The sequence below is a fragment of the Leptotrichia sp. oral taxon 847 genome, from assembly GCF_001553645.1.
Lineage (GTDB): Bacteria > Fusobacteriota > Fusobacteriia > Fusobacteriales > Leptotrichiaceae > Leptotrichia.
Window position 1 is genome coordinate 1,211,099 of record NZ_CP014231.1, and the last position, 115,343, is coordinate 1,326,441.

At 29.8% G+C, this 115,343-nt stretch carries 114 protein-coding genes, 2 tRNA genes and 1 pseudogene (2 of these 117 running past the window's edge); 88 read left to right on the forward strand and 29 right to left on the reverse strand.

From position 1 onward, the window contains the following. Together AXF11_RS05605 and AXF11_RS05610 are read left to right on the forward strand one after the other, a co-directional pair. A protein-coding gene (locus tag AXF11_RS05605) for a DEAD/DEAH box helicase (RefSeq protein WP_068155691.1) crosses the window boundary here: on the forward strand, positions 1–2,787 show its 3' portion. The gene continues 330 nt to the left of window position 1, outside the view; 2,787 of the gene's 3,117 nt are visible here — the last part of the coding sequence; the start codon falls outside the window, past its left edge; the stop codon is at positions 2,785–2,787. Beyond that, on the forward strand, positions 2,784–3,419 hold the full coding sequence (locus tag AXF11_RS05610; protein WP_068155693.1) for a methyltransferase: 636 nt from the start codon (positions 2,784–2,786) through the stop codon (positions 3,417–3,419). Before AXF11_RS05605 ends, AXF11_RS05610 begins: the two co-directional genes overlap by 4 nt. A 63-nt stretch (positions 3,420–3,482) precedes the next feature. Here AXF11_RS05610 and AXF11_RS05615 read toward each other — a convergent pair whose 3' ends face one another. Together AXF11_RS05615 and AXF11_RS05620 are read right to left on the reverse strand one after the other, a co-directional pair. Next, the gene (locus AXF11_RS05615) at positions 3,483–3,998 is read right to left on the reverse strand and encodes a COG2426 family protein (protein ID WP_068155694.1); all 516 of its coding nucleotides are present in this window, start codon (positions 3,996–3,998) and stop codon (positions 3,483–3,485) included. A gap of 155 nt (positions 3,999–4,153) precedes the next feature. Then, positions 4,154–4,897, reverse strand: a complete 744-nt coding sequence (locus tag AXF11_RS05620) for a sirohydrochlorin cobaltochelatase (protein WP_068155696.1) — start codon at positions 4,895–4,897, stop codon at positions 4,154–4,156. A 359-nt stretch (positions 4,898–5,256) separates the two neighbouring features. Here AXF11_RS05620 and AXF11_RS05625 point away from each other — a divergent pair, with 359 nt between their 5' ends. The 8 genes from AXF11_RS05625 to AXF11_RS05660 all read left to right on the forward strand — a co-directional run bounded on the left by AXF11_RS05625 (position 5,257) and on the right by AXF11_RS05660 (position 16,864). Then, complete coding sequence (locus AXF11_RS05625; protein WP_068155697.1) at positions 5,257–6,687, forward strand: alanine/glycine:cation symporter family protein; 1,431 nt, start codon at positions 5,257–5,259, stop codon at positions 6,685–6,687. A gap of 183 nt (positions 6,688–6,870) precedes the next feature. Beyond that, the gene (adhE, locus tag AXF11_RS05630; protein WP_068155699.1) at positions 6,871–9,480 is read left to right on the forward strand and encodes a bifunctional acetaldehyde-CoA/alcohol dehydrogenase; all 2,610 of its coding nucleotides are present in this window, start codon (positions 6,871–6,873) and stop codon (positions 9,478–9,480) included. 168 nt (positions 9,481–9,648) lie between these two features. Then, positions 9,649–10,626, forward strand: coding sequence for an ABC transporter permease (locus AXF11_RS05635; protein ID WP_068155701.1), 978 nt, complete (start codon positions 9,649–9,651; stop codon positions 10,624–10,626). Beyond that, positions 10,627–11,580, forward strand: coding sequence for an ABC transporter permease (locus AXF11_RS05640; protein WP_068155703.1), 954 nt, complete (start codon positions 10,627–10,629; stop codon positions 11,578–11,580). A 44-nt stretch (positions 11,581–11,624) separates the two neighbouring features. Continuing rightward, positions 11,625–12,641, forward strand: coding sequence for an ABC transporter ATP-binding protein (locus tag AXF11_RS05645; RefSeq protein WP_068158274.1), 1,017 nt, complete (start codon positions 11,625–11,627; stop codon positions 12,639–12,641). A gap of 10 nt (positions 12,642–12,651) precedes the next feature. Continuing rightward, a complete protein-coding gene (locus AXF11_RS05650; protein WP_068155706.1) occupies positions 12,652–13,581 on the forward strand; it encodes an ABC transporter ATP-binding protein in 930 nt (309 codons plus the stop codon). A gap of 68 nt (positions 13,582–13,649) precedes the next feature. Next, complete coding sequence (locus tag AXF11_RS05655) at positions 13,650–15,239, forward strand: peptide ABC transporter substrate-binding protein (RefSeq protein ID WP_068155709.1); 1,590 nt, start codon at positions 13,650–13,652, stop codon at positions 15,237–15,239. A gap of 41 nt (positions 15,240–15,280) precedes the next feature. Next, positions 15,281–16,864 carry a peptide ABC transporter substrate-binding protein gene (locus AXF11_RS05660; protein WP_068155711.1) on the forward strand — a complete coding sequence of 528 codons (1,584 nt, stop codon included), beginning with the start codon at positions 15,281–15,283 and terminating at the stop codon, positions 16,862–16,864. Positions 16,865–16,949: 85 nt separating this feature from the next. Here the strand turns inward: AXF11_RS05660 and AXF11_RS05665 are convergent, their stop codons facing one another. From AXF11_RS05665 to AXF11_RS05685, 5 genes are all read right to left on the reverse strand, one after another. Continuing rightward, positions 16,950–17,717, reverse strand: coding sequence for a cobalt-precorrin-6A reductase (locus AXF11_RS05665; protein ID WP_068155713.1), 768 nt, complete (start codon positions 17,715–17,717; stop codon positions 16,950–16,952). A gap of 12 nt (positions 17,718–17,729) precedes the next feature. After that, positions 17,730–18,344, reverse strand: a complete 615-nt coding sequence (locus AXF11_RS05670) for a histidine phosphatase family protein (RefSeq protein ID WP_068155717.1) — start codon at positions 18,342–18,344, stop codon at positions 17,730–17,732. 153 nt (positions 18,345–18,497) lie between these two features. Continuing rightward, a complete protein-coding gene (gene cobT, locus AXF11_RS05675) occupies positions 18,498–19,547 on the reverse strand; it encodes a nicotinate-nucleotide--dimethylbenzimidazole phosphoribosyltransferase (protein WP_068155719.1) in 1,050 nt (349 codons plus the stop codon). A gap of 21 nt (positions 19,548–19,568) precedes the next feature. After that, complete coding sequence (gene hemL / locus AXF11_RS05680; protein ID WP_068155720.1) at positions 19,569–20,867, reverse strand: glutamate-1-semialdehyde 2,1-aminomutase; 1,299 nt, start codon at positions 20,865–20,867, stop codon at positions 19,569–19,571. Then, on the reverse strand, positions 20,864–21,433 hold the full coding sequence (locus AXF11_RS05685) for a D-glycero-alpha-D-manno-heptose-1,7-bisphosphate 7-phosphatase (protein ID WP_068155723.1): 570 nt from the start codon (positions 21,431–21,433) through the stop codon (positions 20,864–20,866). The genes hemL and AXF11_RS05685 overlap by 4 nt, the downstream gene beginning before the upstream one ends. Before the next feature lie 166 nt (positions 21,434–21,599). Between AXF11_RS05685 and AXF11_RS05690 the strand changes: the two genes are divergently transcribed. The 59 genes and pseudogenes from AXF11_RS05690 to AXF11_RS05985 all read left to right on the forward strand — a co-directional run bounded on the left by AXF11_RS05690 (position 21,600) and on the right by AXF11_RS05985 (position 68,217). Further along, positions 21,600–22,895: a sugar transferase gene (locus AXF11_RS05690; protein WP_068155728.1), complete on the forward strand. Its 1,296-nt coding sequence runs from the start codon at positions 21,600–21,602 to the stop codon at positions 22,893–22,895. A 14-nt stretch (positions 22,896–22,909) separates the two neighbouring features. Then, positions 22,910–23,773 (forward strand): glucose-1-phosphate thymidylyltransferase RfbA, encoded by an 864-nt coding sequence (gene rfbA, locus AXF11_RS05695; RefSeq protein ID WP_068155735.1) that lies wholly within the window; start codon positions 22,910–22,912, stop codon positions 23,771–23,773. 36 nt (positions 23,774–23,809) lie between these two features. Then, the gene (locus tag AXF11_RS05700) at positions 23,810–24,880 is read left to right on the forward strand and encodes a mannose-1-phosphate guanylyltransferase/mannose-6-phosphate isomerase (protein WP_068155736.1); all 1,071 of its coding nucleotides are present in this window, start codon (positions 23,810–23,812) and stop codon (positions 24,878–24,880) included. A 33-nt stretch (positions 24,881–24,913) separates the two neighbouring features. After that, the gene (gene gmd / locus AXF11_RS05705) at positions 24,914–25,945 is read left to right on the forward strand and encodes a GDP-mannose 4,6-dehydratase (protein ID WP_068155737.1); all 1,032 of its coding nucleotides are present in this window, start codon (positions 24,914–24,916) and stop codon (positions 25,943–25,945) included. Positions 25,946–25,960: 15 nt separating this feature from the next. After that, positions 25,961–26,905 carry a GDP-mannose 4,6-dehydratase gene (locus AXF11_RS05710; protein WP_068155738.1) on the forward strand — a complete coding sequence of 315 codons (945 nt, stop codon included), beginning with the start codon at positions 25,961–25,963 and terminating at the stop codon, positions 26,903–26,905. A gap of 22 nt (positions 26,906–26,927) precedes the next feature. Further along, positions 26,928–27,707, forward strand: coding sequence for an ABC transporter permease (locus AXF11_RS05715; protein ID WP_068155739.1), 780 nt, complete (start codon positions 26,928–26,930; stop codon positions 27,705–27,707). Positions 27,708–27,758: 51 nt separating this feature from the next. Further along, complete coding sequence (locus tag AXF11_RS05720; protein ID WP_068155740.1) at positions 27,759–29,021, forward strand: ABC transporter ATP-binding protein; 1,263 nt, start codon at positions 27,759–27,761, stop codon at positions 29,019–29,021. Positions 29,022–29,046: 25 nt separating this feature from the next. Next, the gene (locus AXF11_RS05725; RefSeq protein ID WP_068155742.1) at positions 29,047–29,691 is read left to right on the forward strand and encodes a hypothetical protein; all 645 of its coding nucleotides are present in this window, start codon (positions 29,047–29,049) and stop codon (positions 29,689–29,691) included. Then, positions 29,691–30,320: an HAD family hydrolase gene (locus tag AXF11_RS05730; RefSeq protein WP_068155744.1), complete on the forward strand. Its 630-nt coding sequence runs from the start codon at positions 29,691–29,693 to the stop codon at positions 30,318–30,320. Before AXF11_RS05725 ends, AXF11_RS05730 begins: the two co-directional genes overlap by 1 nt. Next, a complete protein-coding gene (locus AXF11_RS05735) occupies positions 30,321–31,043 on the forward strand; it encodes a glycosyltransferase family 2 protein (protein ID WP_068155746.1) in 723 nt (240 codons plus the stop codon). Continuing rightward, on the forward strand, positions 31,043–31,372 hold the full coding sequence (locus AXF11_RS05740) for a hypothetical protein (RefSeq protein WP_068155748.1): 330 nt from the start codon (positions 31,043–31,045) through the stop codon (positions 31,370–31,372). The genes AXF11_RS05735 and AXF11_RS05740 overlap by 1 nt, the downstream gene beginning before the upstream one ends. Positions 31,373–31,376: 4 nt before the next feature. Beyond that, the gene (locus AXF11_RS05745) at positions 31,377–32,117 is read left to right on the forward strand and encodes a glycosyltransferase family 2 protein (protein WP_068155749.1); all 741 of its coding nucleotides are present in this window, start codon (positions 31,377–31,379) and stop codon (positions 32,115–32,117) included. A gap of 14 nt (positions 32,118–32,131) precedes the next feature. Beyond that, positions 32,132–33,370 (forward strand): hypothetical protein, encoded by a 1,239-nt coding sequence (locus AXF11_RS05750; protein ID WP_068155751.1) that lies wholly within the window; start codon positions 32,132–32,134, stop codon positions 33,368–33,370. Positions 33,371–33,393: 23 nt separating this feature from the next. Further along, positions 33,394–33,618, forward strand: coding sequence for a hypothetical protein (locus tag AXF11_RS05755; protein WP_068155753.1), 225 nt, complete (start codon positions 33,394–33,396; stop codon positions 33,616–33,618). 23 nt (positions 33,619–33,641) lie between these two features. Next, on the forward strand, positions 33,642–34,478 hold the full coding sequence (locus AXF11_RS10720) for a glycosyltransferase (RefSeq protein WP_068155755.1): 837 nt from the start codon (positions 33,642–33,644) through the stop codon (positions 34,476–34,478). Positions 34,479–34,748: 270 nt separating this feature from the next. Beyond that, positions 34,749–35,834 carry an alginate O-acetyltransferase AlgX-related protein gene (locus AXF11_RS05770; protein WP_068155758.1) on the forward strand — a complete coding sequence of 362 codons (1,086 nt, stop codon included), beginning with the start codon at positions 34,749–34,751 and terminating at the stop codon, positions 35,832–35,834. A 3-nt stretch (positions 35,835–35,837) separates the two neighbouring features. Beyond that, positions 35,838–37,268, forward strand: a complete 1,431-nt coding sequence (locus AXF11_RS05775; protein ID WP_068155760.1) for an MBOAT family O-acyltransferase — start codon at positions 35,838–35,840, stop codon at positions 37,266–37,268. Positions 37,269–37,302: 34 nt separating this feature from the next. Then, positions 37,303–38,361 (forward strand): acyltransferase family protein, encoded by a 1,059-nt coding sequence (locus AXF11_RS05780; RefSeq protein WP_068155762.1) that lies wholly within the window; start codon positions 37,303–37,305, stop codon positions 38,359–38,361. A gap of 204 nt (positions 38,362–38,565) precedes the next feature. Then, entirely contained in the window at positions 38,566–40,218 is a 1,653-nt protein-coding gene (locus AXF11_RS05785; RefSeq protein ID WP_068155764.1) for an AAA family ATPase, read from the forward strand. A 65-nt stretch (positions 40,219–40,283) separates the two neighbouring features. Further along, entirely contained in the window at positions 40,284–41,387 is a 1,104-nt protein-coding gene (locus tag AXF11_RS05790; RefSeq protein WP_068155765.1) for a glycosyltransferase, read from the forward strand. A 12-nt stretch (positions 41,388–41,399) separates the two neighbouring features. Continuing rightward, positions 41,400–41,981 (forward strand): DapH/DapD/GlmU-related protein, encoded by a 582-nt coding sequence (locus AXF11_RS05795; RefSeq protein WP_068155767.1) that lies wholly within the window; start codon positions 41,400–41,402, stop codon positions 41,979–41,981. A gap of 23 nt (positions 41,982–42,004) precedes the next feature. Then, complete coding sequence (locus tag AXF11_RS05800; protein ID WP_068155769.1) at positions 42,005–43,051, forward strand: glycosyltransferase family 4 protein; 1,047 nt, start codon at positions 42,005–42,007, stop codon at positions 43,049–43,051. A gap of 18 nt (positions 43,052–43,069) precedes the next feature. Next, positions 43,070–44,191 carry an ATP-binding protein gene (locus tag AXF11_RS05805; protein ID WP_068155776.1) on the forward strand — a complete coding sequence of 374 codons (1,122 nt, stop codon included), beginning with the start codon at positions 43,070–43,072 and terminating at the stop codon, positions 44,189–44,191. Further along, positions 44,184–44,954: a hypothetical protein gene (locus AXF11_RS05810; RefSeq protein ID WP_068155778.1), complete on the forward strand. Its 771-nt coding sequence runs from the start codon at positions 44,184–44,186 to the stop codon at positions 44,952–44,954. Before AXF11_RS05805 ends, AXF11_RS05810 begins: the two co-directional genes overlap by 8 nt. 8 nt (positions 44,955–44,962) lie before the next feature. Continuing rightward, positions 44,963–46,078: a glycosyltransferase family 4 protein gene (locus AXF11_RS05815; protein WP_068155780.1), complete on the forward strand. Its 1,116-nt coding sequence runs from the start codon at positions 44,963–44,965 to the stop codon at positions 46,076–46,078. Positions 46,079–46,093: 15 nt separating this feature from the next. Then, positions 46,094–46,951, forward strand: a complete 858-nt coding sequence (rfbD, locus tag AXF11_RS05820; protein WP_068155781.1) for a dTDP-4-dehydrorhamnose reductase — start codon at positions 46,094–46,096, stop codon at positions 46,949–46,951. 133 nt (positions 46,952–47,084) lie between these two features. Then, entirely contained in the window at positions 47,085–47,339 is a 255-nt protein-coding gene (locus tag AXF11_RS05825; protein WP_068155783.1) for a type II toxin-antitoxin system Phd/YefM family antitoxin, read from the forward strand. After that, on the forward strand, positions 47,332–47,586 hold the full coding sequence (locus tag AXF11_RS05830; protein ID WP_068155786.1) for a Txe/YoeB family addiction module toxin: 255 nt from the start codon (positions 47,332–47,334) through the stop codon (positions 47,584–47,586). The genes AXF11_RS05825 and AXF11_RS05830 overlap by 8 nt, the downstream gene beginning before the upstream one ends. A 272-nt stretch (positions 47,587–47,858) precedes the next feature. After that, positions 47,859–49,001, forward strand: a complete 1,143-nt coding sequence (locus tag AXF11_RS05835) for a glycoside hydrolase family 16 protein (protein ID WP_231724651.1) — start codon at positions 47,859–47,861, stop codon at positions 48,999–49,001. Between the two features lie 15 nt (positions 49,002–49,016). Next, positions 49,017–49,985, forward strand: coding sequence for a ribose-phosphate diphosphokinase (locus tag AXF11_RS05840; RefSeq protein ID WP_068155787.1), 969 nt, complete (start codon positions 49,017–49,019; stop codon positions 49,983–49,985). Between the two features lie 9 nt (positions 49,986–49,994). Next, a complete protein-coding gene (locus tag AXF11_RS05845) occupies positions 49,995–50,606 on the forward strand; it encodes a class I SAM-dependent methyltransferase (RefSeq protein WP_068155791.1) in 612 nt (203 codons plus the stop codon). 23 nt (positions 50,607–50,629) lie between these two features. Next, entirely contained in the window at positions 50,630–51,331 is a 702-nt protein-coding gene (locus tag AXF11_RS05850; protein ID WP_442915266.1) for an N-acetylmuramoyl-L-alanine amidase family protein, read from the forward strand. A gap of 457 nt (positions 51,332–51,788) precedes the next feature. Beyond that, positions 51,789–52,169 (forward strand): 30S ribosomal protein S12, encoded by a 381-nt coding sequence (gene rpsL / locus AXF11_RS05855; RefSeq protein ID WP_068155792.1) that lies wholly within the window; start codon positions 51,789–51,791, stop codon positions 52,167–52,169. A gap of 33 nt (positions 52,170–52,202) precedes the next feature. Then, positions 52,203–52,672 (forward strand): annotated as a pseudogene (gene rpsG, locus AXF11_RS05860) (30S ribosomal protein S7). Positions 52,673–52,787: 115 nt separating this feature from the next. After that, positions 52,788–54,872 carry an elongation factor G gene (fusA, locus tag AXF11_RS05865; RefSeq protein WP_068155795.1) on the forward strand — a complete coding sequence of 695 codons (2,085 nt, stop codon included), beginning with the start codon at positions 52,788–52,790 and terminating at the stop codon, positions 54,870–54,872. A gap of 52 nt (positions 54,873–54,924) precedes the next feature. Then, complete coding sequence (gene tuf / locus AXF11_RS05870) at positions 54,925–56,109, forward strand: elongation factor Tu (protein WP_068154840.1); 1,185 nt, start codon at positions 54,925–54,927, stop codon at positions 56,107–56,109. A 127-nt stretch (positions 56,110–56,236) separates the two neighbouring features. Next, entirely contained in the window at positions 56,237–56,542 is a 306-nt protein-coding gene (rpsJ, locus tag AXF11_RS05875) for a 30S ribosomal protein S10 (RefSeq protein WP_068158281.1), read from the forward strand. A gap of 55 nt (positions 56,543–56,597) precedes the next feature. Beyond that, positions 56,598–57,224, forward strand: coding sequence for a 50S ribosomal protein L3 (gene rplC, locus AXF11_RS05880; protein ID WP_068155796.1), 627 nt, complete (start codon positions 56,598–56,600; stop codon positions 57,222–57,224). Positions 57,225–57,250: 26 nt separating this feature from the next. After that, positions 57,251–57,895, forward strand: coding sequence for a 50S ribosomal protein L4 (gene rplD / locus AXF11_RS05885; RefSeq protein WP_068155799.1), 645 nt, complete (start codon positions 57,251–57,253; stop codon positions 57,893–57,895). Further along, complete coding sequence (gene rplW / locus AXF11_RS05890; RefSeq protein ID WP_068155803.1) at positions 57,895–58,179, forward strand: 50S ribosomal protein L23; 285 nt, start codon at positions 57,895–57,897, stop codon at positions 58,177–58,179. Before rplD ends, rplW begins: the two co-directional genes overlap by 1 nt. 151 nt (positions 58,180–58,330) lie before the next feature. Beyond that, entirely contained in the window at positions 58,331–59,158 is an 828-nt protein-coding gene (gene rplB, locus AXF11_RS05895; protein ID WP_068155806.1) for a 50S ribosomal protein L2, read from the forward strand. Positions 59,159–59,267: 109 nt separating this feature from the next. Next, complete coding sequence (gene rpsS / locus AXF11_RS05900) at positions 59,268–59,540, forward strand: 30S ribosomal protein S19 (RefSeq protein WP_068155809.1); 273 nt, start codon at positions 59,268–59,270, stop codon at positions 59,538–59,540. Between the two features lie 17 nt (positions 59,541–59,557). Next, entirely contained in the window at positions 59,558–59,899 is a 342-nt protein-coding gene (gene rplV, locus AXF11_RS05905; protein ID WP_068155812.1) for a 50S ribosomal protein L22, read from the forward strand. A gap of 27 nt (positions 59,900–59,926) precedes the next feature. Next, positions 59,927–60,583: a 30S ribosomal protein S3 gene (gene rpsC / locus AXF11_RS05910; RefSeq protein WP_068155814.1), complete on the forward strand. Its 657-nt coding sequence runs from the start codon at positions 59,927–59,929 to the stop codon at positions 60,581–60,583. A gap of 1 nt (position 60,584) precedes the next feature. Continuing rightward, positions 60,585–61,010: a 50S ribosomal protein L16 gene (rplP, locus tag AXF11_RS05915; protein WP_068155816.1), complete on the forward strand. Its 426-nt coding sequence runs from the start codon at positions 60,585–60,587 to the stop codon at positions 61,008–61,010. After that, the gene (gene rpmC, locus AXF11_RS05920; protein WP_068155820.1) at positions 61,010–61,201 is read left to right on the forward strand and encodes a 50S ribosomal protein L29; all 192 of its coding nucleotides are present in this window, start codon (positions 61,010–61,012) and stop codon (positions 61,199–61,201) included. The genes rplP and rpmC overlap by 1 nt, the downstream gene beginning before the upstream one ends. Positions 61,202–61,212: 11 nt before the next feature. Next, on the forward strand, positions 61,213–61,473 hold the full coding sequence (gene rpsQ, locus AXF11_RS05925; RefSeq protein ID WP_082729388.1) for a 30S ribosomal protein S17: 261 nt from the start codon (positions 61,213–61,215) through the stop codon (positions 61,471–61,473). 61 nt (positions 61,474–61,534) lie between these two features. Next, positions 61,535–61,903 carry a 50S ribosomal protein L14 gene (gene rplN / locus AXF11_RS05930; protein ID WP_068155823.1) on the forward strand — a complete coding sequence of 123 codons (369 nt, stop codon included), beginning with the start codon at positions 61,535–61,537 and terminating at the stop codon, positions 61,901–61,903. 55 nt (positions 61,904–61,958) lie between these two features. Next, positions 61,959–62,342 carry a 50S ribosomal protein L24 gene (gene rplX / locus AXF11_RS05935; protein ID WP_068155827.1) on the forward strand — a complete coding sequence of 128 codons (384 nt, stop codon included), beginning with the start codon at positions 61,959–61,961 and terminating at the stop codon, positions 62,340–62,342. A gap of 24 nt (positions 62,343–62,366) precedes the next feature. Then, positions 62,367–62,921 (forward strand): 50S ribosomal protein L5, encoded by a 555-nt coding sequence (gene rplE, locus AXF11_RS05940; RefSeq protein ID WP_068155830.1) that lies wholly within the window; start codon positions 62,367–62,369, stop codon positions 62,919–62,921. Positions 62,922–62,954: 33 nt separating this feature from the next. Beyond that, a complete protein-coding gene (gene rpsN, locus AXF11_RS05945; protein WP_068155832.1) occupies positions 62,955–63,242 on the forward strand; it encodes a 30S ribosomal protein S14 in 288 nt (95 codons plus the stop codon). Between the two features lie 79 nt (positions 63,243–63,321). After that, a complete protein-coding gene (rpsH, locus tag AXF11_RS05950; RefSeq protein ID WP_068155835.1) occupies positions 63,322–63,717 on the forward strand; it encodes a 30S ribosomal protein S8 in 396 nt (131 codons plus the stop codon). A 33-nt stretch (positions 63,718–63,750) separates the two neighbouring features. Continuing rightward, a complete protein-coding gene (gene rplF, locus AXF11_RS05955; protein ID WP_068155838.1) occupies positions 63,751–64,284 on the forward strand; it encodes a 50S ribosomal protein L6 in 534 nt (177 codons plus the stop codon). A gap of 21 nt (positions 64,285–64,305) precedes the next feature. Continuing rightward, positions 64,306–64,668 carry a 50S ribosomal protein L18 gene (gene rplR, locus AXF11_RS05960; protein WP_068155842.1) on the forward strand — a complete coding sequence of 121 codons (363 nt, stop codon included), beginning with the start codon at positions 64,306–64,308 and terminating at the stop codon, positions 64,666–64,668. Positions 64,669–64,689: 21 nt separating this feature from the next. Further along, on the forward strand, positions 64,690–65,211 hold the full coding sequence (rpsE, locus tag AXF11_RS05965) for a 30S ribosomal protein S5 (protein ID WP_068155845.1): 522 nt from the start codon (positions 64,690–64,692) through the stop codon (positions 65,209–65,211). Between the two features lie 22 nt (positions 65,212–65,233). After that, positions 65,234–65,413 (forward strand): 50S ribosomal protein L30, encoded by a 180-nt coding sequence (rpmD, locus tag AXF11_RS05970; protein WP_068155850.1) that lies wholly within the window; start codon positions 65,234–65,236, stop codon positions 65,411–65,413. A 6-nt stretch (positions 65,414–65,419) separates the two neighbouring features. Next, positions 65,420–66,034 (forward strand): 50S ribosomal protein L15, encoded by a 615-nt coding sequence (gene rplO, locus AXF11_RS05975; RefSeq protein WP_068155853.1) that lies wholly within the window; start codon positions 65,420–65,422, stop codon positions 66,032–66,034. Between the two features lie 47 nt (positions 66,035–66,081). Continuing rightward, entirely contained in the window at positions 66,082–67,389 is a 1,308-nt protein-coding gene (gene secY, locus AXF11_RS05980) for a preprotein translocase subunit SecY (RefSeq protein WP_068155857.1), read from the forward strand. Positions 67,390–67,494: 105 nt separating this feature from the next. Beyond that, positions 67,495–68,217: an outer membrane beta-barrel protein gene (locus tag AXF11_RS05985; RefSeq protein WP_068155861.1), complete on the forward strand. Its 723-nt coding sequence runs from the start codon at positions 67,495–67,497 to the stop codon at positions 68,215–68,217. A gap of 60 nt (positions 68,218–68,277) precedes the next feature. Here AXF11_RS05985 and AXF11_RS05990 read toward each other — a convergent pair whose 3' ends face one another. The 6 genes from AXF11_RS05990 to AXF11_RS06015 form a co-directional block, all read right to left on the reverse strand. After that, positions 68,278–69,099, reverse strand: a complete 822-nt coding sequence (locus AXF11_RS05990; protein WP_231724652.1) for a PhnE/PtxC family ABC transporter permease — start codon at positions 69,097–69,099, stop codon at positions 68,278–68,280. Positions 69,100–69,116: 17 nt separating this feature from the next. Continuing rightward, positions 69,117–69,911: a phosphonate ABC transporter, permease protein PhnE gene (gene phnE / locus AXF11_RS05995; protein WP_068155868.1), complete on the reverse strand. Its 795-nt coding sequence runs from the start codon at positions 69,909–69,911 to the stop codon at positions 69,117–69,119. Positions 69,912–69,920: 9 nt separating this feature from the next. Beyond that, positions 69,921–70,670 carry a phosphonate ABC transporter ATP-binding protein gene (gene phnC, locus AXF11_RS06000; protein ID WP_068155870.1) on the reverse strand — a complete coding sequence of 250 codons (750 nt, stop codon included), beginning with the start codon at positions 70,668–70,670 and terminating at the stop codon, positions 69,921–69,923. Positions 70,671–70,941: 271 nt separating this feature from the next. After that, positions 70,942–71,403, reverse strand: coding sequence for an IS200/IS605 family transposase (gene tnpA, locus AXF11_RS06005; RefSeq protein ID WP_068154106.1), 462 nt, complete (start codon positions 71,401–71,403; stop codon positions 70,942–70,944). Between the two features lie 319 nt (positions 71,404–71,722). Next, positions 71,723–73,159, reverse strand: a complete 1,437-nt coding sequence (locus AXF11_RS06010; RefSeq protein WP_068155873.1) for a hypothetical protein — start codon at positions 73,157–73,159, stop codon at positions 71,723–71,725. 85 nt (positions 73,160–73,244) lie between these two features. Continuing rightward, entirely contained in the window at positions 73,245–74,138 is an 894-nt protein-coding gene (locus AXF11_RS06015) for a peptidyl-prolyl cis-trans isomerase (RefSeq protein ID WP_068155876.1), read from the reverse strand. A 179-nt stretch (positions 74,139–74,317) separates the two neighbouring features. On the opposite strand from AXF11_RS06015, the gene AXF11_RS06020 reads away from it, so the two are divergent. Then, positions 74,318–74,391: transfer RNA gene (locus AXF11_RS06020), tRNA-Gln, on the forward strand. 307 nt (positions 74,392–74,698) lie between these two features. On the opposite strand, the gene nadN is transcribed toward AXF11_RS06020, so the two are convergent. Together nadN and AXF11_RS06030 are read right to left on the reverse strand one after the other, a co-directional pair. After that, positions 74,699–76,489, reverse strand: coding sequence for an NAD nucleotidase (nadN, locus tag AXF11_RS06025; protein ID WP_068155879.1), 1,791 nt, complete (start codon positions 76,487–76,489; stop codon positions 74,699–74,701). A gap of 92 nt (positions 76,490–76,581) precedes the next feature. Further along, a complete protein-coding gene (locus AXF11_RS06030; RefSeq protein ID WP_068155881.1) occupies positions 76,582–77,235 on the reverse strand; it encodes a metalloregulator ArsR/SmtB family transcription factor in 654 nt (217 codons plus the stop codon). Between the two features lie 190 nt (positions 77,236–77,425). On the opposite strand from AXF11_RS06030, the gene trxA reads away from it, so the two are divergent. The 4 genes from trxA to AXF11_RS06050 all read left to right on the forward strand — a co-directional run bounded on the left by trxA (position 77,426) and on the right by AXF11_RS06050 (position 80,463). Further along, positions 77,426–77,737, forward strand: a complete 312-nt coding sequence (trxA, locus tag AXF11_RS06035) for a thioredoxin (protein ID WP_068155885.1) — start codon at positions 77,426–77,428, stop codon at positions 77,735–77,737. A gap of 102 nt (positions 77,738–77,839) precedes the next feature. Beyond that, positions 77,840–78,766 carry a thioredoxin-disulfide reductase gene (gene trxB, locus AXF11_RS06040; RefSeq protein ID WP_068155888.1) on the forward strand — a complete coding sequence of 309 codons (927 nt, stop codon included), beginning with the start codon at positions 77,840–77,842 and terminating at the stop codon, positions 78,764–78,766. A gap of 14 nt (positions 78,767–78,780) precedes the next feature. Beyond that, positions 78,781–79,095: a thioredoxin family protein gene (locus tag AXF11_RS06045; RefSeq protein WP_068155889.1), complete on the forward strand. Its 315-nt coding sequence runs from the start codon at positions 78,781–78,783 to the stop codon at positions 79,093–79,095. 99 nt (positions 79,096–79,194) lie between these two features. Next, positions 79,195–80,463 (forward strand): NRAMP family divalent metal transporter, encoded by a 1,269-nt coding sequence (locus AXF11_RS06050; protein ID WP_068155892.1) that lies wholly within the window; start codon positions 79,195–79,197, stop codon positions 80,461–80,463. A 167-nt stretch (positions 80,464–80,630) separates the two neighbouring features. On the opposite strand, the gene AXF11_RS06055 is transcribed toward AXF11_RS06050, so the two are convergent. Beyond that, positions 80,631–82,304: a bifunctional metallophosphatase/5'-nucleotidase gene (locus AXF11_RS06055; protein ID WP_231724653.1), complete on the reverse strand. Its 1,674-nt coding sequence runs from the start codon at positions 82,302–82,304 to the stop codon at positions 80,631–80,633. A 149-nt stretch (positions 82,305–82,453) separates the two neighbouring features. Next, positions 82,454–82,825: a MazG nucleotide pyrophosphohydrolase domain-containing protein gene (locus tag AXF11_RS06060; protein WP_231724654.1), complete on the reverse strand. Its 372-nt coding sequence runs from the start codon at positions 82,823–82,825 to the stop codon at positions 82,454–82,456. Between the two features lie 174 nt (positions 82,826–82,999). Here AXF11_RS06060 and AXF11_RS10860 point away from each other — a divergent pair, with 174 nt between their 5' ends. From AXF11_RS10860 to ricT, 3 genes are read left to right on the forward strand one after another with little or no spacing between them, the layout of a single operon-like run. Further along, a complete protein-coding gene (locus AXF11_RS10860) occupies positions 83,000–83,353 on the forward strand; it encodes a hypothetical protein (protein ID WP_231724655.1) in 354 nt (117 codons plus the stop codon). Positions 83,354–83,373: 20 nt separating this feature from the next. Then, positions 83,374–83,697 carry a JAB domain-containing protein gene (locus tag AXF11_RS10865; protein WP_231724656.1) on the forward strand — a complete coding sequence of 108 codons (324 nt, stop codon included), beginning with the start codon at positions 83,374–83,376 and terminating at the stop codon, positions 83,695–83,697. After that, the gene (gene ricT / locus AXF11_RS06070; RefSeq protein ID WP_068155898.1) at positions 83,694–84,206 is read left to right on the forward strand and encodes a PSP1 family protein; all 513 of its coding nucleotides are present in this window, start codon (positions 83,694–83,696) and stop codon (positions 84,204–84,206) included. Before AXF11_RS10865 ends, ricT begins: the two co-directional genes overlap by 4 nt. A gap of 194 nt (positions 84,207–84,400) precedes the next feature. Here the strand turns inward: ricT and AXF11_RS06075 are convergent, their stop codons facing one another. From AXF11_RS06075 to AXF11_RS06110, 8 genes are all read right to left on the reverse strand, one after another. Then, positions 84,401–86,884: an AMP-binding protein gene (locus AXF11_RS06075; RefSeq protein ID WP_068155901.1), complete on the reverse strand. Its 2,484-nt coding sequence runs from the start codon at positions 86,882–86,884 to the stop codon at positions 84,401–84,403. A gap of 734 nt (positions 86,885–87,618) precedes the next feature. Then, the gene (locus tag AXF11_RS06080; RefSeq protein ID WP_068155904.1) at positions 87,619–87,870 is read right to left on the reverse strand and encodes a hypothetical protein; all 252 of its coding nucleotides are present in this window, start codon (positions 87,868–87,870) and stop codon (positions 87,619–87,621) included. 38 nt (positions 87,871–87,908) lie between these two features. Next, a complete protein-coding gene (locus AXF11_RS06085; protein ID WP_068155907.1) occupies positions 87,909–89,948 on the reverse strand; it encodes a hypothetical protein in 2,040 nt (679 codons plus the stop codon). 73 nt (positions 89,949–90,021) lie between these two features. Next, positions 90,022–91,191: a YARHG domain-containing protein gene (locus tag AXF11_RS06090; RefSeq protein ID WP_068155910.1), complete on the reverse strand. Its 1,170-nt coding sequence runs from the start codon at positions 91,189–91,191 to the stop codon at positions 90,022–90,024. Positions 91,192–91,287: 96 nt separating this feature from the next. Beyond that, on the reverse strand, positions 91,288–91,746 hold the full coding sequence (locus AXF11_RS06095) for a hypothetical protein (RefSeq protein ID WP_068155913.1): 459 nt from the start codon (positions 91,744–91,746) through the stop codon (positions 91,288–91,290). Positions 91,747–91,889: 143 nt separating this feature from the next. After that, positions 91,890–92,591 carry a hypothetical protein gene (locus AXF11_RS06100; protein WP_068155915.1) on the reverse strand — a complete coding sequence of 234 codons (702 nt, stop codon included), beginning with the start codon at positions 92,589–92,591 and terminating at the stop codon, positions 91,890–91,892. A 30-nt stretch (positions 92,592–92,621) separates the two neighbouring features. Further along, positions 92,622–93,206 (reverse strand): hypothetical protein, encoded by a 585-nt coding sequence (locus AXF11_RS06105; RefSeq protein WP_068155918.1) that lies wholly within the window; start codon positions 93,204–93,206, stop codon positions 92,622–92,624. A 105-nt stretch (positions 93,207–93,311) separates the two neighbouring features. Further along, positions 93,312–93,860, reverse strand: coding sequence for a hypothetical protein (locus AXF11_RS06110; RefSeq protein ID WP_068155921.1), 549 nt, complete (start codon positions 93,858–93,860; stop codon positions 93,312–93,314). 719 nt (positions 93,861–94,579) lie between these two features. Here AXF11_RS06110 and AXF11_RS06115 point away from each other — a divergent pair. From AXF11_RS06115 to epsC, 3 genes are all read left to right on the forward strand, one after another. Next, a complete protein-coding gene (locus AXF11_RS06115; RefSeq protein ID WP_068155923.1) occupies positions 94,580–96,274 on the forward strand; it encodes a M3 family oligoendopeptidase in 1,695 nt (564 codons plus the stop codon). Positions 96,275–96,412: 138 nt separating this feature from the next. Then, a complete protein-coding gene (gene cysK, locus AXF11_RS06120; RefSeq protein ID WP_068155926.1) occupies positions 96,413–97,330 on the forward strand; it encodes a cysteine synthase A in 918 nt (305 codons plus the stop codon). A 163-nt stretch (positions 97,331–97,493) separates the two neighbouring features. Continuing rightward, positions 97,494–98,033, forward strand: a complete 540-nt coding sequence (epsC, locus tag AXF11_RS06125) for a serine O-acetyltransferase EpsC (protein ID WP_068155929.1) — start codon at positions 97,494–97,496, stop codon at positions 98,031–98,033. Between the two features lie 254 nt (positions 98,034–98,287). Here the strand turns inward: epsC and AXF11_RS06130 are convergent. Then, positions 98,288–98,362: transfer RNA gene (locus AXF11_RS06130), tRNA-Gln, on the reverse strand. 412 nt (positions 98,363–98,774) lie between these two features. Between AXF11_RS06130 and glmS the strand changes: the two genes are divergently transcribed. Together glmS and AXF11_RS06140 are read left to right on the forward strand one after the other, a co-directional pair. Then, complete coding sequence (gene glmS / locus AXF11_RS06135; protein ID WP_068155932.1) at positions 98,775–100,604, forward strand: glutamine--fructose-6-phosphate transaminase (isomerizing); 1,830 nt, start codon at positions 98,775–98,777, stop codon at positions 100,602–100,604. 49 nt (positions 100,605–100,653) lie between these two features. Then, the gene (locus AXF11_RS06140) at positions 100,654–100,965 is read left to right on the forward strand and encodes a hypothetical protein (protein WP_068155935.1); all 312 of its coding nucleotides are present in this window, start codon (positions 100,654–100,656) and stop codon (positions 100,963–100,965) included. 95 nt (positions 100,966–101,060) lie between these two features. Here the strand turns inward: AXF11_RS06140 and AXF11_RS06145 are convergent, their stop codons facing one another. From AXF11_RS06145 to AXF11_RS06155, 3 genes are all read right to left on the reverse strand, one after another. Further along, the gene (locus tag AXF11_RS06145; RefSeq protein WP_068155937.1) at positions 101,061–101,723 is read right to left on the reverse strand and encodes a hypothetical protein; all 663 of its coding nucleotides are present in this window, start codon (positions 101,721–101,723) and stop codon (positions 101,061–101,063) included. Between the two features lie 546 nt (positions 101,724–102,269). Further along, positions 102,270–102,584, reverse strand: a complete 315-nt coding sequence (locus tag AXF11_RS06150) for a winged helix-turn-helix transcriptional regulator (RefSeq protein ID WP_068155939.1) — start codon at positions 102,582–102,584, stop codon at positions 102,270–102,272. Positions 102,585–102,667: 83 nt separating this feature from the next. Then, the gene (locus tag AXF11_RS06155) at positions 102,668–103,987 is read right to left on the reverse strand and encodes an MATE family efflux transporter (RefSeq protein ID WP_068155942.1); all 1,320 of its coding nucleotides are present in this window, start codon (positions 103,985–103,987) and stop codon (positions 102,668–102,670) included. A gap of 664 nt (positions 103,988–104,651) precedes the next feature. Between AXF11_RS06155 and AXF11_RS06160 the strand changes: the two genes are divergently transcribed. The 6 genes from AXF11_RS06160 to AXF11_RS06185 all read left to right on the forward strand — a co-directional run. Next, on the forward strand, positions 104,652–106,007 hold the full coding sequence (locus AXF11_RS06160) for a glucose-6-phosphate isomerase (RefSeq protein ID WP_068155945.1): 1,356 nt from the start codon (positions 104,652–104,654) through the stop codon (positions 106,005–106,007). A 260-nt stretch (positions 106,008–106,267) separates the two neighbouring features. Then, complete coding sequence (locus AXF11_RS06165; RefSeq protein WP_082729436.1) at positions 106,268–107,641, forward strand: aminopeptidase; 1,374 nt, start codon at positions 106,268–106,270, stop codon at positions 107,639–107,641. Between the two features lie 12 nt (positions 107,642–107,653). Beyond that, positions 107,654–110,686: an alpha amylase N-terminal ig-like domain-containing protein gene (locus tag AXF11_RS06170; protein ID WP_068155949.1), complete on the forward strand. Its 3,033-nt coding sequence runs from the start codon at positions 107,654–107,656 to the stop codon at positions 110,684–110,686. Next, the gene (locus tag AXF11_RS06175; protein WP_068155950.1) at positions 110,683–111,276 is read left to right on the forward strand and encodes a GNAT family N-acetyltransferase; all 594 of its coding nucleotides are present in this window, start codon (positions 110,683–110,685) and stop codon (positions 111,274–111,276) included. The genes AXF11_RS06170 and AXF11_RS06175 overlap by 4 nt, the downstream gene beginning before the upstream one ends. Positions 111,277–112,388: 1,112 nt before the next feature. Then, complete coding sequence (locus AXF11_RS06180) at positions 112,389–112,889, forward strand: POTRA domain-containing protein (RefSeq protein WP_068155953.1); 501 nt, start codon at positions 112,389–112,391, stop codon at positions 112,887–112,889. Positions 112,890–113,544: 655 nt separating this feature from the next. Then, positions 113,545–115,343: the 5' portion of a two-partner secretion domain-containing protein gene (locus AXF11_RS06185; protein WP_068155956.1), read on the forward strand. 6,655 nt of this gene lie beyond the right edge of the window; 1,799 of the gene's 8,454 nt are visible here — the first part of the coding sequence; its start codon is at positions 113,545–113,547; the stop codon falls past the right edge of the window.

The following is a 115,343-nucleotide window of genomic DNA, read 5'->3' on the forward strand; positions in this document are numbered from 1 at the left end:
TTATTTATGAATTTACAAATTGCACTCGATATTTTTTTTGAAAAAGTAAATTTTTTGGAATTTAAAATTGGAAGCGAATATAAATTTGAAAAAATAAAAAAGTTTTTTTTGGAAAATGGATACGAAAGTTCTTATTTAGTTGAAAAGAAGGGTCAGTTTAGCCAACGTGGGGACATTGTCGATATTTTTCCACCAGATTTGGAAAATCCTGTTAGACTTGAGTTTTTTGGCGATGAATTAGAAAGTATTAGATTTTTTGAAGTTGACAGCCAGATTTCGATTGAAAAAATTAAGGAGATAAAAATTTTTGGAAATATTTTGAGCGGAAGCGAATATGAGCTAGTCGAAATGATTTCGGAAATAAATAATGACGAAGTTTTAATTGCTGTCGAAAATAAAGAATTAATTGACTATAAAATGGAAGAATATATTTTGTTAAATCGAAAAAAAGAGAATTTGTATCGAAAGAGGTATGAAAATTTGAAGAAAAAAAGTTTTTTTATTTCCACAAAAAATTTTAGTAAAGAACAGCTGGAAACTTTTAAAGATAAAGAGAAACTGGAAAAATTGGCAAATAAAAATAAAATTTTTATTCAAACAAAAAATTACGAAAAAAAATATTCCGAATACAATCACATTTTGAAAAAAAATCAAAATAATTTTTTTGTTTCAAATTTTGAGTTATTTGAAGGATTTTTTAGTGAAAAAAATAAAAGTTTTGTTTTGACGGACAGGGAGCTTGATGGCTATATCTATGAAAATTTCAGAAAAATAAAAAAATCTATAAAATATAAAAAGCTAAATCAAATTTTAGTAGACGACTATGTGATTCATATCCAGTATGGAGTTGGAATTTACAAAGGAATTCAGACTATTGATGACAAGGACTATTTAAAAGTAAAATATGCCGATGAAGACATTTTATACATTCCCGTTGAAAAGTTGGACAGGCTTGAAAAATATATTTCTAATGATTTGGAGCCCAAATTATTTCGTCTGGGAACTTCTGGATTCAAAAGAAAACGAAAAAAATTGGAAGAAGACATTCAAAAATTTGCAGCTGAACTTATAAAAATTCAAGCTAGAAGAAAAAGACAAACTGGATTTATTTATCAAAAAGATACGGTTTGGCAAGAGGAATTTGAAGAAAGTTTTCCATTTGAGGTTACACCTGATCAGAGAAAGGCGATTGACGATGTAAAAAGTGATATGGAAAGTCCCAAAATTATGGATAGGCTCGTCTGCGGCGATGTCGGTTACGGCAAAACTGAAGTTGCGATGCGTTCAGCATTTAAAGCTATTGACAATGGAAAACAAGTAATTTTGGTAGCTCCTACTACAATTTTGGCTCAGCAGCATTTTGAAAGGTTTAAAAAGCGATTTGAAAATTATCCGATTATCATAGAAAATTTGTCAAGACTTACAAAAAGTAAATCAGGTGAAATTTTGAAAAATTTAAAAAATGGAATTGTGGACTTGGTTATTGGAACTCACAGACTTTTGAGCAACGACGTTGTCTTTAATAATTTGGGACTTTTAATCATTGACGAAGAACAGAAGTTTGGAGTAAAAGCGAAAGAAAAATTAAAAGAAAAAAAGGACAAACTGGATGTTTTGACATTGACTGCAACCCCAATTCCAAGAACGCTAAATTTGTCGCTATTAGGAATACGGGATATTTCAATCATTGACACGCCGCCAGTTAATAGACTTCCAATAATAACGGAAATTTTGGAGTGGGACGAAAATAAAGTAAAAATGGCAATTTTAAAAGAATTGTCTCGAGATGGGCAAGTTTTTTATATCTATAACGATGTAAAAAACATGAAAAATAAAGTGCAGGAACTAAGAGAAATAGTTCCAGATTTTGTAAAAATAGAATTTATTCACGGACAGCTTCCGCCGCAGGAAATTAAAGATAAACTTATTCGCTTTGAAAATGGAGATTTTGATATTTTAGTTGCTTCCACGATTATTGAAAATGGAATTGACATTCCGAACGTAAACACGATTTTAATAGAAAATTTTACAGGACTTGGATTGGCTCAAGTTTATCAGCTAAAGGGTCGTGTAGGACGAAGTAATAGACAGGGTTACTGCTATTTGTTAAAGACAAGAAACACAACAAAATTGGGAAAACAAAAAGAAGAGAGCCTCTTTAAAGTGGAAGGAATAAAGTCTGGCGGTTTTCAAATTTCTGTCGAAGATTTAAAAATTCGTGGTGCCGGGGAAATTTTGGGGGACAAGCAGCATGGGACAATTGAAACTTTTGGCTACGATTTGTACATAAAGATGTTAAATGAAGAAATTCAGCGTCAAAAAGGGGAATTTAGCGAAAAAGTTGAAAATGTGGAAATTATTTTATTTGACCAAGGATTTATTCCAGAAAATTATATTCAAAATGAAGAAAAATTGAATATTTATCGTCGTTTTGCCACACTTTCATCAAATGAGGAACTAAAAGATTTAGTTTTTGAAATAAAAGACAGATTTGGAAAAATTCCAGAAAGTTTGAAAAAGTTTATTATGAGTATAAAATTTAAGTTATTTGCTCAAAAAAATAAAATAAAGAGGATTTTGGAAGTAAAAAGTGGCTATAGATTGTATTTTTTAAAGGATTGTGAAAACGAGCTAAAAAATTTATCTAAAAAAATAAAAGTAGAAAAAGTGGAAATGCTGAAAGTTCTAGGAAAAAATAAAAAGGCTCAAAATGAGGAAGATTTTGTTGTTGTGGAAGTTTTGAAAAAAGAGTTTTTAGAGATTGTGAAAAGAGGAGAAAAGCTGTGAAATATGTGGAAAATTTGGAAAGTGTAGGTAAAAAAATTACTATTTTGGACGAAAGTTTAAAAATAACTGAAGATGCACTTTTACTTTCAAAATTTATAAAAAAATACAATAAAAAATCTGGTAACTTTTTGGAAATTGGAGCGGGACAAGGAATAATTTCAATTTTAATTTCAGAAATTCCCAAAGTTTCAAAAATTTTCACTGTCGAAATTCAAAAGAAAATATTTCAGATTTTGGAAAAAAATGTAAAAAATAATTTTTTGGAAAGTAAAATAATCCCGATAAATAGCAATATAAAAGAAATAACAGGACAATTTGATGTAATTTTTTCAAATCCACCGTACAAAAAAATTAACAGTGGAAAACTTCCAAGAAAAGAATCCGAAAAAATCAGTAAATATGAGATTTTACTCACTTTGAAAGAACTTTTTTCTGAAATAAAAAGACTATTAAAAAATTATGGTGAATTTTTTGTAATAGTTCCCAATGATAGACTTAATGAAGTCTTTTCGTATGTTTATGAAAACAAAATGAATATTTTGGAAATAGAAATTAACAAATATAAAACTCGAGATTTGGTCATTTTGCACGGAAAAAAAGGTGGAAAAAATTCTGAGATAAAATTTTTGTAACAAAAAAACTCCTAAATTGGAGTTTTTAATTTTACTATTTTTTTATCAAATTAAACTTTAAATTTAATGTTTAAAAATTTCTAAAACGCCATATGAAACTAAAATCATAATAATTGATGCAATTAGCACACCCAAAGTTATAAACCAAAATGATTTTTTTCTGTCAAATTGAAGAAGTGCTGCAATTAACGCTCCTGTCCAAGCCCCTGTTCCTGGGAATGGAATTGCAACGAATAACATAAGCCCGATAAACTCTCCTGTTGCAAGGCTTTCACTTCTTTTCATCGCCCTATTTTCTATTTTTTTTATAACTCCAGCACAAATGTTATGTTTTTTTAAAAAATCAAAAGCTTTTACGGAAAACCATAGGATAAATGGAACTGGAAGTAAATTTCCCACAATGCAAATTACCATATTGAGATACCAGGGAAGTCCTAAAGCCGCTCCCACAGGTATTGCTCCACGCAGCTCAATAATTGGCAGCATTGAGATGAAAAAGACCCCCAGCGCTTTATTTAAAAGTGGTGCCGTCAAAAGAGACGTCTGTATAAATTTACTAAAATCTTTGGCTAATTTCATAATTTTTAATCATTTCCTTTCTTTATTTTATTAAATATGCTTGATGACTTAATATTTTTGGTTTTAAGAAGTACTAAAAAATTTCTTTACTTTATGATATTTCCTTTATTATAATTCCTAAAATTTTAGAGCCTTAAGAACAAAGTTATTATCTATTATTCGTATATTTTTTCAAATTTGTCCATAAACATTTTTTGGATAAATGGATATTCTCCCATTCCTACTAGCTCTGTTTCAACTTTATATCCATTTTTTTCTAAAATTGACTTCCAAGAGTTTTTGTCATTTGACATAATATCGTTTTTTGCGTGATCTCCGGCGACAATCAAAAAAGGTTTTAGCAAAATCTTTTTAAAATTTGTGTTTTTTAATTTTTCCAAAATATGTTTGATTGTTATTTTTCCTTCGATAGTTCCAATAAAAATATTTTCTTTTCCAAATTTTTTGTAGTAATTTTGTAGTTTTTCATAACTTTCATCAGAGGCATCTTCCGAACCGTGTCCCACAAAAATTATGGCATCGTTTCCTTTTGTGTCGTTAAACTCTTTATTTTCAATAATTTTTTTGTAGTCAGATTCGTTGAATAACAAAGGTTCCGAGACTTTTCCAAAACTGTTATCCAATTTTTTATACTCAATTCCATTTAAGATGTGCAAAGACATTGTAAAAATTTTTTCAAATCCTTTATTCTTTAGGCTTTGCAGTGCTTCACCCTGATTAAAAATAGTCAAATTTTTTTTTGTTTTAAGTTTTTCCCTAACTTTGTTGGAGGTAAAAGCTCTCTTGCAGTTTTCAAAGCCATATTTTTCTCTCATTTTATTTTCAATAACATCAATTGTCCTTTTTAGCGCATCTTCATGTGTTGTCCCAAAACTTGCAATTACAATGCCTTTTTTCATATAAATAAATTCTCCTTTTTTTATTTTACTGATATATTGTATCATTTTAGAAGTATTTGTCAATAAAATTTATTTTCTTTGACGGAGTAAAACATTTAGGGGCTGTAAAGAGAAAATATTACTCTTTTCGATTGATTCTACATTATTTTACAATGTTTTCTGAAACTAAAAAAATTTTTGCTGAATTAAGACAGTTTTGCCAGCACATAAAAATACTTTGATGATTTAAATTTTACTTACATATAAATTAAAAATTTATTTAATAGAATTAAAAATCCTGTTCTATCGTTGTAAAATTCTCATTTTTTTGGTATAATTTTAATTATAAGATAAAAATTTATAACTGAGGAGAAAAAAAGATGAATTATGAACAGTTAGTTAAGCTGATTAACGATATTAATAGCTTTATTGCTAGTAATATTCTGATGTGGGGGTTACTTGGAGTTGGGACTTATTTGAGCTTTCTTCTGGGGTTTCCGCAAGTTACAAAAATAGGCTATGCTTTTAAAATGGTATTTGGAGGGCTGTTTAGAAAAACTGAAAATTCTAATGAAGGGTCTATGTCTTCGTTTCAGGCTTTGGCTACAGCTATTGCGGCTCAAGTTGGAACTGGAAATGTGGCAGGAGTTGCGACTGCTATCACAGCTGGAGGGCCGGGAGCGGTTTTCTGGATGTGGGTTTCAGCATTTTTAGGAATGGGAACAATTTTTACAGAAGCGGTTTTGGCGCAAAAATATAGAAAAAGAATTCATGGAGAATTGGTCGGAGGACCTGCTTATTACATTTCAAGAGGACTAAAAAAAACAGGAAAATTCGCTAAATTTCTAGCTGGATTTTTTTCTGTCACAATTATTTTGGCTCTTGGATTTATGGGAAATGCGGTTCAATCGAATTCAATAGCTGCGGGAATAAAAGGAATATCTGGACTTGAAAATATAAATCCTGGTATAATAGGTGTTATAGTTGCGATTTTAGCCGCTTTAATTTTTATTGGTGGAATGAATAAAATTGCGAAATTTGCTGAACTTGTGGTACCCATTATGGCAACGGTGTATATTTTGGCAAGTATTGTAGTATTATTGATATTTCACAATCAAATCATTCCAACATTTGTCTGGATTGTAAAAAGTGCATTTAGTCCAATCGCAGTTACTGGAGGAATTGCTGGAGCAAGTGTAAAAGTGGCAGTGCAAAAAGGTATTGCCAGAGGTCTTTTTTCAAATGAAGCAGGAATGGGTTCAACTCCACATGCACACGCTGTGGCACATGTAAAACATCCAGCAGAACAAGGACTATCGGCTATGGTTGGAGTATTTGTCGATACAATTTTAGTTTGTAGCGCAACAGCACTATCTATCTTAGTTACAAAAGCTTATACCTTAAAAGATGCAAAAGGAGTTTTTCTTGTGGGGGCACAACTTACACAGGGCGCTTTCAAAAGCTCTTTTGGAGAATTTGGAGCGATACTTTTAGCCATATGTCTAGCATTTTTTGCTTTTACGACAATAATTGGGTGGTATTATTTTGGAGAATCAAATATCAAATTTTTGTTTGGGAAAAAGATGCTTTTGCCATATAGAATTGTTGTAATTCTTTGCATAATAGCAGGTTCCCTGCAAGAAGTAAAAATTGTATGGTCGCTAGCCGATATATTTAACAGTTTAATGGTGCTTCCGAACTTAATTGCAATCGTCTGGATGTCACTTGAAGTGAAAGCACTTTTCAAAGATTATAAGGAAAAATTTGCAGAAGGAAACGTAACTTATGACTACAGTGAAGAGGACAAATAATTTTTATAAATAAAAAAATAGGACTATCTAAAAAAATGAGAGATAGTTCTTTTTTTATTTGAGTTTCATTGTAAATAAGTTTTCATCAAATGAAAAAAATCACTTGACAATTTTTAGTAAAAGTAGTAGTATTATTATATCAAAATGAAGTATATACTTATAAATTATTGGGAGGAATCATAAATGGCAGTTAAAGATTTGGACAGTTTGAAAGAATTAATAGCTCGTGTACGACGGGCACAAGAAGAATTTTCTACATTTGATCAGGAAACAGTCGATAAAATTTTTAGAAAAGTAGCTCAAAAAATTAATGACGAAAGAATTACAATCGCAAAAATGGCAGTGGAAGAAACAGGAATGGGAATATTAGAAGACAAAGTTATAAAAAATCACTTTGCTTCGGAATATATTTATAATAAATATAAAGATGAAAAAACTTGTGGAGTTTTGGAAGAGGATAGATCTTACGGAGTTAAAAAAATAGCGACTCCAATAGGGGTTATCGCAGGAATTGTGCCAACTACGAATCCGACTTCAACAGCGGCTTTTAAAATATTACTGACATTAAAAACAAGAAACGGTATCATTTTGTCACCGCATCCAAGAGCAAAAGAATGTACAATTTATACAGCAAAACTTGCATTGGAAGAAGCTGTTAAATATGGAGCTCCAAAAGATATAATTGGATGGGTGGACGAACCAAGTGTGGAATTGTCTAAAGAACTTATGGAAAATGTTGATTTAATTCTTGCAACAGGTGGACCTGGAATGGTTAAAGCGGCTTATTCATCTGGAAAACCAGCAATCGGAGTTGGAGCTGGAAATACTCCAGTTGTAATTGACGAAACAGCTGATATAAAAATGACAGTAAACTATATCTTGATGTCTAAAACATTTGATAATGGAGTAATTTGCGCAACTGAACAGTCTGTCATTGTGGACAATAAAATTTATGACAAAGTTAAACAGGAATTTTTAGATAGAGGTGCTTACATCTTAAATGAGGAAGAAAAACAAAAGGTTAGAGAAATTTTGTTTGTAAATGGCAGATTAAATGCGGAAGTAGTTGGAAAAAGTGCTTATATAATTGCACATATGGCAGGGCTTGAAATTCCTCATACTGCAAAAGTGTTGATTGGAGAAGTTGAATCGACAGGAATGGAAGAACCATTTGCACACGAAAAATTATCGCCAGTACTTGCAATGTACAGAAGTGAAAACTTTAAAGATGCACTTGATAAAGCGGAAACATTGGTTGAATTAGGAGGACTTGGACACACTTCAGCTCTTTACGTAAATTTGGCGGAAAGAGAAAAAATTGATGAATTTGGAAGAAAAATGAAAACAGGAAGAACACTAATTAATATGCCAGCTTCACTTGGGGCAATTGGAGATGTGTTTAACTTTAAATTGGAACCATCATTGACACTTGGATGCGGTTCTTGGGGTGGAAACTCAGTTTCTGAAAATATCGGAGTAAAACATCTTATCAATGTTAAAACAATAGCGGAAAGAAGGGAAAATATGTTGTGGTTCAAAGTGCCTCAGAAAGTATATTTTAAATATGGTTCACTTCCAACAGCTTTGGAAGAATTAAAAGGAGAACATAAAAAAGCATTTATCGTAACAGATAGCGTACTAGCGGAATTGGGATATACAGATCACATTACAAAAGTTTTGGAAGAAATTGGAATTGACTTTAGAATTTTCTCTGATGTAAAAGCAGATCCATTACTTAGCTCAACTCAAGAGGGAGCAAAGGCTATGCTTGAGTTTAAGCCAGATGTAATTATTGCGCTTGGTGGAGGTTCAGCGATGGATGCGGCTAAGATTATGTGGGTTTTGTATGAATATCCAGAAACTAAATTTAAAGATTTGGCAATGAGATTTATGGACATAAGAAAAAGAATTTTGCCATTCCCTAAAATGGGACTAAAAGCTAAATTTATCGCAGTTGCGACATCAGCTGGAACTGGTTCAGAAGTTACACCATTTTCAATTATTACAGATGACGAAACTGGAGTAAAATATTCACTTGCAGATTACGAATTAACTCCAAATGTGGCAATAAACGATCCAGAACTTATGTTATCAATGCCTAAAGGACTTACTGTGTCTTCAGGAATTGATGTGTTCACTCATGCATTAGAATCATATGTTTCAGTTATGGCGACAGAATACACAAAACCTTATTCATTAGAAGCAGCTAGACTAGTATTTAAATATCTTCCAGATTCAGTGGACGGTGGAGCAAAAGCTATAAAAGCTAAAGAAAAAATGGCAAACGCTTCTTGTCTTGCAGGTATGGCTTTCGCAAATGCGTTTTTGGGAATTAACCACTCACTTGCACATAAATTAGGTGGAAAATTCCATATTCCTCACGGAATTGCAAATGCACTTATATTAGAAACTGTAATAAGATATAATGCAGCTGACGCACCTACAAAAATGGGAGTATTCCCTCAATACAGATATCCAAACGCAATGCAAAGATATGCAGAAATGTCTGACCATTTAGGATTTGGAAAAGATGTACATACAAAAGAAGAAAAAATGGAAAAATTAATTGAAGGAATTGTAGCAATCAAAAAACGAATCGGTATACCTATGACAATAAAAGACTGGGGAGTACCAGAAAAAGACTTCTTAGAAGCAGTAGATGAAATGGCACTAAACGCATTCGATGACCAATGTACAGCAGCTAATCCAAGATACCCGCTAATTTCTGAGTTAAAAGAAATTTTACTGGAAGCTTATTACGGGGCAAAAGATTACAAAAAGGAAGAAGAATAGTTAATTTTAAAATCAAAGGCTGTCTATAAAGACAGTCTTTTTTTGAGTATTTAGATATTAAAATAAAAAAATATTTGTATACAAAAATAAATAACTTGCAAATATGTATTTTTATAGATATAATAAGATATATAAAAATTTTGGATAGGAAAGGAAGAAAATCTAAGGATGAAAAATATTTTGAAATTTTTGGTTAAACGGATTTTGATGGGGATTGGGACCCTTTGGCTTGTCGTCACGATTACATTTTTTCTGATACATATGCTGCCAGGCGACCCGTTTCAAGATGAAAAAGCGATACCACCTGCAATTAAAGCAAATTTGATGGCAAAATATCATTTGGATAAACCTCTTGGCATTCAGTATGTGGAATATTTGAAAAGTATTTCAACTGGAGATTTGGGGATGTCTATGAAGGCGTCTGGAAGAACGGTGAACAGCATGATAAAGGATGGATTTCCAGTATCGGCTGATTTGGGAGCTAGGGCTTTGATTTTTGCACTTATAGTGGGAATTCCTTTGGGGATTGTAGCTGGGCTTAAGAGAGGAAAATATCAGGACAAAATTGCGATGCTCATTGCGATAGTTGGAATTTCAGTGCCAAGTTTTGTATTGGCAGGACTTTTGCAAAAATATTTTGTTGATGTTCACAACAGGATTTTGATAAATAAGCTTCATTTGCCACTTATAAAAATCTCACTTCTTGGCTGGACAAAGCCTGAGAATAAAATACTTCCTGTGATTTCTTTAGGGCTTTATACGATAGCACTTGTAGCGAGACTCTTGCGGGACAAGATGATAGAAGTGATGGGACAGGATTACATAAAACTTGCAATTGCAAAAGGTGTGAAACCACGGGATGTAGTTTTTAAACACGCTTTAAGAAATGCGATTTTGCCGGTTATTACGATAATGGGGCCTACGATTGCAGCGGTTCTTACAGGTTCATTTGTAATTGAGCGAATGTTTACAATTCCAGGACTTGGAAAATACTTTGTCGACAGTATAAATGACAGGGATTATACTTTAATCTTGGGAGTTACGGTATTTTATGCAATCTTTTTAATTTTAATTATGATAATTATGGACATTGTCTATGTTTTGGTGGACCCTAAAATTAAGCTTGGGAAAGGAGATAATAGTTAAATGACACAGAATATAAAAAATGATAATTATTTGCCAAAACCTGAAGATTTTGAAATAGTGGGTCCAGATTTAGCGCAAAGTGAAGTTATTTACAAGCCAAGTTTAACTTTTTGGCAAGATGGACTAAGAAGATTTAAAAAAAATAAAATGGCGCTTACATTTTTAGTGATAACTATAATCTTTTTATTTTTAGCAGTATTTGGACAGATGTTGACAAAGTATACCTATAACAGCAACGACTTATCTTCAAAGTTTTTAAATCCAATGGAAGGGCTAAAAAAGGGGCATTATTTGGGAACGGATAATTTGGGACGAGATTTATTTGCAAGACTTTCGCAGGGAATTAGGATTTCTATGGAACTTGCGATTGTAACCGCTGCTATATGTGTTGTTTTTGGGACAATTTATGGAGCAATTTCAGCATATTTTGGAGGAATTGTAGATACAATTATGACAAGATTTGTGGAAATTTTGATGATTATTCCTTCTATGATTTATATAATTTTACTTATGGTAATTATGGGAAATGGGATAAAGACAATAATTATAGCGATGTCGCTTACAAGATGGTTAAACTATTCACTGCTAGTTCGGGGAGAAGTTTTGAAAATAAAGGAAAATGAATTTGTGCTGTCTTCAAGATCACTTGGGGGAAATTTTTGGTGGATAACGCTAAAACATTTGGTGCCAAATACGCTTAGCATAATTATAATAAGACTTACGACGGATATACCAAATATTATTTTTACGGAGGCATTTTTGAGCTTTATTGGACTTGGAGTGCCAATTCCACAGGCTTCGCTTGGAAATTTAGTATATGATGGGGTGTCCAACATAAATTCACATCCGTATTTATTTATTATTCCGTCCGTTGTAATTTCACTTATTACATTGTCGTTTAATATTATAGGAGATGCACTAAACGATGCACTAAATCCTAAATTGAGAAGTTAAAATTTAATTTTTTCTAAAAAGTGAGAAAGGAAAAAATGGAAAAAATGGAAAAAAATTTATTGGAAGTAAAAGATTTAAGTGTTTCTTTTAATACTTACGCAGGAGAAGTTCAGGCACTTCGAGGAATAAGTTTTTCTGTTGCAAGAGGAGAAACCTTGGCGATTGTCGGGGAGTCTGGAAGTGGGAAATCGGTTACGGTCCAGACGATTATGAAGCTTATTCAGATGCCGCCAGGAGAAATAAAATCGGGACAAATTTTATTTAATGGAGAAGATTTAATAACTATAAGCGATGAGAAAATGTCAAAACTTCGAGGTGGAAAAATCGGGATGATATTTCAAGATCCGATGACTTCGTTAAATCCGACAATAAAAATTGGAAAACAGATTATGGAAGGAATTTTGATTCACAAAAAAGTCGGAAAAGCCGAAGCAAAAAAAAGAGCTATTGAAATGCTTAAAAAAGTTGGAATTCCAAAGCCTGAAGAGAGATTTCATCAGTATCCGCATGAATTTTCAGGAGGAATGCGGCAAAGAGTTGTAATTGCAATCGCTCTTGCGTGTGAGCCAGACTTACTTATCTGTGACGAGCCAACAACGGCGTTAGATGTTACAATTCAAGCGCAGATACTGGATTTGATAAATGAAATAAAAAAAGAATTAAATATAGCAGTTATTCTTATAACTCACGATTTGGGAGTTGTGGCGCAGACGGCGGATAGAGTTGTCGTTATGTACGCGGGAGAAAAATTGGAAGAGGCGCCAGTCAGAGAATTATTTAAAAATCCAAAGCATCCTTACACTTGGGGACTGTTAAAATCACTTCCAAGACTGGATATGAACTCAAATGAAAGACTTACTTCAATTCCTGGTACACCGCCAGATTTACTAAATCCACCAAAAGGAGATCCGTTTGCGGCTCGTTCTGAATATGCGATGAAAATTGACTACGAAAGAAAGCCGCCTATGATTGATGTAGGGGGCGGACATTTTGTGAAATCGTGGCTGTACGTCAAAGGAGCTCCTAAAATTGAATTTTTAAAAGATGAAAAAAATGACTAGGAAGTGAATTATGGAAAAAATAATAGAGATGAAAAATTTAAAAAAATATTTTCCAATGAAAAAAAGAACTGTGCTAAAAGCGGTTGACAATGTTACAATGGATATTTACAAAGGAGAAATCCTAAGTCTTGTGGGAGAGTCTGGAAGTGGGAAGACAACGCTTGGAAGAACGATTAGTAGACTTTACAAAAAGACGAACGGAGAGATTTTGTATAATGGAAAATCTGTGGAGGATTACAGCTTAAAAGATTTCACAAAAGAGATTCAGATGATATTTCAAGATCCGCAGGCGTCGCTAAATCCTCGAATGACAGTGGGAGATATAGTCGCCGAAGGAATTGACATTCATAAACTTGTAAGTTCAAGGCAGGAGAGAATGGAAAAAGTGTACAGTTTGCTGGAATTGGTTGGATTAAACAGGGAACACGCCAGTCGTTTTCCACACGAATTTTCTGGAGGACAACGGCAAAGAATTGGGATTGCTAGGGCACTTGCTGTAAATCCAAGTGTTTTGGTGTGCGATGAGCCAATTTCGGCACTAGATGTGTCAATTCAAGCGCAAGTTGTAAATTTATTAAAGGATTTGCAAAAAGAGAGAAACTTGACTATGCTGTTTATTGCGCATGATTTGTCGATGGTAAAATATATTTCAGATAGAGTGGCAGTTATGTATCGGGGAAAAGTTGTGGAACTTGGGACACCTGACGCAGTTTATGGAGATCCTGTTCACAGTTATACAAAATCGTTGATTTCTGCCGTACCAATTGCAGATCCAGATTATAAAAAGACTGAAACAATTGACATGGACGAATCGTATTTGCGAAGTCCAATTGGAAATGTGTCTGAAATTAATGAAGTTCCAAGTGAACCGGAGCTTACAGAATATAGACCGGGACATTTTGTGGAAACGGCATTTTTGAGAGAAAAAAATTTGATTTAAATGTCATTTTAAAGAAAAAAATAAAAAACAAAATAAAAATAAATAAATAAAAAAAGGATGGTAAAAAAATGAAAAAAATTTTATTACTTTTAAGTTTAGTTATGTTTTTTATCGTTTCTTGCGGAAGTGGAAGCGGCGATAATGAGCTAATTTTAAATTTAAAAGAAGAAGGAAAATCTTATGACCCAGAATTAGCAAATGATTCAACAGGAGAATTTGTGGACTCTCTTGTGACAGAAACACTTACAAGACAGGCAAAAGATGGAAAATCATTGCCAGGGGTGGCAAAAACTTGGGAACACAATCAAGATTCAACAGTTTGGACATTCCATTTGAGAAACAATGCAAAATGGTCAAATGGAGATCCGATTACAGCGCAAAACTTTAAAGATGGATGGGTAAGAGCACTAGATCCAAAAACTGCTTCAAAATATGCGGATAAATTATTTTACATAAAAAATGCAAAAGAATTTAATGCGGGAAAAATAAAAAATCCTGACGAATTGGGAATAAAAGTTGTGGATAACTACACTTTGGTAGTAACTTTAAATGATCCATTGCCATATTTTGACTCAATTGTGCGAATTCAAACTTATGCGCCGCTTAACAAAGCGTTTTATGACAGAGTTAAGGATAAATACATGACTAGTAAAGAAACTTCAATTTCATCAGGTGTTTATAAAATAAAAGAATGGACAAGAGATTCACAAATTGTCTTTGAAAAAAATGAAAATTACTGGAATAAAGACAGCATAAAACTTGAAGGTGTAAAAGTTGTGTTTATAAACGATCCAAATGGAAGCTTGAACGCATTTAAAAATGATGAGATAGATTCGACAAATATTTCTATTGAGCAAGCTAAAGAATTTAAAGATGACAAGAGAAAAATACTTACAGACGACGGTTCTGTCTGGTATATGACTTACAATATGAAAAATAAAGTTCTTGCCAACAAAAAAATAAGACAGGCGTTGTCTCTTGCTGTGGACAGAGAAAAATTGGTATCTGATGTACTTAGTGGAACTGGAAAACCTGCTTATACATACACTGCAAAAGGTGTTGGAATAATGGGAGTACAAAAAGATTTTTCTGAAGAAGCTGGAAAAGTTTTTCCTGCATTTGATGCTGCAAAAGCGAAAAGTTTATTAGCCGAAGGACTAAAAGAGCTAAATTTACAAAAGTTACCGACACTTGAAATGATTTTTAACGACAGTGGAAATAATAAAATAATTTCAGAATATATTCAAGATCAGCTTCATAAAAATTTAGGTGTCGATATAAAAATACAAGCGATGACTTTTAGCGAAAGACTTTCTAGAATGGAACAGAGAAATTATGAAATTGCGCTTGCCGGCTACAATGGCGATTTTAACGATGCGATCACTTATTTGGACAGATTTGTTACAAAAGACGGAAACAATTATTCGGATTATTCAAATCCAGAATATGACAGATTGGTTAAATTTGTAAAATCTTCTGGAGACCAAAAAGCGAGAGTAGCTTCGATGATTCAAATGGAAAAAATTCTTGCCGATGATATGCCAGTTGGAATACTTTATTACAGACAGAACACAAAATTAGTTAATCCAAGAGTTCATGACATAGTATTTAGTCCAATTGGAAAAGATTATGTACTGGACTACACTTATATTAAATAAATTTTAAAAATAATAAAAAAAGAAAGAGAGAGGATTTTTAGATGAAAAAATTATTGTTGACATTAGCAATGTCGTTATTTTTACTATCTTGTGGAAATGGCGGAAATGACCAAAATACATTTTCATTAAACATCGTAACGGAGCCAAGTTCAATTGACCCGCAAATTACTACTGACATCCCTGGAGGAACAGTTGATGAGCTTATCTTAGAAGGACTGCTTCGAAAAGATAAAAATGGAAAATCGGTTGCAGGACTTGCAAAATCGTGGGAAAAGTCAAAAGATGGATTAAAATGGACATTTCACTTAAGAGATGGAATAAAATGGTCAAACGGAGATCCAGTTACTGCAAAAGATTTTAAAGCTGGTTGGCTTCGTGCACTAAATCCGGCAACAGCAGCAAGTAACGCAAATATGCTATTTGTAATAAAAAATGGAGAAAAATATAATGCTAAAAAAGCGAGTGCCGAAGAAGTTGGAATTAAAGTAGTTGACGACAAGACTTTGGAAGTTACATTGGAAGCACCAGTTTCATATTTTGACGATTTGGTAACATTTAAAGCGTACATGCCATTAAACGAAAAATATTACAACCAAGTTAAAGACAAATATTTTTCAGAAGCTAAATATACTATAGCAGTAGGTCCGTACACTTTGGATAACTGGACACATAATTCAGAATTGAGACTTAAAAAAAATCCTAATTATTGGGATGCGGCAAATGTTAAGACAGAAAATGTAGTTTTGAAAATGATTGACAGTAATTCATCTGTAAATGCTTTTAAAAATGATGAAGTTGACGTTACAACAGTTACATTTGAACAGGCCAAAGAATTTAATGGAAAACCTGAATTAGTAACAGCCAAAGACGGTGGAATTTATTATTTGCTATTTAATGTAAATGAGCCCGCTTATAAAAATGCAAAAATCAGAAAAGCAATTTCAATGGCAATAAACAAGGACGATTTATTAAATAAAGTGCTTTCAAATTCTGAAAAAGCTACTAAGACTTTCACACCGCAAGGAATTGGACTTAATGGACTAAAAGGCGATTTTTCCAAAGAAGTTCTGACAGATCAGCCAAAATATAATGTGGCGGAAGCTAAAAAATTGTTAGCTGAAGGAATGAAAGAAGCAGGAATTTCAAAATTGCCAAATATAAAAATATTGTTTAACGATAGCGGAAGTAGAAAAGCTATTGTGGAATACATTCAAGATAATTTAAAAACAAATTTAGGTGTTCAAGTTGATGCGGAAATGGTTACTGGAAAAGAGCGTGTAAATCGTACAAAAGAAAATAATTTTAACATTGCTCTAATGAACTGGACTGGAGATTTCTTAGATCCAATCACATATTTAGATTTATTTGAAAGTACAAATGCAAATAACCGTGGAAAATTTGTAAATTCAAGATATGACCAGCTTGTAAAAACTGTAAAATCGACAGATAATCCACAGACAAGAGTACCAGCGATGATAGAAATGGAAAAAATAATTTCACAGGAAGTCCCAGTTGTAATTTTATTCCAAAAACAAAAACAATATTTAGTTAATCCAAGAGTTACTAATTTAGGATTTGTTTCAATTGGTGGAGAGTTCTTTATAAGAGATGTTGTATTAAAATAAGTGTTTTAAAAGATTGAAAATACATCGTGTTAAAATAAAAAAATCTAAAATAAATAAAAAAGTCGGGAAAAATTTCTCGGCTTTTTTAAATATGATTTATAAGTTTATCAATGTCAGAATAAACATTTCTGTAGTTTACAAAAGGTCTTTTTAGAATCAGAACAGTAGTCCCAAATTCTTTACAGGCATCAATTTTTTCTTTTTCTCCGCCAGTTTTTCCGCTTTCTTTTGTAATCAAAAAATCAATTTTAAAACTTTTAAGCATAGCTAAATTTAAATTTTTATCAAAAGGTCCTTGAATTGCAATTATGTTTTTAGGCAAATACCCAAGATTTTCCGCCTTTTGAATGGAAGCAGTTGTTGGAAGTATCCGCACAAAAAGATTATTTTTTTCGCCCATAACTTTTATTTCTTCCAAATTATTCGATCCCAATGTACTTAAAATATTTTTATTTTGATATTTTAAAACAAAGTCATTCATTTCTTGTAAAGTTTCAAATTTAAAGACATTTTCATCTCCATAATCAAGCATTTCACGCTCAAATCTCACATATTTAGTCCCAAGTTTTTTTGTAACTTTCAAAATGGAACGGCTCACATTTTCGGCATATGGATGACTTGCGTCGACGACGGTATTTATATTTTTTTCGGTGATGACTTTTTCCATTTGCTCTTCGTCCAATTTCTTACAAATAACTTGAATATTTTTTTTGTTATTCGAAGTATATTTTTTCAAAAGTTCTCCACCGTAGGAAGTGGCAGTACTTATCAAAATATCTTTTTTATTTTTCTCATCAACTAATTTTTCTAAAATATCTCTTCCATCTTTTGTTCCTCCGATTATCCAAATCATATTTTTCCCCTTCTAATTTTTTAATTGAAAAAATTTACCGCTTTCAAAAGAAAATATTCGACATTCTCCGTTTCCAATAAGTTTTCTCTCATCTAAATCGTCTGCTTCCCTGTTTTCAATGTAGTTAAAGAAAAGCTCTAAAACAGTTCCGTGAGTTACAATCAAAATATTTCCACTTTCATGTGCTTTTATAATTTTGTCAAGCCCCTTTAAAAATCTAGTAAGCCCATCCTTTAATTCTTCTCCGCCAATATTTTTAGCACAGTAATTTTTTACATCATAAAAATAGCTGTGAGCTTCTTTTGGAGAAAAATCAAAAATCTCACTAAAACTCATTCCCTGCCATTTCCCAAAATAAATTTCGTTAAGTTCGGGAATTTTTTGAAGTTTAGGATTTTTATTTTTATTATTTTCCAAAATAATTTTTGCAGTTTCCACTGTTCTTCCCATCTGACTAGTATAGACAGCGTCAAATTTAACATCTTCCAATTCTTTTGCAGTTTTTCTAACTTTTTCAATCCCTTCTTCTGTAAGTGGTGAATTCATCTGCCCCTGAAATTTTTCTAGGACATTCCATTCAGTTTGACCGTGTCTCACAATATATAATTTTAATTTGTTTTCTTTCATTTTTTAGTTTTTTTCCTTTCTCTTTCTCTTTCTCTTTCTTTCTTTTCTTTATTTTTTGTATTTTTATTTATTTATTTTTTATTTTTTCAAAATTTTAATTTTAAATTTTTAAATTCTTACATTTTATTCTTTTAATTAAGTCAATTAAGTTAATCAAACATCTGGATAAGTTCTCACATCTTCAGTTATTCTACAAGCCGCTTCTATGATTGGAAACATCATAATAGCTCCAGTTCCTTCGCCAAGCTTCATATTCATCAGAAGTGGCGCGGTTAAATTAAGTTCATTCATAATATATTTCATTCCTGGCTCACAGCTCAAGTGCGAACCAATCATATAGTCACGAGCATTCGGACACAATTTGTATGCAATTAACGCTGCAACAGCTGAGATAAAGCCGTCTATGACAACAGGAACGCCATTTTTAGCACAACCCAAAAAAGTTCCAGCCATTCCTGCAATATCCAGTCCGCCAACTTTGGAAAGCACGTCAATCGGATCTTTTTTATCAATTTTTTTAGTCAAAATCGCTCTTTTTATAATTTCTTTTTTATGCTCCAAAGTCTTTTTATCAATTCCACTTCCAAATCCAACAATGTCATCTAGCGGCAAATCTGAAAACACTTTTAAAATAGCACTACTCGTCGAAGTATTTCCAATTCCCATTTCTCCAGTCGCAAAAAGATTATAACCTTCTTTTACAAATTCATTCACCGTTTCTATTCCAATTTCAATCGCAGATACAGAAGTCTCATAACTCATAGCAGCTTCGTTTAAAATATTATTTGTTCCAAACGGCATAAGTTTTTTTTGGATAATTCCCGAAAGGTTAATTTTTCCTGTATGATCAGAACTTTCGTCAATTCCCAAATCGACAACTTTTACATCGGCACCAAAACTTTTTGCCAGAGAATTTATCGAAGAAGTGCCATTTGACATCGCTTCTACGACATATTGAGTTATAACTCTTTTGGATTTGCTTACTTTTTCACACTCTACACCATTGTCAGCCGCCATAACGAGCACCATTTTTTTCTTAGGACGATAATTTTTTTGCATCCCCTCCAGCTTTATCGCTAAATCTTCAACAATTCCCAGGCCTTTCGGAGTTTTTAGCAAAGAATTAAGTTCATTTTCTTTTTTTTTCATTCTCTGTCTGTCCGCTGCTTCAATTTGCACCAAAGTTTTTTTCAAAATATCCATTTTTCTCACCAGTTCTTGTTTTTACAATGTATTTTTAATTTTTTCAAACGCCTTTTCCAATGCAAAATAGAATTTTCTATAATCTTCGTCAGAGTGCACATAGGAAATAAAGTGCGCTTCATATTTCGACGGCGGTACGATAATTCCGTTTTCCAGCATTGTGTCAAAGTAAATGGCATACATTTTGTCGTTTGTAGCAATCGCATCTTTCAGATTTTTTACTTTATCTCTTGAAAAAAATATCGTAAACAAACTGTTTGTGGCATTTATTGTCGCAGGTATTCTATATTTTTGAGTCAAATCTTCTGTTTTAGCAACTAATTCTTTTGTTCTTTTTTCTAAAGTTCTGTAAATATCGGGATTTTCTTTCAAAATGGAAATCGTTTTAATTCCAGCTGCGACAGAAACTGGATTTCCAGAAAGAGTTCCAGCGTGATAAACATTTCCAACTGGCGAAATTAAATCCATAATTTCTTTTTTTCCAGCAAACGCACCAACTGGATACCCACCCCCAATAATTTTTCCAAGAGTTATCAAATCTGGCTGTATTCCAAACATTTCACAAGCGCCGCCTAATGAAACTCTAAATCCGGTAATAACCTCGTCAAAAATTAAAACAATATTTTTTTTATGAGTAATTTCTCGCAAAAATTCCAAAAATTCTTTTGAAGTTTCAATAACTCCCATATTTGCAGGGATAGGCTCAACAATAATACAGGCGATGTCTTTTTCATCTTCAACAATTTTTTTTACTTTTTCAAAATCTCCAAACGGAGCAGTTATCGTGTCACGAGTTACAGCTTCGGTAATTCCATTGCTATCCTGATGTTCAAAAGTAAGAAGTCCAGACCCAGCTTTTACAAGCAGTGAATCCGAATGCCCGTGATAACATCCTTCAAATTTCAAAATTTTATTCTTTTTCGTAAATGCCCGAGAAAGTCTTACAGCCGCCATCGTAGCTTCAGTCCCAGAAGTTGTAAGCCTAATTTTTTCAATCGCAGGAAAACATTCTTTTACAAGTTCTGCTAACACAACTTCTTTTTTTGTGGGAAGACCAAAAGATGTCCCCTTTTCCATCTCAGTTTTCACAACTTCTAAAACTTCGGGATAATTGTGTCCAAGTATCATAGGTCCCCAAGAACCAATCATATCAATATATTCGTTCCCATCTTCGTCAAAAAGTTTGCTACCTTTTCCACTTTCAATAAAAATGGGATAGTCTTTTTTTACGGACTGAAAAGCTCTGACTGGACTATTTACACCGCCTGGAATAGCTTTTTTCGCTTTTTCAAAAATTTCTTTAGATTTATTTGTATTCATTGATTTTCTCCTTCTTCAATTAAGTTGGCAAATTCCAAAATGTCGTTCACAACAATGGAATCTAAGCCATTTTCTTTAAGTTTTGAAATATTTTTAACTCCATATCCAGTTTTGACAAGGACGGTTTTCATTCCAAGTTTTTTTGCAGGGATCAAATCCGTCACCCTGTCGCCAATCATAAAAGAATTTTTTGTATCTATTTTAAATTCTTTTATAGCAATTTCAAAATTTTTTGTATTTGGCTTTCTACACTCACAATTTTTTTTGTATTTTCCAATCCCATCGGGATGATGTGGACAAAAATACGATTTTTCAATTTTAATCCCTTTTTTTAATAAATCTTCTTCAATAAACTTTTGCAATTTGAAGTAATCTTCTTCACTGTAATATCCTTTGGCAATCCCAGCTTGATTAGTGATAATAGAAAATTTGTAACCCAAATCTCTCAATTTTGCTAGACCCAAGACGACATTTCTTTCATATTCAAATTCTTCAATTGTATGCAAATAATTTTTTTCAACATTAATCACGCCATCTCTATCGAGCAAAATAAATTTATTTTTCATATTTTTTTATAGCCTCCTTTTTCCCAAAAAACAATTACTCTTACACAAATTATATAGAATTTAGTTCTAAAAATCAATAAATTCTTTTTATATTTCGGTTGAATTATACTCTAATTTATGGTATACTTCTCATTGAGAAACTAAGAGGTTTTTAAGGGAAAAAGATATGAAAATAAAAAAAATCGTTATAATTCGAATGATATATATTATTATTCTATATTTAATTTACAATATATTGTTAAATCAATACGATTATATTACAAAGTATTTAACAAATTTTATCTTTTTAATTTTCATATTTATAAAATTTGTTTTTGGACAATTAGATTTTTATGCTGAAAGATTTAGATTAAAAAATATTTTTGTAAATTTTTCAATTGATTCAATTTTTGCATTTATGCTTTTTATTTTTTTAAAAAAAGTAGAAATATTTTATGTTTTCAGTGCCGTTTTTTTCTTTCAAATAGTATTTCGGAAAATAATATCTTCGATTTACATGAAAAAGAAAAATGTCCTGATTTTTGGCTCAAACCATATTGAAAACAATATTCAAGAAGATATTATAGCTAGCTTAGATTATAACTACATAGGCTATATTTCCAACAACAAAAGTCGTGCAACAAAATATTTAGTCGGAAATTATGCTGAAATGGAAAAGATAATAAAAGAAAAAAAAATTGATCTTCTTGTAATTGTGAAAGATATAAGAAGTCCTGATTTTAAAAAATATTTAAAGCGCCTTTTTGATTTAAAAATAAATGGATTAAAAGTTTTGAGCTATGAGATATTCAACGAAGAAATTCAAAAGAAAATAGATGCAAACACCATTGATGAAGAATGGCTTCTTCAGTCCAATGGCTTTGATATTTTAAACGATGGAATGGAAAAAAATATGAAGCGAGGAGTAGATCTGGTCATATCTTTGACACTGATGGTTCTACTTGCACCAGTGGCACTAATTGTAGCAATTTTAATAAAGTTGGAGTCAAAGGGACCCGTAATTTTCAAGCAGGTGAGAATTGGAGAAAACATGGTTCCATTTAAAGTGTACAAATTTAGAAGTATGAAAATACACGATCCAAAAAAATACTCAAAATACACACAAGACAACGACAAAAGAGTGACAAAAGTGGGGAAGTTTATTAGAAAGACTCGAATAGATGAGCTGCCTCAACTTTTTTGTATTCTAAAAGGAACAATGAGTTTTGTGGGACCAAGACCCGAATGGGACATTCTAGCCAAGGAATATGAAAAAAAAATACCATACTACAATTTAAGACATATGATAAAACCTGGATTAACAGGATGGGCACAAGTGATGTATCCATACGGCGAAAACATTGAAGATACAAAAAGAAAGTTAGAATATGATTTATACTATTTAAAACATCAAGATTTAATTTTAGATGTTTTGATAATTTTTAAAACAATTAAAGTGATATTATTTGGAAAAGGTAAATAAAATTGGAGGATTTTATGAAGGGAATTATTCTTGCGGGAGGAAGTGGTACAAGACTTTACCCAGTTACAAAGTCGATTTCAAAGCAGATATTACCTATATATGATAAACCAATGATTTATTATCCTTTATCTGTTCTTATGCTAGCAAATATCAGAGAAATATTAATAATTTCTACAAAAAGAGATTTGCCATTATTTAAGGAACTTTTAGGAGATGGAAGTGATTTGGGAATAAATCTTGAATATAAAGTTCAAGAAAAGCCAAATGGGCTTGCAGAGGCTTTTATAGTTGGCGAAAAGTTTATAAAAAATGACAATGTTTGTCTTATTCTAGGAGACAACATATTTTATGGCAGCGGTTTTTCAGGACTACTAGAAGAAGTTACATCTTTAAAAAAAGGAGCGGTAATATTTGGCTATCCAGTAAAAGATCCAAGAGCTTACGGAGTTGTAGAATTTGATAAAAATGGAAAAGCAATTTCGTTGGAAGAAAAGCCTGAAAATCCAAAATCAAATTACGCAATACCTGGGTTGTACTTTTATGACAATACAGTCATAAGTAAAGCTAAAACTCTAAAGCCATCAAATAGAGGAGAATTAGAGATTACCGCTATAAATAAAAAATATTTAAAAGAAAGTAAATTGAATGTTAAAAAATTTGGAAGAGGAATAGCGTGGTTAGACACAGGAACTCCTGAAGGATTATTAGAAGCCTCAAATTTTGTAGAAGTAATACAAAAAAGACAAGGATTTTATATCGCTTGTTTGGAGGAAATCGCTTATCAAAAAAATTGGATATCAAAAGAACAGTTATTGCATAAAATAAACGAATTAAAGAATTGTGATTACAAAGTTTATTTAAAAAATTTATTAAACTAATTTTTTTAAATAAATTTTATTGAAAAAGGAGGAAAAATGATATCAGTAGTAATTATGGCTGGAGGAAAAGGTGAGAGGTTTTGGCCAAAAAGTCGAGTGAGTATGCCAAAACAATTTTTATCTTTGACATCAGATGGAAAGTCTATGATTCAACATACTGTAGAAAGATTGAAGGAACTAGTTGAAATAGAAAACGTGTATATTGTTACAAATGAACTTTATGTAGACTTGGTAAAGGAACATGTATCAAATATTCCAAATGAAAATATAATTGTAGAGCCAATAGCTAAAAATACAGCTCCATGTATTGCTTTAGCGGCAGAATATATAGCAAAAAAAGATAAAAATGCTAAAATGATAGTGTTACCTTCAGATCATTTAATCAAATTCAATGAAATTTTTATTGATACTTTAAAAACAGCTTTGGATGTAGTTGAGAAAGGTGAAAATCTTGTAACAATAGGAATTACCCCAAATTATCCTGAAACAGGGTATGGATATATAAATTTTAAAAAAGCTCAAAATCTTGAACATAATGTCTACGAAGTTTTAAAATTTGAAGAAAAACCAGATTTAGAAAAAGCAAAGGAATACTTAACAAGTGGTCAATATCTTTGGAACAGTGGAATGTTCGTTTGGAAAGTTTCAACAATTTTAGAAAATTTCAAAAAATTTTTGCCTGAAATCTATAAAAGTATAAAAAGAATTGGCGAAACTATTGGAACCCCAAATTATGATAAAGTTTTGAAGCAAGAATTTTTAAGCATTCCTTCAGAATCAATAGATTATGGAATTATGGAAAAAGCTGAAAATATTTATGTAATACCTGGAAATTTTGGTTGGGATGATGTTGGAAGCTGGTTATCATTAGAAAGAATAAATAAAACAAATCAAGATGGAAATGTAATAAATGGAAATGTAATTAGCATTAAAACTAAAAATTCAATAATTCAGGGAACTGAAAAATTAATTGCGACAATTGGATTGGAAGATATAATAATAGTTGATACAAAAGATGCAATACTAATTTGTAACAAAGATAATACTCAAGAAGTAAAAGCGGTAATAAATAATTTAAAAATATGCAACAGGACAGAGTATTTATAAAAATAAATAAAACTTTAGGAGGATAAAATTTTTATGAAAAAAGCTTTAATAACAGGAATAACAGGACAAGATGGTTCATATTTAGCAGAATTATTATTAGAAAAAGGATATGAAGTATATGGATTAGTTAGAAGAAAAAGTAGAACTAGTTTTGGAAATATAGAACATAGAAAAGATGAAATTAAATTTATATATGCTGATATGATAGATATTGTTTCATTAGTGAATGTTATGAAAATTTCTCAAGCTGATGAGGTATACAATTTAGCGGCACAGTCATTCGTTGGAACTTCTTGGGAACAGCCAGTGGCAACAGCTGATATTGATGGGATTGGTGCATTAAATATGTTGGAAGCAATTAGAATTGTAAAGCCAGAGGCAAGATTTTATCAAGCATCTACAAGTGAAATGTTCGGATTAGTTCAAGCGATTCCGCAGACTGAAGATACTCCATTTTATCCAAGAAGTCCATATGGGGTAGCTAAATTATACGGACACTGGATAACTAAAAACTATAGAGAAAGTTATGGTATGTTTTCTTGCTCAGGAATTTTGTTTAATCACGAATCTGAAAGAAGAGGAAAAGAATTTGTAACAAGAAAAATTACAGATGCAGTAGCTAGAATAAAATTGGGAGTTCAAGACGTATTGGAACTTGGAAATCTTGATGCAAAACGTGACTGGGGGCATGCAAAAGACTATGTGAGAGCGATGTGGCTAATGTTGCAGCAGGATAAAGCGGATGACTATGTAATCGCAACAAATGAAACTAGAACAGTTAGAGAATTCGTGGAAACTGCGTTTAAACATGTGAACATAGATATCGTTTGGGAAGGAAAAGATGAGAAAGAAATAGGGAAAGATTCTAAAACTGGAAATGTTATAGTAAGAGTAAATCCTAAGTTTTATAGACCTGCGGAAGTGGATATCTTAATTGGAAAGCCAACAAAAGCTGAAACTAAATTGGGATGGAAAAGAGAAATACCATTTGCCAAATTAGTTGAAAGAATGATAGAAAACGATTTGGAATTAGTCAAAAAAGAAATCAAATTAAAATCACTTTAATTTTAAGGAGAATAAATGAAAGCATTAATAACAGGTGTTGATGGCTTTGTAGGTAAGTATTTATCTGAATATCTTTTGAAACAAAAGTATGAAGTGTATGGTACAACTATTTCAGAAAAATATAAAAATGAAAAAATAAAAATTTATAAAATGAACTTATTGGATGAAAAAGAAGTAAATAAAGTAATTAAGATGATAAAACCAGATAAAATATTTCATTTGGCAGGACAAAGTGCAGTTGGACTTTCGTGGGAAAAACCTGTTTTAACTGTAAATATAAATGTAAATGGAACATTAAATTTACTTGAAGCAGTAAGAAATTACAGCAAAGATTCAAAAATATTAATAGTTGGTTCAAGTGATCAATATGGACCAATAAAGCCAGAAGAGTGCCCAATTAAGGAAAGTAAAATTCAAAATCCTCAAAGTCCATATGGTGTAAGTAAAAAGGCACAGGAAGAAATGTGCAAACTTTATGTAAATGCCTATCATACGAATATAATAATGGTTAGAGCTTTTAATCATATCGGAGCAGGACAAAGTACAAATTTTGTTGTGGCGGATTTTGCAAGTAAAATAGCTCAAATTGAAAAGGGAAGTGAACCTGTGCTAAAAGTGGGAAATTTAGAGACTTTCAGGGATTTTACAGATGTCAGAGATATAGTTAGGGGCTATAGTTTACTTTTAGAAAAAGGGAAAATTGGAGAAATTTATAATATAGGTTCAGGAAAAGAAGTTAAAGTAAGTGAAATTTTAAAAAAATTGATAAGTATGTCAAAAAAAGAAATAAAAATAGAAATTGATCCTAATAAATTTAGACCTGTAGATGTACCACTTGTAGTATGTGATAACAGTAAAATAAAAAAAGATACAGGATGGGAAACAGAGTTCCTTATTGACGATACGTTAGAAGAAGTATTGGAATATTGGAGAAGTGTTATTATAGAAAGGAGAGAATAACAATAGGAGTTATTCAGTTGTTATGTTTGAAAGAATAAAAGAAATTTTAAAATTTAAAGAAATGATAAAAAGTTTCACAATAAGAGAATTAAGAACCAGATATAAAGGTTCTTTTTTGGGTTTTCTTTGGACTTTTGTTAATCCTTTAATGCAATTAATAGTATATTCATTTATGTTTCCTTTTATATTGAAAGTAAGTGAAAAAAATTATACAATGTTTTTATTTGTAGCATTAGTTCCTTGGACTTTTTTTACAACTTCACTTCAAGGGTCATGTAATTTAATAGTAGGTAATAGTAGTTTAGTTACAAAAGTTTATTTTCCAAGAGAAATATTACCATTAACTTATACTTTAAGTGGTCTGTGTAATACATTTTTTAGCTATATAATAGTTTTTCTAATGTTATTGATATTTAAAGTTCCTTTAACCGTGAACTTATTTTGGCTTCCATTAATATTAATAGGTCAAACAGTTTTAAATTTGGGACTGTCTTTAATGGCTGCTAGTATAAATGTTTTTTTTAGAGATTTTGAATATTTAGTTAATGTAGGAATTTTAGCATTATATTTTACAACACCTGTTATGTATAGTATAGATATATTGCCTCAAAATTTACAGAAGGCATTAATGTTTTTTAATCCAATGGTGGGCTATACAATTTTATATCGTGATGTAATGTATTATGGTAAATCTTTAAATACAAGTATAGCTATCCACGTTATTTTATATTCTATTATTGTTTTTATATTAGGATATTTGATATTTCAAAAATTACAAAAAAGATTTTCAGAAATATTATAGCTTAGATTAAGTTTGTAGTATAAAATATTTCAGAAAGTAGAGGTAAATTAATTGAAAGAAACGGTTATCGAAATAAAAAATGTAACAAAAAAATTTAGATTGTATTCTGATAGGCCTACATCTTTAAAAGAAACTGTTATAAAAAAAATGAAAATAAAGTATACGGAATTTTATGCATTAAGAGATATATCTTTTGATGTAAAAAAAGGGAGTACTTTAGGATTAATCGGAACAAATGGAAGCGGAAAAAGTACATTGTTGAAAATAATAAATAGAACAATGTTTCCAGATAAAGGAAAAATAAAAATTAGGGGAAAAGTAGCTAGTTTAATAGAATTGGGTGCAGGGTTTCATCCTGAATTATCAGGAAGAGAAAACATATATAATAATGCCACAATATTTGGGTTTTCGAAAGAAGAAATTGATAAAAGAATGCCAGAAATTATAGCTTTTTCTGAATTAGGAGAATTTATAGATAATGCTTTAAGAACTTATTCTTCTGGGATGTATGCAAGGTTAGCATTTTCAGTGGCAATTCATGTTGATGCTGATATATTATTGGTTGATGAAATATTAGGAGTTGGAGATATAAATTTTCAAGCAAAATGTGCGAATAAAATATATGAAATGAAAAATAAAGGGACAACTATAATTTTGGTAACACATGATATGTCAACTATAGATAGACTTTGTGATTATGCTGTCTGGTTGGATAAAGGAGTAAAAGTAGCGGAAGGAAACCCAAAAACTATAGAAAATGCTTATTTAAAGTTTATGGCAGAAAAACAAGATCAAAATAATATAAAAAAGCTTACAGATGCAGAAAAAAACAAAAAAAAGATAACTTATTTAGGTGAAAATAGTGGTAATGGAGATATAATTTTTACTAACTATAAATTATTGGATGAAAAAAATGTAGATAGACGATCATTTTATATTGGTCAGAAAATAAGTTTGAAACTTGAATATTATTCAAATATAGCGCCAGAAAAAATAGAAGTAAACATTGGATTTGAAATATTAACTAAAGATGGAAGGCTGATATATTCGTCAAATATGAAACAAGATAATTATAATATGGAGAAATTGAGATTTAAATCAAAAGGGATAATAGAATTAATATTTGATGATTTAAAATTATTACCAGGAGATTATAAAATAGGAATAAATTTAACAAATATAAACAGTACTGTTTGTTATGATTGTTATAAAGAAATAACAGAGTTTAAAATATATGGAGTTTCAAAAGGGGCAGGAATTGTTGATATTTCTCATAGCTATAAAATTGATGGAGAAAATATAAATAAATTTTAGATAAATTAAATTTTAGGAGGAATTTATGATAATATTAGCTCATAGAGGATATTGGAAAAAATTATCCGAAAGAAACACAGAAGAAGCCTTAAAAAAAGCATTTTCAAAAGGTTATGGAATCGAATCAGATATTCGTGATTACGATGGGAAATTAGTTATATCTCATGATCCAGCAAACAAAAATTGCATGGCTGCAGAGGAACTTTTTAAAGAACTTACAAAATACGATAATAAACTTTGTTTTGCCATAAATATAAAAGCGGACGGATTAGGAGAAGAATTGTCAAAACTTTTGAAGGAAAATAATATAACAAATTATTTTTGTTTTGATATGTCTGTACCACAAATGATATATTATTGTGAGAATAATTTTAATGTCTTTGCTAGACAAAGTGAATATGAATCTGAGCCTTTATTATTGTATAAAGAGTCTCAGGGTGTCTGGATAGATGCTTTTTATGACGACAGCTGGATAACAGAAGAATTGATTTCAAAACATATAAAAAATGGTAAAAAAATATGTTTAGTATCTCCAGAACTGCATTCACAATCACATTTAGATTTTTGGAAAAAATTAAAAAATTTCAATTTAGATTATTCAAAAATTATGTTGTGTACAGATGTACCTGATGAAGCAAATGAATTCTTTAATAAGGAGATGACTAAATAATGATAAAAGCTATTATTTTTGATATGGATGGGGTTCTTATAGAAGCAAAAGATTGGCATTATGAAGCTTTAAATAAGGCTTTATCTCTTTTCGGATATGAAATAAGTAGGTATGATCATTTAGTTACTTACGATGGTTTACCAACATCAAAGAAACTTGAAATGCTGAGTATGGAAAGAGGATTGCCAAGAAAATTACATAAATTTATAAATGAATTAAAACAACAATATACTGTAGATAAAATTTTTACAGATTGTTTTCCTATGTTTCATCATGAATATGCTTTGGCAAAACTAAAAAGTGAAGGATATAAATTAGCTGTTGGATCTAATTCGATAAGAAATACAATAGATTTGATGATGCAAAAAAGTAATTTAAAAGAATATTTGGATTTCTTTTTGAGCAATCAAGATGTTAAGAAAGGAAAACCAGATCCTGAAATTTATAATAAAGCAATAGAAAGATTAGGATTAAGTCCAAAAGAATGTATGATTGTAGAAGATAATTTTAATGGAATTGCTGCGGCAAAAGCATCAGGAGCTCATGTGATGGAAGTTGAAACAGTTTATGATGTAAATTATGAAAATATAAAAGCACATATAAAAAAAGCGGAAGAGGGGGTAATATAAATGAAAATAATAGTTCCTATGGGTGGAGATAACGAAAGTATTACAACACAATATATGCGTTCATTATATGAAATAGAAAAGAAAACAGTATTACAACATGTTTATGAACATCTATCCAAAATAGACAATGCGGAGTTTATATTTATTGTAAAAAGAGAAGATGTTTCAAAATATCATATAGATGATATGATAAAATTATTAGTACCGAATGTTAGAGTAATTATAGCGGAAAGAGATACAAAAGGCTCAATTTGTACTTGTTTATTAGCTATTGATAGTCTTGATGATGAAGAATCTCTAATTATAGTTGGTGCTGATCAAGTGTTAAACATTAACTTGAATGAAGTTGTAAATAATTTTATTAAAAATGATTACGATGCCGGAACAATTATTTTTGAAGATATTCACCCAAAATGGTCTTATGTAAAATTAGATGAAAGTGGACTTGTCATACAGGCTGCAGAAAAAAGACCGATAAGTAAAAATGCAACTACAGGATTTTATTATTATAAAAAAGCAAAAGATTTTCTTGATTCAGCGACATTGATGATAAAAAAAGGAGCAAGTGTAAATGGGGTTTATTATGTTGCACCTTCCTTGAATGAAATGGTTTTAAAACAGAAAAAAATAGGTACTTATAGAGTTGATAAGTCAAATTACTTTAATTTGAAAAAACAAAGCGGAAGAGAAGAGTATGAAAATTACTTAAAAGGAGTAAAATAATGAAAGTGTCACACATTAGTAAAATGAAAGGTGGATGGTTTGTAGGAAATTTTGAACCGACACTTTATAAAACAAATGATGCTGAAGTCGCAGTAAAAGAGTATAAAACAGGAGATTATGGGGTAAGACATTATCATAAAATAGCAACAGAATTAACTGTTATAGTCAGAGGTACTGTTAAAATGAATGATATTGAGTACAACGAAGGAAGTATTATAATTATGGAACCAGGTGAAAAAACGGACTTTTTAGCGGTGACAGATACAATAACTGTCGTTGTAAAACTTCCAGGTGCAAATAATGATAAATATATTGATAAAGGAGAGTAAAAGAATGTTAAATATAGTAGTTCCTATGGCAGGAAGAGGAAGTAGATTTGCAAATGCAGGATATAAATTACCAAAACCATTAATAATGGTTCATGATAAACCAATGATACAATATGTTACAAATAATATAAGACCAAAAAAAGAACATAGATTTATATATCTTTGTTTACAAGAACATATCGAAAAATATGATTTAATAAACAAATTGGAAGAAATTTCACCAAATTGTATTATCGTTCCTGTTGACAGAGTAACAGAAGGAGCAGCTTGTACTGTTTTGTTGGCAGAAAAATATATAAATAATGATGATGAGATGATGATAGCAAATTCGGATCAATATGTAGATATTGATATAAATGATTATATCAAAGCTCAAGAGGGATATGATGGGCTTATCATGACAATGAAAGCTGATGATCCAAAATGGTCATTTATAAAATATGATGAAAATAATTTGGTAACAGATGTTCAAGAAAAAGTGGTAATATCTGATGAGGCTACAGTTGGAATATATAATTTTGCTAAAGGATCAGATTTTGTGAAATATGCAAAACAAATGATAGAAAAAGAAATTCGTGTAAATGGTGAGTATTATGTAGCTCCAGTATATAATGAAATGATAAAAGATAAAAAGAGAATAACATTTTATAATATAGGAAGCGAAAATAACGGAATGTATGGTTTGGGAATTCCAGCAGATTTAAATAAATTTTTAGAAAACCCAATTTCAAGAAAAATAGATTGAGGAGAGTATAATTAATGAATGAAGAATATTTATTAAATTTAGCGCAGGAATCTAATAACAAACAAGCTTGGATTGGTACAAGACCCCCATTTAATATGGAGGTGGTAGATTTATTAAATTGTACTAATTTTAGACTAACAACAGAATATCACCAGAAATATGATGTAGTGTGGTTATATGAACATATGCTCAGCGATTTGAAATATAATGGTTGGAAGATTATTTTGGATGAAATTATTAGAATGATTTCACAAAAAGGGAAAATTGTTATAAGAAGTTGTGAAACAGAACAAATGACAATAGTGAAAATAAAAAGTTATTTTTATAGAAGATATGGACTTAATGTGTTCTTAGAATTTGAAAGTTTTAATAAAGAAAGTATGATATGGACAATAGTTTTAAATGTACAAAGAGAAAATTTTGAGCTATATAAAGATAGTAGCTGGACATTTGCTATGTTAACAAGTGGGAAAAAAGAAGAAAATGTCTTAAAATTTATAAAATCTATAAGAAATTCAGAAGAGGGATTAAAACACGAGATTATTATTGCAGGCCCAAGAAGTAAAAACTATGATATTTATAATGTAAAATATTTAGATTTGTCTGATTTTAGAGATGAGCAATATGCTGAAATAAGCAGAAAAAAAAATGCAATAGCTAATATTGCAACAAAAGCAAATATTTTGATAGCACATGATAGATATGTTCTTAGCGATTCATTTTTTTCAGGGTTTAAAAATTTTGGTTATGATTTTGATTTTCTTACAATAAAGCAGTATTATGAATCAGGAAAAGAATTTCCCGCTTATTGTTGTAGAGCAAGTTCCGATTTGATATGGGCGACTCCTTTTAAAGTTGATAATTACAATCAGTGTTATGAAAGTCAGTATATAAATGGTGGATTAATGATATTTAAAACTAATACTTTAAAAAATATAAAATTTAATGATTTACTTATGTGGAATCAAATGGAAGATGTAGAAATTTGCAAAGAATTTATGAAATGTGGAATAGTTCCTAGAATGAATTATTTTTCTGCTGCAAAAACATTGGGAATTAGTGAAAAATATACAGGAACTTTTAAGAAAGTTCCTAGAAATTTGGAATTAATCGTTAATCCTGTGAATATGGAATTAGAAGATTATGATGAAAAAAATAATTATATTTATTCTTTTATTGCTAAAATATTACCTAAAAAGTTCAAGAGTAGTAAATTTTATTTAAAAATTAGAAAAAAACTTATAGGAAGATAAAGAGGGTTGGAGGATATAATTAAATGAAAAAGGTAGCATTTTTAGTGGAACCTAATTTTAAAAAATTGCATTATGGAGTGAGAAATTATTTTTCTACAATTAAAGAAATTCTTTCAGAGAAATTTGAAGTAGAGTATATTACATATATTATTTTTGAAAGTGAAGTTTTGTGGTATAAATTGAATTTTCAAGATATTGAAACTGGAGAAAAAAAGAAGACAAGTATATTAAAATTGATAAAAATATAAAAAAATTTAATTATTTCAAATATTTGAGATTTGAAAAAAAACTTGTTAAACAAAAAGATATTTTTGATTGCTATTTTCAGTTTTTAGGAACTTCTTTAAAGAATCAGAATTACGATATATGTATTATTACAAATCCTTGGTTATTAAAAAAAAATTGTAAAATAGAGGCAAAAAAGATTTATGGATTTGTATATGATTTTATTGCAAATTTGTTTGTATTAACAAAAGAAGAAAAGCCTTTTGACTGGTCAAATAAACATAGAATAGGTTATGAAGTCTATAATAAAATCTGTGATTGTATAATTGCAGATTCTGAAATAATATGTAAACAATATAAAAAAATATATCCAGAAGTTAGTGATAAAGTTTTTTATTTAAAGCCTTTCCCTCCAATATATTATAAAAACGTTAAATATACAACAGAAAAAAAAGAAAATTCGATAATTCTTGCTGCACCTTTTGATAGTAGAAAAGGATTGTATAATATGCCAGAATTGATTAATTCAATTGCTTCAAAATTAGATTATTTGTATATTTTTGGTAAACCACGATGTACAATTGATGAATTTAATGATTTTTTTTCTGGATTGAACGTAAAAAAAATTGTATATTATCCTTCTGTTTCAAATGAAAAATTAATTGAATTGTATAAAAAATGTAAATTTTTATTATTCCCATCTTTGGAAGAAGGACTAGGATTGCCTCTTATTGAAGCTCAAATTTGTGGATGTAGAGTGGTTACAACAAATAAAAAACCGATGAATACATTAGGGGTTAATGGATATTTATATTTAAATATTAATGATGATGCTGCAAATAAAAAAGATAAAAAAATAAACAAACAGAAAAAAATTCAATGAAATTGAAATAAAAGAAATAAATGAAATTCTATTAGATAATGATTTTGATTTTAAGAATTTAAGTAAATTGTCGTGGGAAAGATTTTCGTTTCAAAAAATATTGGATTTTTTTAGTGAATAGGAGGAGTTTTTCTTGAAGGTTATACAAAAATTTTTTATTTTTTCATTTTTGACTGTTATATTTGTAGTTGGAATTTTTTTTATGTTAAATATAAATATCCAAATACCATTGTATAAAGTTGCAGATAAATATTCGAAGCCTGATGTAAAATGGAAAAAATTTTATATGGAAAATATCAAACAGAATATGAAAATTGGTTTTCTGAAAATGTTTCTTTTAGAAGTTTTGGATTAAAGGGAATGAATCAAATATTATATGCTTTTGATAGTTTAAGTGATATAGATAGAGGAAAAAGTAATGTTTTATTTTATAAAGATTGGACAAAAAGGTTTTTTATAAATGAAGAATTTGATAATTTTATAGGAAAAAAAGGGAATTTGGATAAGTATATTGAAAATATTGAATATATTAATAAATATTTTAATTCTCATAATAAAAAATTAATTTATCTTATCACGCCTAATAAAGCAGAGGTGTATGAAGAAAAACTGCCATTACGTTATAAAATAATAGATAAACTAATTTCAGAAAATGAAAAAACAAAAATAAGAAGAGAAATTTCGAATAAACTGAAAGAAAAAAATATTTTAAATATAGATTTTACACCTCAGATTGAACATTTAAAAGATAAAGGTGTAAAAGTTTTTCCGAAAACAGGAGTTCATTGGAATGGAATATCTGCTTCTGAAGCAATTAGAGAAACAGTAGATAAACTAAATACAGAAGGAACTCAAATTCCAAAAATAGAAGGTACAAGGATAGTAAAATTAAAAACTCCTTTTCGTCAAGAAGAACTTGACGGGAAAAATTTAATGAATGTTTATTTTTCTAAATTTGATTCAAAATATTTTGATGTAAAGTTAATTACTGAAAAAAAAGAAAAAAAAATAAACGTTTTCTCAATATCTACTAGTTTTTCTCAAGCGTTAGTAGATACATTAAATTATGATATGCCATTTAAAAAATATAAAAGATATTTTTATAATACTTATTTTTCTGTACTTGAATACAAAAATGGAAAAAATACATTATCTGATATGAATATGGGGAATATGAAAAATTCGGATTACGAAGATATAGTAAAGAATTACGATATTCTAATAATTGAGCATACAAGTATTCAACTTCCAGAATCCCATATTGAATTTGTAAATAATTTTTCTAATTATTTAAGAAATTTAGAAAATAAAAAAGTTTTTACAGAAAACAAGAATATACACAAAGGAGGGAATTAGATAATGGTATTTACATCATCAATATTTCTATTTTTATTTTTACCAATAACATTATTTGGCTATTATTTTATTAATCCAAAGTTTAAAAATGGGTGGTTATTTTTAATGTCATTAATTTTTTATTCTTGGAGTGGTATTTATTATGCATTATTATTTTTATTTTCGGCATATGTAAATTATTTATTTGGTCTTTGGATGAGTAAAAATAATGAAACAAAAACTAGAAAATTAATATTAAGTTGTTCATTAATTTGGAATTTAGGATTATTATTTTTCTTTAAATATTTTTCTTTTGTATTAGTTAATTTTGAAAAAATTGTAAAAGTTTTTATTCCAACTTTTGTAATAGAAATTCCTAAAATTACATTGCCAGTAGGAATATCATTTTTTACATTTCAAATAATGTCCTATATAATCGATTTATATAGAAACCAAATTCAAGTTCAAAGAAAATTTACTAATTTAGGATTGTATATAATGTTATTTCCACAGTTAATAGCAGGACCTATTGTAAGATACATTGACGTAGAAAAAGAAATCAATGATAGAAAAGTTAGTATAGATTTATTTGATGAGGGAATTCGAAGATTTATATTAGGATTTTCAAAAAAAATATTAATTGCGAACACAATGGGCGCTTGGGCAGATATAGTTTTTAATACGCCATGGGATAAAATGAGTTCTCCAATGGCTTGGTTAGGAGTTTTTGGGTATTCAATGCAGATTTTTTTTGATTTTTCAGCGTATTCAGATATGGCAATAGGATTAGGAAAAATGTTAGGATTTAATTTTTTAGAAAATTTTAATTATCCTTATTGTTCAACAAGTATACAAGAATTTTGGCGAAGATGGCATATGTCATTGTCGCAATGGTTTAGAGATTATTTATATATACCACTTGGAGGAAATAGAAAAGGGGAAAAAAGAACATATATAAACTTAGTAATAGTATTTTTTTGTACTGGATTATGGCATGGTGCCTCTTGGAATTTCGTGATTTGGGGATTATTTCATGTTTTTTTTATAATTTTGGAGAGAATAAAATTAAAAAAAACATTGGAAAGAGTACCTAAAATATTACAACGTGTTTATTTATTATTAGTAATTAGTATAAGTTGGGTTTTTTTTCGTTCTGATAATGTTTTAAATGCAATTATTTATATAAAAAGGTTATTTTTCTTTAAATTTGATCATTTAGAATATTTTATCATTGAGTTAGAAAATTGGAAGCTATTCATAGCACTACTTGCAATATTATTTTCAACACCATTAATTCCAAAAATAGAAAAATATTTATTAAAAAAGTTAAAATCTGAAAACTTAAGAATAATTCATGAAATAATAGTTCGATGTGGTTATATAATAATATTTATTATAGCAATATGTTTCATGTTTGGAGAAAATTTTAATCCATTTATTTATTTTAGATTTTAAAAATAGGTTATGAATGTGAAAGGGATTATATATTATGAGAGAATTTAAAGCATTGGAAAGTTTAAGATTTTTTGCAGCGATTTTAGTTGCGTTGGTACATATTTTTGGCGTTTACGGTAAAGGAAATTTGATTCCTTACTCTTTTGTTTTATCTGTTGACTTCTTTTTTGTTTTGAGTGGATTTGTTATAACATATAAAAATTCAAAAATTAAAAACAGTTTGGATTACACAAAAAAGTTTTTATATGGAAGGGTAATTAGACTTTTGGTTCCGTACATGTTAATTATTGTATTCTATTATATTGTATTATATAGAATACTTTTTGGACGTCATATCACATTAATTCAAGGGTTCGTAGAGTTTTTTATGTTACAAATTATGGGATTGAATATAGACAATACTGCTAATTTAAGTGTTTTGACTACAGCATTAATTGCATGGGCTGTTGGATTAGAATTGTATATAGGAAGTTTTTATTTTCCTGCTATTCATTGGATTAAGAATAAAAGTAGAGTTTTGTTGTTTCTTTTTTGTATAGCACTATTTATAGTTTCTTTAAGTATTATTACACATAATTCTGATAGATTTTTAGATGTTCATTACCAAGAATGGCATGGGATCCCGCTGGGGATTTTCAGAATACTAATTTCTTATAGTGTTGGAACTGTATCGGCATTGGTTTATGATAAAATAAAAGAAATTAAATTCAAGTATAACGAAAATCTGCTTTATAGCGGTTTAGAAATAATAATATTTTTAATATTACTTAGATATTATGGTAGAGTAGATTATTATAGAGGAAATGAATATTTATTTCCTATAATTGCAGGATTAATGATTATAGTATTTGCACAAGAAAAAGGGATTTTATCAAACCTTTTAAATAAAATATATTATTTGGGATTATTAAGTTATTCAATATATTTATTACATCCTATTTATATTCGTATATTTCAATATTTTAATCTAAAATTTGATATCTATTTAATTATTATTTATTTAGTGTGTATTATAGTGGGTTCTTCTTTATTTTATAAAAATATAGAAAAATTTATAATAAAATGGAAATACGATGTAAAAAATAAATGTTAAAATCATGAGCATTAAACATTTTGTATTCAACAAAAAAGAACAATAAATCAATAGCAGCATAATGACAACTACAAATAAGTAACTGTGATTAAAAGTATTTTATTTCTCCAAATTTATATTTTGTAATTCTGTAATATGAATAGATTTTTTTCTTCAAAAATAGTATAATAAATTACAATAGAAAAAAAGGCTGGAGGTTTATTCATGGAGGATAAATTGAAAAGAGGATTACCAATAGGCACTGAAGATTTTGGAGAAATTATTGAACAAGGAAGTTTTTATGTTGATAAAACTGCATTTATAGAAGAAATATTGAAAGATAATGCTAAAGTAAAGTTATTTACACGTCCTAGAAGATTTGGTAAGACATTAACGCTATCTATGTTAAGATATTTTTTTGATATAGAAAATAAAAATAGGAATAGAGAACTCTTTTCTGAATTATATATTTCAAATAGTGAATATATAAAATATCAGGGGCAATATCCTGTGATTTTTGTTACATTTAAAGATTTGAAGGAAGATACATGGGAAGAGTGTCTTAAAAGTGTGAAATCGTTAATTTCAGATTTGTATGATAAGTATAGTTTTATACGAAAAAATCTGGATGACAGGAATAAAAAGAAATTTGATAAAATATTTTATGAAGAAGATGGAAATTATGAGAAAGGATTATTAGATATTTCGAAATATTTATATCGATATTATGGTAAAAGAGTAATTCTTTTGATAGATGAGTATGATACTCCTCTTATAAATGCCTATGAGAAAGGATTTTATGACAAGGCAATAACTTTTTTTAGTACGCTTTATAGTTCGGTATTAAAGACAAATGATTATCTTCAAACTGGAGTTCTTACTGGGATACTTAAAGTTGTAAAAGAAGGAATATTTTCTGGACTTAACAATATCGAAGTTTATACAGTTTTTGATGAACACTATTCCAGTTTTTTTGGATTTACTGAAAAAGAGGTGGAGAAAACTGTCAAGGAATATGGATTGGCAGATGAGATTGCGAAAGTTAAGAAGTGGTATGATGGGTATAAGTTCGGAAATTCAGAGATTTATAATCCTTGGAGCATATTAAAATATTTAAAAAGAGGAAAAACAGAGTCATACTGGATAAATACAGCTTCCGATCTTACAATATTAAGACTTTTAAAACAGGCAAATGATTCTATGTTTGAAGGGCTATTAAATATTTTTAATGGAGAAAATTCAGTGCAGCAAATAGATGTGTCTTCTGAAATGAATAGTATGCAAGATTCTCAAGAAATATGGCGACTAATGTTATTTAGTGGATATTTAACTGTTGATAAAAAGATAGACGAGAAGACATATTCTCTAAAATTGCCAAATTATGAAGTTAAGTCATTTTTTAAAGAAAAATTTTTGGATTATAACTATAAAGAAAATAAAGGCTTATTTAAAAAGATGATAAACGCGTTATTATTAAAAGACATTACTAAATATGAAGAAATTTTACGGAAAATATTACTAAATTCTATGAGCTATCACGATGGTGCAAAAGAAGAAAAATTTTATCATAACCTGATTTTAGGAATGCTTCTGTATCTTGATGATAAATATAGTATAAAATCGAACATAGAAGAAGGATATGGAAGAACAGATGTATTAATGTTTCCTCTAAACAAAAAATTAAACCCAGGATTTATATTTGAATTTAAGGTATCTGAAAAAGGCGATGATGAATCAATGGAAAAAGCAGTAAATGAAGCATTAAATCAAATAAAAGATAAAGAATATGAAGTAGAGATGCAACAACATAAAGTAAAGGATATATTAAATTTAGGAATAGCTTTTAATGGTAAAAAAGTAAAAGTAAAATTGGGATAAAATAAAAATTTTTAGTAGTTATTAAGTTCGTTATGATTTTTTATTAATAAAATTCAGGAGATTTTATGAGCAGAAAAACAATAGTTTTATCAGGAATAAATTTCAGCGAAGGCGGTCCTTTAACAATTTACAAGGAATGTCTTAGATGTGTGGAAGAATATCTTTTAAAGGATTATGAAATAATAGCTCTTGTGCATAATAAAGAACTTTTTTCTGAATTTGATTCTAGGATAAGATTTATTGAATTTAAGGATTCTAAAAAAAGTTATCTTAAAAGAATATACTATGAGTACATTTATTTTAAAAAGTTGTCAAAAAAATTTAAGCCATATCTATGGTTTTCTTTACACGATATGACGCCAAATGTAACAGCAGATAAAAGAGTGGTATATTGTCATAATCCAATGATGTTTTATAATATGACAAAAGAAGAGAGAAAAAAATCATTTAAATTATTTCTTTTTTCAAAATTTTATAAGTATATCTATAAAATAAATATAAAAAAAAATAATTATGTTATTGTACAACAGGATTGGATACGAGAGGAATTTAAAAAAGCTTTTAAAATAAAAAATGTTATTGTGGCACATCCAGAAGTTAATTTAGGTAATTTGAAAATAAATAAAAATATAGAGATTGAGAAAAACAGTTTTCTTTATCCTAGTTTTCCACGAGTTTTTAAAAATTTTGAAGTGATTTGTGAAGCCACTAAAATATTGGAAAATAAAGGAATTAAAAATTTGAAGGTTTATTTGACGATAGACGGGAGTGAAAATATTTATTCAAAAGAAATTGTTGAAAAATATAGTCAACTTGAATGTATTGAATTTATTGGATTACAGTCAAGAGAAAATTTAATGAAATATTATAATAAAGTGGAAACGGTAGTATTTCCTTCTAAAATTGAGACTTGGGGATTGCCAATTACAGAAGCAAAGGAATTAAGAAAAAAAATAATTTTAGCTAATTTACCTTATGCGCATGAAACTTTAGGAGATTATGAAAATGTGTTTTTCTTTGATCCGAATTCATCTAGAGATTTGGCAGAGAAAATGGAGTTAGTCATTAAAGGAGAAAATATTAAATTTGATGGAAATATTGAGAAAAATATTGAAGAGCCTTATTGTAATAACTGGAAAGAACTTTTTGAGATAATATTAAAAAAATAATATGGAGATGATATGGAAAAGTCATTTTATGAGATTTGGAAACTTGGAATGAATGTTATTAAAACGAAAATATTTTTTCCAAAGGCTAGATTGATACGGTTTCCTTTTGATATAAGGGGGAAAAAGTATATAAAATATGGGAAAAATTTTACGACTGGGACAGGATGCAGAATAGAAGCATATAAATTTGATGGAAAAGTACCTAATTTAGAAATAGGAGATAATGTTCAGATAAATGATTATGTACATTTTTCGTGTGCAGAATCTTTAATAATAGGAGATAATGTACTTATTGCGAGTAAAGTTTATATAACTGATTTGAATCATGGAAACTATTCTGGAAAAGAGCAGTCTAATCCGCAAGAAATAGCGAAGGAAAGAAAGATTTATACTAAGCCAGTGAAAATAGAAAATAATGTCTGGATTGGAGAAAATGTATCAATTTTACCTGGGGTAGAAATAGGAGAAAATGCTATTTTAGGTGCAAATTCTGTCGTAACAAAAAATGTTCCTAAAAATAGTATTGTTGCTGGAAACCCTGCAAAAGTAATAAAAGTTTACAATAAAAATACTGGAAAATGGGAAAAAATATAAAATAGTTTTGAAAGGTTTAAAGTATGAAAAAAGAAAAATGTGTAATATATTTTGGGTTTAATAATCCTTTGAAATTTAAAAGAGGTGTTGAAAATGAAATTTTATTTCAAGCTCAGTCTCTAAAAGAAAATGTAGAAAAATACTATATTTTTTTTGATGATGAAAATACTAAATTTGATTGGCATGGAATAAATTGTATTGGAATTAAAAAAAATAAATTTAGATTTTTTTATTTAAACGCATTAATTAGGAAAAAATTTAATAATAAAAAATATATTATACATTCTCATAATTATCTTATGAGCTTTTTCTTATTTAGAAAAACGGATATTTTTACGGTAAATGACGGACTTTATTATCAGGCGAATGAATTAAATCATAAATTAAAAAATTTATTTAAAATTATTGAAAAAAAAGTGTATAAAAAATCCAAATTAATTCATTTTATTTCTAAATTTTCAAAAGAAAAATCTTTATATTATGGGAGTAATTATAAAATAATTTATATAACTACCCCTTTTGAGAAAGTGAAAAAAGTTGATGAAAAAGTGAATTGGGAAGATGACAAACTTAAAATTTTCACTGTTCGTAGCATTGAAGAGAGAGCGAATATTGAGTTATTGATAGAATTGGCGAAAAGGAATCCAAATTATGATATTAAAGTAGCTGGAAAAGGGCCTTTGTTAAAAAAGTATAGAGAAGAAATAAAGCAAAAGCATTTAAAAAACATTGAATTGTTAGGTTATGTTTCAGATGAAAAAGTTAGGAACTTTTATGAAACAGCTAATTTAATAACAGTTTTGGCAAAATATGGAGAAGGATTTGGGTTGCCGATAATTGAAGGTTATCTTTATGATAAGCCAGTTTTTGCTTCGGATATTTGTGCTATACCAGAAATTATAATAAATAAAAATTTTTTAGTGAAAAATAATGTTGAAGATTTAGAAAATAAAATAAAAAAGTATTATGAGGAAACTCCAACTTATAATTTTAAAAAATACTATGAAGAAAACTTTTCTTATGATAAAATATTAGAAAAATATAAAAAGCTATATGATAAATTTTTTTAGGAAAGGGGAAATAATAAAATGCTAAAAAAATTGGAAGTTCAAAATTTTAAAAATTTTGAACATGTAGTATTGGATTTTGGAAATGTTGGAGAATATAATTTCAATGAAGAAATAATAAAAAATGGAATTATTTCACGGTCATTAGTGTTAGGTCAGAATGCTAGTGGAAAATCTAATATTGGATTAGCAATTTTTGATATAGTGATTCATTTAACAGATAAAAATAAAAAATTAAAAGATTATAATAATTATCTGAATTACAATTTGAAAAATTTAAAAAGTGCAGAGTTTTGTTATACTTTTAAATTTAATGATGATGAGGTTAAGTATGAGTATAAAAAAATTGAAAGTGAAGTTGTAATCGAAGAAAAGTTATTTATAAATAACGAGTTATGTTTAGAGTATAATAAAGAGAAAAATATTATTCAGTTAAAAATAGAAAGGTATGTCAATAATTTTGAGAACTTCAATACCGAATTTTCTGTAGAAGATTTTGAAAATATTTCGTTATTAAAGTATGTAAAAGGAAATACTTTACTTATAAAAAATGGAATTTTGGAAAAGTTTTTTAATTTTGTGGATAACATGCTATGGATTCGTTCTTTACAAGAAGGAAATTCATATATGGGTTACAGAAATGGTAGCCAAAATATAATGAAAAGCATAATAGAAGCAGATAAAGTAAAGGATTTTGAAAAATTTTTAAAAAAATTTGAAATAAATCAAAAGTTAGTTCAAAATGATGAAGAAATTTTTGTTGAATTTGAAAATGGAAAAAAAGTGAGATTTTATGAAATTGCATCAAGTGGAACTAAAATTTTAGCATTATTATTTCTCTGGATGGAGGTTACAATAAAAAATGTTAGTTTTTTATTTATAGATGAATTTGATGCGTATTTTCACTATAAACTATCAAGAGCAATATTAGAAAATTTATTGAAAAGTGATAAAATTAAACAACTGGGACTTTCATCGCATTCAACAGCCTTAATAGATAATGAAGTTTTAAGACCAGACTGTTATTTTATTTTAAATAATAAAGGAAATGTAAAACAATTATCAGAAATTAGTAATCAAAAATTGGAAGAATATCATAATATCGAAAAAATGTATCGTGCAGAGGTATTTGATTATGAATAATTCAAAAATATTGATATTGACTGAAGGAAAATCGCCTGACAAGTCAGTTATTCAAAATATAAATGAAAAGTTTGATATTGGTGGAGAAATTATTTGGACAAAAGTTGGAACTATTTATGCATTTTATAAATTGCTGAAAAAAGAGTATGAAAAAACTCCATATATTAAGATGGCTAGTTATATAAAAACAAGATATAAGAGTAAAATAAGTGAAGATTTTTTAAGTTCTCAAATATCAAGAATATATTTATTTTTTGACTATGATATTCATTCGGAATTAGATAGTGAGTATGATAATCTTGAAAAAATAAGTGAAAAAATAAAAGAAATTGAAGAAATAAGTAAATTCTTTGCAAATGAAACTGAAGAAGGGAAATTGTATTTGAGTTTTCCAATGATTGAAGCGTATAGTAAGCCGGTAGGAGTAAATTTTAAATACAGAAAAGAAAATTTTGAAGAATTATTGAAAAATTTTTCTAATTTTAAATCAAAAATAAAAAAAGAAACTAGAAACAGAGGAAATGCTTATATTAATTCAAAGTATTTAAAAATTATAAAATTTTATATTGAAAATTCAAAAAAATTACTAGATTTAAAAATTGAAGAAATAGAACGGATTAAAGTTTTGGAGTTTGAAAATAATTTATTAAAGAATAATAGAAAAATTAATGTATTTTCAGCAATTCCTATTTTTTTAAAAGAATATTTTGGAATGAAAAAATTGAATAAAATCTTAATTGAAAAGAGTAAAAAAGAAAGTTGAGATAAAAAATGAAAAAAATATCATTAGAGTTACAATGGGCAATTGGAAAGAAGACAGGAGTAGGTTGGTATATTTATAATATTGTAAGAGAATTAAACAAATCAAGAAAAAATGAATATGTAGCAGAATTTGTCAATTTTTTGAATAAATATGATGCAAGAAAAGAAATTAATTGTGATATAGAAATTAAAGAAAATAAATTGATGCCATATAAAATATATAATTTTTTGACTAAAAAATTAAATATTAGTCATAATTTAATTTTTGGAACCAAATCAGATATTTATCATTTTTTTAATTTTACAATTCCAAAAAATATAAAAGGAAAAGTGATAAATACAATTTATGACACTGTCTTTATTTCTGCACCTGAAACAATGGGAGATAGAAAAACACTTAAAGAGTATAAATATGGAGCTCAAAAGTCGGATTTGATAATTACAATTTCTGAAAGTGCTAAAAAGGATATTGTTGATCATTTGAAAGTGCCAAAAGAGAAAATTAAAATAATTTATCCAGGGATTGATTTTGAAAAATATTCTCGAGAGATTGAAAAAAATAAATTACGAAAAATTAGAAAAAAATATAAGTTACCTAAAAAGTATATTTTGTATTTAGGAACGATTGAGCCTAGAAAAAATATTGTTAGAATAATAAACTCTTTTTTAGAGTATAGAAATCTAACAAAATCAGATATAAAATTAGTCATTGCCGGTGGAAAAGGTTGGAAATATGAAAAAATTATGAAATTAGTAGAGCAAAATAAAGAAAATATTGTTTTGACAGGATATATTGAAGAAGAAGATAAAATATCATTATATAAAATGGCTGAAATTTTTGTATTTCCTTCACTTTATGAAGGTTTTGGAATGCCTGTATTAGAGGCTATGGCCTGCGGTGTGCCAGTGATTACTTCAAATGTGTCTTCGCTTCCAGAAGTAGCTGGAAAAGCAGCAATATTAGTAAATCCATTAAAAGAAGAGGAAATGACAGACGCATACAATAAAATTTTATCAAATGAAAAATTCCAGAAAGAAATGATAGAAGAAGGGATAGAACAGTCTAAAAAATTTCAGTGGAAGGAATCTGCAAGAAAACTGGAAAAAATTTATGAAGAATTATAAATCGAGAGGTTAATAATGAAAATACTACTAACAGGCTCAAACGGCCAACTGGGACACGATTTTAAAAAATTATTCGATAGAGAAAATATTGAATATATCGCAACTGATTCTAAAGAATTGGACATCACAAATGATGAGAAATTAAAGAAATTTTTTCAAGAAAATAGAGGAATTACTCATATAATAAATTGTGCGGCGTATAATGATGTGGATAAGGCAGAAAATGATGAGAAAGTTTGGCTATTAAATGCTAAAGCTCCTAAAAAGTTAGCTGAAATTTCTAAAGAAATAGGAGCAATCTTTGTAACTTATTCGACGGATTTTGTGTTTGATGGGAATAAAAGTTTTCCGTATTTGGAAGAGGATGAAACAAATGGGTTATCGGAATATGGAAAATCAAAGGCTAAAGGTGAAAAAGAAGTTTTTAAAATATATGATAAATCTTTTGTAATACGAACTTCATGGGTGTTTGGAATAGCGAATAATAATTTTAATAAGCAAGTTATAAATTGGAGTAAATCAAGAAATGAATTGAATATTGTGGATGACCAAGTGTCAGCTCCTACTTATTCAGTAGATTTGGCTAAGTTCTCCTGGAAACTAATCCAAACTGAAAAATTTGGTTTATATCACATTACAAATGATGGAATCGCAAGTAAATACGATCAAGCAAAGTATGTTTTGGAAAAAATTGGTTGGAATGGGACATTGGGAAGAGCTAAGACAGCTGATTTCAATCTTCCTGCAAAACGACCATCTTATTCAAAATTGGATTCTAGCAAAGTTGAAAAATTGCTAGATGAAAAAGTTCCTACTTGGCAGTCAGGAATTGATAGGTTTCTGGAAGAGATGAAAGAAAATGGGGACTTATGATTTGAGAGTAATTTTTGTTTTAGAGAAAGGCTATTTTAAAGGATTTTCTTAGATAGTCTTTTTATATTTTTATTGACATTTTGTACAAAAAGTACTAGAATAAATTGTACAAGTTGATAAAGGAGTGATAGATATGTTGGCTGTAAATTTTTCAACCATGAGAAATAATTTAAAAAGTTACTGTGATAAGGCAGTAAAAGAAAATGAAGATGTAATAGTAACAAGAAAAAATGAAGAAAATGTAGTTTTAATAAATCTCAAAAAATATAATCAATTTTTGAAAGCAGTTAAAAATTCTGAATATCTTGCGAAATTGGATAGAGGATTTGAGCAGGTAAAAAGTGGAAAAGGACAAGTGCATGATTTGATAGAGGTTGACGATGAATAAATTATGGACTGATGAAGGATGGAGCGATTATTTATATTGGCAGTCTCAAGATAAAAAGACTTTGAAACGAATCAATGAACTTATAAAAGATATTGAAAGAAATGGGGCATTAAATGGTATAGGTAAACCCGAAGCTTTAAAATATAGAAAAGGATTTAGTCGAAGAATTGATGAAGCGAATAGGCTTGTATACACTATTGATGAAAATGGGACTTTGTGGATAATTTCTTGTAGAGGACATTACTAAAATATAGCTATAATTTTTGTGAAAATTGATAGGTTTCTGGAAGAGATGAAAGAAAATGGGGAATTATAGTTTACCAAAAAAGGCTGTTTCAAAAAAATTTTGAAATGGTCTTTTTTCTTTTATTTTTATTGAATATTGTGATAAAAATAGAAATAAACTCATAGTAATATTAAATTGAAATTTAAAGGTAAAGATAAAATTAAAAAAAACTATTCAAAAATTTTTAAAAATGGTTTATAATTAAATAAATAATTTGGAATGGAGATAAATAAATGAAAAAGGCAAATATGTTAATTTTACTAGGATTTTTGAGTTTTGGTGTTATTGGAAGTGCAAAAACTATAAAAACTTTTGATAAAAAAAATTATGCTATTGAAATAGCTTCAAAAAAAGAAGGTTTGATTAGTGAGGCAGAAAATAAAGTTTTGGATACTACTCAAAATCAATTGGCTGTCAAGAATGTGACTGATGATGAAGGAACTGGAAGAGAAACAGAAAATCTTTTGGGAAAAAGAAGAAAAAAAGTTACTGAAAAGACACAGGCTGGAGAAAAATCTGTGAAAAAATCATTTTGGAGTAAAATTTTGAACAGAAAAAAAAGTGATAAAAATGAAACTTGGAAACTAGTTTGGGATGATGAATTTGATTCAAATAGCTTAGATACTTCTAAATGGAGTTACTGGGGAGATAATAATGTCCCTTGGAATGCTGGAAACTATTTGGATGAAAATGGTAATTTGGTGGACCAGTCTGGATTTAAAGTTAAACATTATTATTTAAAGGACAATGTTAAAGTAAAAGATGGTAATTTGGTGATTGAAGTAAAAAAAGAAAATAATAAAACTGTGAATATTGACGGAAAACAGAGAAGAATATTGTATAGCTCTGGAGCAATTCATACAAAAGGGAAATTTTCTGTACAAGAAGGAAAAATAGAAATGAGAGCAGCAATGCCTAAAGGTGTGGGAACTTGGCCTGCGTTTTGGATGTGGCCTGAATGGTACAGTCAAGGAACGAATAAATTAGCGGATGGAGAAATTGATATTTTTGAAATTTATGGTTCCGATTTATCCAGAGTAACTGGGACAGCGCATGTTTTAAAGACAACAGAAAATAGATACGAAATGTTTGACAAAGATGATGAAAAAATTAAAAAGAGTGAAGATTTGACAAAATTTAACACTTATGCTGTCGAATGGGATTCAAAAGAGATAAAATGGCTATTTAACGGAAGAGTTTATAAAAAAAGAACTATGAAGGAAATGGAGAAAAAAGCTGGAAGAAATCCGTATAATCAACCATATTTTATTATGATAAATGTGGCTCTTGAAAATCAGACTGGAAGTGATGGAGATGTGGACTTTCCTACTGAAATGAAAGTTGACTATGTAAGAGTTTATAAAAAAGTTAAATAAAAGGAGGTTTAGGTTATGGAAGTTAGAGAATTTAATAAAAGTGATGTAAAGATATTTGCAGGCTCTTCGGCGAAAAAATTAGCTAAAAAAATAGCGGATTATGTGAGGTTGCCGCTTTCAGAAAATCAGTTTCAAAAATTTGCGGACGGGGAGATATTTACAAAATCTCTTGAAAGTGTCAGAGGAAGTAAGGTTTTTGTCGTACAGTCAACAGCAAGAAAAGTAAATGAAAATTTGATGGAACTTTTGATTTTTATCGATGCGCTAAAAAGAGCTTCCGCTAAAGAAATCATAGCAATTATTCCGTATTTTGGGTATGCAAGACAGGATAGAACAATAAATCCACATGATCCAATTACTGCAAAATTAATTGCAAATTTGCTGTGTGCGGCAGGTGCAACAAGAATTGTAACAATGGAATTCCATACGAGGCAGGCACAGGGATTCTTTGACATTCCAGTGGATCATATGGAACCGCTTCCAATTTTGGCAAAATATTTTGAAAAAAGAGGATTTTCTCGAAATGAAGACATCGTAGTAGTGGCGCCAGACATAGGTTCACTAAAAAGAGCAAGAGGTTTTGCTAAATGGCTTGAAGTGCCACTTGCAATTGTGGAAAAAAGAAAAACTGAAAATGGAGAATTTGAAGTTAAAAATTTAATTGGAGATGTGAGAGGAAAAAAAGTTATTTTGGTTGATGATATGATTAATACAGGAAAAACAATTTGTAACGCTGCAAATGCATTAGTCAAAAATGGTGCGACAGAAGTTTATTGTTGTGCAACTCATGCGGTATTTTCAGATAATGCGGTAGAAAGATTAAAAAATTCCATAATTAAAGAAGTTGTTGTAACGGATACAATCGAGTTAAAAGAAGATGAGTGTTTTGAAAAACTTATTGTTTTATCAACTGACAAAATTTTTGGAGAGGCAATAAAAAGAATAGTTGTTTGTAAAGAAATGAGTAATTTATTTGTAAAATAAGGAGGGGAAATGAGCCATTATTTTTCTGAAAAGCAAGATGTGAAATCGGCAAAAAAAGTAATAAATTATAAAATTAAAGATGAAAAATTTGAATTTTTGACTGATAATGGAGTTTTCTCAAAGACAAAAGTAGATTTTGGGACAGATGCGATGCTAAGAGTTTTTTTAGATGAAAATAAAAAATTGGGAAATATTCAAATTTTGGATATTGGCTGTGGATATGGAGTCGTTTCAGCTGTTTTAAAAAGATTTTTTGAAAAAGTAAAAATTTTGTCGACAGATGTCAATGAAAGAGCGCTAGAATTGACAAAAGAAAATATAAAAAAAAATAATGGAAAAGATGATTTTGAAGTTAGAAAGTCTTTTGTGTTTGAGAATATTTCTGAAAATTTTGATATAATTTTATCCAATCCGCCAATTAGAGCAGGAAAGCAAGTAATTTTTCAAATTTATGAAGAAAGTTTTTCTCATTTAAACAAAGATGGAAAATTTTATTGCGTGATTCAAACTAAGCACGGAGCAAAAAGTACGCAAAAAGAATTACATAAACTTTTTGGAAATTGCACTACACTTGCGATTGAATCAGGTTATCGAATTTTTAAATGTGTTAATAAAAAATAAAATTTTGGGAGGAAATGATGATGATAAAAGAAATATTGTATTTAGTAATGATGGGATTGATAGCGACAACATCGTTAAATGCGGCTGGGAAAACTAATGGATTGGTTTGTATTGATCCAGGACATCAATTGAAAGGAAATTCAGGACTTGAGCCTGTGGCGCCAGGTTCGAAAGTTAGAAAAGTAAAGGTTTCGTCTGGAACAAGAGGAGTTGCAACTAAAAAAAATGAATATGAATTGACGCTTGAAGTTGGATTAAAATTAAGAGATGCGCTAAAAGCAAAGGGATACCCTGTTTATATGATAAGAGAAACACATGACGTGAATATAAGTAACAAAGAAAGAGCGGAAAAAGCAAACAGCATGGGATGTGAAGCCTATATCAGAATACATGCCGATGGAATAAATAATTCGAGTACAAACGGAGTATCGGTATTGACTGCTTCAGCTAAAAATCCATATACAAAAGATGTTCAGCGTCCGAGTGAAAAATTGTCAAGAGATATTTTATCTGAATATGTAAAATCGACAGGTGCTAAAAACAGAGGAATTTCATACAGAGATGACCTAACAGGGACAAACTGGTCAAAAGTTCCAACTACATTAATAGAATTAGGATTTATGTCAAATCCTACAGAAGATAGAAAAATGGCAACACAAGAATATCAAAATAAAATGGTAACAGGAATTGTAAATGGGATAAAAAAATATTTTAGGGAAAAGTAGATAGATTTATTTAATAATTTAAAATTTTTATCAAAAAGAAAAATTTAGGGAGTGATGTAAAAAATAATTTAAAATTATTTTTAGTTTGAAAATTGGAAATGTTAAATTAAAAAACTATGTCGTTACCCTTGACAAAAGGACTTTTTTAGTATAAAATGTCTTTTGTGAAATGTTGCAAAATAAAATTGCAACATATTTTCAGGACCGAGCATCCGGTGTGCCTGATATTAAAATATCAGGAATTGCTTTACGTTATAACTCATAAACTAAATCAATAAAAGTATATTAAAATATTTTTATAGAGTCAATTTAGAAGTAAGTTGTTACATCTAAAATAGATGTACATCTATGTTTTTTTAAACATAAACTGAAGAAATGAGCTTTATTTTAAAAAAGTTTTAGTTTTGAAAATAACGACAGATATATATAAATTAAGAAATTTGAGAGGAGGAAAAAGATGCCTACTATTAATCAATTAGTAAGATTTGGTAGAAGTACAACTGAAAAAAAGAAAAAATCACCTGCATTAAAAGGTAATCCACAAAAAAGAGGGGTTTGTGTAAGAGTATATACAACTACGCCTAAAAAACCGAATTCAGCGTTAAGAAAAGTAGCGAGGGTTAAATTAGTAAATGGAATTGAAGTTACTGCTTATATTCCAGGGATAGGACACAACTTACAGGAACACAGTATCGTTCTTTTAAGAGGAGGAAGAACAAAAGATTTGCCAGGGGTTAGATATAAAATAATTAGAGGAGCATTGGATACGGCAGGAGTTGTAAACAGAAAACAAGGTAGATCAAGATACGGTGCAAAAAAACCGGCAGCAGCTAAATAATTAAAATTTTTGAAAAAGTAAGGAGGACAAATAGTGTCAAGAAGAAGAAGAGCGGAAAAAAGAGATGTTTTGCCTGATTCGCAATACAATGATAAAGTAGTAACTAAATTCATAAATGGATTAATGAAAAATGGGAAAAAATCATTAGCGGAAAGTATTTTTATACAGCATTAAACGAAATTAAGGAAGAAACTAACGAAGAAGGAATTGAAGTGTTCAGAAGAGCAATGGAAAATGTAAGACCTCAGTTAGAAGTAAGATCAAGAAGAATTGGAGGAGCTACATACCAAGTTCCAGTTGAAGTTAGAAAAGAAAGACAACAAACATTAGCAATCAGATGGTTAGTTAGATACACAAGAGAAAGAAAAGAATATGGAATGATAGCTAAACTTAAAAAAGAATTAATTGCAGCCGCTAACAACGAAGGTGGATCAATTAAGAAAAAAGAAGATACTTATAAAATGGCAGAAGCAAATAGAGCGTTTGCACATTACAAATGGTAATTTTCGTATAAAAAAATCTCTTGATATAGCAGATTTAAGAGAAGTTTTAAAAATTTTTGTAAAAAAATTTTTATTTGGTCAAAAGACTGTTAATAGATTAAGGAGGAAAACTTAAATGGCAAGAAAAGTTGCTTTGAAAGATACTAGAAACATTGGTATTATGGCTCATATTGATGCCGGAAAAACAACTACTACTGAAAGAATTTTATTCTATACAGGGGTTAACCATAAAATCGGAGAGGTTCACGAAGGAGCCGCTACAATGGATTATATGGAACAAGAACAAGAAAGAGGAATCACAATTACATCAGCAGCAACAACTGCATTTTGGAATAAACACAGAATCAATATAATAGATACACCAGGACACGTTGACTTTACTGTGGAAGTAGAAAGATCTTTAAGAGTATTAGACGGTTCTGTTGCTGTGTTTTCAGCAGTCGATGGGGTGCAACCACAGTCTGAAACTGTTTGGAGACAAGCGGATAAATATAATGTACCAAGAATGGCATTTTTAAATAAAATGGACAGAGTTGGTGCGGACTTTGATATGTGTGTAAATGATATCAAAGAAAAATTAGGTGGAAATGGAGTGCCTATTCAATTACCAATCGGTGCTGAAGATGATTTTGAAGGAATTATTGACTTGGTATCTATGAAAGAGTATTTATTCAAAGATGAAACTATGGGTGCTGATTATGATATAACAGATATCAGAGCAGAATTGGCGCAAAAAGCTGAGGAAGCTAGAGAACATATGATTGAGTCTATAGTTGAAACTGATGATGAATTAATGGAAAAATACTTTGGCGGAGAAGAAATTACAGAAGAAGAAATCAAAAAAGCATTAAGAACTGCTACAATTGCAGGAACAGTTGTACCGGTATTATGTGGAACAGCGTTTAAAAACAAAGGAATTCAGCCATTACTTGATGCAATAGTTGCTTATATGCCATCACCTGTTGACATTAACGAAGGAAAAGTCAAAGGAACAGATCCTAAAACTGAAGAACCAATGGAAAGAGAAATTAGTGATGACGCTCCATTTGCAGCTCTGGCATTTAAAATCATCACAGATCCATTTGTTGGAAGATTGTCATTCTTTAGGGTTTACTCAGGAGTGTTAGAAAAAGGTTCTTATGTATTAAACTCAACTAAAGGTAAAAAAGAAAGAATGGGAAGATTGCTTCAAATGCACGCTAACAAGAGAGAAGAACTTGATGTAGTTTACTCTGGAGATATAGCTGCAGCGGTTGGATTGAAGGATACTACAACAGGAGATACATTGTGTGCTGAAAATGCTCCAATTATCCTAGAAAAAATGGAATTTCCAGATACAGTTATTCAAATAGCTGTTGAACCAAAAACAAAAGCTGACCAAGAAAAAATGGGAACAGCACTTTCAAAACTTGCTGAAGAAGATCCAACATTTAAAGTTACAACTAACCAAGAAACTGGTCAAACATTGATTTCAGGAATGGGAGAATTACATTTGGAAATCATCGTGGATAGAATGAAACGTGAATTTAAAGTTGAAGCAAATGTAGGTAAACCACAAGTTGCATACAGAGAAACAATCAATGGTGTAGCAGATGTTGAAGAAAAATATGCTAAACAATCAGGTGGACGTGGACAATACGGACATGTTAAGATGAAAGTTGAAGCAAATCCAGACAAAGGTTATGAATTTATTAACCAGATTACAGGAGGAGCTATTCCAAGAGAATATATTCCAGCTGTAGATAAAGGTATTCAGGAAGCACTAGAAGCGGGAGTAGTTGCTGGATACCCAGTTCAAGATGTAAAAGTTACATTATATGACGGATCTTACCATGAAGTCGATTCATCAGAAATGGCATTTAAAATTGCAGGATCAATGGCAATCAAAAAAGCTTTAAGAACTGCAAACCCAGTATTATTGGAACCAATTTTCAAAGTGGAAGTTACAACACCAGAAGAATATATGGGAGATGTTATAGGGGATTTAAATGCAAGACGTGGACAAGTTTCAGGAATGACTGACAGAAATAATGCAAAAATCATTGATGCACAAGTACCACTAGCTCAAATGTTTGGATATGCAACTGACTTAAGATCGAAAACTCAAGGAAGAGCATCATATTCAATGGAATTTGAAAAATATGTAGAAGTACCTAAAAATATTGCACAACAAGTAATTGATGAAAGACAAGGAAAGTAAATAAAATAAAAATTTAAGATAAAAAAATAAAATATGGAGGAAAAAGAGAAATATGGCAAAAGCTAAATTTGACAGAAGTAAACCACACGTAAACATAGGAACAATTGGTCACGTAGACCACGGAAAAACTACTTTGACAGCAGCAATTTCAAAAGTGTTGTCTGATAAAGGGCTTGCAGAAAAAGTTGATTTTGAAAATATCGACCAAGCTCCTGAAGAAAGAGAAAGAGGAATCACAATTAACACAGCTCATATTGAGTATGAAACAGCAAAAAGACACTACGCACACGTAGACTGTCCAGGACATGCGGATTATGTAAAAAATATGATTACAGGAGCAGCTCAGATGGATGGAGCAATCCTAGTAGTATCAGCAGCTGATGGACCAATGCCTCAAACAAGAGAACATATCCTACTAGCAAGACAGGTTGGAGTACCTTATATTGTAGTATTCTTAAACAAAGTTGATATGGTAGACGACGAAGAATTACTAGAATTGGTAGAAATGGAAGTAAGAGAATTATTAAATGAATACGGATTCCCAGGAGATGATGTACCAATAATAGCTGGATCAGCATTAGGAGCATTAAATGGGGAAGCAAAATGGGTAGAAAAAATAATGGAATTAATGGATGCGGTAGATACATATATTCCGACACCAGAAAGACCAATTGACCAACCATTCCTTATGCCGATTGAAGATGTGTTCACAATTACAGGAAGAGGAACAGTAGTAACAGGAAGAGTAGAAAGAGGAGTAGTAAAAGTTGGGGAAGAAGTGGAAATAGTAGGAATCAAACCGACTTCAAAAACTACAGTAACAGGAGTGGAAATGTTCAGAAAGTTATTGGATTCAGGACAAGCTGGAGATAATATAGGAGCATTGCTAAGAGGGACTAAGAAAGAAGAAGTTGAAAGAGGACAAGTGTTAGCAAAACCAGGAACAATCACACCACATACAGGATTCAAATCAGAAGTATACGTACTTACAAAAGATGAAGGTGGAAGACATACACCATTCTTTACAGGATACAAACCACAATTTTATTTCAGAACGACTGACATTACAGGAGAAGTAAAACTACCAGAAGGAGTAGAAATGGTAATGCCAGGAGATAACATTGAAATGACAGTGGAATTAATTCACCCAATTGCGATGGAAGAAGGATTGAGATTTGCGATAAGAGAAGGTGGAAGAACAGTAGCTTCAGGAGTAGTTGCAACTATTACTAAATAACTGATTTACTAAGATAAAATTTCAAAGGTCTGAGGAAAATATTTTCTCATTCCTCTGAAATTTGATAACAAAAAGATTTTGTAACTTTGAAAGAAAAGTACTTTATAAAATAATAGGAGGAAAAAAATTGGATAAATTAAGAATATATCTTCAATCTTACGATCATAAATTGTTAGACCAATCTGCTAAAAAAATTGCAGAAGTAGCTAAAAAGAATGGTTCACAGCTAGCAGGACCACTTCCATTACCTACAAAAATCAAAAAATATACAGTTTTAAGATCTGTTCATGTGAACAAAGATTCAAGAGAACAATTTGAAATGAGAATACATAGAAGATTTGTAGAAATTAAAAATTCTAATCAACAAATCGTCAATGCATTGGCATCATTAAACTTACCATCAGGTGTGGGAGTTGAAATTAAGCAATCGTAAGCTTAGTACAAGTTGGGGTGAACTCAACCAATATATTAAGGAGGAAAAGTAAAAAATGATATTAGGAAAAAAAGTTGGAATGACTCAAATTTTTGAAAACGAACAATTAATTCCAGTTACAGTAATTGAAGCTGGAACAAACTTTGTAACACAAATCAAGACAGTTGAAAAAGAAGGATATAACGCTATAACTTTAGCATATGGAGATAAAAAAGAAAAAAATACAACTAAACCAGAATTAGGAATTTTTAAAAAAGCTGGAATTACTCCAAAAAGATTCTTAAGAGAATTTAAAGTTGAAAATCCACAAGAATTTTCATTGGGACAAGAAATTAAATTGGATGTTTTAGATGGAATTGACTTTATAGACATTACAGGAACTTCAAAAGGTAAAGGGACTGCTGGTGTTATGAAAAGACATAACTTTGGAGGAAACAGAGCGTCTCACGGGGTTTCAAGAAATCACAGACTTGGAGGTTCAAATGCCGGAGGTGCTGCTTCAAACAGTAATGTGCCTAAAGGTAAAAAAATGGCTGGAAGATTAGGAGCTGAAAAAGTTACAGTTCAAAACTTAAAAGTTGTTAAATTTGATGTAGAAAATAGTCTTTTATTAGTAAAAGGTGCGGTTCCAGGACCTAAAAATGGACTTTTAATAATAAAAAAAGCAGTAAAAAAATATTAATCAAGTAGGAAAGAGAGGAGGATAAAATGCCAGTTTTAAACGTATACAAATTAGACGGTTCACAAGCAGGAACTGTGGAAGTAAACAACGAAATATTTGGAATTGAACCAAACAAAAATGTAATGCACGAAGTTTTAGTTGCAGAATTAGCGGAAGTTAGACAAGGATCTGCATCAACAAAAACTAGAGCAGAAGTAAGAGGTGGAGGAAGAAAACCCTTCAGACAAAAAGGAACAGGAAGAGCTAGACAAGGATCAACAAGAGCTCCACATATGGTAGGTGGAGGAGTTGCTCACGGACCAAAACCAAGAAATTACGCTAAAAAAATTAACAAAAAGGTTAGAAAATTAGCTCTAAAATCAGCATTAGCTACAAAAATTAATGAAGGAAATGTAATTGTATTAGATGACTTTAGTTTAGAAACTCCAAAAACTAAAACATTTATAAATTTTGCAAAAGCTTTAAATTTTGATAACGCAAAACAATTATATGTAGTAAGTTTTGATTCTGAAAACTTTGATAGAGATTATTTTGTAGAATTGTCTACTAGAAATATTGAAAAAGTTATTACAATCAGTACGAGAGAATTAAATATCTACTGGTTGATTAAACAAGATAAAGTAGTTCTTACAAAAGAAGCACTAGCAACTATCGAGGAGGTGTTAGCGTAATGCATATTACTGATATAATTAAAAAACCTGTAATTAATACAGAAAAAGCGAGAACTTTATTAGAAAACAACGAATATGTTTTTATCGTGGATAGAAGAGCAAACAAAATTCAAATAAAAGATGCTGTAGAAAAATTATTTAATGTAAAAGTTAAAGGTGTAAATACATTAAACATTAAACCAAAATCTGAAAGATTCAGAATGTCTATGTACAAAACACCAGCTATTAAAAAAGCAATTGTTAAATTAAAAGACGGAGAAACTATTTCAGCTTACGAAGAATAAAATAGTTTTTTGAAGTAAAATTTTAGATAGATAGAAATTTTATAATTTTTTTGTGGAAATTATTTGTAAAAAATGATATAATATACGCAATTATGCAAAAAAATAATAATTTTAAAGAGAAATATTAAAAGGAAAAGAGGTAAAAAAAGTTATGCCAATCAAAAAATTAAAGCCGATAACTAGTGGGACACGGCATATGTCGATATTAGTTAACAATGAATTAGATAAAGTTAGACCTGAAAAATCTTTAGTTGAACCTTTAAATTCTTCATACGGAATTGACAACTATGGACATAGAACGGGTAGAAACAGACATAAAGGACATAAAAGATTATACAGAGTAATCGACTGGAAAAGAAATAAAATTGGAGTGCCTGCAAAAGTTGCAACTCTTGAATATGATCCAAACAGAACTGCAAATATTGCATTATTGCACTATGCAGATGGAGAAAAAAGATATATCTTAGCTCCAAATGGATTAAAAAAAGGTGATACAGTAATAGCTGGAGAAGATGTTGACATAAAGCCAGGAAATGCTTTAAAATTGAAAAATTTACCAGTTGGGACTGTAATTCACAATGTTGAACTAATGCCTGGAAAAGGTGGACAGTTAGCAAGATCTGCAGGAACAGCTGCAAGACTTATTGCAAAAGAAGGAACTTACTGCCACGTAGAATTGCCATCAGGAGAGTTGAGATTAATTCACAAAGAATGTATGGCTACAATTGGAACAGTGGGAAATTCTGAACATTCATTAGTATCATTAGGTAAAGCTGGAAGAAATAGACACTTAGGTAGAAAGCCTCATGTTAGAGGATCGGTAATGAATCCTGTGGATCACCCACATGGAGGAGGAGAAGGTAGATCTCCAATAGGTAGAAAATCACCAGTCACACCTTGGGGTAAACCAACTCTTGGTAAGAAAACTAGAGGTAAAAAACTTAGTGATAAATTTATTGTTAGAAGAAGAAAAAAATAGTATTTTAATGATATTAGATGAAAATGCTGCTTGACGCATCTAAAATATTATTTTACGATGTGTGAGCGTCATTTTTATGAGTTTAGAAAATTTGATAAAGGAGGAAAGGATGGCTCGTTCATTAAAAAAAGGACCTTTTGTTGATGCGTATTTATTAAAAAAAATAGAAGCATTGGGAGGTAAAAAACAAGTTATTAAGACATGGTCAAGAAGATCAACTATATTCCCTCAATTTATTGGACACACATTTGCTGTGTACAACGGTAAAAAACATATACCTGTATATATAACTGAGGAAATGGTAGGACATAAGTTAGGTGAATTTGCACCAACTAGAACTTTCTATGGACACGGAAAAGAAGCGAAAAAAGCTAAAAATTAACGAAAGGAGGCCTTTAGATGGCAGTAGTAGCTAAATTAAAATATCAAAGATTGAGTCCTCAAAAAGCAAGATTAGTTGCTGATATAGTAAGAGGGAAAAATGCACTGCAAGCATTAAATGTATTAAAATTTACAAATAAAAAAGCGGCAAAATATATTGAAAAAACTTTAAGATCAGCAATTGCAAATGCTGAACACAATAATAATATGGATCCTGACAAATTGTTTGTTTCAAAAATCTTAATTGATAAAGGACCTGTGTTAAAAAGAATTAGCCCAAGAGCAATGGGAAGAGCAGATGTTATAAGAAAACCAACTGCTCATATAACAGTTGAAGTTGATGAAAGACAAGAAGGATAATTTTAGACAAATAAAGGAGGTAAGTCTGTGGGACAAAAAGTAGATCCTAGGGGGATGAGATTGGGAATCACAAGAACTTGGGATTCAAAATGGTTCGCTGAAGGAAAAGAATATTTAAATAACTTTCATGAAGATTTAAAAATAAAAGAATATATCAAAAAAAATTATTATCATGCAGGAATTTCTTCTATTCAAATAGAAAGAACATCACCTACTGAAGTAGGAGTTATTGTTGAAACTGGAAAAGCGGGAATTTTAATTGGTAGAAAAGGTCAAGAAATTGAAACTTTAAAAATAAAATTAGAAAAGTTAACTGGTAAAAAAGTACAAATCAAGGTTCAAGAAATTAAAAACCCAAATAAAGATGCACAATTAGTGGCTGAAAGTATTGCGACAGCAATTGAAAAAAGGGTTGCTTATAAAAGAGCGGTTCAACAAGCTATTCAAAGAGCTGAAAAAGCTGGAATTAAAGGAATTAAAGTTATGGTATCCGGAAGATTAAATGGTGCTGAAATTGCAAGAAGTGAATGGACACTTTCAGGAAGAGTACCACTACATACTTTAAGAGCAGATGTTGACTATGCAACAGCGACAGCACATACTACATACGGTGCATTAGGATTGAAAGTATGGATTTTCAATGGAGAAGTTCTTTCTACTACAAAGGAAGGAGGAGAAAAATAATATGTTAATACCTAAAAGAACAAAATATAGAAAACAGTTCAGAGGGAAAATGGGTGGAGTTGCGACTAAAGGAAACAAAGTTAGCTTTGGAGAATTTGGACTTGCAGCAAAAGAATTTGGTTGGGTTACTTCAAGACAGATAGAAGCTTGTAGAATTACAATCAACAGAACATTTAAAAGAGAAGGTAAAATTTGGATCAGAATATTTCCTGACAAACCTTATACAAAAAGACCTGAAGGAACAAGAATGGGTAAAGGTAAAGGTAATGCAGAAGGTTGGGTAGCAGTAGTAAAAAAAGATAAAGTAATGTTTGAAGTTGGCGGAGTATCGGAAGAAACAGCCAAGGAAGCATTAAGAAAAGCTGGACATAAACTACCTATAAAAGTTAAATTTGTGAGAAAAGAAGAAGTAGGTGGTGATAAGTAATGACAATCAAAGAAATTAGAGAATTATCATTAGAAGAATTGGAAACTAAAGTAAATGAATTGAAACAAGAATTATTTAATTTAAAATTTCAAAAAACTCTTGGACAATTACAAAACACTGCTAAAATAAAAGATGTTAAAAGAACAATAGCAAGATTAAAAACTGTTGTGACTGAAAAAACTGTTAAATAGGAGGGTCCTAAGTGGAAGGTAAGAGAAACGAAAGAAAAGTAAGAGAAGGAATTGTTGTTTCTGATAAAATGGATAAAACAGTAGTTGTTTTAGAAGAAACAATGAGATTACACAAAATTTATAAAAAAAGAGTGAAAACTTCTAAAAAATATAAAGCACATGATGAAAAAAATGAATGTGGTGTAGGGGATAGAGTTCAGATTATGGAAACTAGACCATTAAGTAAAGATAAAAGATGGAGAGTTGTTACTATTTTAGAAAAAGCTAAATAATTTTTAATAGTAAAATTCAAATTTAAATGTATTTTTAATTTTTGAGAGGAGGAAATTTTAAATGGTTCAACAACAAACAATACTTAATGTTGCTGATAATACTGGAGCTAAAAAGATTATGATTATCAGAGTATTAGGTGGTTCAAGAAGAAGATTCGGTAAAATTGGTGATATCGTAGTAGCAACAGTTAAAGAAGCTATCCCTAATGGAAATGTTAAAAAAGGGGAAGTCGTAAAAGCTGTAATCGTTAGAACAAAAAAAGAATTAAAAAGAGCAGATGGTTCTTATATAAAATTTGATGATAATGCTGCTGTTATTTTAAATACTGCCTTAGAGTTGAGAGGGACGAGAATTTTCGGACCTGTTGCAAGAGAATTAAGAGCTAAAAACTTTATGAAAATTGTTTCGTTAGCACCAGAAGTACTATAAATATTTAAAATAAAGTTTTAGATAAAAGATAATTAATAGGAAGGAGAGTTTGAAAGTGGCAAAACCAAAAGTAAAATCAGTACCTAAAAAATTACATGTTAAAACTGGAGATACAGTTGTTGTAATTAGCGGAAGATCTAAAGATTTACCTAGAAGTGAAAAAAGCGCTCAAACTGGAGATAAAGGAAAAATAGGAAAAATATTAAAAGTATTCCCTAAAACTGGAAAAATTATTGTTGAAGGTGTAAATATTCAAAAAAGACACGTTAAACCTAATGCAACGAACCCACAAGGCGAAGTTGTCGAAAGAGAAATGCCAATTTTTGCTTCTAAAGTTATGCTTTGGGACGAAAGTGCAAAAAAACCAACTAGAACTAGAAAAGAATTTAGAGACGGAAAAAAAGTGAGAGTATCAGTGGTATCTGGTAACGAAATATAATATTTTAGAGAGGAGGATGAATAAATGTCTGAAAAATATATACCAAGATTGCAAAAATTATATAAAGAAGAAATTATCTCTTCTTTGATGAAAGAATTAAATTTGAAAAATATTATGCAAGTTCCAAAACTTGACAAAATTATCGTAAATATGGGGATTGGTGAAGCAGTAAGCAATCCTAAGTTAATAGATGCAGCATTAAATGAATTAAAACTGATTACAGGACAACAGCCTGTTCCAAGAACTGCTAAAAAATCAGAAGCTGGATTTAAATTGAGAGAAGGACAAAAAATTGGAGTAAAAGTAACATTGAGAAAAGAAAAAATGTACGAATTTTTAGATAGATTAATCAGTGTTACTTTACCAAGAGTGAGAGATTTTGAAGGTGTTTCTCCAAAAGGATTTGATGGAAGAGGAAACTATACATTGGGATTAAGAGAACAAATCGTATTCCCTGAAATTGAAATTGATAAAGTGGACAAAATTTTCGGATTGGGAGTTACAATCGTATCCACTGCTAAGACAGACGAAGAAGGAAGAGCATTATTAAAAGCATTTGGAATGCCATTTGCAAGATAATTTTGTATTTTAGAAGGAGGTGTAGTTTAATCAATGGCTAAAAAAGCGATGGTTGAAAGAAACTTAAAAAGAGCAAGAACAGTTGAAAAATATGCAGCTAAAAGAGCTGAATTAAAAGCAAGAGCTAAAAAAGGTGATAGAGAAGCAGTTTTGGAATTATCTAAATTGCCTAGAAACGCTTCGCCTACAAGAGTTAGAAACAGATGTCAAATTAATGGTAGACCAAGAGGTTACATGAGAGAGTTTGGAATATCAAGAGTTATGTTTAGACAATTAGCAGGAGAAGGAGTTATTCCAGGAGTTAAAAAATCAAGTTGGTAATCCAGTAAGAGTAATTTTTTTAAATTACTTGAAATAATTAAAATTAAAATTTTTCGAAAGATTGAGAGGAGGAAAATTAATGTATTTAACAGATCCTATTGCTGATATGCTTACTAGAGTTAGAAATGGTCAAATGGCTAAACATTCACAAGTAGCAGTTCCATTTTCTAAAATTAAGGAGAGTATGGCTAGTATATTAAAAAATGAAGGATACATAGCAGGTTATGAAATAAAAGAAGAAGGAGCTATAAAAAATATAGTTGTATCTTTAAAATATGTAGATGGAGAAGCTGTAATAAAAGGTTTAAAAAGAATATCTAAACCTGGAAGAAGAGTATACACATCTGTTGAAAATTTACCTAAAGTATTAGGTGGGTTAGGAATTGCCATTGTCTCAACGCCAAAAGGTGTTATTATAGACAAAGAATGCAGAAAGCATAATGTTGGTGGAGAAGTTCTTTGCTACGTGTGGTAATTTACGCATTTTATAAATATAGGAGGATAAACAATGTCAAGAATAGGTAACAAACCTATAACTATACCAGCTGGTGTAGAAGTTAAACAAGATGGTAATAAATTTACTGTAAAAGGACCTAAAGGACAACTTGAAAGAGAATTTTCCAGTGAAATAAAAGTAAAAATAGACGGTAATGAAATTAAATTTGAAAGATCAAGTAATTTACCAAATATTAGAGCACTTCACGGAACTACAAGAGCTAATTTAAACAATATGATTGTTGGTGTAAGTGAAGGATTTTCTAAAGGATTGGAATTGGTAGGGGTTGGATACAGAGTACAAACTAGTGGAAAAGGATTAACTTTAGCATTAGGATATTCTCATCCAGTTGAAATTGAAGCTGTAAAAGGTATTACTTTCAAAGTGGAAGGAAATACAAAAATTTTGGTAGAGGGAATTGATAAACAACTTGTCGGACAAGTTGCTGCAAATATAAGGGCAAAAAGACCACCTGAACCTTACAAAGGAAAAGGGGTTAAATATGCTGATGAAGTAATTAGAAGAAAAGAAGGTAAAAAAGGATAGAAAGATAGGAGGTAGATTTTAGTGATTAAAAAGCTTGATAGAAATAAATTAAGACAGAAAAAACATAAAAGTATTAGAAAAAAAATCGCAGGAACTGCACAAAGACCTAGACTTTCTGTGTATAGAAGTTCAAAAAATATTTTTGTTCAAATAATTGACGATGTGACTGGAAATACTTTAGTTTCTGCATCAACAATTGAAAAAGGTGCCAAAATTGAAAATGGTTCTAACATTGAAGCAGCAAAAAAAGTCGGAGAATCAATTGCTAAAAAAGCGTTGGATAAAGGAATAACAACTGTTGTATTTGATAGATCGGGATACATTTACACAGGAAGAGTTAAAGCATTGGCAGATGCTGCAAGAGAAGCAGGATTACAATTCTAAGAGAAAAGGAGGAAAATAACTTTGGCAAGAGAGAGAGAGAATAGAGATTCAAGAGATAATAAAGACAATGAATTCAATGAAAAATTGTTAAGAATAAGCAGAGTATCAAAAACTGTTAAAGGTGGAAGAAGAATATCATTTTCAGTATTGGCAGCAGTTGGTGATAAAAAAGGTAGAGTAGGTATTGGACTTGGAAAAGCAAATGGTGTACCTGATGCAATAAAGAAAGCGATTGCAAGTGCTAAGAAAAATTTAGTAAATGTATCATTAAAAGGTGGAACTTTACCACATGAACAAATCGGTAAATTTAATGCGACATCTGTATTATTAAAACCAGCTTCTAAAGGAACTGGAGTTATCGCAGGTTCTGCCGCAAGAGAATTATTAGAATTAGCAGGAGTGACAGACGTACTTACAAAAATTAGAGGTTCAAAAAACAAAGATAACGTTGCAAGAGCAACATTAGAAGGTCTTAAACAACTACGTTCTATTGAAGAAGTAGCAAGACTTAGAGGAAAATCAGTTGAAGAAATTTTAGGATAATATAGGTTAGGAGGTAAAATTAATGTCTAAAATAAAAGTAACACTTGTTAAAGGAATTAATGGAAGAAAGCCTAATCATGTTGCGACTGTTAAATCACTAGGATTAAGAAAAATCAGTCAAAGCGCAGTTCACAATAAAACTGCTGATATAGAAGGAAAAATAAAATTAGTTTCTTATTTACTTAAAGTAGAGGAGGTTTAAAAATAAATGAATCTTAATGAATTAAGACCTGCCGAAGGTTCTAAAAGAGAAAGAAGAAGAATCGGAAGAGGACACGGTACTGGTTGGGGAAAAACAGCTGGTAAAGGACATAACGGACAAAAACAAAGATCAGGTTCATATGTATCACCTATATTTGAAGGTGGACAAATGCCAATAGTTAGAAGAATTCCTAAAAGAGGATTTTCTAATCATGCATTTAAAAAAGATTTTATTGTAATTACATTAGACGATGTTGTTAAAAAATTTAATGACGGAGATGTAATTAGTTTAGAAACATTAGTTGAAAATGGAGTAGTTAAAAACCCACGATTTATAACTAAATATTCTGATGAAGCATTGAGAAATATTAAAGGAAGAAAAGCTGTAAAAGCTTACTTAAAAGAAAATATTGAATCATATGTGAAAGAAAGAGAATATACAAGTTTATTAAAAATTATTGGGAATACAGAAGTTAACAAAAAATTAACAGTAAAAGCTCATAGAATCTCAAAAACAGCTAAGGAATTAATTGAAAAAGCTGGTGGAAACGTAGAGTTGTTAGAAATAAGAACATATTCAGCTAAAGCAGGAAATAATAAAAAAGAAGATGAAGTTAAGTAAGATTTTAATATCTTGCTTTTTCTTCATATATTAAAGGAGTGGTAAAATTGACTCTAGCTGAAGCAGTAACTAGTAGATTAAAAGCTATATTTAATATTCCTGAGCTAGAAAAAAGAGTTACATTTACATTGCTTATGATACTTGTCGCAAGAGTTGGAATTCATATTGCAGTACCAGGAATAAATCAGGAAGCTTTTAAAAATTTTCAAAGTAACAATGCAATTGCTCAATTTTTAAATTTATTTTCCGGTGGAGCGGTGGAAAGAGCATCTATTTTTGCGCTAGGAATAGTTCCGTACATCAACGCTTCAATTGTGTTTCAATTATTGGGAGTAATTTTCCCTAAAATTGATGAAATGCAAAAAGAAGGTGGAAAAGAAAGAGATAAAATAACTCAGTGGACTAGATATGTAACCATTGTATTGACATTTATTCAATCATTTGGGATAGCAATTATGCTACAGAATCAAGGTTTAGTATTGGAGCCAGGAGCTAAGTTTGTAATTAGTGCAGTAGTTTTAATTACAGGTGGAACTTCGTTTCTTATGTGGATTTCTGAAAGAATTTCCATAAGAGGAATTGGAAACGGGACTTCAATGTTAATTTTCTTAAATATTGTTGCAGGATTGCCGAATGTTGTAAATCAGATGATGATTCAGTTAAAATCAGGTATGGGAGCAGTTTTACAGACATTGTCATTTGTGGCTTTTGTTGTGTTCATAACTCTTATGGTATACGTGCAGTTAGCTGAAAGAAGAATTCCTATTCAATACGCAGGAAAAGGAAGTCTTGGTTTTGGTGGAGGAACAAGTTCAGTCGGAAAAAGAACTTACTTGCCATTAAAAATAAATATGTCTGGAGTAATGCCAATCATTTTTGCCTCAGTATTAATGGCAGCACCACCATTTTTGGTAGGAATGTTGAAAAGTGGAAGAATAAAAAATATATTGGCAGCTCAGTTTGAGCCAAAGGGTCCGCTATATTTATTATTATTCGCAGTATTAATTACAGTTTTTTCATTTTTTTACACACTTACAATAGCTTTTGATCCGGAAAAAGTGGCCGAAGATTTGAAACAAAGTGGAGGAACAATTCCAAGTATAAGAGCTGGAGCCGAAACGGCAGATTATTTAGAAAAAGTTGCAACGAGAGTAACATTTGGAAGTGCCCTATTTTTATCAGTATTGGGAATTATGCCTAATATATGGTTTGGATATGTTCTAAATCTTCCTGTTATGCTTGGTGGAACAAGTTTACTAATCTTGGTGGGGACAGCGGTAGAATTATTACTACAAATTGATTCTTATCTGGCGGTTAAAAAAATGAAAGGTTTTGTAACAAAAAAACATAGATAAAAAATAAAGTGCTTTTGAATGTTTAACATTTTTAGCACTTTTTTATTTAAAATTTAATGTTTCTGTGATATAATAAACGTAACAAAAAGAATTAGGAGGTTTGTTATGAAAAAATTAATTTTATCAGTTTTTATACTTACAACATTAGTTTCTTTTGCAGAAGGAAATAGCGTAGATGTCAGAGCAGGACTAGATTTAGGTTCAAAGTCTAAAGTCAAAAATGAAGATTTTAGTTTTGATTTATTAAAAAAGGGATTTGAAATTGGTACAGAATATAGAAGAAATTTAGGTGCTGGATTTGAAGCAGGAGCAGGTATTTTTTATAAGAGAAATAATTTTAAAAAAGAAGTTTTGGATGATGCTCTTGTAGATGAGGCTTCATATGATACAAAATATAAAAGTTTTAATGCAGTTCCGATTTATGCAACAGCAAGATATAACTTTAATACAAATTCAGACTTTGTTCCTTATATAAAAGCTAATTTGGGATATTCTATAAATTCAGGGAAAGCTGAATCAAATTATACTGGAGTAGGTACATCTAAGTATTATGATATAGCAGGAAAATTAAATGAAAAATTTGAATTTAAAAATGGACTTTACTATGGGCTTGGAACAGGATTAAAATATAAAAATTTCTTTGCTGATTTATCATATAATGTAATCAGAGCTAAAGTTGAAAATAACTATATGAGTAGTGCAAGATATTCTTCGGTAACTGCTTCAGGAACAACTACGAGAAGTACAGAATATGAATTTGATAAAGATGATTATAAAGTTAATAATAGATTTGTTACATTAAGTTTTGGATATAGTTTCGAATTTTAATAAGATAAAAAAATCTCTAATTTAGAATAATTTCTTTTTTAGGGATTTTTTTATAAATTTTTATTTTTTCAAATAATTTTTCTTCAAAAAATAAGAAATAAGTTCTAGTATAACTGCAACTGAAAAAATTAAATAGACGAAAACTCCAATTTCTTGAATATCAAAATACATCGTTCCAGCCATAAACATATCGTATCCTGTTCCACCAGCTCCGGCGGCAGCTCCTACCAAAACTGCATTTGTAAAATTTATTTCAAAACGGATAAAAGTCCAAGATAAAATGGATGTAATTGTGCTGGGAAAAATTGCGCAAAAGACAATTTGCCAAAAAGAAGCTCCAGTTGATTTTAATGCTTCAATGATGCCACTATCAATCTCTTCAAAACTTTCTGAATAAGCTTTTACGAGGTAAGCTACACTGTGAAAAGTCATTCCTATTACAGCTGCTTCGACCCCAATATTTGCAACCACTGAAAAAACCATTACCCATAAGATAGTTGGAATTGCACGGATAAATGACATTATCACTTTTATGATTTTTGAAGTCTTTGCACCTGATAAATTTTTTGCTGATAGAAATGCTAAAAATAGTGCAATCACTGAGCCGATTATTGTCGATAATATCGCCAGTGAAATTGTGATTAATAAATCATTTAGGACTTCTAAAAAAGTGTATCTGTCAGATAACTGCGGTGAGAAAAACATAAGTTTTAAATCTTTAAAAAGACTTCTCGTCGAAATTTTTATATTTACTCCGCCAAAGTCCATAGTGGCAAATGTGTAAATCGTCAAAAGAAATAAAACTGCAAAAGTTAAATATAAATATATTTTTTGCTTTGTAATTTTTTTTATTTTTATATTCTTGTTGTAATTATTTTTCAAAATAAAAATCACTTCCTTTACATCATTTCGTTTCGCAATTTGTTAGAAAGAAGTTCAATGCTTACTACAATTACTGTTATAACTAGAATAACCAATCCTGCGGCGTCATATCTAAAACTTCTGTAATATAAGTTAAATGTAAATCCAATTCCGGTTCCTGTTAAAATCCCAATTAATGTCGCTTCTCTTATGTTATTCTCGATGAAGTAAAGTAGCCACGAAATAAATTGTGGAAAGACGGTTGGAAAAACTCCGCAGAAAATAATTTGTAGATATGATGCTCCTACAGATTTTAGCGCTTCTATATTGTCATTTGCAACTTCGTCAATTGTTTCTGAAAAAGCTCTGGTTAAGTATCCAAAAGTTATGAAAAATAGGGATAAAAAACCAGTAAATTCACTTTGCTTAAAAGAGAAAAGCAAGATTAAAGACCAGGCTACAACTGGCATATTTCTAAAAAAAGAAGCGATAACTTTGGATAGAATTTTTGTTAAAATATTAATTCCAGTAGTATTTGAGCCAATAATTGCTAAAAATAGTGCAAATACTGCGGAAATCATCGTAGAACTTATGGAAAGTAAAATAGTTTTTATGGCAGAATCCAAAATTATTGGAAAGTATTGGATAGAATTTTGAGTTGGAATAAATTTTTGAAATAGCCAAAAGATTCCAGAAGGAATTGAAAAAAAGGCAGTTCCATTTTTAAATCCAGCTGTGATTGAGGAAATTAGATAAAGGCCTATTAGTATTAAAAAAAATATTATTTTGGAATAAAGTCGTTTTTTGAAAATATCTTTTTGATTTAGTTCCATAAATTCCTCCTACTCATTCTCCTCATTTTTATAAACATCTTCAATTATTTCGTTTGTCAAATTTTCGACTTTTCCATCAAAAACTTTTTTTCCTTTATTAAGTGCGACAATTCTAGTCGAATATTTTTTTGCTATTTCGACTTGGTGAAGATTTATTATACAAGTAATTTTCATTTCTTTGACAATTTTTTTCAAATAATCCATTATATTTTTTGAAGATTTAGGATCAAGTGAAGCGATTGGCTCGTCGCATAAAAGTAGTTTTGGGTTTTGCATAATAGCTCTTGCAATCCCTATCCGCTGTTTTTGTCCACCGGAAAGTTCACTGCATTTTTGATAGGCATATTTTGTCATGTTGACTTTTTCCAGTAAGTTAAAAGCATTTTTCTTTTCCTCTTGTGTATAAAGTCCAAAGATGGAAGAAAAAGTAGATTTATATCCAAGTTGACCATGCAGTACGTTTTCAATCCCAGTAAGCCGTTCCACTAAATTATAATTTTGAAAAATCATTCCCATTTCTCTGTGAATGTTTTTTATTTCTTTTTTTTTCATCTTTGTAATGTCATTGTTTTCAAAATAAATCGAACCAGAAGTTATATCAATCATTTTATTAATACTTCTAAGCAAAGTTGACTTTCCTGCGCCAGATGGTCCAATTATCGAAATAAATTCTCCTTTTTCCACATCCAAAGAAACGTTATTCAAAGCAACTATCCCATTTTTATATTTTTTTGAAACATTTTTTAGACTGAGTAACATAATTTTCCTTTCCAAAAATATAATAAAAATACATTTTTAAAAGAGCTAAGTTAATGCCAGTATATCATTTTTTTTAGTAATTATCAAGATAGTAAATATCTAATAACAGAGTAAAATATTTAGGAGTAAGTCAAGACCACCCTTCAAAAGGGTGGCTTGCTCTACGGCTATAAGCCGTCGGGTCTCCTACTTCGCCTAAAGACGATACTTGACCTTCGTTCAAGCTACTGTTGTATTTGACTCGTTGCTACCTCTTAAAGAGGTATCCGTACTACTTGCTACCCTTAAAAGGGTCTTCATATTCCTTTACACTTAATTTGTCCATCGCTATATCATGTTTCTCCTGTTCGGCTATATATTTTTTTATTGTTGCTTCATTTAAGCCTACTGTGCTTACATAATATCCTTCTGACCAGAAATGTCTGTTTCCAAATTTATATTTTAAGTTTGCATGCTTATCAAACATCATCAATGCACTTTTCCCTTTCAGATATCCCATAAAACTTGATACACTTATTTTTGGTGGTATGCTTACCAGCATATGCACGTGATCTTTCATCAGATGTCCTTCTATTATTTCAACTCCTTTATATTCACATAATCTTCTTAAAATTTCTCCCACACTTTTTCTGTATTGACTATATACAATTTTTCGTCTATACTTAGGTGTAAATACTATATGATACTTACACATCCATTTAGTATGAGACAGGCTATTAGTTTTATTAGCCATATAAACACCTTCCTTTCATTAATAGTAGCTTGAACAACTCTATTATAACGGAAGGTGTATTTTGTTGCAAACTTACGTTTCCGCACCCGCATAGCAGGTGGTTTTATGTTTCGCACGCTTTGCGTACTCAACTGACTAAAGTCAATAATAAAAACTTCTATTTTAAGTTTTTTATTCAACTCACGAAATTACTAAAATAATTTTTTTTGTTAAGTAAAAAATATTTTGGGTACAGATTTTTAGTTTTATATAAAAAAATAGGAAGTAAAAAATTCTTCCTATTTGCTGTTTTTGTAATCTAGTTTTGAATTTGTGAACTTTAATTGCTTTTTTCATTTTGTCCATTCGTTTGACTATTTTCATTTAACGAATTTGGTAAAGTGCTATTTTTATTTTGCTCATTAGTTTGCGGTTGTTCTAATACAACAATTTTATCAAGCGATAACAAATCTTTTTTTAGTGTATCAAGTTTATTTACTTTAATATTTACATTTTCAATAAGATTTTCAATTACTCTTGTCTGCTCTGCATATTTTGCCATCAATTGATTGTAATCATTAACTTTTAGACTTTCCATCTTTTGTAGTAATAATTGCTTTTCTTCATCGGTTAAAATTGTGTTATTTAAGTTTTTAAAGTTATTATTTTCTAATACGACTTCAGAAACTAATTTTATAATTTTTCCAGAAATTAAGTTATTTTTTAGGTATTCAATTACAGTATTTATTTTTTTATCTGAATATAATATTCTCATCGACAAATCATTTTCTCTATAGGCAATTTGATAATCTTCATTTTTTTTATTTATCAAAGCTTTTAAATTATTTTGAGAAATATATCCATTTAAGTTTTGAGGATTTTTCAAATCATTTACAACAACCTCTCCGTTATTTATATTTACATTACTAATAGAAATTTTTAAATTTTCTATTTCTTTTATTAATTTTACAACTTTTAAAGATTTACTTAATGTATTTCCTATTACTTTTCCTTTGTCCATAAAGATATATAAATTCATATTTTGAATGTTGTTATTATTCATTTTATTGACGTCGTTCATTGATATTTCCTTTTCCAGCTTTGTCAATTCGGTTGAAACGTTTTGTAGCATCAGATTTCTTTCGTCTTCAATTTTTGAAAGCGATTTTTCTGCATTTTCTTTTTCCTCGTTTATCGACTTTACAAGTGGGTTAAGTTCACTATTCAAATCTACAATTTTTTGTGCTTTATTTTTTAAATCTTTGGAAGTGCTGTAATCATTTTTTAGTGTATTTGTTTTTATTATGTCTTCTTTTATTTTATTATTTATAAAATTATCGATGTCATTTGCCAAAACTTTGGTATTTAGTGTAGTTTCTCTCACGAATTCGTCGGTTGTCTTGTTTTCTTTTTGTGAACTTTCTGGGATTTCTAATTTTTCAATAAAATTATCAATTTTTTCATCTTTTTCTTTATAAATTTTGTCCAAATTTACTTGTTCTAATTTAAGATTTGATAATTTCACAGAAGGGATCATTTTAAAAAGTCCACTTCGTGTTGGAATAACCGTAGCTCTTCCTCTACCCAAATTGTTTCCGTTTATGACAAAATTATCAAAAGTCATTTCTCTATTTTTTAAAGAAAATTTTACATTTTGAAATTCTGAATTTTTTGTTTTAGTCATAAATGAGATAATATTATTTGAAAAAATTACTCCACCAAGCAACAAAAATAGAACCAATAAAACTAAAACAAGTATAAATTTTAAAAATTTCATAATCTTCTCCTTATTAAATAAGCTGTCAAAAATAGAAAATCTTTCTATTTCAAACAGCTCCTATTTTTATTTTATTAATATTTAATTATTTTACATCTTTTATTTTATCAGCTATATTAGTTATTTTAAATTCATCCGCTACTGCTTTCATAAAAACTTGCTGTTCCATCTGTCTTTTTTGTGCTCTTATTTGTGCTTTTATATCTTCTTTAACTGTTTCAAAAGGAATTTGTCCTTTAGGATTTTTTTGCAATACTTTTACGATGTATAATTCATTTGCACCAACAGGAATTACGCTATTTACAACTTGACCACTTGACACAGTTTGTACAGCTTTACTGATTGGTTCAAAACTTTTTGTTAATTGAGATATAGGTATTTCTTGAGTTTCTCCTGTTCCGCTGCTTGAATTTCCATTATATTTTTGTACGTAAGAAGTAAAGTTTGATGGGTTTGCCATAACTTCTCTTAAAGCTGTATCCGCTTTTGCTTTATCACTTGCACGAAATACGATAAGTTGTAATTTTACAGTGTCTTCTGGTCTTTGGAATTTTGCAATATTTGCATCATAAGCCGCTTTTGCGTCAGAATCAGACACTTTTACTTTTTCATTTAAGTCATTGACTACAGCAAGTGTCGCTAAAGCCTGTTCCTTTATGATATCTTCACTTTGTGTATATTTTTTATCTTTGTCCAATTTTTGCTCTTTTGCTTTTAAAACTAATGCTCTATTTAAAGCTATATTTTGAATAATATTTTTTTTCATTTGAGCTATTTGATCCGCCGTCAAATCTTTTTCAGAAACACCGCTAGAAAATAAAGATTTTTCTAGTTCAAGATTTACTTCATTTTCGTATACTTTTATTTTTTTATCATCTGATTGAAATAAAACTTTTCCTCCTTTTCCACCATTTCCACATGATACAGCAAATGCACACAATGCTGCTATTACTATAACTAATTTCATTTTATTTTTCATTAAACTATCCTCCAAATTTTAATTGCATTAATAAATTTTTTTACTTAATTTTACGTGCTTTTATTCTAGTATAGAATTACATTTTTGTCAAGATATTTATATAGATACGATGAAGTAAAATAAAAAAATCTTGAAAAATTTAGAAAAAAATGGTATTATATGTCTGTTAAAAAACTTATTCAGGAATAGTCTAATGGTAGGACGTCCGGCTCTGACCCGGCAGGTAGTGGTTCGAATCCATTTTCCTGAGCCAAATAAATATAAAAAATTTAAAAATTTGAATTGTACCCAGAATCTTGAACTATAAGATATGTGGTGCATTTTTTAATTTTACAGAAAAATAGAAAATTAAATATCTGAAAAAAATGCTTTTTGTATAAAGACGAATGAGAAGATTTAAAGCTCAAAGATCATATAAATATAAATGGATCTATTTAATGGATTTATTTCAGATTCAAATCAAAAAAGGATTAATTTCTGCTTTACACAGAAAATCAATCCTTGATAGAGTATTTAGTATTTAATTTTTCTTGAGTTAGTTTCCTTTGTTTCCCTGTTCTTTAATATTTGAAAACCACATTTGAGCTCTTCGGTCTTGAAATTTCTTTTTTAGCTTTTACATAGTCAATAAAAATAGGGACGTCGCTTAAATATGTATTTGTTCCACCACGAGTTTTTATGATTTCACCAAGAGTTTTGTAACCGTCTTTTCCACTTGCAATGTATGAATTTGTTCCCATTACATAAGTTTTGTTTGAGTCAATTGGAACCCATTCGTTTGATTTTCTGTCAAGCACTTCGATTTTTTTGACTCTTGTTCCAAGTTTTCCCGCTTTTGTAGCTTCATATCTGATTCCTGCACCATAAGGGAATGATCCAGTTGAACCACCTGTAAGTGAATAATCTATCGCATCTTCAAGCACCTGTTTTACTTCTGAACCTTTGATTTCAAGCGTATAAATTGTATTTGTGGCAAAAGGAAGCAAAGTATACGCAAGGTCATAGTTAAATTCTCCTGGTTCCAGAGTAATTCTTATATTTCCGGCATTTCCAATGACAAAGTCGATATTTCTAGTTCCAATAGTTTTTAATTTATCTAAAACTGATTCCATGACAAGAGTTGTTGCAAGAGAACCTTCTGGATTTTTTGCGTCTGGAATACGGTTTTCAGAACCACCTGGAATTTTATCTAAAATTTTTCCAACTGATTTTTTACCCATTTCATTTTTTTCTTTTTTGTAACCTTCTAATAATTTTTCAGCTTGAGGTTCATTTTTTACAAATTTAATATTTTTGTTTTCATTTACAAATTTAATAACTTTATCTTTTTCTGCTCCAGTCAATTGAATTTTTTTATCGTCTTTATCCTTCACTTCAAAAAAATTATCTCCAATTAATAATTGTGGATTTGCTACGACATTTGTAACAACTCCTTTTGGGTTAAAGTCTAATTTTAATTGACCAAGTAAATAAGCATAACACCAAGCTTCTACTACATAAGTTGGCTCACCGTTAGCATGGTCAATTTTTTTTGGATAATCAGGATCTGCCACTTTTAGTCCAAATTGTTCAAATTGAGAACCCAATAAATAGTGTGTGTCTCCTGATACGATTAAGTCAATTCCTTCAACTTTTTTTGCAATTTCGAGATTTCTTTCGTATCCTGCATGGGAAAGCAGGATTATTTTGTTAATTCCTTTATCTTGAACTTCTTTTACATATTTTTTCGCTGTTTCCACTTCGTCGTAAAATTTTATATCGTCTCCAGGGCTTGAAGATTCTTTAGTTTTTTTCACAACTTCGATTCCGATAATTGCAACTTTTTCGCCATTTATATTTTTAATGATGTAAGGTTTCCATTTATTTTCTAAGATGCTTCCTTTATCAGGTACGACATTTGCTGAAACAACTGGAACTTTTAGAACATCTAAAAATCCTTTTAATCCTTTATTTCCAGCATCGAATTCGTGATTTCCCAATGTGAATGCGTCAAATTTGATTTCGTTCATTATATTTGCGTCCGCTTTTCCTTCAAATAATGTGAAATAAAGAGTTCCTGTTTGTGCATCTCCAGCGTGTAAGACAAGGGTGTTTTTGTTTTTAGCTCTAAATTCGTCAATCGCTTGAGCCATTCTGGCCATTCCGCCAATATTTACTGTAACTGTCTTATCCCCAAGCTTTAATGGCATTTTTTCTTCTTCCAGATGCGAGTGATGGTCGTTGATGTGAGCGACGTTTAACTCAAAAGTAGAGTTAACATTTTTTTTACTTTTAGCTGTTTTTGCTACTGTAATATTTTGTGTAGCAGAAAATGCTGTAATTGTCAGCGCTAATAAAAATAATTTTTTCATAAAAAACTCCTCCTAAATATCTTTTTATATTTAAATTATAGTATAATTTTACAAAAAAATCACGAAAAATTTTATATTTAGATAAAATTTTTTTAAATTTTAGATTTGTTCCATTCATAGTAACTCTGATTTAAGCTATATGCACAAAATCCATGATTTGTTAGTATCCTAGAAGCAATATTAGCATAGGCGCAGTTTCTTCCACGACAATAGACAATGATTTTTTTATCTTTTGGCAAATCTTCCAATCTTCCTTCCAACATTTTCATTGGAATATTTATGGCATTTTCAATATGATTAGAATTAAATTCATCTTCTGGTCGCAAGTCGATTATTAAAACATTTTCTTTTTTTACCATCTCTTGTGCTTCTTTAACAGTTAAAATTTTTGCCTTGCAACATTTTTCATAAAACTCGTCGTGAATTTTTTGAACATCAGAAAGCTGTGTTTCTCCAACATTTATCAAAAGATACACCAAATCAATAATTTTTTCATTGGAAATTTTATAGACAACAAAATTTTTCTTTTTTTCACACGAAACCAAATTTCCATCTTTTAATATTTGCAAGTGTCTAGAAGTGTTCGCAACTGTCATTCCTGTTTCAAGTGAAATTTTTTCCACAGTTTTTTTCCCTTGTGCAAGTAAATCTAAAATTTCAATTCGTTTATCACTTGACAGACATTTTCCAATTTTTGAAAGTCCATTGTAAAGACTGTTTTTATATTTAATACACAATTCATCCATTTTTTACCTCATTTTTTCTTTTGTAATTATATTTTTAAATAAAATTGTTGACAAAATTTTTTAAATATGTTATTATTCAATTACTTAATTGAATAGTTGAATTTCTAAAATTAGTATATCATAATTTTTAGAAAAAATAAACTATAAAATTTTAAATAAATGAAATTAATACAGAAAGAGGCGATGTTTTATGGCAATAAATTTAAGTAAAGATAATTTTGAAACAACAATTTCAAGCGGAGTGGTTTTGGTAGATTTTTGGGCAAGTTGGTGTGGACCTTGTAAAATGCAGCTTCCTATAGTTGAAGAACTATCGAATGAATTGGGAGAAAAAGCAAAAGTTGGGAAAGTGAATGTTGATGAGCAATTAGAATTAGCACAACAATTTGGAATCCAAAGTATCCCTACATTGATTTTGTTCAAAGATGGAAAACCTTTAGAAAAAATGGTTGGACTTCAATCGAAGGAAACTTTGTACGAAAAGATAAACGGTGCATTATAAAAAATTAAAATTTAATTTTGGGTAAAAGATTTTAAAGAAAAATTATGAATTTTAGAAATTGTCTTTATTTGTAATTTTTCTTTTTTTAGAAAGGGAGAAAAAATGTTATATGATTCAGTAATTATAGGTTCTGGACCTGCTGGACTTACAGCTGCAATTTATTTGGGACGGGCAGGACTAAAAAATATTATAATAAACGGAATGGAACCGGGAGGACAGCTTACAACTACGACTGAAGTGGAAAACTTTCCAGGATTTCCTAAAGGAGTTGACGGGTCACAATTAATAGAAGATATAAAGTTGCAAGCAAAAAATTTTGGGACAGAATTTTTACAGGCGGAAGTAAAAGAGATTGAATATAATGAAAGACCCTTTAAAATTCACTTGGACAATAAAAATATTATTGAAGCTAAAACAATAATTGTGTCGACAGGTGCGAGTGCAAGGTATTTGGGAATTGAAAATGAAAGAGAAAATATTGGAAGAGGTGTCAGCGTTTGTGCAACTTGCGATGGGTTTTTTTATCGTGGAAAAGAGGTCGTTGTAATTGGCGGAGGAGATACCGCGATGGAAGAAGCAACTTTTCTTACAAGATTCGCAACAAAAGTTACAATTGTTCACAGGAGAGATGAGCTAAGAGCATCAGCAATTATGCAAAAAAGGGCTAAAGATAATGAAAAAATTGCTTGGAAATTGAATTACACTCCTAAAAAAGTTTTGTCTGATGGAAAAGTTACAGGAATTGAATTGATAAATAATAAAACTGGAGAAACAGAAATTTTGAAGACAGATGGAATTTTTGTGGCAATTGGAAGAAATCCGAATACAAAATTTTTAGGAAATGCTGTTGAATTGGATAAAAATGGATATATTTTGACAAAAGGTAAATCCTCAAAAACAAATATACAGGGAATCTTTGCTGCTGGAGATGTATGTGATGCTAGATACCAGCAAGCCATAGTCGCTTCAGGAAGTGGAGCAATAGCGGCACTTGATGCAGAAGAATATTTAGTGGAAAATAGTTTATAATTTAAGGAGTTAAAATGAAAGAAATATTAAATTATGAAAAATTAATAGAAGTTATTAATAACGAAAAATTATTTTTGCTTTATATTTCAAGTCCTACTTGTGGAGTTTGTAAAGCAGATTTTCCAAAAATTAAAAAAATTGCAGAAAAAGAAAATATTAAAAGTTATAAAATTGATATAACAAAAGTTAAAAAAGCTGCAGGACAGTTGCTACTCTTTTCTGTTCCTGCCGTTCTTCTTTTCTATGAAACAAAAGAAATTCATAGACAGTCTAGAATTATAGATTTTGAAGAATTAAAATTTAGAATCAAACAAAGTAAATTAATGTAATTTAAAATTTTTTTAAAAGTGTTATGTTATCAATTTGACATTTTCTCAGATTTGGTATATTATATGTACTATAATTAAATACTAAGTTAGGAGAAAAAAATGGAAAATTCAATTACAAATGAAACAAAATCAACTTGGAAAACAAAATTAAAAGCAATGGGACCCGGTATTGTTATGGCGTCAGCAGCTGTAGGAGGTTCGCACATTGTATCGTCAGCACAAGCAGGAGCAATTTACGGATGGCAATTACTACTTGTTGTTATTTTAGTAAATTTATTTAAGTATCCATTTTTTAGATTTGGTGTTCAATATACACTAAATACAGAAAAAACTTTGGTTGAGGGTTACGAAAAAAGAGGAAAAGGTTATCTTTGGGTATTTTTTATATTGAATGTATTTTCTGCAATGGTAAATACAGCAGCAGTAGGTATGCTTACCGGTGCAATTATGATGAATATTATCCCAAATGGTTTTGGACTTTCAGTCGGGCAAATCACAATAATATTAATCGTTTTAATGTGGGCTATGATAATTCTTGGAGGATATGGAGTTCTTGATGGAATTTCAAAATTTGTTATGATTTCTTTGACGTTAGCAACTACAATTGCAGTAATTATAGCTGTTATTAAAGGAGGACGTCATATTCCAGCAAATTTTGTGGCACCATCTCCATGGCATCTTGCATCGCTTCCATTTATCATATCACTGATGGGTTGGATGCCTGCGCCAATAGAAATTTCAGCAATAAATTCAATGTGGTTAAAAGAAAAAAAACGTTCATCAAATGTTTCGTATGAAGATGGATTATTTGATTTTAATGTTGGATACATAGGAACAGCTATTCTTGCAGTTATATTTTTAGCACTTGGAGCATTAATCCAATACGGTTCACCTGAAAAAGTAAAACCAGCAAGTGCCGCTTACATTGCGCAACTTATAAAAATGTACATGACTGAAATTGGTTCATGGTCGAGACTACTTATTGCGTTTATAGCATTTATGTGTCTGTTTGGAACAACAATTACTGTTATTGATGGATATTCTCGTGCAAATAATGAGACATTAAGACTTCTTTTAGGAAAAGAAAAACCTTCACAAAAATCTCTTAATATCTGGTTTACAGTAACTTCAATAATCGGTATTTTGATCGTGCTTTTATTCTCGGGAAATGTTGCTAAAATGATGCGTTTTGCAATGATTGCTTCATTTATCTCAACACCAGTTTTTGCGTGGTTAAATTTGCAACTTGTTAAAACAGGGAAACATAAAGTGTCAGGAGCTTTATATTGGCTTTCAGTTGTAGGACTAATTTATCTTTCGGCTTTTGCAATTTTCTTTATGGTAGCCTATTTCGGAGGACTTTTATAAAAAAATTTAAAAATTAAAATTTGTACCGAAAAACTAAGTAATACAAAAAGTTTGGAGGTACATTTTTTATTTATAAGAAAATTAGGTTTATATTTTTTTATAAAAAAATAGTCAAATAATTTATTCGACTACTTCTTATTACTAATAAAATTAAAATTTTTAAATTTTTAAAGTCCTATTATTTCCCAGTTATCATGACTTTTTCCATTAATCACTCCATTTTTTACATTTTGAATGTAAGCTATCATCATATTCTGAATAGTTCCAGCATCGCCTCCCAGTTCGTCTTTTGATGACCACAGTATTTTTATATTTTCTCCTTCAAATATTCCGCCTTTTTTTATTAACTGTTGAAATCTGTATGAGTTCATTCCAACTTTCAATTTCATCTCGGGAGTGATTTTCTCTCCATTTTCAAGTGCCAAATTTATAACTTTTTGACCTTTTTGATTTCTTAAGTCAATTTTATATTTTACACCGCCAAAAATATCAAAATTAACATATTTTGACTTCAATCTTTCCTTGTTGTAACGATAGTTTTTGTCGTCTCTCTGAATCGTGTCAAAATAATCTGCTGACCATTCCATATATTTTTTTAACTGAGCTCCCGTCATTTCAAAAACTGTTACATCTCCTCCAGCGTATCTGTAATTGTAAATAATATCTTTTCTTTTTATATCCCCTCTATTCAATTTTATATTTTCATAGTCGTAAGAAAATGAAACAACATCAGCTTTACTGTAATACTTTTCCACATCGGTAATAAATGATGACATCCCTGTATCTTTTGCAAATGAAATTGATACTCCACAAGTTTTTCCTTGCGGTACCATATCGTTTAGCGTAACTCCAATTTTTTCATTGGCAATTTTACGAAGTCTATCGTGGTAGGGTTTGTAAATTTTTTCTACTTCTTTGTCAGCTTCTTCTTTTGCGACGGAAACTGTTTTTGAGTCTTTGTTCAGTAATTCCACTTTTTTCCCATTTACATTAAATTTTAAATTAATTTCAGAAACAACCATTCCATATTTGAAAGGTTCTGTGATAAGAACACCATTTATAATATTTTTAGATACATTTTGATGCATATGTCCCGCTAGGATAACATCTATCTCAGGCACGGCATTTGCTAGATCTTTTACGCCTGTTTCGCTTATGCCGTTTTCATTGTCAATGCCCATATGAGCGACAACAACTATTGCATTTGCACCTTGCTTTTTTAAAATTTTAATCTGTTCTTTTGTTTCGGAAATTATGGGTGCAAAGTGAAAATCTTTTAAAAAACCTGTGTCTTCTTCAAATTTTTTTGACATAGGAGTTGAAAGTCCAATAACTCCAATTTTTACTCCATCTTTTTCAATAATTGTTGCAGCGTCTAAGTATCTTTTTTTTTCTTTGGATAAATTGAAGTTGTTTTTGTTTTTGTCGTTGTAAAATAAATTTGCAAGTAATTTTTTTGCTTCCATATCTTTTAAAATATTTGTCAAAGTTGGCATTCCAAAGTTAAACTCATGATTTCCCGGCACAAAGACATCGTATTTCATATAATTTAACACTTGTGGAACTGGGTGCTTTTTATCATTTGCAAAGTATTCAATCCAGTTATCCTGAATAGCATCTCCAACTTCCATAAGAAGCACATTTTTGTTGTTTTTTCTCACTTTGTTTACATAAGTGGAAATTTGTGCATAAGAACCTGATTTATCTTCTTTGTCAGCAGCGTAGTCCCAAGGTACAACTTTCCCATGAACATCGCTTGTCCCCAGTATTTTGATGTTTACTTCTCTCGTAAATCCTATTGCAGATAACGCCAGTAAAAAGGCACTCACTTTTCTTCTCACAATTATTTCTCCTTTTCTCACTAGTTTCATTGAAACGACATAAACGAGAGTGTAAATTTTTTGTGAATACAATAACTGCTATATTATTGAATTTATATCTATAATTACATAAAATTATGGACACCCTCACATAACAAACAATATTTTTTTTATTTATTCAATTTTTTATAATGTTCTCTTCCTTCTTTTAAAGTAAATTTTCTCTTATATTTTTTTTCATTGATCTTATCTTTAATCTCAAAAATTTTTTCTAAATCAATTCCATATTCATTGGCGATGGCAATCGTGTAATAAAATACATCAAAAACTTCTTCTTCAATAGTTCCTTTGATATTTTTCCCATCAAACCGCGTATTTTTTCTAATATCTTCAGCAAGTTCACCAAATTCTTCAATTAATTTTAAGACAATTCTCTGAATATTGTCCTTTTTTTCTCTTTCATCACATAAATCTTCTTTTTCGTCCAAAGTCCCCATTTCAATATGTTTAATCAGATATTGAACTTCTTTTAAAGTCATCATAGTTTTTCTCCTATTTTTTTCTATCATGTTAAAAAAATTATACAATTTTTTGGAAATATAGTCAAATAAATTGCTATATTTTACACCATCTCAAAGAAATTGAAATATTGAAAAAAAAAAGAAAATAGGATATAATAAAAAAGGGTTAAAAAAATTGAGGGGATTATAATTATAATGGAAGAAATTATACAAAAAGATGAGGAAAAAGAAAAAGGGCATCGTAAGCGATTAAGAGAAAAATTTTTAATTAGTGGAACTAAGGGGATGTTTGATTATGAAATTTTAGAATTGCTTTTAACTTATACGATCGTGCGAAAAAATTGTAGGGGGCTTGCGAGAGGGCTACTTTTGAAATATGGGGATTTGTATACTATTTTAAAGCAACCTAGTAAAGAATTGCAAAAAAATAAAAATATAACAGAGAGGACTGTTGTTTTTTTAAAGTTGATATTTGAAATAATTGAAAATGGGTTGTATAAAAAATTTATAATAAAAAAATTGAACTATCCAGTAATACTAAATTATTAGATTATCTAAGCTGTTCCCTTTTGAAAAGGGATGTTGAAGTTTTTAAAGTATTATTTTTAAACAGTCAAAACGAACTATTAAAAGAAGAAGAGTTATTTTTTGGGACTTTGGACAGAAGTACGATTTATATAAGGGAATTGATAAAAAAGATATTGAATTACAATGCAAAATCAATAATTATTGTCCATAATCATCCAGCAGGATCACTTAAACCATCAAATGCAGATATTTTTTTGACGAAAAAGATAAAAGAACTTTTTGACAAAATAGAAATACAGCTTCTAGACCATTTGATAATTAGTGAACGGGGATATTTTAGCTTTTTAGAAGGTGGAATACTGTGAAAATAATTAATATAAAATTTAGAAAAACAAAAAAGGTTTATCCGTTTATAATTAATGAATTGGAGAATTATAAAAAAGGAGATTATGTGTTGGTTGACACTATTCGTGGGGAGCAAATTGGAATTGTTTTGGATACTGTGTTGAATCAAGAAAAGATTCTAGCGGAAAAAGAAGAGCTCAAAATGCGGGAAGTTAAGAGAAAATTGAGCCAAAATGAGGTAAATAAACTTGCTGAATTGGACAAAAGAGCGGATGAAGCTTATTTTAGATGTAAAAAGATTGTGAAAAGACTTCTTCCTGAAATGAATCTTGTAATAGGCGAATATACTTTTGATGAAAATAAATTAATTTTTTATTTTACGGCGGAAAAAAGGCTGGATTTTAGGGAATTGGTAAAAGAAGTGAACAGAACTTTTAAAAAAAGAGTGGAATTTTATCAGATTAAAGTAAACGATGAAGGTCGTATCTTATCAGCATTTGGAAAATATGGAAGAGAAATTTATTGGTAATTTAAATTTTGAATCAAAAAATAGGTAAAAATTAGAAAATATCTAAAATTTACCTTTTTTATTTTCAAATTTTTTAAATTAAAGTAAGCTAACTTGTTAGAGTATAAGTTTTGTTTATCATAACTACACCAAGTTTATATAAAAGCATACAAAAATTATAGATATTCTTTTAATTTTTGTTTTTTATAAAAACTTTACTCATTTTCCACATATTTTTTTATAATATTTTGTGCTTTCTTGCAAATTTCGTCATAACTGCCATCTGGCTTAAATTTTTCTAGCACTGCAACTTCAATTTTTTTTGGTCTTGGAAATTTCATATATCTGGAGTACGCTTTAAATGCACCTTTTATACCGAGACACTGAATATCGATTCCCATTTCTTTGGCTATGATTGCAAAAACCTTTTTAAACTCGGCAACTTTGCCATCTTTTGTCCTTGCACCTTCAGGAAAGATTAATACGCTCTTTCCGCTTTTTAAATGTCCAACAATCTCTTCCACGCTTTTTCTTATATTTTTATTTATATCGACTAGTATAACGTTTCCGTGACTCACAAGAAGTTTCATAAAACCTTTTTTAAAATACCAGTCAATCGCTAAAAATAAAGTGTTATTTAATATTTTTCGAGGAAGCAGAGTTCCTAATACAACTGGATCAGCAAAACTTTGATGGTTTGAAACAAAAATTTGCGGTTCTGTCGTAAGATTTTTTTTATTTATTTTTTTTGTTCTAAAATACAAATCAACTATTGGTTGAAGTGGTTTTAATATTTTTGTAACCCAACGATTTTTATTGTCAACAATCGGTTTAGTTTCATCAATTATCTTTTTCCAGTCAACTTCATTATCTTCAATTTTTGTAGCTTTTTGGTTGATGTATTCAGAAAGTAAAAGCAAATTAGGCATTTTAGAAAACTCATCTTCATCCAGTCTAATTCCAAAATTACTTTCAATATATGCAAAAAATTCGACGATGTCAAGTGAGTCCATTCCAATTTCAAGTTCTAGATTTTCTTGTGGCTGTGGAGCAATTCCCTTATTCTTTTTGACATATTCTTTTAAAATTTTGTAAATTTCGTTATCTGGCTCAATCACTTTTTCTTTTTTATCCGTCTCACCTTTTTCGTATAAGTCTGGCAGCATAAATCTTCTTGTTTTTCCAACTCTTGTTTTCGGCAATTCATTTTCAAACAATTTGTAATCCAGTATTTTTTCATAGTTATGAGCTTTTAAGTTGTAGTCTTCCACAATATTTTTTATGTAAGTTTTTGTGTTTGTAATATTTCTTTTTCTAAATTCCAATAAATCTGGAACGATTATTGCCGTAAGTTTATTTTTATGATTAAAAATCCCAATTTCTTTTATAAGACCGTTGCTTTTGGCAAGAACTCTGTCTTCTAGTGTTTCAGGGTCGATGTTTTTACCATTTGATAAAACAATCATCGTATTTCTTCTTCCACGAATTGTAACAAATCCTTCGTCATCAATTGTCACCAAATCTCCAGTTTTAAACCAGCCGTCTTCGGTAATCACCTCTTTTGTCTTTTCAGGTTTTTTGTAATACCCTTTCATCACAATCGGTCCTTTTACCATAAGTTCTTCATTTTCAATCTTTACTTCGACATTAAAAAGTTTTTTCCCAACAGTTCCAATTTTTCTTTCTTTTTTAGAATTTACTGCTATAACTGGCGAAGTTTCAGTAAGTCCGTAACCCTCCAAAGAATAAATTCCCAAAGTTTCGTAAAATCTTGAAATTTCAGGATCCATTTTGGCTCCACCGACGACGATAAAATCCAAATGTCCTCCAAATTTTTTGTGAACTTTTGCAAACACTTTTCTTTTTAGCTTTATGGAATTTGATTTTTTCATAATTTGGTAAATAATTCTCGTTATGAATTTTGAATTAATTTGTTCCATAATTCCATCATAAAACAGCTTAAACACTCTAGGGACACCAATTAACGCCGTAACTCTATTTTTTTCAAGAGCTTCGAAAATCTCTTTACTTGCAATTTTTTCCACAAAAACGATGGAAGTCTGATATTTTAACATCAAAAGCACAGTCGCTGTAAGTGGCAAAATGTGGTGAAATGGAAGCAGCGCCAAAATTTGGTCACGGTAGTCAAAAATTCCTTTTTCATAAATTCCTTCCATTTCAGAATTTAGGTTGTCAAATGAAAGCATAACTCCTTTGGGATTTCCAGTCGTTCCAGAGGTGTAGAGCATAGCAGCAGTTTCATTTCCAGTCGGATTATTTAACTCAAAATCTGAATTTTTTATAGAATTTAACTTTTCTTCTGAGATTTTAACTTTATCAACATTAATTATTTTTATTTTATCCTTAAATTCATATTGATTGACAGCATCAATTATATTTTTTTGAGTTTCATCAGAACACAAAATAATATCAGGATTTGCGTCATTTAACACATACAAAATTTCTTGAGGGTTGCTATTCGCATCAAGCGCAATTCCCGCCGAATTTTTATCCCAAATGGCCATAAATCCATAAATCCACTCAGGACGATTTTCCATAATTATAAGTCCAAATCTGTCTTTTTCTAAATTTACTACATATTCTGAAAAATATTTAATATTATTTATAAGCTCAGTATAATTTATATGTCTATTTTTAAAATCGACTAAAGCAAGTCTGTCCGCTCTTTGTAAAAACATATATTTTCCTCCTTTTTTTAGATAAAAAAATTATATCACATTTTGGGTTGATACGCTATTTTTTTCTATTTTGGAGATAGTGTAAAAATTTTAGGGGCATATTTTGATTATAGGATGTTATTTTGTTTAATATAGTTTTTTATTTTTTACATAAGGGGAAAGGACCGCCATTTCCCCTTATAATCCCCACGCTCGTCTAAGCATTTTTTTGAAGCAAAGCCGAAACTCACTTCGTTCAGACAGTCGTCTTTACTCCAAAAAAATCACGACACCTTTTGTATAATAGTAAAATTTAAACCGTCGGAGCATTTTTATGTGCTGACAAAACTGTCTGAGCGAAAGCGAGTTTTTTGGCAGTGCATAAAAATGCCGAAGACTAGCCGGGGTGCAGGGGTGCGGCGATGAGCACTTCTGCTTAAAAAAGAAAAAATTATTTTAGTAACTTTCTGGATTGAATAAGAAACTTAAAATAGAAGTTTTTATTTCCCCTAAATATTTTACTCTGTCCTATTTTGGAGATAGTGTAAAATTTTAGGGAAACATTTTGATTATAGGATGTTGAAGAGTACTTCTACTTAAAAAAATAAATATTTTAGTAATTTTGTAAGTTGAATGGGAAACTTAAAATAGAAGTTTTTATGAGTTATGACAGAACACTCCCAATTTTAGTCGTGAGATGTTCAGTTAAATAAAGAGCAATTCTATTTTGTAATAAAATTGCTCATTTAAACTATTTATGGTTTTAGGTTAGGATGTTTCTTAAAATATTCTTCCCTCACTTTTTTGTAATTAGTAGGTGGTTTTCGATTGGGGTCAGGATATTTTGCCAAATCAAGAAAACTAAATCTTCTCATATTCATAGCATCTTTTTTTGTAGATTTTGTTCTAGTTGATGTTGTTTTTCTTTTTGTTTTTTTAGACCCTTTACTTGCTGAAGAGGCAAATAAAGATATTACGAGTGTTAATAATAGTATAATTTTTTTCATATATTTTTCCTTCTTTCTTTTTTTATAATTTTTTTATTTTAATTTAACAAGGCATACCCTTGTGAACTCATCGCAGCCTGAACTTCTCCTGCATTATTATATTTTTCTGTGGAAAAAGAGTTAGATTTTATTTCTTTATAAGAAGTAATATTATTGTTTTTATCTAAAACTATTTTCCCAATTTCAACTGGTTCAAAAGATTCAGTGTTGCCAAAAAATCCAGCAAATGTGTTTTGAATGAAATATTTAACTGATAAATTTCCATTTTCATCTTGTTTGTAATAAATTCCTGCTAAATTAGGATTGTCGGAAGAATTATCATCTTTTTGCAATTCAATTTTTCTTTGTGCAAGTTTTGTAATATAATTTTTCAAATCTTTTACTTGATTGGCATTTTTAGCATATTCAAGAAGTCCACTGACTTTTATTTTAAATTTGCTGTTTTGAGGACGAATTTTTAATTTTTTTGCTACGTCTTTATTGTAAGAAATGTCAACATCTATTGTATCCCCATTTTGTATTCCTTCAGTTTTTGAAAAATTAAATGTAATTCCTCCTTCTTTTGCAAACTCTTCCTCTTTTTTAGGTTTTTCTGTATTGCTATTTGCAGTTTCTAGAGGAAATTCAGGATTTTGATAATTTGTTATTTTCCCGCTTCCAGAAGCTCCGTCAATTCTAACCGTATAATATTTATTAAAGTCAAAATTTTGCAAAAATATAAAATTTGCACAGATGTAGTATAGTGCAATAATTCCTATTACAGCAATTCCAATAGTTGTATATTTTTTCTTTTTCTCAGGATCCATTGCATTTATTTTTTTAGCTCCGTTATTCCATTCTGATTTTATATCTTCAATTTCTACATTTTTTCCTTTAAAAATAACAAAATAATTAGTTACTACTGAACCTAGTGAAGTTATCAAAGTTAATATTAAAACAAATTGTGTAAAACCTAAATTTGGTGCTGAACCTGTCGCTGCTCCAAACATACCTGACAAGGAAGTGAACGCTTTTATAACTTTATTTACCGCATATATTTCTAAAAGTCCTAATATTCCAAATCCGAAGATAAAGTAATAATTTAGATTCTTTAATTTTTCTATTTTATTTTCTTTTTTTGCTTTTAGATAAATTAAAACAGTAACTGCAATTACAGCGATTACTATTAAATTCAAAATGCCTTGCAATGTTTTTGCTGTTGAGATAAATCCCATTCCTTCTCCCAGTGTATTCATCCCACTGTTAAACAAATTGTCTAAAGAACTCGAACTAGCAGCTTCTGAGGCAAGTTTTTTTGCATTAAAATACAAACTCAAACCTTTTATTCCAGCATAAAGAAGTATTACGGAAGCTATTGTTGACAACCAAAATATTATTTTTAAAAAAAGTTTACTATTTTCATTATCTTTTTGTAAAATATTATCTAAAAATCCTGGTTGTGAAACATTTTCAGAATTATTATTTGCATTTGAGCTATTAATTATTTGACTTTGTTTATTATCTGTATTTTCCAAATTTTGAGCTATGTTATTATTAACATTAACGCCATTATCTTTTTGAAAAACAATAGGATAGTTTTTTAATAATGTAAGAGCAGAAAATACAATGCAGGCGATTAAAGCAACTAAACCTACAATTACAGCAAATTTTGAAAGAAATTCTGGCATCAAGCCTATCATAGATAGGAGTAATATAACAAGAATTACAATACCTGATATTGCTAGTCTAAAAGGATTTGCATAATTTGGAATATTCATTTTTTGAAAATTATTAGAATTTAATGCTTTAGAACGAATATTAAAGATTACAACTATATTTATTATACTTGCAATTCCAAAAATAGCTAAAAGAGTTATTAATAATTTCATTGAGTTAAATCCATCAACTGCTCCTCCAATCATTCCGCCAAATCCGCTTGTAAGTTGTCCCAATATTCCAATTATTTTTATAAGAACAATTGCTAATGTTACAAATATTACGGCACTTAACCAAAATAATAATTTTATTTCTCCAAATTCTATCAAATTATTGGTGTTTTGGTTATTTGTTTTGTTTTCTATATTTTTATTATTATCCATTTTTCCTCCTGTTTTTAATTTAAACAAAATAACTTTACATTTTTTAGTATAAATTTAAAATAATTTATATGGATTATTTTTCATATTCTTTTATTATAAGAACAAATTTTTTCTCTTCTGGATTTAAAATTTCATCTGTATTATATCTTCCGTTGTACCAACTTTTTTTAGAAAAATAATCAGCATATTCACGACTTTTTGTGAATATATATCCCTTTTTTGCAAATAGCGTATTTCTTATATATCCCAATTTTTGTTTTGAAAAAGTCTTTAGTATGTCTTTGTTATTTTTGTGCATAACCTCGTCGTAAACTCTGTCCAATGTCGCCAAATCATCGTCATTTTGATTAGACTGTGCTGGTGAAGTAATTGGATTAGGATTAGTTGAATTTGCTGCATCTGTTGTATTTGGAGCAGCAGTTCCTGTATTTTGCTGTACTGGCTGTTCTGGAGCTGGAGTAGAAGGATTTGTGTTTTCTCCAGTAGCTGACATTATTCTTCTAAATAAAGTCATTCCATTTTCAAGCACCATATTAATTTCACTTAATTTTCTAACTCCAGACAATATTTCGCTTTTTTGTTTTTTGGAATCAAGTTTATATTGTGTTTCAGAAACTTCTCCAGTTGAGTTGTCAAAGTTATAGTAAATTTTATAAATTCCGCCATTTTCTTCAACTACTCCACTTACATATTTTTGATAATCTTCTTCTTTTACTTCCAAATTTTTCAAAGTTTTTCCATTTTTTTGAATTTCTCCATCCAAAGTTACAAAATCCATTGAATACAAGTTTTTATCATATTTTGTAGCAACCTTTACAATTTTTCGATTATCGATAGAAGCAGGATCATCAGAATAATCTACAACAGTTGTTACACTATTTTCAGTTTGAGTAAGCTGCATAAGTTTTCCTTGCTCATAAACTTGCACTTTCTTCGTTCCAGTCAATTTATAATTTATTTCAGTTTCCCCTTGCAATTTTCCATTACTTACAAAGAAATATCCGCTTTTTTGTGGAAGATCAAATGTAATTTTTCCTGTAAAAATTGCTCCTTTATAATAGATAAAATCGTTGTCGACCCTAAAATCAGTTGAATTTAATGCAACCGTAGCTCCTTGTGGATTTTGCGGCTTTGTATAAGTAGCAGATTGATATCTAGTATCTTTTGCATTATTATCCTTATTTTGGTTTGAACAAGATGCCATAAGTGCCAAAATAAGAACTACTATTGATAGTTTTTTCATATTTAAATATTTCCTTTCTCTAGCAGTTTGTGGACTGCTCATATTTATAATTTTTATTTGACAATCCCAAATTTTCTTTTCAAAATTCTATCAAAATTATTTAATTTCATCAGTAAATGGCAATTTTTTGTAGTCTGCCGCTTCAAAACCAAAATAGTTTTTTACAGTTTTCTCAAAAAATCCGACATTTTCAAAGCCAAGCTCAGATGATTTTGAGTAACCTGTTCCACGCATTTCTACAGTATAGTTTTTTTCAAAATTTAATTTTGTACCCGCATTAAAGTATGTTTTATGATTAGCCTTTAACTTTTTATTAAAAAATTTATATGGAGCTACATTATCGCTTCTTCCCCAAGTGTATCCAAGAGCTACATCATTGTATTCTTTTCCGTTAATATTACAAACTTTATAAAATCTAAAAAATTCTCCCGCTCCAGAACCATGATCTCCACCAATAGATGTAATTCCTGTGCAATAGCTTCCTTTTTTTGTTACGATTGTTTGTCCAAACGCAAAACTTCCTAATAATAATCCGACTAATAATAATTTTTTCATTATTTTCACTTCCTTTTTTTAGTTATGTTTTTGTAAATTATTTTCTTTTAATTTAATAAAATATATCTTCTGATTTAAAAAATTTACTATTTAAATATTTCATTTCTCTCTGTTTTTGGACTACTCATGATTATATTTTATAATCAAAATTTTTTATTTCTATTGTCCATTCTTTCTTTAATTTGTTGTGCTTCTGAATCAGAAATAATTCTTTCGTTTTCATTGTGAACTCCGTATTGTTGTCTTTTATAAGCAGCCATGTCAATATCATCTTGAACTTCTTGAATTCTATTTGATGCTATCCCCGCTACAAAGCCTGTAATACTTAGGAATTTGAATACTACGTAAGCCGCTGCAACAAATAAAATTATTGGTATAGCAAACAATAATCCAAAAAATGCTAAAATTCCTATGCCAATTAGTTTTAGAAGTAAAAGTATGTATTGTTTTGTATCTGTAGCTTCTTCTCTGCCTATATTTTTTTCTGAAGTTAGATATCGTTTATTTAATACAGCAAAAATAATTGCATTAGCTACTGCATGTAAAGAGTATCCAATCATAAAAATAGTTGATTCATCTATATGTGCATAATTCAAAAAATTTAAAATGGCAAAAATACCTTGTAAAATAAGTATTACCAAAAGACTTATAACCATACCTCCGATAAGTCCTGCTACCCAGTAAATTACAGCATATGTAATCCATATTCTTCCTTTTGTTATTCCTTCATTAGCTTTTCGTCTTGCTGCTTTAAATATAATAAACATATGTAGCAATATTGCTGCTAAAAATATAGATTTCATTATTAATGAAGAGTCATTAATAACTGCTATAAAATGGTTCATATTTCTTCTTTCCTTTCTTTTTTATTTTTTTTAGTAATTCCATTCATAATCCCCTTGTAAAATATGTGCTACATTTACATTTGGACCCACTAATGAAACATCAGAATTTTTTAGATTTTCTTTAGAAATAAGTTTTGAAATTTCATTATATGTTTTAACTGTTTCTTGTTCCAATTTATTTGGATCTAAGTTTTCTAATTCTTTTTGCATTTGTGCATATTCATCTATATGTTTCCTTTGTTCTTCAAATGTTTTATATGTAAGATTAAGTTTGTAAGTTTTTAAAATATCAAGTGGATACGTTGCTTTATCAGTTAATATCAAATTTTCTTTTCCTGATGCTCTTCTAGATTCTTCAAAACCTTCAAATTTTTCTTTTACATTTCCTTTATTAATTTCACAACCGATAGTAGCGTGTATTTGAAGAAATCTTTCATAATTTTCATCAAAGGAATCAGTATTTCCATGAGGACCACCTGCATGGCTGTAATATTCTTTTAACATTTCATTTAATCCTTCTGGCGTAAGACATTTTGATTTATCCACTTTTACCTTTTTCCCGCATGATACAGTAAACATAGCTAAAATGATAAATAAAGTTATAATTTTTTTCATATTTTTCACTTCCTTTTTTTATTTTTATAAATTTTAATTTTCTTTTCTTAGTTTAAAAATTTTTTTTGTTATTATTTGTAACAAAAGGTTCCTTTTTAAAAATAATTAATTATTATTGTGAAGTAGGCAATCTAAATACATTCTTGTATTTTTTTCAGTTTCAGAATTAAGTCTTTTTGCATTTTTTGATTTTAATAAAGCGTTTAATTCATTTTCCGAAAGTATTTGAAAGTCGTTTCTTTCATATTTTTTACCCTTTCTAATTTCTGTTCCTGCGCTAATCACATAGTCAATTGTAATTTCGTAAGAATCTGTAACTGGTGTATTTTGATTTTTTCGGCTGTTTACATAATATTTTTTCTCGATTCTATAATTTAATATTGGATATTTTTCTCTATCATAAGATTTTACATTGTCGAACGGAGTATATGAAACTCTATATTTGTTTCCAACAGGTACTACATTGATAAAATAGTTGAATTTTTTCCAATACGACTCATCTGTTCCTGGTACTTCACCATAAAACCAGTCTTTTTGATTTGAAATATAAATTTTAGTATCTGATGAGAAAAAGCTCTCTGCTTCTTTAGTTGTAATTTCTGAAAAAGCAAATGTTTCAAAAATAAGTACTAACATTAAAATAAATTTTTTCATATTTTTTAGCCTTCTTTCTTTTTTATAATTTTTTTATATCCAATAATTTCTAAGTAAGAAAACTGAGATTTCTCCGAGTTTTCATCATTTTAAAATAACTAAAAATCTGTTCCTAAATTTTTTATTCTATCCTTTTCTTAATTAATATCAAATTTTTGGATATACTTCTGTTATTGTATACCATTTTTTTTTTTTTTGATTATAAGCAACTTATTTTACTTATATAACATTAATAAAATATTAAAACAATTTTTTCTTTTTTTAAGCAGAAGTGCTCATCGCCGCACCCCTGCACCCCGGCAAGGCTCAAGACATTTTTATGTGCTGACAAAAAACTCGCACTAGTCGTGCTCAGACAGTTTTGTCAGCACATAAAAATGCTCCGACGGTTTAAATTTTACTACTATAGAAAAAGTGTCGTGATTTTTTTGAAGTAAAGACGACTGTCTGAACGAAGTGAGTTTCGGCTTTGCTTCAAAAAAATGCTTAGACGAGCGTGGGGATTATAAGGGGAAATGGCGGCCCTTTCCCCTTATGTGAAAAAATAGAAAACCATACTAAACAAAATAACATCCTGTAAATAAAAATAAATTAAAAAAGATTGAAATTAAAATTTATCCCTAAATATTTTACTCTATTTATTTATATAAAAAAATTGCTTTTTTTCCTTAACTGTGGTAATCTTTTGGTATAAAAATTAAGTGAAAGGAAGTAAAGAAATGAACTTTAATGATTACAAATACGAACATATAGAAGTAGAAAAAATAAAAGATGAATTTTCTGAAAATATTAAAAATTTTAAAAATTCTAAAAACGTGGAAGAACAATGTGAATATTTTGACAAAATTATAAAACTTAGAAATTATGTGGATACGATGCAGACACTTGTGTCAATTAGACATAGCATTGATACAACTGACGAATTTTACGATAAGGAAAACGAATATATGGACGAAATTAGTCCAATTTTATTTAGTTTTACAAATGATTTTTATAAAGCGCTTGTAAATTCTAAATTTAAAAAAGAGTTAACCCAAAAATACGGAAAATTTTTGTTTGAAAAAGCCGAAAATACGCTAAAAACATTTTCTAGCGAAGTTATCCCAGATTTTCAGGAAGAAAATAGACTTACAAGTAAATATGAAAAACTTATCGCAAGTGCAAAAATTGAGTTTGACGGAAAAGAGCTAAATTTATCACAAATGGTGCCTTACACTCAGTCAAAAGACAGAAATGTGAGAATTGAAGCGGCTAAAAAAGTTGCTAATTTTTTCTCCGAAAATAAAGAAGAATTTGACAACATTTACGACTCGCTTGTAAAAGTTAGAGATAAGATGGCAAAAAAATTGGGTTACAAAAATTATGTGGAATTTGGCTACAAAAGATTATCTCGACTTGAGTATGACGACAAAATGGTCGCTGGATACAGAAAACAAGTGTTAGAAAATATTGTGCCAATTTATACAGAACTTAGAAAAAGACAGGAAAAAAGATTGGGTGTAAAAAAATTGAGATTTTACGACGAAGCGATAAAATTTAATTCTGGAAATGCCGATCCGCACGGATCACCTGAATGGATTTTAAATAATGGAAAAACAATGTATAAAGAATTGTCCAAAGAAACCGACGAATTTTTTACATTTATGACTGAAAATAATTTACTTGACTTGCTTTCAAAAAAAGGAAAGATGAGCGGTGGATACTGCACCTACATTCCAGATTACAAATCGCCATTTATTTTTGCGAACTTTAATGCGACTTCGCACGATGTCGATGTTTTAACGCACGAAGCTGGACACGCTTTTCAAGTTTATCAAAGCCGTGGTTATGAAGTTCCGGAATATTTGTGGCCAACTTACGAAGCTTGTGAAATTCACTCGATGAGCATGGAATTTTTGACTTGGCCGTGGATGAATTTATTTTTTGAAGAAGATACCGAAAAATACAAATTTATTCATTTATCAGAAGCGCTTTTATTTATTCCATACGGAGTAACTGTGGACGAATTTCAGCACTGGGTTTATGAAAATCCAGAAGTTTCGCCGCAAGAAAGAAGAGAAAAATGGCTTGAAATTGAAAAAAAATATCTTCCTACAAGAGATTACGGAGAAGTCGAAGAATTAAAAGACGGAATTTTTTGGTTTAGACAAGGACACATCTTTTCATCGCCATTTTACTACATAGATTACACTTTAGCGCAAGTTTGTGCATTCCAGTTTTGGATAAAAGCCAATGAAAATAGAGAAAAAGCTTGGAGCGAATATTTAAATTTATGTAAATTAGGCGGAAGTAAACCATTTTTTGAGTTGATGAAGTCGGCAAACTTGAAAAATCCTTTTGAAAAAGGCGTATTAGCTGAAGTTGTGCCAAAGATAAAAGAATATTTGGACAGTGTTGACGATATGAAATTATAAATAAAATATATTATAGTATAAAAAAAATATATAATTAAATAATTATTTTTTACTTGCATTTACAAATGTTTAGTGGTATACTAATTGTAGATACAAATATGAGAGTTAAAAAATATAATAAATTATGGAGGAAAACGTATGATATACGAAAATATTATTGATTTAATCGGAAATACACCAGTTGTAAAATTAAATTTTTTAAAAGGTGACGATGTTGCTGATATTTATGTAAAATTGGAAAAATATAATATTGGAGGAAGTGTAAAAGATAGAGCAGCTCTTGGAATGATTGAAGCTGCGGAAAAATCTGGAGAATTAAAACCAGGTGGAACAATCGTAGAACCAACATCAGGAAATACAGGAATTGCATTAGCAATGATAGGGAAAGCAAAAGGTTACAAAGTTATAATTATTATGCCAGATTCAATGAGTATTGAAAGAAGAAGTATTTTATCCGCTTACGGAGCTGAATTAATTTTAACTGAAGGTGCTAAAGGAATGAAGGGTGCAATTGCAAAAGCTGAAGAACTTGCAAAAGAAAATGGATATTTCTTGCCACAACAATTTAAAAATCCTGCAAACCCTGCAAAACATTATGAAACAACAGCAAAAGAAATTTTAGATGATTTTCCTGTGCTAGATGCTTATATTTCAGGAGTTGGAACAGCTGGAACTCTTGTCGGAGTGGGAAGAAGATTAAAAGAAGAAAGACCAGAAGCAAAAGTATATGCAGTAGAACCAGCATCATCAGCAGTGTTATCAGGAGAACAACCTGGAAAACATTTGCAACAAGGACTTGGAGCTGGATTTGTACCTGCCAACTACGACAGCAGTGTAGTTGACGAAATTATAAAAACAACAAATGAAGAAGCTGTGGAATTTTCAACAAGAGCTGCCAAGGAAAACGGATTATTCGTTGGAATTTCTTCAGGAAGTGCAATAGCTGCAGCTTACAAAGTTGCTAAAAAATTAGGAAAAGGTAAAAAAGTATTAGCTATACTTCCAGACGGTGGAGAAAAATATTTGTCAGTGGAAGCATTTAGAAATAGTCTATAATAAAAAAAGAAAAAAGGGAGTATATTTTTGCTCCCTTGATTTTAAATAAAACATATAAAATATGAGAATAATTCAAGTAGTAATAAAATTATTTACTTGAAATTTTTTTATAAATTTTATAAAATTAAATATATAGAAAACTAAAAAAAAGGAGGAGTTTGCCATTTTTAAACAATTAAAAGAAGAATTTGACAATATCGCTCAAAAAGATCCAGCAGCAAGACATAAATTGGAAATTTTATTATATCCGTCGCTGCATGCGGTAATAAATCACAAAATAGCGCATTTCTTCCAAAAGAGAAAACTTTATTTTTTGGCCAGACTTTTTTCTCAAATTTCGAGATTTTTTACTGGGATAGAAATTCACCCAGGAGCGACACTTGGAAAACGAATTTTCTTTGACCACGGAATGGGAATTGTAGTTGGAGAAACTGCTGAAATTGGCGATGATTGTGTAATTTATCACGGTGTTACGCTAGGAGGGGTAACGACTGAAAAAGGAAAAAGACATCCCACATTAAAAAATAATGTGACAGTCGGCGCAGGAGCAAAGATTTTGGGGAATATAACGGTTGGAAATAATGTAAAAATAGGTGCAAATTCCGTCGTTTTAAAAGATGTTCCCGATAACGCCGTCGCTGTTGGGATCCCAGCTAGAATTATTCAAAAAGCCGAAGAGGATTTTTTTATGTGGCATATTTAATTTTAATAGTAAATTTCAAAAATAGAGAATGTTAAAAGTTAAACTTTATATTCTCTATAATTTTTTCTCTTCATTTCACACAAATTTACGACATTTTTTTGCATTGTCAAAAAAGTCAATTTTGTACGAAATCGTCAATACGTAAAAATACTCTGATAGATTAAGCTTATTAACAAATGATTGTAAATAAAAATAAAAAAAACTGTCTTAACAAAGAGACAGTATACATAAACAACTATTTTAAATTTTTAAAATGGCTGGGCTGAATGGATTCGAACCATTGCATGCTAGAGTCAAAGTCTAGTGCCTTACCGCTTGGCGACAGCCCAATAAATAATAATTTTAACGACTATGTAAGTATATCAAAAAAAAAAACTTTTGTCAACATTTTTTTGAATTTGAAAAAAGTTTTTGTGTACAGATGTCAAACATTTGTTACAAAAATATATTAAAAAATATTGAAATTAAATTTACTCTTAAATATTTTACTCTGTCTTAAAAAAATTAAAATATTGAAAAAAGATAATAAATTTGATATAATTGTTAGACAAAAAGAATAAAAATCTTAAATAGCGCCAGACCTTTTTAAAAGGAGACGAGGAAAAAGAGTTATCGAAATTTCGGCGGATGCTCTTTAGGTTATCACAACCTGAATAATATACAAAAATTATAAGAAATTATAAAACAAAAATATTATAGTGATTATTCTTTTTGAATTTTATATTTGTAAAGGAGAACGCTATGTGTGGAATAGTAGGTTACATCGGTTCACAAAACGCTCAAGATTTTGTAATTGATGGATTAGAAAAATTGGAATACAGGGGATATGATTCAGCTGGAATTGCTGTAAATACAGGGAAGTCAAAATTTGACATTGTAAAAAAAGTTGGAAGACTAAAAAATTTGGAAAATGCTCTAAAGGAAAATCCTTTAGACGGAAATATTGGAATAGGGCATACGAGATGGGCAACTCATGGGAAACCATCTGATATAAATTCTCATCCGCATTTTAATAAAGACAAAACTTTAGTTGTAGTTCACAATGGAATTATTGAAAATTATCTGGAACTAAAAAAAGATTTAATTGCCAAAGGATATGAATTTGTTTCTGAAACTGATACGGAAGTTGTAGTACATTTGCTAGATAGCCTTTATGAAGGTGATTTATTAGAAGCTGTAAAAAAATTGTTAAAAATTATTAAAGGTGCGTATGCGCTAGGAATGATGTCAATTTCAGAACCTGAAAGAATTATTGCTGCAAGAAAAGAAAGTCCGTTAATAGTAGGTTTAGGGAAAGGTGAAAATTTTATTGCTTCTGACATTCCAGCAATTTTGAAATATACAAGAGATGTATATTTGATTGAAAATAATGAAATCGTAGAAATAAAAAAAGATTCTGTAAAAATTATGGATACTGAAGGAAATGAAATAAAAAGAGATGTAACACACGTTGAGTGGGATTTGGAAGCGGCTTCAAAAGGTGGCTATGAATATTTTATGGAAAAAGAAATTCATGAGCAGCCAGAAGTGCTTGTAAAAACTTTAAACAGCAGAGTTGATGAAAATTATAACATTAATTTTGATAATGCGGGGCTTACAAAGGAATATTTGAGCGGAATCAATGATATTTATATCGTGGCTTGCGGAACTGCTTATCACGCTGGGCTTGCCGGAAAGCATATTATTGAGAAAAAAACAAGAATCCGTGTAGATGTTGACATTGCGTCAGAATTTAGATATAGAAATCCTGTGATTGATGACAAAGCATTGGTTATTGTGTTAAGCCAGTCTGGAGAAACTTTGGATACGCTTGAGGCTATGAAAGAAGCGAAAAGACATGGGGCAAGAGTTGTTGCAATTACAAATGTAGTTGGCTCTTCAATAGCAAGGGAAGCGGATCACGTTATTTATACTTGGGCAGGGCCTGAAATCGCTGTTGCTTCTACAAAGGCATACACTACTCAAATGGTAATTTTAAACTTGATGGCAATTGATTTTGCATATAAATTTGGGAAAATTACAAAAGATGAAGCAGTTGAAGATATTAAGAAATTGTATGATGTGGAGCAAAGTATTCAGAAAATGCTGGAATATGACGAAAAAATAAAAAATGTCGCAGACAAGATTAAAGATAGTGAAAGCATGTTCTATCTTGGACGTGGGCTTGACTATGTAATCGCTGTGGAAGGGGCATTAAAATCCAAGGAAATTTCGTATATTCATTCAGAGGCTTTTGCTTCAGGAGAATTGAAACATGGTACAATTGCACTTATTACAGATGGAGTGCCAGTTGTTGTAAACGTTACACAGTCTGACTTGTTTGAAAAATCAGTATCAAATATAAAGGAAGTTACTTCAAGAGGAGCCTACGTTATCGCAATTGCAAAAGAAGGAAACACAGTTGTGGAAGAGGTGGCGGATGAAGTGTTCTATATTCCAGATGTGGCAGACGATTACGCAGGATTTCCAACAATCGTGATTCATCAGCTATTAGCATACTATTTATCAAAGTTAAAAGGAAATGATGTGGACAAACCAAGAAACTTGGCAAAATCAGTAACTGTAGAATAAGATAATTATCTAATAATTATAAATAATAATGAAAATGGAGGAAAAAATTATGAAATTTGATGATTTGAAAAAAGGAGCGGAAGACGCTTTAAAGAAAACTGAAGATGGAGCAAAAAATTTAGCTGATAAGGCTGCTGAAAAAGCAAAGGAAGTTGCAGGAAGCGAAGTTGCTCAGAATATTAAAAAAGGAACAGAAGAAGTTTTTGAAAAAACTGTGGAAGGTGCAAAAGATTTAGCAGAAAAAGCTTCAAATAATAAAATTGTTCAAGATGTGAAAAAAGGCACTGAGGAAGCAGTAGACAAGACAGTAGAAGGAGCTAAGGGCTTAGCAAACAAAGTTACTGGTGTATTTAAAAAATAGTAATTTTATAAGATTTACATAGAAGAACAAGAGTAATAAAAAATTAAGGGTTATCTTTTTATAAGATAGCCCTTTTATGAACTTAATTTATATAATTATTTTGAAATTTTATACATTTGTCTATAATTTTCTAATTTTTCTTCAAGTTCAGCAACTCCCCATTTTCCATTGTCTTTTTCCAAATAAATTGTAGCTTTTGAAGATGAATATTCTTGTGTTTGTTCCAAAGTTTTTTTCACAGTTTCAAACATTTTTGTTGTTATTTTATCAAAAATTTCATCTTCTGACAGATTTTTCAATTCTTTTTTGCTTATAAAATCTTCGTTTGTCATTAATTCAAATATTTTTTTGTAGCTTCCTGCCACATCTGGCATTTTTATATTTAATGTAACTTCTGCGACATCATTTGTAACATATCTTATTTTTTCAACTTCAATTTTATTGTTATTTAACATATAGTCGAACATATCGCTAGAAAATTTTTCCATCTTTTTTTGATAATTTTTAAACATTTGTTTATTAGTTTTAGATGTTTGTAATTCTTGGTTCATCATTCGGGAAAGCATTGATTTCGTCCCAATTGATGCTCCTTGTAAAATTAAATTATAGTCTCTTTTAGCAGCAATTTCGATTTCTTTATTATTCTTATCCAGTTCTTGCTGTGATAAAGTGACACCTTTTTTTTGAATAACTTTATAATTGCCTGAAAATAGCTGGATTGACAAAGTTAGTAAGAGAAAAGTTAGTAGCTTTTTCATAAATAATCACTCCTTTAAATTTTATTTTCTAGTGTCATTTTAACATATTTTTTTAGAAAATGTAAAATTTTTATTTAACATAGACAGAGTAAAATAGTTAGGGGTAAATAAAAAATCTTATTTTAAGTTTTTCATTCAATCCAGAAAGTTACTAAAATATTTTTTTATTTTTTAAGCAGAAGTGCTCATCGCCGCACCCCTGCACCCCGGCTAGTCTTCGACATTTTTATGCACTGCCAAAAAACTCGCACTAATCGTGCTCAAACAGTTTTGTCAGCACATAAAAATGCTCCGACGGTTTAAATTTTACTACCATACAAAAGTGTCGTGATTTTTTTGGAGTAAAGACGACTGTCTGAACGAAGTGAGTTTCGGCTTTGCTTCAAAAAAATGCTTAGACGAGCGTGGGGATTATAAGGGGAAATGGCGGTCCTTTCCCCTTATGTAAAAAATAAAAAAATAATATTAAACAAAATAACATCTTGTAATCAAGAATAACCTAAAAAATTTGAAATTAAAAAATCTGCCCCTAAAATTTTTAAACCATCATTTAACATAATATTTCTTCCCATAACTTTGCATAAGTTCCAAAATAGGCAATAAATCTTTTCCTTTTTCTGAGAGGATATATTCTGTCTTTTTTGGGTAAACATTGTATTCCCGTTTTTCTATAAGTTTTTCTTTGATTAAATAGTTTAAATGCTCAATAATCATTTTTTCGTTGCTGCCTTTTATTTGATTTTTGAAATCTTTTGTTCTGACTTTTCCGTGTCTTAAAAGCCATAATATGATGACTGTCCATTTTTTTGATAATATTTTTTGAGTTAGTTCCAGCGGACAAGTGTAAATTTTTTCTTCCATATAAATTTTCCTTTCAATGAAATTATTTGAAATTTTAAAAAATACTAAATAATCTTGTTTTTACTATAATTCTTTTAATTTTTCTATATTTTTTTAGAAATTTTTATAAAATACCATACTCGAATTAGCAGTCCTCCTGTCCAGCCTATCGGTGCGGCAATCCAAATTCCGTTATAGCCTAACGATGTTTTGGAAAGTAAAATGGCTAGAGGCACTTGAAACATACAAAATGAAGTAATAGATGCTATTAGTGGAACTAAGGATTTTCCGTAGCCTAGTAGCAACCCATTTAGTATTTGCATTGTGCAGAAAATTACGTAAAATGCTGAAATTATACGTAAATATTGATTTCCTATAAAAATCACTTCGGGATTTCGGTTAAATATTGAAATAAAGAATGCTGGAAAAATAAAAATAATAATTGAGATTATGATGGAAAATGTGATTCCTAAAATTAGGCTATCTTTTCCACCTTTAATTATTCTATTCATTTTTTTGGCTCCATAGTTTTGGGCTGTAAAAGTCATCAACGCCTGTCCTAAATTTATGGATGGCAATTCTGCGAAGGAATCAATTCGGGAAGCAGAAATAAAAGCTGCAATACAGTCTGTTCCAAATCCATTTACAAGAATTTGAATGACAATAAATCCTAGGCTGATTAAAACTTGCTGTAACATTGCTGGCATTCCAATAATCAGTATTTCTTTTAAAATATTAAAATTTAAGTTGAAATAATGTTTTTGAAAAATTAAATTTGGATATTTAAATTTTATGTAAAGTAAGCAAAGAAAAAAAGAAACAAACTGTGAAATAACAGTTGCAATTGCTGCTCCTGCAACTCCAGAGTTTAGTACTGCTACAAAAAATATATCTAGGATAATATTTAAAATCACTGCGGTAATTAAGATGTAAGTCGGCGTTTTTGAATCACCTACGCCTTTTAACGTATTTGTGAGGGAATTATAACCAAAAGTTGGAACAACTCCAATAAAAATAATTTTTAAATAGATATTTGCCTCCAGTAACAATTTTTTCGGAACATTAATTAAAATTAAAATATTATTTGATAGTAAAAAACCTAATGTTGTAACAATAAGAGATAAAACTATGGAAAAAATAAATCCTGTATTTGCAGTAATTTTCAAATTTTCCATATCTTTTGCCCCAAAATATTGGGAAATTAGAATGCTTGTCCCTAATGAAATACCTATCGAAACAGCTATTATAAGTACATTAATTTGATAACTTGAGCCTACAGCCGCAAGGCTTTCCTTTCCTAAAAAATTTCCCACAATGATTGTGTCTGAAATATTGTAAATCTGCTGAAATAAATTTCCTATTAAAATTGGCAAAGAAAAATAAATTATTGTTTTTAATTCGTTTCCTTTTGTTAAGTCTTTCATCTTTATTTTTTCTCCTTTTTTTCTTTATCTGCCTGTTAATTGATATTTTAACATTTATTTTATTTGATATGAATAACATACTTTTTTGTAAGTAGATATTTTATCAGTATGACAGAGTAAAATAGTTAGGGGTAAATAAAAAATCTTATTTTAAGTTTTTCATTCAATCCAGAAAGTTACTAAAATATTTTTTTCTTTTTTAAGCAGAAGTGCTCATCGCCGCACCCCTGCACCCCGGCTAGTCTTCGACATTTTTATGCACTGCCAAAAAACTCGCACTAATCGTGCTCAAACAGTTTTGTCAGCACATAAAAATGCTCCGACGGTTTAAATTTTACTATTATACAAAAGGTGTCGTGATTTTTTTGGAGTAAAGACGACTGTTTGAGCACGTTTAGTGCGAGTTTCGGCTTTGCTTCAAAAAAATGCTTAGACGAGCGTGGGGATTATAAGGGGAAATGGCGGTCCTTTCCCCTTATGTAAAAAAATAATATTAAACAAAATAACATCTTGTAATCAAGAATAACCTAAAAAATTTGAAATTAAAAAATCTGATCCTAAAATTTTTAAACCATCTTATCAGTATTTTTATTTGAAAAAAATATATTTTTTTGATATACTTAAAATGTAAAAAAATATTTTATAGATTTGAGGAGAAAAAAAGATGAAATTGGAATTTAGTTATAAATTTGCAAAAAATTTTTTTGATGAAAAAGAAATTACTCAACTAAAACCATTTGTAGAATTGGCAAATGAAGTTTTAGTAAACAAAAAAGGAGCGGGGAACGATTTTTTAGGTTGGACAACTTTACCTTGCGACTATGACAAAGAAGAATTTGCTAGAATAAAAAAGGCTGCCGAAAAAATTAAAAATAATTCAGAAGTATTGGTTGTAATTGGAATTGGTGGCTCTTATTTAGGAGCAAAAGCTGCAATTGAATTTTTATCACACAGTTTTTATAATAATTTACCAAAAGAAAAAAGAAATACCCCAGAAATTTATTTCGCTGGAACAAATATGAGCGGAGTTTATTTAAAACATTTAATTGAAGCAATTGGAGACAGAGATTTTTCAGTAAACATTATTTCAAAATCTGGAACAACAACTGAACCAGCAATCGCTTTTAGAGTGTTCAAAAAATTGTTGGAAGAAAAATATGGAAAAGAAGGTGCAAAAGAAAGAATTTTTGCCACTACTGATAAAGTAAAAGGAGCATTAAAAACATTAGCTACAAGTGAAGGATATGAAACTTTTGTTGTACCGGATAATGTTGGAGGAAGATTTTCTGTTTTAACAGCAGTTGGATTATTGCCGATCGCTGCAGCTGGAATAGACATTGATGAGTTGATGCGAGGAGCAGCTGATGCTGTAAAAGATTTTTCTAGTAAAAAATTGGAAGAAAACCAAGCTCTACAATATGCAGCTGTTAGAAATATTTTACTTAGAAAAGGTAAAAGTGTGGAATTGATGGTCAATTATGAACCAAGATTACATTATTTCGCTGAATGGTGGAAACAATTATTTGGAGAATCTGAAGGAAAAGACGGAAAAGGACTTTATCCATCATCAGCTGATTTTTCAACTGATTTACATTCTTTAGGACAATATATTCAACAAGGACAAAGAGTATTCATCGAAACTGTTGTTTCAATCGACAAACCATCGGTTGAATTTGAAATTGAAAAAGATGCAGAAAATTTGGATGGATTAAATTTTGTGGCAGGAAAAACTCTGGATTATGTAAATAAAAAAGCGAGAGACGGAGTTGTTTTAGCTCACGTTGATGGTGGAGTACCTAATCTAGCGGTAAATATTCCTGAATCAACTCCTTATCATTTAGGATATGCTTTTTATTTCTTTGAAAAAGCGTGTGGAGTAAGTGGATATGTGTTGGGTGTTAATCCATTTGATCAACCAGGAGTGGAAGCTTACAAGAAAAATATGTTTGCATTACTTGGAAAACCTGGATATGAAGAAGCTGGAAAAGAATTGGAAGCAAAGTTAAAAGAAATGAAATAAATAAAAAATTTTTTTAAAAAATAAATGTGGTAAAAAAGAGTTATTTTTTAGTAAAAAAAATAAAAAATAACTTTTTTTTTGTGGATTTTAAAAATAGCTTGATTTTTTATAAAAAAGATGTAAAATATATTTAGGATAGGTGTAATATTAATTTTAAAATTGGTTTAATTGTTAAATTATTCATTGGAAAATTTAATTGAAAGTAATTTAAAGATAAATAATAAAATATATTTATGAGAAATAAATAAAAGGAGTTAATGGTGACAAAAGAAAATTTATGGAAAAACTATTCCGAAGGAAAAAAATCAAAAGTATTTGAATTTGCCGAAGAATATAAAAAATATTTGGATTTGGCAAAAACGGAAAGAGAATTTGTAGTAGTAACAGAAAAAGGACTTAAAGAAAATGGTTTTATTGATATAAATGAAAAAGAGATTTTGAAAGCGGGAGATAAAGTTTATTTTAATAATAGAGATAAAAATCTTATTGCGATAATTATTGGAAAAGAAGATATAAAAAATGGAATTAATATGGTTGTTTCGCATCTGGACTCACCCAGACTTGATTTGAAGCCAAATCCGATTAAGGAAGTAGAAGAATTTGCGCTATTAAATACACATTATTATGGAGGAATAAAGAAATATCAATGGGCTTCAACTCCACTTGCACTGCACGGAGTAATTTATCTAAAAGATGGTACAAAAATAACTTTGTCAATTGGTGAAAAAGAAGGAGAAGCAGTATTTTGCGTACCTGATATTTTACCACATTTAGCTCGTAAAGTACAAGGGGAAAGAAAAGCGTCAGACGTAATAAAAGGCGAGGAATTAAAACTGCTTTTCGGGAATACGCCTGTAAAGGATAAAGATGTTGATAAAAAAGTAAAACAGTGGGTTTTGAATAAATTAAAAGAAAAATATGGAATAGAAGAAGATGACTTTTTTACGGCGGAATTAGAAATTGTTCCAGCTGGTAAATTAAAAGATGTGGGACTTGACAAAACTATGGTAGGTGGCTATGGACAAGATGACAGAATCTGTGCATATACTTCGTTAAAGGCGTTATACGAGGTTAAAAATCCTAAAAAAACTGTTATGGTTTATTTGACTGACAAGGAAGAAATTGGAAGCGAAGAGTCAACAGGGCTAAAAACGACATTACCTGAATATATTGTAGGAAAAATTTTATCAATGACTGAAAAAAATTATAATGACCAGATGTTAAGAGAAACATTGTGGAACTCAAAAGCGTTGTCGTCAGATGTGACAGCAGCTATAAATCCCGTTTTTTCTTCGGTTCATGATTTAGATAATGCGGCGAGATTATCTTATGGAATAGCTTTTGCAAAATATACCGGTGGCGGTGGAAAAGTTGGATCAAATGATGCTGATGCAGAATTTATCCAAGAAGTTAGAAAAGCTTTCGATAAAAATTCTGTAAAATATCAGATTGGAGGCTTTGGTAAAGTGGATGAAGGCGGTGGAGGAACTGTCGCAAAATTTTTAGCATATTACGGAATAAGAACAATAGATGCGGGACCTGCACTTATATCTATGCATTCACTATTTGAAATTTCATCGAAAGCTGATTTATATGAAACGTATAAGGCGTATAAAGTGTTTTTCGGGATATAAAGGAGAATATAGATGAGTTATAAACTAGAGATATACAAAGATAATAAGTTTTATGAAAAAGTCGATTTTAGGGAAAAAGGAGAAAAACTTTTGACTTACAAATGGGAAAATGTCGATAAGGGAAGTTATTTCTTTACAATAAAAAATGAAAATGATGAAACTTACGGAGTAACTTATAGCCATACAGCTCCATTTGCTGAAACTTTTGACGCTGTTGTCGAAAAAGACGTGGTGTCTAAACCGATAACAGGTTTTCAAAAAGGTGTTGATATTTTAGTATTATTTATACCTGAAGAAAAAAAATTTATTTTAAAAAAGATGAAATTTTTTAAGATGAATTTGGATATAACTGAATTCGGTTTAAGTGAGGCAGAAAGTGTAAAAATTGCTACAAATTACGGCGGATGGAGATTGGAAGATGAACCAGTAAGGCAGCTCGATAAGACAAATTATGAAATAGTTCTGGCAATTCCAGAAGGAAGTTACGAATATAAATATTCCATCGATGGAAAGTGGTATCCTGAAGGTGCAAATAAAAAACTGATAATTGGAGAAAATGGAGATTTATTTGCCAAAGGGGATTTGGGCACTGGAAAATTTGTATTTGAAGCAATTGATAAAAATGTGAGTTTAAAAGCAATTGCACATAATTATAAAAGTTTACAGTATTTTAATAAAATTTCTGACAGGGAATATGAATTTAAGCTTAGAACGCAGATGAACGATGTTGAAAGAGTTTATATAAGTATAGTTTTACACGAAGAAGATAATTATGAAATGATTTATGAACTCGAGAGATTTTGCGATAGGACAAATGGATTTGATTACTTTGAAAGAATTATAGATTTTGGGAAAAAAGTTGATAAAATTCGTTATTACTTCATTTTAGAAGATGGTGGGGTAAAAGCTTACTTTAATGGAAAAACATTGGATTACAAAGTTCCAAAAAAAATTGTAGTCGATACAAAATCAGATGACATTCAGATTTTTAGCGTTCCCGACTGGTCTAAAGAAGTTATCTGGTACAATATTTTCCCTGATAGGTTTTACAATAAAAATCATTATAACGATCCCGTTTTCAATGAATTTGGGCCGGAAAAGTTCGTGAAAAATGATCTTCATGAACAAAATTTTATAGAAAAATATAAATGGAAAAGAGTTAATAATCTATACGGAAAATTTGACAGAAATCGTTGGACAGCAGATTTTAAGGATAAAGTTGGCTGGGAAAGAATTGGGGAACAAAATATAGATTATAGCCTAAAATATGCCAGAATGTACGGTGGCGATTTGCAGGGAATAAAAGAAAAAATACCATATTTAAAAGAATTAGGAATAACAGCAATATGGCTAAATCCAGTATTTTTTTCATATCAAAACCATAAATATGGAGCAAATGACTTTAGACATATTTCACCAGATTTTGGGACTATTAAGACAAGTGGAAAAGAGTATGGCGTAAAAATTAATAGAGAAAATAGATTTGGAAATAAATCTTACGTGGATGTGTTAGGTTCCACAGTAAAAAATAACAGTGAATTAGAGCTATTGCAAGTAAAATTGAAAGGGGAAGATAAAGGTAAAAACGGCTATGGCGAAACAGAAGATCCAGCAACTTGGGTTTGGACAGAGTCAGATTTAATAATGGTCGATTTGATAAAAGAATTGCACAAAAACGGTATAAGAGTCATATTTGATGGAGTTTTTAATCATAGTAGTGACAGACACTGGTCATTTAATGTGGTAATGGCACAAGGAGAGAGCTCGAAATACAAAGATTGGTATAAATTTACCGATTTTAGCGAACATATTCCTATAACTGATGATATGACTGACGAACAGGCTTATGAAACTTTAATAAATAACAAGAAAAGAGTAAAATATAACGCTTGGGCAGGATTTAATTCACTTCCGGAGTTTAACACATTTAATCAGGAATATAAAGATTATATCTTTAATATCACGAGAAAATGGATGTATGGTCCAGATGGAATTGAAAATGAAAATTGGATGGAAGATGACGGAATTGACGGTTGGCGATTAGATGTACCAAATTGCTTGGAAAATCAAGGATTTTGGAATGAATGGAGAAAAGTTGTTAAAGAAAGTAAAAAGGATTCTTACATAACAGCAGAATTGTGGGGAAATGCTTCATCTGATATAAACAATGGAAATAAGTTTGACACAGTTATGAACTACGAATGGCTAAAAACTGTAATTGGATTTTTTATAAACCAGAGTACTAAAGGTGGAAATCAATATAAATTAAAAGCACAGGATTTTTTTAACGAACTTCGGGAAAAAAGATCCTGGTATCCGTATCAAGCGCTTCAAGCCAGCCAAAATTTAAACGGTTCACACGATACAGATAGACTTTATTCAAGAATAGTCAATGATGGAATTGGAAGAAATTTGGAAGAAGGAAAGCAACTGGAAAAAGGTTATAACAGCATAAAACCGTGTCTTGCAGGAAACTATCATCCAAATACAACAATTGACTGGAGAAATAGCGAAATTAAACCAAAAGACATTTTAAAATTAATTTCAGTTTTTCAAATGACTTATATCGGAGCTCCTATGCTATTTTACGGCGATGAAGTGGGAATGTGGGGAGCAACTGACCCATATTGCAGAAAACCTATGTTATGGGAAGAATTTATTTATGATGAAGAAAGAAACCCATCGTATGTCAATCAAAATGAAGTTTATTCTCAAGAAGTCGACAATGATTTATTTCAATGGTATAAAAAATTAATAAAAATAAGAAAAGAAAATAGAGTACTTGTTTATGGAAAATTTAAGGAAATAATGGCGGACAATGAAAAGGATGTTATTGTTTACGAAAGAATAAATGATAGTCATTCGATAATTGTCATAATTAATAATTCTTTTAATGAACAGGAAATAGAATTTTCGACTGATTACTTAGATGAAAAATTTTTAAATTTAATAAATGGAAACGCGATTCGTTCGACTAGTAGCGGAAAAATAAAATTAAAGTTAAAACCAAAAGAAGGGAAAATTTTAAAGAAAGGGCATAGATGAAAAAATTAGATGAAAAGATTATAAATTTTAGATTTGCGACAGTTGAAGATGCGGGTAAAATTTTAGAAATTTACAAGCCTTACGTGGAAAATACGACGATAACTTTTGAGTATGATGTACCAGCATTAGAGGAATTTAAAAATAGAATAAAAAACATCTTAACTGACTATCCATACATTGTCTGTGAATATGAAAATAAAATACTAGGTTATGCTTATGCTCATAAAGTTTGGATGAGAGCTGCATATCAGTGGGATGCGGAGCTTTCTGTTTATATAGATAAAAGGTATATGGGCAACGGATTAGGAAAAAAATTATATAAAATATTAATTGAAATTTTAAAATTGCAAAATGTCGTAAATGTGTACGGCTGTGTAACTTATCCAAATGAAAAAAGTGACAGGTTACACGAAAGTTTCGGATTTAAAAGAGTTGGAATTTTTGAAAATGCGGGATACAAATTTGGAAAGTGGATAGGTGTAACTTGGTTTCATAAAGCAATTTCAGAGTACAAAAAAAATCCAGAAAAATTAAAAAAAATATCACAAATCGACAAAGAAAAAATAAAACTGCTTTTTTTAAACAAATAAAAAACGTTTTAGAGAATAAATTTGTGTGATAAATAACTTAAAAATTAGATTAAAGAAGGATATAATTCTTATCTTTGATAGTTAAGATAATAAAAACCTACCTTAGCCCTTTTTTTAGGGATTTAAGGTAGGTATTTTTTGTTAAATTTTTATGTAATATTTTTCATATTTTTTAAAAATTAGATAGATTGAATGATAAAGTACAACAAGAACTTTAAACATTTTAAGAAAATTGGTAGTATCAATATTTGAAGAATTACTATTTAGAAACAAAGTTTGTTAGAAGAATAAATATATTATATCGTTAGATGTGAGAAGATAATTAAAATTATTTTTTAAAATATGAGGATAATATTGTAAAAAAAAGAAAATAAAAAAAGGTAGTTTAAAATATTCATGTCATTGCCTGCATTCTAAAATTTTTGTTGTGAGATAATACATATGTGACAAGAGTGTATAAAAAAAGAAAGGTTTCTGATATAATGTAACTTACCAAAACCACATTAAGGAGAAACCTTTCATATGAGTAGTATATCAGAAATATACCGTGTTCGTCAACGGGCAGTTGAGTATGCGATGGTTTAAAAATTTTAGGGGCAGATTTTTTAATTTCAAATTTTTTAGATTATTTTTGATTACAAGATGTTATTTTGTTTATATTATTTTTTTATTTTTTTACATAAGGGGAAAGGACCGCCATTTCCCCTTATAATCCCCACGTCAGTCTAAGCATTTTTTTGAAGCAAAGCCGAAACTCGCACTAAACGTGCTCAAACAGTCGTCTTTACTCCAAAAAAATCACGACACCTTTTGTATAATAGTAAAATTTAAACCGCCGGAGCATTTTTATGTGCTGACAAAACTGTCTGAGCTTAAGCGAGTTTTTTGGCAGTGCATAAAAATGTCTTGAGCCTTGCCGGGGTGCAGGGGTGCGGCGATGAGCACTTCTGCTTAAAAAAGAAAAAAAATTTTAGTAACTTTCTGGATTGAATGAAAAACTTAAAATAAGATTTTTTATTTACCCCTAACTATTTTACTCTGTCCCGTCTAAAATTTTTAATTGACATTCCTTCTGATTTATGTTAAAATTATTTAATTTATATTAGTAAGAGGTGAAAAATATAAAAAAATATATAACAATACTAATTTTTTCTCTAGCTACTATTAATTTTTCAGCACCTGTTGATGATGCTACTAAAATTTTAGATATTCAACAAAGACAGCTTGAGCAGGAAAGAAGCAGGATGGAGCAGCAAAAAAGTCAAGAAGAATTTGAAAATACTAGATTTAATGATGTTCCAAAAATTGATAAAAATAGCAACTTTGATGATAAAAATTCTAAAAAATTTTTGATAAATGAAATTGATATTGAGGATAAAGACAAACTACTTTCTAAGAAAGAAAAGAAAAACATACTTAAAAAATATGAATATTTGAAAATGGGAAGCAGCGATATTCAAAATATTCTGGTTGAAATTACTAATAAATTAGTTTCTAAAGGGTATATTACAAGTATTGCAACAGTTTCAGATAAAAATGATTTGACTACAGGTACTTTAAATTTAAAAGTTATCGCAGGGAAGATTGAAGATGTCAGACTCAACATTTTCTAATTTATTCTTGATTACAAGATGTTATTTTAGTTAGTATATTTTTTTACATAAGGGGAAAGGACCGCCATTTCCCCTTATAATCCCCACGCTCGTCTAAGCATTTTTTTGAAGCAAAGCCGAAACTCACTTCGTTCAGACAGTCGTCTTTACTCCAAAAAAATCACGACACCTTTTGTATAATAGTAAAATTTAAACCGTCGGAGCATTTTTATGTGCTGACAAAACTGTCTGAGCTTAAGCGAGTTTTTTGGCAGTGCATAAAAATGTCTTGAGCCTTGCCGGGGTGCGGAGGTGCGGCGATGAGCACTTCTGCTTAAAAAAGAAGAAATTATTTTAGTAACTTCGTAAGTTGAATAAAAAACTTAGAAACAGAAGTTTTTATTTACTCCTAAATACTTTACTCCATCCAAACATTAAAAAATTTTGACAATGACTTAATATAGGGGTATACTTTTAATAATAATATTTTTTTTTTAGTAAAAAATAGAAAAATTATTAAAGTAAGAAAAAAGTAGACTAATGTTTCACAAATAGATAAAAATAGCAACTTTGATGAAAAATTTTTTATAAACTAAATGAATGCCTAAGATAAGGAAATAAAATGTGAAAAATAAAGTTTTAAGGAAATCAATTGCATTCTTAATTGATGTTATCAATGAATATGAATAGTTTTGCAGCAAATCTTGAACTAGATCCTAACTCAAGATACAATACAAAACTTGATATGTCACGAAATGGAACTCCAATCGTTAATATTTCTACTCCGAATGGTCGTGGAATAAGTATTAATGAGTTTCTTAACTACAATGTCGGTCATGAAGGGCAAGTGCTTAATAATGCTGATAACATTGGGCGTAGCCATCTTGCCGGGATTATTAATGCTAATCCGAATTTGGCTGCCAACCAGGCTGCAAACTTGATAATCCTTCAGGTAAACGGGTCTAACCGTTCGGATATTGAAGGGTATCTGGAAGCTTTGAGCCGTCAGAAGGTAAATGTCATTTTGAGTAATGAAAATGGTATTTACTTAAATGGTGCAGGAACTATTAATATTAGAAATTTTGTTCCGACTACAGGAAGAGTAAAGCTTCAGAATGGAGACTTCGTAGGAATTGATGTTGAAAAGGGAAGAGTTGTGATAGGCTCAAACGGGTTTGATGCATCGACTACGGATTATGTCAATGTAATTGCAAAAGCTCTTGAATTGCAGGGAAGTCTTGTTGGAAACAAGGTTGATGTAACTCTTGGAGAAAATACAGTTGATAAAAATGGTGCAGTTACTTCAAAACATGGAATAAATTCTGTTGCAATTGACGCAAGCAAACTGGGTTCGATGTATGCAGGACAGATCAGCATAATCAGTACTGATAAGGGTGCAGGAGTAAACTCAAGAGGAATTGTTTATTCAAGAGACAAAAAACTTGAAATTACAGCAGATGGAAAAATAAATGTTGCAAAAATTAAAGGGAACGGTATTGAAATTAATGGTACAGAGTACAATCAGGCTGAACTTGCCAGTTCTGATAAAGGAATTAATATCAATGCTAAAAATATTAAGCTAAATGGAGAAACACAGGCAGCTGGGGATATTAATTTAAATGGGAATACTCAAAATAACTCTAAAATATATTCTGAAGGAAATTTTAACACAAGAAGTCTTTTAAATACAGGCGATATTAATGTTGCTGGGAATTTTAAGGCTGATGATTTTAAAAATGTTTTGGCAGCTGTTAATACAGGTGGGAATTTGAATGTTAAAAACTTGGAAAACAGTGGTAGCATTCAAGTTTCTAGAAGTACAGGGATTGACGGAAAGTTAAATAATTCAGGTAACTTGACTTCTATAGACAAAATAACTGTAAAAAATGATATTTTAAATTCCGGAAATATTTCAACTAATGGAGATTTGTCAAGTAAAAATGCAGTTTCATCAGGTATGATTGTTGCAAATAATTTTACAACAAGTAATTTGCAGAATGATGGAAAAATCTTTACAAATGCGGATTTGAAAACAAAATATTTCAAAAATACTGGAGAAATTTCAGCCGTTGGGAAAATATCAAGCGACAGTATGGTTTCAAGTGGAAGCATTAGAACAAATGAAGCTCTTGATATTTCAGGTGACTTGAATAATGACGGGACTTTACAGAGTGCTAAAGATATTACGGTTTCAAGTAACATTAAAAATAGCGGTAAAATTTATGCTGGCGGAAATTTATCAGGAAAGGATGCTGTTTCAAGCGGGAAAATAGTTTCTAAAAATTTAAGAGTGAATGACCTTAAAAATGATGGAGAAATTTTTACAAATGAAGATCTTCAGGCTAAAAATGTTACGAATACTGGTAAAATAGCATCTGCTGGAAATATTTCCACAAAAGATTTGAAAACTTCAGGAAGCATAAAATCTAATAGAAAAGTTACAGTTTCAGGAAAGCTTGAAAATGATGGGGATTT

What these genes read in the sequence shown, in the direction of transcription:
- AXF11_RS05615 (WP_068155694.1), bottom strand. Translation starts at nt 3,998, where the DNA reads ATGAAATTAGCCAAAGATTTTAGTAAATTTATACAGACGTCTCTTTTG.
- AXF11_RS05620 (WP_068155696.1), bottom strand. Translation starts at nt 4,897, where the DNA reads ATGAAAAAAGGCATTGTAATTGCAAGTTTTGGGACAACACATGAAGAT.
- AXF11_RS05625 (WP_068155697.1), top strand. Translation starts at nt 5,257, where the DNA reads ATGAATTATGAACAGTTAGTTAAGCTGATTAACGATATTAATAGCTTT.
- adhE (WP_068155699.1), top strand. Translation starts at nt 6,871, where the DNA reads ATGGCAGTTAAAGATTTGGACAGTTTGAAAGAATTAATAGCTCGTGTA.
- AXF11_RS05635 (WP_068155701.1), top strand. Translation starts at nt 9,649, where the DNA reads ATGAAAAATATTTTGAAATTTTTGGTTAAACGGATTTTGATGGGGATT.
- AXF11_RS05640 (WP_068155703.1), top strand. Translation starts at nt 10,627, where the DNA reads ATGACACAGAATATAAAAAATGATAATTATTTGCCAAAACCTGAAGAT.
- AXF11_RS05645 (WP_068158274.1), top strand. Translation starts at nt 11,625, where the DNA reads ATGGAAAAAAATTTATTGGAAGTAAAAGATTTAAGTGTTTCTTTTAAT.
- AXF11_RS05650 (WP_068155706.1), top strand. Translation starts at nt 12,652, where the DNA reads ATGGAAAAAATAATAGAGATGAAAAATTTAAAAAAATATTTTCCAATG.
- AXF11_RS05655 (WP_068155709.1), top strand. Translation starts at nt 13,650, where the DNA reads ATGAAAAAAATTTTATTACTTTTAAGTTTAGTTATGTTTTTTATCGTT.
- AXF11_RS05660 (WP_068155711.1), top strand. Translation starts at nt 15,281, where the DNA reads ATGAAAAAATTATTGTTGACATTAGCAATGTCGTTATTTTTACTATCT.
- AXF11_RS05665 (WP_068155713.1), bottom strand. Translation starts at nt 17,717, where the DNA reads ATGATTTGGATAATCGGAGGAACAAAAGATGGAAGAGATATTTTAGAA.
- AXF11_RS05670 (WP_068155717.1), bottom strand. Translation starts at nt 18,344, where the DNA reads ATGAAAGAAAACAAATTAAAATTATATATTGTGAGACACGGTCAAACT.
- cobT (WP_068155719.1), bottom strand. Translation starts at nt 19,547, where the DNA reads ATGGATATTTTGAAAAAAACTTTGGTGCAAATTGAAGCAGCGGACAGA.
- hemL (WP_068155720.1), bottom strand. Translation starts at nt 20,867, where the DNA reads ATGAATACAAATAAATCTAAAGAAATTTTTGAAAAAGCGAAAAAAGCT.
- AXF11_RS05685 (WP_068155723.1), bottom strand. Translation starts at nt 21,433, where the DNA reads ATGAAAAATAAATTTATTTTGCTCGATAGAGATGGCGTGATTAATGTT.
- AXF11_RS05690 (WP_068155728.1), top strand. Translation starts at nt 21,600, where the DNA reads ATGAAAATAAAAAAAATCGTTATAATTCGAATGATATATATTATTATT.
- rfbA (WP_068155735.1), top strand. Translation starts at nt 22,910, where the DNA reads ATGAAGGGAATTATTCTTGCGGGAGGAAGTGGTACAAGACTTTACCCA.
- AXF11_RS05700 (WP_068155736.1), top strand. Translation starts at nt 23,810, where the DNA reads ATGATATCAGTAGTAATTATGGCTGGAGGAAAAGGTGAGAGGTTTTGG.
- gmd (WP_068155737.1), top strand. Translation starts at nt 24,914, where the DNA reads ATGAAAAAAGCTTTAATAACAGGAATAACAGGACAAGATGGTTCATAT.
- AXF11_RS05710 (WP_068155738.1), top strand. Translation starts at nt 25,961, where the DNA reads ATGAAAGCATTAATAACAGGTGTTGATGGCTTTGTAGGTAAGTATTTA.
- AXF11_RS05715 (WP_068155739.1), top strand. Translation starts at nt 26,928, where the DNA reads ATGTTTGAAAGAATAAAAGAAATTTTAAAATTTAAAGAAATGATAAAA.
- AXF11_RS05725 (WP_068155742.1), top strand. Translation starts at nt 29,047, where the DNA reads ATGATAATATTAGCTCATAGAGGATATTGGAAAAAATTATCCGAAAGA.
- AXF11_RS05730 (WP_068155744.1), top strand. Translation starts at nt 29,691, where the DNA reads ATGATAAAAGCTATTATTTTTGATATGGATGGGGTTCTTATAGAAGCA.
- AXF11_RS05735 (WP_068155746.1), top strand. Translation starts at nt 30,321, where the DNA reads ATGAAAATAATAGTTCCTATGGGTGGAGATAACGAAAGTATTACAACA.
- AXF11_RS05740 (WP_068155748.1), top strand. Translation starts at nt 31,043, where the DNA reads ATGAAAGTGTCACACATTAGTAAAATGAAAGGTGGATGGTTTGTAGGA.
- AXF11_RS05745 (WP_068155749.1), top strand. Translation starts at nt 31,377, where the DNA reads ATGTTAAATATAGTAGTTCCTATGGCAGGAAGAGGAAGTAGATTTGCA.
- AXF11_RS05750 (WP_068155751.1), top strand. Translation starts at nt 32,132, where the DNA reads ATGAATGAAGAATATTTATTAAATTTAGCGCAGGAATCTAATAACAAA.
- AXF11_RS05755 (WP_068155753.1), top strand. Translation starts at nt 33,394, where the DNA reads ATGAAAAAGGTAGCATTTTTAGTGGAACCTAATTTTAAAAAATTGCAT.
- AXF11_RS05770 (WP_068155758.1), top strand. Translation starts at nt 34,749, where the DNA reads ATGGAAAAAATTTTATATGGAAAATATCAAACAGAATATGAAAATTGG.
- AXF11_RS05775 (WP_068155760.1), top strand. Translation starts at nt 35,838, where the DNA reads ATGGTATTTACATCATCAATATTTCTATTTTTATTTTTACCAATAACA.
- AXF11_RS05780 (WP_068155762.1), top strand. Translation starts at nt 37,303, where the DNA reads ATGAGAGAATTTAAAGCATTGGAAAGTTTAAGATTTTTTGCAGCGATT.
- AXF11_RS05785 (WP_068155764.1), top strand. Translation starts at nt 38,566, where the DNA reads ATGGAGGATAAATTGAAAAGAGGATTACCAATAGGCACTGAAGATTTT.
- AXF11_RS05790 (WP_068155765.1), top strand. Translation starts at nt 40,284, where the DNA reads ATGAGCAGAAAAACAATAGTTTTATCAGGAATAAATTTCAGCGAAGGC.
- AXF11_RS05795 (WP_068155767.1), top strand. Translation starts at nt 41,400, where the DNA reads ATGGAAAAGTCATTTTATGAGATTTGGAAACTTGGAATGAATGTTATT.
- AXF11_RS05800 (WP_068155769.1), top strand. Translation starts at nt 42,005, where the DNA reads ATGAAAAAAGAAAAATGTGTAATATATTTTGGGTTTAATAATCCTTTG.
- AXF11_RS05805 (WP_068155776.1), top strand. Translation starts at nt 43,070, where the DNA reads ATGCTAAAAAAATTGGAAGTTCAAAATTTTAAAAATTTTGAACATGTA.
- AXF11_RS05810 (WP_068155778.1), top strand. Translation starts at nt 44,184, where the DNA reads ATGAATAATTCAAAAATATTGATATTGACTGAAGGAAAATCGCCTGAC.
- AXF11_RS05815 (WP_068155780.1), top strand. Translation starts at nt 44,963, where the DNA reads ATGAAAAAAATATCATTAGAGTTACAATGGGCAATTGGAAAGAAGACA.
- rfbD (WP_068155781.1), top strand. Translation starts at nt 46,094, where the DNA reads ATGAAAATACTACTAACAGGCTCAAACGGCCAACTGGGACACGATTTT.
- AXF11_RS05825 (WP_068155783.1), top strand. Translation starts at nt 47,085, where the DNA reads ATGTTGGCTGTAAATTTTTCAACCATGAGAAATAATTTAAAAAGTTAC.
- AXF11_RS05830 (WP_068155786.1), top strand. Translation starts at nt 47,332, where the DNA reads ATGAATAAATTATGGACTGATGAAGGATGGAGCGATTATTTATATTGG.
- AXF11_RS05835 (WP_231724651.1), top strand. Translation starts at nt 47,859, where the DNA reads ATGAAAAAGGCAAATATGTTAATTTTACTAGGATTTTTGAGTTTTGGT.
- AXF11_RS05840 (WP_068155787.1), top strand. Translation starts at nt 49,017, where the DNA reads ATGGAAGTTAGAGAATTTAATAAAAGTGATGTAAAGATATTTGCAGGC.
- AXF11_RS05845 (WP_068155791.1), top strand. Translation starts at nt 49,995, where the DNA reads ATGAGCCATTATTTTTCTGAAAAGCAAGATGTGAAATCGGCAAAAAAA.
- rpsL (WP_068155792.1), top strand. Translation starts at nt 51,789, where the DNA reads ATGCCTACTATTAATCAATTAGTAAGATTTGGTAGAAGTACAACTGAA.
- fusA (WP_068155795.1), top strand. Translation starts at nt 52,788, where the DNA reads ATGGCAAGAAAAGTTGCTTTGAAAGATACTAGAAACATTGGTATTATG.
- tuf (WP_068154840.1), top strand. Translation starts at nt 54,925, where the DNA reads ATGGCAAAAGCTAAATTTGACAGAAGTAAACCACACGTAAACATAGGA.
- rplC (WP_068155796.1), top strand. Translation starts at nt 56,598, where the DNA reads ATGATATTAGGAAAAAAAGTTGGAATGACTCAAATTTTTGAAAACGAA.
- rplD (WP_068155799.1), top strand. Translation starts at nt 57,251, where the DNA reads ATGCCAGTTTTAAACGTATACAAATTAGACGGTTCACAAGCAGGAACT.
- rplW (WP_068155803.1), top strand. Translation starts at nt 57,895, where the DNA reads ATGCATATTACTGATATAATTAAAAAACCTGTAATTAATACAGAAAAA.
- rplB (WP_068155806.1), top strand. Translation starts at nt 58,331, where the DNA reads ATGCCAATCAAAAAATTAAAGCCGATAACTAGTGGGACACGGCATATG.
- rpsS (WP_068155809.1), top strand. Translation starts at nt 59,268, where the DNA reads ATGGCTCGTTCATTAAAAAAAGGACCTTTTGTTGATGCGTATTTATTA.
- rplV (WP_068155812.1), top strand. Translation starts at nt 59,558, where the DNA reads ATGGCAGTAGTAGCTAAATTAAAATATCAAAGATTGAGTCCTCAAAAA.
- rplP (WP_068155816.1), top strand. Translation starts at nt 60,585, where the DNA reads ATGTTAATACCTAAAAGAACAAAATATAGAAAACAGTTCAGAGGGAAA.
- rpmC (WP_068155820.1), top strand. Translation starts at nt 61,010, where the DNA reads ATGACAATCAAAGAAATTAGAGAATTATCATTAGAAGAATTGGAAACT.
- rplN (WP_068155823.1), top strand. Translation starts at nt 61,535, where the DNA reads ATGGTTCAACAACAAACAATACTTAATGTTGCTGATAATACTGGAGCT.
- rplE (WP_068155830.1), top strand. Translation starts at nt 62,367, where the DNA reads ATGTCTGAAAAATATATACCAAGATTGCAAAAATTATATAAAGAAGAA.
- rpsN (WP_068155832.1), top strand. Translation starts at nt 62,955, where the DNA reads ATGGCTAAAAAAGCGATGGTTGAAAGAAACTTAAAAAGAGCAAGAACA.
- rpsH (WP_068155835.1), top strand. Translation starts at nt 63,322, where the DNA reads ATGTATTTAACAGATCCTATTGCTGATATGCTTACTAGAGTTAGAAAT.
- rplF (WP_068155838.1), top strand. Translation starts at nt 63,751, where the DNA reads ATGTCAAGAATAGGTAACAAACCTATAACTATACCAGCTGGTGTAGAA.
- rpmD (WP_068155850.1), top strand. Translation starts at nt 65,234, where the DNA reads ATGTCTAAAATAAAAGTAACACTTGTTAAAGGAATTAATGGAAGAAAG.
- rplO (WP_068155853.1), top strand. Translation starts at nt 65,420, where the DNA reads ATGAATCTTAATGAATTAAGACCTGCCGAAGGTTCTAAAAGAGAAAGA.
- AXF11_RS05985 (WP_068155861.1), top strand. Translation starts at nt 67,495, where the DNA reads ATGAAAAAATTAATTTTATCAGTTTTTATACTTACAACATTAGTTTCT.
- phnE (WP_068155868.1), bottom strand. Translation starts at nt 69,911, where the DNA reads ATGGAACTAAATCAAAAAGATATTTTCAAAAAACGACTTTATTCCAAA.
- phnC (WP_068155870.1), bottom strand. Translation starts at nt 70,670, where the DNA reads ATGTTACTCAGTCTAAAAAATGTTTCAAAAAAATATAAAAATGGGATA.
- tnpA (WP_068154106.1), bottom strand. Translation starts at nt 71,403, where the DNA reads ATGGCTAATAAAACTAATAGCCTGTCTCATACTAAATGGATGTGTAAG.
- AXF11_RS06010 (WP_068155873.1), bottom strand. Translation starts at nt 73,159, where the DNA reads ATGAAATTTTTAAAATTTATACTTGTTTTAGTTTTATTGGTTCTATTT.
- AXF11_RS06015 (WP_068155876.1), bottom strand. Translation starts at nt 74,138, where the DNA reads ATGAAAAATAAAATGAAATTAGTTATAGTAATAGCAGCATTGTGTGCA.
- nadN (WP_068155879.1), bottom strand. Translation starts at nt 76,489, where the DNA reads ATGAAAAAATTATTTTTATTAGCGCTGACAATTACAGCATTTTCTGCT.
- AXF11_RS06030 (WP_068155881.1), bottom strand. Translation starts at nt 77,235, where the DNA reads ATGGATGAATTGTGTATTAAATATAAAAACAGTCTTTACAATGGACTT.
- trxA (WP_068155885.1), top strand. Translation starts at nt 77,426, where the DNA reads ATGGCAATAAATTTAAGTAAAGATAATTTTGAAACAACAATTTCAAGC.
- trxB (WP_068155888.1), top strand. Translation starts at nt 77,840, where the DNA reads ATGTTATATGATTCAGTAATTATAGGTTCTGGACCTGCTGGACTTACA.
- AXF11_RS06045 (WP_068155889.1), top strand. Translation starts at nt 78,781, where the DNA reads ATGAAAGAAATATTAAATTATGAAAAATTAATAGAAGTTATTAATAAC.
- AXF11_RS06050 (WP_068155892.1), top strand. Translation starts at nt 79,195, where the DNA reads ATGGAAAATTCAATTACAAATGAAACAAAATCAACTTGGAAAACAAAA.
- AXF11_RS06060 (WP_231724654.1), bottom strand. Translation starts at nt 82,825, where the DNA reads ATGATGACTTTAAAAGAAGTTCAATATCTGATTAAACATATTGAAATG.
- AXF11_RS10860 (WP_231724655.1), top strand. Translation starts at nt 83,000, where the DNA reads ATGGAAGAAATTATACAAAAAGATGAGGAAAAAGAAAAAGGGCATCGT.
- AXF11_RS06075 (WP_068155901.1), bottom strand. Translation starts at nt 86,884, where the DNA reads ATGTTTTTACAAAGAGCGGACAGACTTGCTTTAGTCGATTTTAAAAAT.
- AXF11_RS06080 (WP_068155904.1), bottom strand. Translation starts at nt 87,870, where the DNA reads ATGAAAAAAATTATACTATTATTAACACTCGTAATATCTTTATTTGCC.
- AXF11_RS06085 (WP_068155907.1), bottom strand. Translation starts at nt 89,948, where the DNA reads ATGGATAATAATAAAAATATAGAAAACAAAACAAATAACCAAAACACC.
- AXF11_RS06090 (WP_068155910.1), bottom strand. Translation starts at nt 91,191, where the DNA reads ATGAAAAAACTATCAATAGTAGTTCTTATTTTGGCACTTATGGCATCT.
- AXF11_RS06095 (WP_068155913.1), bottom strand. Translation starts at nt 91,746, where the DNA reads ATGAAAAAATTATTATTAGTCGGATTATTATTAGGAAGTTTTGCGTTT.
- AXF11_RS06100 (WP_068155915.1), bottom strand. Translation starts at nt 92,591, where the DNA reads ATGAACCATTTTATAGCAGTTATTAATGACTCTTCATTAATAATGAAA.
- AXF11_RS06105 (WP_068155918.1), bottom strand. Translation starts at nt 93,206, where the DNA reads ATGAAAAAAATTATAACTTTATTTATCATTTTAGCTATGTTTACTGTA.
- AXF11_RS06110 (WP_068155921.1), bottom strand. Translation starts at nt 93,860, where the DNA reads ATGAAAAAATTTATTTTAATGTTAGTACTTATTTTTGAAACATTTGCT.
- AXF11_RS06115 (WP_068155923.1), top strand. Translation starts at nt 94,580, where the DNA reads ATGAACTTTAATGATTACAAATACGAACATATAGAAGTAGAAAAAATA.
- cysK (WP_068155926.1), top strand. Translation starts at nt 96,413, where the DNA reads ATGATATACGAAAATATTATTGATTTAATCGGAAATACACCAGTTGTA.
- glmS (WP_068155932.1), top strand. Translation starts at nt 98,775, where the DNA reads ATGTGTGGAATAGTAGGTTACATCGGTTCACAAAACGCTCAAGATTTT.
- AXF11_RS06140 (WP_068155935.1), top strand. Translation starts at nt 100,654, where the DNA reads ATGAAATTTGATGATTTGAAAAAAGGAGCGGAAGACGCTTTAAAGAAA.
- AXF11_RS06145 (WP_068155937.1), bottom strand. Translation starts at nt 101,723, where the DNA reads ATGAAAAAGCTACTAACTTTTCTCTTACTAACTTTGTCAATCCAGCTA.
- AXF11_RS06150 (WP_068155939.1), bottom strand. Translation starts at nt 102,584, where the DNA reads ATGGAAGAAAAAATTTACACTTGTCCGCTGGAACTAACTCAAAAAATA.
- AXF11_RS06155 (WP_068155942.1), bottom strand. Translation starts at nt 103,987, where the DNA reads ATGAAAGACTTAACAAAAGGAAACGAATTAAAAACAATAATTTATTTT.
- AXF11_RS06160 (WP_068155945.1), top strand. Translation starts at nt 104,652, where the DNA reads ATGAAATTGGAATTTAGTTATAAATTTGCAAAAAATTTTTTTGATGAA.
- AXF11_RS06170 (WP_068155949.1), top strand. Translation starts at nt 107,654, where the DNA reads ATGAGTTATAAACTAGAGATATACAAAGATAATAAGTTTTATGAAAAA.
- AXF11_RS06175 (WP_068155950.1), top strand. Translation starts at nt 110,683, where the DNA reads ATGAAAAAATTAGATGAAAAGATTATAAATTTTAGATTTGCGACAGTT.